The organism is Microbulbifer aggregans, from assembly GCF_020524005.1.
Taxonomy (GTDB): Bacteria; Pseudomonadota; Gammaproteobacteria; order Pseudomonadales; family Cellvibrionaceae; genus Microbulbifer; species Microbulbifer aggregans_A.
In genome coordinates, this window is record NZ_JAIVKK010000009.1 from 115,343 (window position 1) to 203,336 (window position 87,994).

The following is an 87,994-nucleotide window of genomic DNA, read 5'->3' on the forward strand; positions in this document are numbered from 1 at the left end:
CTGCCAGGCAGATGAAAGGGAGTGGTGGGTGGTACAGGGGTCGAACCTGTGACCTACGCCTTGTAAGGGCGCCGCTCTACCAACTGAGCTAACCACCCCGCGTCAGGAGCTGCGTATAGTAATGATTGTTTTCGGAGTTGCAACGTTTTTTTTAAATATTTTTTTGAGTGCCTGAATTTAAGGGTTTTTGTTCATTTTTGGAGCGATGCTTAAGAAGCGGAATCCGTCAACATGGTGCGCAGAAAATTGCGGTAGCATGGACTTTTCTGTTTTCGAGTATGGAGAATTTCTGTGAAGCAATATTGGGTGCTTGCTGGGGTGTTGGCGGTGACGGGTTGCCAGAATATGGAAGCGGTTTCTCCCTGGGTCGATGTCGGGAACCAGATTGCGAAAAATGCGGGTTATGACACCGACTCGAAAATAGCCGGCGCGATTCGCCAAACCCTGAATATCAGTACCGACAGGGCAGGGGCGGGGCTGTCGCAGGTTGGGGCGTTCAGTCTGCGTTTGCCGTCGGCGGCACAGCCAGTGGCTGACAGTCTTCGTCAGTTTGGATTCGGCAGTTATGTGGATCAGCTTGAAACTGCGATGAATCGTGGTGCAGAGCAGGCGGTTGCGGAAGCGGTTCCAGTCTTCAAGCAGGCGGTCGCCGGCATGTCTGTTCAGGATGCCCTGGGGATTGTGCGCGGGGATGATACCGCAGCCACGGATTATTTCCGCGGGCAGACCGAGAGTGCTTTGCGGTTGCGCTACCAGCCCATCGTGGAGGCGAACCTGCGCAAGACCGGGTTTTACGATCAGTACAAAAGCATGCTGGCGGTGTATGAAAAATTGCCGATTGCGAACAAGCCGAGCATGGATCTCGAGCGCCACGTGATCGATAGCAGTATGGCAACGCTGTTTAGCCGAATTGGTATGGAAGAAGCATTGATTCGCAAGGATCCTGTTGCGCGGGGTGGGGTGTTGATTGGGCAGGTTTTTGGAGAGGGGTGACTTGCTCGGGAATTCACTGCAAGAGAGTTTGTTCGCCATGTAAAGCTGTTGACTTAACGCAGCTTCGGGCGAAGGTGTTGGTGCCGGGTGCAGCCTTGCGAGACCTTCCGCGAGAGGGACCTCGCGGAAGAGCCCCCCATGGATGGGTTTAGGGGGGTGCGCCTAGCTCGTGTCTCGCAAGGCTGTACTCGGAGCAACACCGCCACTCAGTGCTTAAGAGTGTAGTGTTGCCGCTGATTGCGGGCTTTTTCGTGAGTGTTTTGATTTAGGTGGAGTGGGCTTGAGGTTATAGAGCTCGCACTTCGTACGTCTTTTGGTTTTCGGACGGGACTGATTCGCGGCTTCGCCGCTCACCCTTCGGGCGCCTGGCGGCGTCTTAAATTGCTGGCGCAATTTGATCGAACTAGGGTTCTTGCACGCCGGTCAGTCACATACGAAAAAGGCCCACACTTTCGTGTGTCTTTTGCTATTCGGACGGGACTGATTCGCGGCTCTGCCGCTCACCCTTCGGGCGCCTGGCGGCGTCTTAAATTGCTGGCGCAATTTGATCGAACTAGGGTTCTTGCACGCCGGTCAGTCACATACGAAAAAGGCCCACACTTTCGTGTGAGCCTTTTTCGTATGTGGCGGACCGGACGGGACTCGAACCCGCGACCTCCGGCGTGACAGGCCGGCATTCTAACCAACTGAACTACCGGTCCGCATTCCTGATCACCCTTTGAGAACTCTGCCAGGCAGATGAAAGGGAGTGGTGGGTGGTACAGGGGTCGAACCTGTGACCTACGCCTTGTAAGGGCGCCGCTCTACCAACTGAGCTAACCACCCGTCGTCAGGAGCTGCGTATAGTAATGATTTTTTTTCGGGCGTCAACGCCTGTCGAAAAATTTTTTTGTCTTTCAACGAGTTAAGACCGATTCGCGCGCCTGCATCACTATGTTAACCCCCGTGTCACGGGGGCATTGGCACTGCTATAATCCGCCGATATTTCGCCGGAGAATGCCTGTGCTGACCAGACACTTGAGAACCCCTGTTGTCGCTGTACTGACGTTGCTGTTTGCGATGCTGGCCCAGGCATCTGTCGAGGTGGAGCCACTTTCCAGCAAAGAACTGCAGGCTCGCTACCAGATTCTGATCGAGGAAATGCGCTGCCCCAAATGCCAGAATCAGAACCTCGCCGGTTCCGACTCTATGGTGGCGTCTGACTTGCGCCGGGAAATCCGACGTTTGCTGGAAGACGGGTTTAGTGACCAGGAAATCAACGACTACATGGTTGCCCGTTACGGAGACTTTGTATTGTATCGGCCGCCCCTGCAGCGCAACACGCTGGCCCTGTGGCTGGCTCCAGGGGTTTTTGCGGCACTGGGACTGCTGACCCTGGTAGTGATTGTTGTGCGCTCGCGGAATGGCCGCGGCAACCGGCAGGGCAGTGAAATTGAAGAATTGAGCGCTGAAGAGCAGCAGCGGCTGGCCCGCCTGTTGGGTGATAGTGCGCAGGAGCAAGAAAAATGACGGAATTGTGGGTGCTGCTTGCACTGCTGGTGCTGCCGCTTGCGGCCTTTATCGCCTGGCCGATTTTACGGCGCCGCAAGGCTCCTGCGCCGACTGCGGGAGTCGAGGGTGCGCAGAAAGCGCTGTTTCGGGAACATGAGGCTGAGTTGAGTCAGTCTCTGGCCAGCGGCGCCATTGATGAAACCCAGTACCGCACGATGCATGCAGAGCTTGCGCGTAAGTTTTTGCGGGAAGAGGGGCCGGCGTTTCAGCTTGCCGGGTCGCGTCAGGGTGGGCGAGGCCTGCTGTTTGCGCTGATCTTTGCTGTGCCATTCTGTGCCGTGGGTCTCTACCTGAACTGGGGGGCGCACGATGATCTGGCTTTGTATCGGGATATCGTTGCCAGTCAGACCGGCGGCACCGACATGGTGAGTGAGGCTCGTATTACCCAGCGCTTGCGCGAGCGCGCTGAGTCGCACCCGGACGACCTCACTGGCCGCTACGTACTGGCCCAGCGCTTGCTGGTCAGTAATGACTTGCCGGGTGCCGTTTCCCAGTATCGCTATATCGTGGCGCATGAGCCCAGCGCCGTGGCAATCCGCGCGGAGCTCGCGCAGGCGTTGTTTTTCGCTAGTGGCTCTCGCATGACGCCGGAAGTGACTGCTGAAGTAACAAAAGTATTGGAAACTCAGCCCAACAACGCGACAGCGCTGGGGCTCGCCGGTATTGCCGCCTTCGAGGCTAAACAGTTCAGTCAGGCGCGCGCCTACTGGCAGCAGGCGCTGGTGCAGATGACTCCCGGGTCCAATGCCTATCAGGCGCTTGCCGCCGGCGTGGCCCGGGCCGAGGCTGCGCTGGCAAAGGCGGGAGACGAAGAGGTTGACGGCGTGGTATCGGCCGCAAAACCGGATGGTGCCGGTGCTCAGATCGCATCCGACGGTGCCGTGGGCGAGAACAGCATTCGGGTCAAAGTTACCCTCGCGGAAGCGGCCAGTGCCTCGCCGGAGACGCCGGTCTTCATCTACGCCCGCACGGCGCAAAGCCCGATGCCGTTGGCGATTGTGCGCCTGACCGCAGCAGACCTGCCGGTAGAAGTCGTGCTGGATGAATCCCGGGCCATGATGCCGAGTCGCAGTCTCAAATCTGTCGATGAGGTGCAGCTGGTGGCGCGCCTGGCGGTCAGCGGCAATGCGCGTCCGGCGCCGGGCGACTGGCAGGGCCAGGTTGAATCTGTGCCGCGCAGCGACTGGGGTAAGCTGGTCGATATCGCCATCGATGAAAAGATCTGATCTTTTCCACACCTGATTTTGCCCGACAGGCGGCTGTGGCCATAGGTCAGTGCCGCCAGTGGGAGTGGGTGGTCAAAAATAGCGCTGAAACCGCGCCCCCGGCGATGTACAATCGGCGGTTTGCAGCGGCAAAACGGCGAACTGCCTGCAACTGGTAGTCAGGTTCCCCAAATCAATCAAGCAAATTACAACGAAGAGCGTTCGGCAGGTATCTGTATCTGCACGGGCGCCGGATGTTACCGAGTTTCAAGACCATGCGTTTGAAGTGCATCAAGCTGGCCGGGTTCAAGTCCTTCGTGGACCCGACCACCGTCTACTTCCCATCCAACCTCAGCGCCGTGGTCGGTCCGAACGGCTGTGGTAAATCCAACACCATTGACGCCGTGCGCTGGGTAATGGGTGAGTCATCTGCCAAGAACCTGCGCGGTGACTCCATGACCGACGTAATCTTCAATGGTTCCAGTGGCCGTAAGCCGGTGGGACAGGCGTCGATCGAGTTGGTGTTTGACAACTCCGCGGGCAAGCTCGCCGGAGAGTACGCGGCGTTCAGCGAAATCTCGGTCAAGCGCAAGGTAACCCGCGATGGGCAGAACAACTATTACCTGAATGGTGAGAAGTGCCGCCGCCGCGACGTGACGGACCTGTTCCTGGGTACCGGCCTCGGTCCGCGCAGCTATGCAATCATCGAACAGGGCATGATCTCGAAGCTGATTGAAGCCAAGCCGGAAGAACTGCGGGTATTTATCGAAGAGGCCGCCGGTATCTCCAAATATAAGGAGCGTCGTCGCGATACGGAAAACCGTATGCGCCGCACCAAGGAGAACCTCGAGCGCCTTACCGATATCCGCGACGAGCTGGATCGTCAGTTGAGCCGCCTGGAGCGCCAGTCGGCCGCGGCGGAAAAGTACAGCCGCTTTAAAGAAGAAGAGCGCACGCACAAAGCGCACCTGCAGGCCCTGAAATACCGCGACCTGGATGACCAGGCCAGGGCAAAACAGCAGCAGATCGGCGAGCTTGAGCTCACCGTGGAAGAGCTCGTCACCCGGCAGGTAAGCTGCGATACCGGTATCGAAGAACAGCGCGTGGCCTATCACGACCTGTCTGACGCCTTCAATGAAGTCCAGGGTCGTTTCTATGCGGTGGGTGCGGATATCGCGCGCCTTGAGCAAAACATTGCCCACGCCCGTGAGCGCAACGCGCAGTTGCAGTCTGACCTGTCCCGCACCGAGCAGGAGTACAGTGAATCCCAGGCCCTGCTGTCCGCCGACCAGGAAAAAACCAGCGAGTTCGAGGCCGAGCTCGAAGTCATCGTGCCAGATCTGGAAATGGTGCAGGCGGCGGAAGAAGAATCTGCCCAGACCCTGCTGACCGCCGAAGATCAGATGCGCGAGTGGCAAAACGAGTGGGACCAGTTTAACCAGGGTGCATCGGGCTCCCGCCAGAAGGCCGAGGTCCAGCAATCCCGTATCCAGCACCTGGAAACTTCAAGCCAGCGTTTGCAGGATCGCATCAACAGGTTGAAAACCGAGCGTGAAGGCCTGGCCGGCAGTGGCGATGACAGCGAACTTGAGCAGCGCAATGAAGAGCTGGCAGAGCTGGAGATGCAACTGGCCGAGCGCCGCGAGTCCATTTCAGAGCAGACCGAGCAGCTGAGCGACTTGCGCCACCAGGAGAGCGACCTGGGTGCAGAACTGGATAAAGAGCGCCTGCAGCTGCAGACCAGCCGCGGCCGCCAGGCTTCCCTTGAGGCGCTGCAGCAGGCGGCTATGGGGCAGGGCGAGACAGTGGCCAATTGGCTGCAGCAGCAAAACCTCCAGGGCAAGCCGCGCCTCGCGGAGCAGATCCGCGCGGAATCCGGCTGGGAGACCGCAGTAGAAACTGTGCTCGGTGCCCAGTTGCAGGCGGTATGTATTGATCGTATTGAATCCCTGCAGGACGGCCTTGCCAGCTTCGATGGTGGCCAGGCTGTTTTTATTGACGGCCAATCCGTTGCGCCCGCCGCCGTTGGCAGCCTGCCAAAGCTGGCCGATGTGGTTCAGGGTCCTGCGTCGCTGGTGGGTCTAGTGGACGGTATCTACACCGCTGCGGACCTGAATACTGCGCTCGCGCAGCGCAGTCAGCTCAAAGGTGGTGAAAGCATCGTCACCCGCGATGGACTGTGGTTGGGGCCCAACTGGTTGCGGGTGAGCCGGGGCGCCGACGCCGAGGCCGGCGTACTGGCACGTAAGCAGGAACTCGAAAATCTTGAGCAGGCGCTCGCGGAATGCGAAGCCCGGATCGAGGAACTCTCCGGGCAGCGCGAGCAGTTTCGTACGCGCGCCGGTGAGCTGGAGTCCGGTATTGAGCAGGCGCGAAACGACGCCGAACAACTGAATCGCCGTACTGGCGACCTGCGCAGCCAGCTGTCGGCCCAGCGCGCTCGTCAGGAGCAAATGGACGAGCGCCGCCGTCGTATCGAGCAGGAAATTGCCGAAGTCCGTGAACAGATGGACGTCGAAGCGGAATCCATTTCTGAAGCGCGTATCGTGCTGCAGGAAGCTTTGGAGGCAATGAGCGACGATACCGACCGCCGCGAATCCATGCTGGCCCGTCGCGAGGAGCTGCGCGAAGCGCTGGACGCCGCGCGCCAGCGCGCCCGCGAAGACAAGGATCGCTCACACGAGCTGGCCATGCGTGAACAATCTGTGCGCACCCAGAAAGTTTCCCTGGAGCGCACTCTGCAGGTGTTGCGTGAACAGGTGGAGCGTTTGCAGGTTCGCCGCGAAGAGCTGCGTCAGCAGATGGAAGACGCACAGGATCCTTCACAGGACTATCGGGGTGAGCTGGAAGAGAAGCTCGCCCAGCGCATCGATGTGGAAACCGAACTTTCTGAAGCGCGCAAAAAACTGGAAGAAGTCGAGACCAGTCTGCGTAGCCAGGAGCAGGAACGACACAAAGCAGAGTCGGCCTTGCAGGGCGTACGTGCGCAACTGGAGCAGCAGCGTCTGGCAGCACAGACTCTGGAGACCCAGCGTGCAGGCCTGGTTGAACAGTTGCGTGAATCGGATCACGATGTGAGCATCGTGTTGGATGAACTTCCGGAAGAGTTGACCGTCGAAGCGGTACAGCAGGACCTGGAGCTGGTGGCCGCACGCATCTCCCGCCTGGGGCCGATCAACCTGGCGGCAATCGACGAGTACAAGCAGGAGTCCGAGCGTAAGCACTACCTGGATCGCCAGTATGGCGATCTGACCGACGCGCTGGAAACCCTGGAAAATGCGATTCGCAGAATCGATAAAGAAACCCGTACCCGGTTCAAGGAAACCTTTGACCAGGTGAACAGCGGTCTGCAGGAATTGTTCCCGAAAGTATTCGGCGGCGGTCATGCCTACCTGGAGCTGACGGGGGACGATTTACTGGATACCGGTATCGCGATCATGGCGCGTCCGCCAGGTAAGCGGAACAGTACCATTCACCTTCTGTCCGGTGGTGAAAAGGCCCTGACGGCGATCGCTCTGGTATTCTCGATTTTCCGTCTGAACCCGGCGCCGTTCTGTATGCTGGATGAGGTAGACGCACCGTTGGATGATGCCAACGTGGGCCGTTACGCGCGTATGGTTAAGGAAATGTCAGCGCACGTACAGTTCATTTATATCACCCACAACAAGATTGCCATGGAGATGGCCGATCAGTTGCTGGGCGTCACGATGCATGAGCCGGGTGTATCCCGACTTGTATCGGTCGACGTAGAAGAAGCAGCGGAGTTGGCCTCGGCGTAGGGAGAAAAGCGAAAATGGACAACTGGCTGATCAATTTGCTGGCGCTGTTGCTGTTCGCCGTTGTGGTGGACGGCGCGCGCCGCGCCTATTTAAAGCACCGGGATACCGTCAAGGTTTCCCGAAATCTTTCGCGTGCGATGCGGCGCGATATGGACGAACGCGAATACGAAGACCTGGACAGGGATGTTCTGTCCTCGCCGCGCAAAGTAGAGGCCGCTGCAGAGGCGTCGCGCAAGCAGCCCATCGTTGACGACTCCGAGCTGGAATACATTGATCCAGAGGAGGCCGAAAAGCGCCGCCAGATTTCGGCTGAGTTGCCGGGAACAGTGCGAGTGGTTCAGCGCCGCAAACCGGAAGATGCCTCCCAGGTAAATCGTCAGGTACAGCAAAATTTCCAGTCTTCACGCAAGCCGCTGGCGGGTAGCAAGCCCGAGAGGAGCGCCGTGGATGAGTCTGGGGAAAATCGTGTGCCGGAACAGGCTTCCCTGAACCTGGATGAACAGGTGCCGATGCTGATGGATTCTGTTGCAGAAGAAACTGGAGCAGAATCGCGTGAGGAATTTGTATCCGCCTTCAATGAACCTGCTGTTTCCAGTCAACAGGTTGCCAGTGAAGTGAATGTCGGCGATGTGACAGGGTATGAGTCTGAAATGGGCGCTACCAGAGCGCAGCAGCGTCTGGAGCCGTCTCTGGATGAATCGGTCAGTCTCGAAACGTTGCAGGCGGTAGACCCTGAAGAGCGCGGTGCTGTCGAGCAGAGTGACCAGCCTCCCCAGAATGTGCAGGCGCAAAGCAAGGCTGGCTGGAATGCGGTGGATCTCAAGTTCCCCGAATTGAAAAAGGCTTCGCCCTTTGCCCGAAGTAAAGACAAGGGGCAATCCGCCGATGGCCGGGCAGGCTCACGCAAGAATTCATCGAGACAGAAGTCAACGGAAGCGCGTCGTGAACTTCCGGTGGAAGAAGTGTTGATCCTTAATATCATGGCGCCCCAGGGCGATTGCTTCGAGGGCAATGACCTGTTGCGGGTATTGCTTTCCAGTGGTTTGCGTTTCGGCGAAATGAATATTTTCCACTACCACTGTGGCGAGGCGGGTGAAGGCCCGGCCCTGTTCAGTCTGGCGAATATCGTAGTGCCGGGCACATTCGATATGTCGCAGATGGAGGACTTTGTCACTCCCGGTGTCAGTCTGTTCCTGACCTTGCCTGCAGAGGTTGAAGCGCTCAAGGCGCTGGATACGCTGCTGACGGTTGCGCGTAATATTGCCGAACAGCTGGGCGGGGAACTGAAAGATGAAAACCGCAGCGTATTCACCGGGCAGACTGCGGAACACTACCGCCAGCGAGTGATGGAGTTCCAGCGTCGCAAGGCTTTAGCTCAGGCTCAGGCCTGATCAATCCTGTCTCGATATCCTTTTTCCGGTAAAGCACCGAAGCGTTGACGGGTGCTCGTTGTTGCGAGTGCCCGTTTGTCGTTTCAGAATCAGAAAAATATCAAACTGAAGTGTATTGACCGCCAATGAGCGAAACATCCATTCCCTCAGATGCGCAGGCCCGGGTTCGGGAGCTGCACGACATTCTCAATCAGGCGAACTACCAGTATTACGTCCTGGATGCGCCAGAACTGCCGGACGCGGAATATGACCGCTGTATGCGGGAGCTGCAGACGCTGGAGCAGGCGTACCCGGCCCTGGTTTCTCCGGACTCGCCGACCCAGCGGGTGGGTGCTGAGCCGCTTGGCGCCTTTACCCAGGTGCGGCACGAATTGCCGATGCTGTCGCTGGATAATGCGTTTAGCGACGAGGAGCTGCAGGATTTTGACCGTCGAATCCGCGACCGCCTGAATAGCCAGCAGCCCGTCGAGTACGCCTGTGAGCCCAAGCTGGACGGTATCGCGGTGAGCCTGATGTATCGCAATGGTTTGCTTGAACGTGCGGCGACCCGCGGGGATGGCACCATCGGCGAAGATATCACCCAGAATGTGCGCACTATTTATTCTGTACCGCTGAAACTCCTCGATGGGGATGTGCCGCCGGTACTGGAAGTGCGCGGCGAAATTTACATGCCCAAGGCGGGATTTGCCGAGCTGAATGACAAGGCTCGGGCGGCGGGGGAAAAGTTGTTCGTCAACCCGCGCAATGCGGCGGCTGGCAGCCTGCGCCAGCTGGATCCAAGAATTACCGCCAAGCGTCCGTTACAGTTGTGCGTATACAGCGTCGGGCTCGTGGAAGGCGCTGAATTGCCCGAGCGGCACACGGAAATTCTCGAGCAGCTCAACCGCTGGGGGTTCCGGATCAACAGTGAAATGGCGGTCGCGGAAGATATCGACGGATGCGTTGACTACTACCGCAAGCTTGGCGAAAAGCGCGAGCAGCTGCCGTACGATATTGACGGTATTGTCTTCAAGGTAAACAGCATTCCGTTGCAGAAACGCCTGGGTTTTGTTGCCCGTGCACCCCGCTGGGCCACTGCCTATAAATTCCCTGCGCAGGAGGAGATGACCAAGCTGCTGGATGTGGAGTTTCAGGTTGGACGTACTGGTGCAGTGACCCCGGTTGCGCGCCTGGAGCCGGTGTTTGTCGGTGGCGTAACGGTATCTAATGCGACGTTGCACAACCGCGATGAAATTGCGCGGCTCGGGGTAAAAGTCGGTGATACGGTGATTATCCGCCGTGCCGGTGATGTGATTCCCCAGGTCGTTTCTGTGGTTGAAAGCCGGCGCCCTGAAGATGCCCGTGAAATCGAGTTTCCCGATCACTGCCCGGTGTGTGATTCCCCGGTTGAAGCGACGCCTGGGGAAGCGGTGGCCCGCTGTAGCGGCGGGCTGATTTGCAGCGCGCAACGCAAGCAGGCGATCAAGCATTTTGCCTCGCGTAAAGCGATGGATATTGATGGTCTGGGAGATAAGCTGGTCGAGCAGTTGGTGGATGAGGGCTTGTTGCATTCGGTGTCTGGTCTCTATCACCTGGAACTCGATGCACTGGTGTCCCTTGAGCGCATGGGTGAAAAATCCGCGCAGAACCTGCTGGAGGCACTGGAAAAGAGCAAAGAGACCACGCTGCCCAAGTTTCTCTACGCACTTGGTATTCGCGAAGTTGGTGAAGCGACTGCGCGTAACCTGGCGCGACATTTCGGTGAACTGGATGCATTGATGCAGGCGGATACGGAAGCCCTGCAACAGGTTGAAGATGTGGGCCCGGTAGTGGCGCACTATGTGGCAGAATTTTTTGAGCAGCCGCATAACCTGGAAGAAATAGAAGCGTTGAAGCAGGCGGGTATTCACTGGCAGGCAGAAGAGCAGCAGGGCGGCGAGCAGCCACTTGCCGGGCAGACCTGGGTGCTTACCGGCAAGCTGGAAACCCTGTCCCGCAGTGAGGCGAAGGACTATCTGCAGCGCCTCGGTGCCAAGGTCGCTGGCAGTGTGTCAGCCAACACGCACACGGTGGTCGCAGGGCCAGGTGCTGGCTCAAAATTGAACAAGGCCAGGGAGCTGGATCTTCCGGTATTGGATGAGGACGCGCTGATTGTGATGTTGCGCGAGCGGGGTATCGAAATCTGAGCGTTCTGAACGAATTATCAACATATTGCTGGTTCTTTATTTCCAAACTTTGGAAATGCGAACGGAATGGCGATTTGAGCGGGCTGGAAAGGTGGCTTTCTGTTGGCTGCGCCGTTACAGTTGGCGGGATAACGAGTTTCAGGAATGCGTGTTGTAGCGTACGCGAGGATTGTGCAGAGTGATTCAGGGCGATCAGGAATCCATTGTTTACGGCTGTATTAAAGACAGTAGCAGCCTCACCGGCGGCAGCGACCGCCGCCGGGTCAATCGCGAAGCCATTCTCGCCCTGCCGAGCGCTGATGAGTGGCCGTTTCTATGCCGCGACATGTTTTCCATTCCTACCATCAAGGTGAAACAGTCCCAGTACCAGACGGACGTCATTCACTTTGGTGCGTCCTATCGCGCTGTCGAATACGAGTGGGACCACTGGATTCAGAAGTTCGAGGAACTGTTGCGCAGCATGTACTGGGTTTCCGCAACGGTACATCTGGAAACTGAGCTTTCCGGTACCCACTCCTTTACCTGGGAGGCTGCCGGCCTCTACCATGAGCCAGGTTGTGGCGACATGCAGGTGCGCTGTGAGTGGACTCAGGAAGGTCGCGTCAGTATGTAACCGGTGCGATACATCTACGTGTCGTGCGCCCTTGCTGCTTTGGTCGCAGCCTTATTCTCTCCTTTGCCCCCTTTTGGTACAAAACCGGTTTGACGGCCGGTATTTCCAGTTTTCGCGTTTGCGCGCTACCCTTGCATATCCGCCCGTCGGTTAGGTTGTCCGGCTCTGCTTTCACAGACCGAAAGGACTAAAGCATGACCAGTAAATTTCGCACGGAGAAAGACAGTCTCGGCGAAGTCCAGGTTCCTTCAGATTCCCTTTATGGTGCCCAGACACAACGGGCCATCGACAATTTCCCGGTAAGTGGCTACCCACTGCCTGTACCTTTTATCCGAGCTGTCATTGCCATCAAACGCGCTGCTGCGGAAGTGAATCGCGGGTTGGGTTTGCTGGATGAGAATATCGCCCAGGCCATTATTGCTGCGTGTGACCAGGTCGGCGGAGAGGATTTTGCCCGGCAGTTTCCGGTCGATGTATTCCAGACTGGTTCGGGTACCAGTACCAATATGAATGTAAATGAGGTGCTCGCGCGATTGGCGAGCCGGGCCTCAGGTATCGATGTCGGCGCCAATGACCATGTGAATATGAGCCAAAGCAGTAATGACGTGATTCCGTCGGCGATTCATTTGTCGGCGATGCTGGAGATTCAGAATCACTTGTTACCGGCTTTTTGGCACTTGCAGCAAAGTATTGACCATAGAGCTGTAGAGCTGACCGATGTTGTGAAGACCGGCAGAACGCATTTAATGGACGCGGTACCGGTTACTCTTCAGCAGGAGTTGTCTGCCTGGAGTGCGCAACTGGAACTGTCGTGTGAGCGGCTTGAAAGCGCCTTGCCAAGGCTTGCGCAGCTCGCCCAGGGCGGCACTGCGGTAGGCACCGGCTTGAATGCCCATGAAGATTTCGCCGATCGATTTGCCCAGCGCCTGAGTCTCGATTGCGGTATTGCGCTGCGCCCGGCCAGCAACGCCTTTGCGGCGATCGCGAGCCAGGACACGGCAGTAGAGGTGTCCGGTCACCTCAAGGCAGCGGCGGTTGCATTGATGAAGATTGCCAATGATCTGCGCTGGATGAACAGCGGACCGCTGGCGGGCTTTGGCGAAATTGCACTTCCATCCCTGCAGCCGGGCAGCAGCATCATGCCCGGTAAAGTAAACCCGGTGATTGCCGAATCTGTAGCGATGGTGTCCGCCAGGGTAATCGGCAACGATTCCGCCATCACGGTGGCGGGGCAAAGTGGCAACTTCCAGCTGAATGTAATGTTGCCGCTGGTGGCGTTTTCGCTGTTGGAAAGTATTCACTTACTTGGCAATGGGGCGAAATTACTGGCCGATAAAGCCATCGACGGCTTCGAGGTTAAGCGCGCGCGCATTGAGGAGGCGCTGGGCCGGAATCCAATACTGGTCACAGCCCTGAATCCGGTCATTGGCTACAGCGCCGCCGCGAAAATTGCCAAAGCCGCTTATAGCAGTGGTCGGCCAATTCTGGATGTTGCGCTGGAAATGACGGATTTGCCGGAAGAAACGCTGCGGGAAATACTTGATCCGGCGAGGTTGGCGCGAGGGGGGATTATCCGCGGCGAGTAACTGGGTGAGCGGTCTGCCGACCAGTTTGTAAGGGGCGTTCAGTTTAGGATCAGAATGCCAAGCAATATAAATATCATCAGCAGCGCCAGGCACCCGATCCAGGCGCCCAGTCGCATCACGGTTTTTCGGTCGTCTGCGCGGTAGAGCAGTCGTTCTGCCATTCTCTGTTGCCTGTAAGTTCGTTCGCTGCGCTCCTTCCGTGCGCGTATGCAGCGATAGTCTTCTTCGGTTTGATCCCACCTTTTGTTTGTAAACGCCTACAAAACTTTCTATGTTGCCGGGATTGTCCGGATCTGTGGCGCGCGGCACACTCTGACGAATGGCGGGGTGCTGGCGTTGACAGTCGTGCGGTGATGGTTCACGATTCCGCGCCGCATCTGCCCGCCAATGGCCGGTTTTTCCCTGAGCCTTTGGGTTAGGCCTTTGGCCGAGCTTTCTATAGTATTTAAGGGTAGTGTTGTCGGCCGTGGCCGACTAGCCATTCATTTCTCTCAATAAGTGCGCAGACTATGGCCATAAAACGCCGTCGATCCTTTATTACCAGTGTCCTGGCTTGTGTTGCCTTTATCGCAGCAGCGATCTGGAGCTGGGACCTGCCGGTGGCCGATGTATTGAGCTATCTGGTACTGATGCTGGTATTCCTCGCGGTGATCGTGGCCGTTGCATTCGGGTTCGGCGCTCTGCTCAATTGGCTGCGGAATCGTAGAAACAAATAAATGGCGAGTACCAGCGAAGAAGATATCCGTATCCCTATTGCCTATGTACAGCGTTTGCTGGAAGAGGCCGCCCGCAATGGCTGCGATCGGAAAGAGCTGCTGGCGTCGGTGGATATTGCGGAGAGCGAACTCGAGGGAACTGCAGCGTTTTCAGCGGTAAAGTACGGCAGGCTCTATCAGCGGGTAATGTGGCTTGCGCAGGATGAGTGGTTTGGGATGTTGAGTGGCGGGCGCGTGCGTCCCGGCTCATTCAGGCTGCTGTGCCTGACAGTGGTCAACTGCGCGACGGTGCGCCAGGCCATCACCCTTAGTGCCGAGTTTATGGAGATCTGCCGGGGCTTTCGTGTCAAACCGGTGCTTCAGAGCCATGACGGCCGCGACCGGGTTGTGATCAGCGGTATCAGCTCGCTCGCGGACGGCGAATTTGAGCAGCTGCTTGCAGAATCCAGCCCGGGTGTTATCCGTACTACCCTGGCGGTATGGCACCGTTTTTACTGCTGGTTGGTCGGGCGGGAGATCCCGCTGGCCAAATTGCACTTTTCCTTTCCCTGTCCGGAAGAGTTTGCGGCGCTCGCTCAGAGTGAAGCTGAAGAGCTACAGTTTGACCAGCCCAGCAATGCACTGGAGTATGAGAGCCGTTATCTGGACTACCCGATTGTCCAGAGCTCGCAGACGCTGGAAGATTTCATTCGTACCGCGCCTTATCACCTGGTGATCAGTGACGGCAGTGCCAACAGTATCAAGACCAAGGTCAAGACAATCCTTAATCGGGATGTGAGCGAATCCATGCCTGCCGCGGAAGCGGTGGCGGAGCGGCTCAATATGTCTGTGACCACGCTCCGTCGGCGCCTGCAGCAGGAAAACACGTCTTATCAGAAGCTGAAAGACGAATGTCGCATGGAAGCTGCATTTCACTACCTCAGCTGCCCGGACCTTTCCAATGCGCAGATCGCAGAAATGCTTGGTTTCGATGAGGCCAGCGCGTTCTTTCGCGCGTTCAAGAAGTGGACCGGTGTTACTCCCGGGGAGTACCGTAAAAGCCCTCGCCCTGCCGTCGTGACGCACTAGTCCCCCCTTCTGTGTTCAGTTTAATCTGACTGTAAGGTCGCCAGTTCCCGCCGTATTTTGTTATCGCTTTGGGCGGATTTCGCCATGGTAGCTTATGGCCATTTCTTACTATTATGAATAAAACCGACATATGGGTCACAAGTTTGCCCCAAGGGCGAGGATGCCCAGTCATTACAACCTTTTGCGAAAGAAGAGAGGGTACACAGAATGAGCGAGATCAAAATTCCGCTGCGTGACATGCGCTTCGCCATGCGCGAGCTGCTGAACTGGGATCAGCACTATGCGTCGCTGGGTTATGAAGACGCGAGCCCGGACGTGGTGGACGCCATTCTGGAAGAAGGTGCCAAGTTCTGTGAAAACGTAATTGCTCCATTGAATCAGATCGGCGACCAGCAGGGTTGTACCTGGAATGACGGCGAAGTCAAAACCCCGGAAGGCTTTAAAGAGGCCTACCAGCAGTTTGTTGAAGCAGGCTGGCCGTCCCTGGCGCACGACGTTGAATATGGTGGCCAGGGCCTGCCGCCGTCGCTGGGTACTGCACTGAGCGAAATGGTTGGTACTGCAAACTGGTCCTGGGGTATGTACCCCGGTCTGTCCCACGGTGCGATGAACACCCTGGAAGAGCACGGCACCGAAGAGCAAAAGCAGGCCTACCTGACCAAGCTGGTTGAAGGTACCTGGACCGGTACCATGTGTCTGACCGAACCGCACTGCGGTACCGACCTGGGCATTCTGCGTACCAAGGCGGAGCCAAATGATGACGGTTCCTACGCGATTTCCGGTACCAAGATTTTCATCTCTGCCGGTGAACACGACATGGCAGAGAACATCGTGCACATCGTACTGGCGCGCCTGCCGGATGCGCCTGCCGGTACCAAAGGCATCTCCCTGTTCATCGTACCGAAATTCCTGCCCAACGCAGACGGCTCCGTTGGTGAGCGCAACAGCGTCAGCTGTGGCTCCCTGGAGCACAAAATGGGTATCCACGGCAATGCGACCGCGGTGCTGAATTTTGACGGTGCAAAAGGCTTCCTGATCGGCCCGCCCAACAAGGGCCTGAACTGCATGTTCACCTTCATGAACACTGCGCGTCTGGGTACCGCGCTGCAGGGCGTGGCGCACGCGGAAGTCGGCTTCCAGAAATCCCTGGCGTACGCCAAGGATCGTCTGCAAATGCGCTCCCTGAGTGGCCCGAAAAACCCGGAAGGTGCCGCTGACCCGATCATCGTGCACCCCGATGTACGCCGCATGCTGCTGACCCAGAAAGCCTTCTCTGAAGGTGGTCGTATGCTGGCTATGCTGTGTGCCCAGCAAGTGGATCGCACCCACGTTGGTTCCGAGGAAGACAAGAAAGAAGCCGATGACCTGCTGGCTTTCCTGACGCCGATCGCCAAAGCCTTCCTGACCGAAACCGGTTTTGAGTCTGCCAACCTTGGCCTGCAGTGTTTTGGTGGTCACGGCTACATCGCCGAGTGGGGTGCCGAGCAGAACGTTCGCGACTCCCGTATCTCCACCATTTACGAAGGCACTACCGGTATCCAGGCGCTTGACCTGCTCGGCCGTAAAGTCCTGATGACCCAGGGCGAGCTGCTGCGCAAGTTCACCAAGGTGGTACACAAATTCTGTCAGGCGGAAGTCGACAACGAAGCGCTGGCTCCGTTTGTGTCCAAATTGCAGGAAATCAACAAGGAGTGGGGCGACCTGACTCTGCATGTTGGTGCCAAGGCAATGGAAAACCCGGACGAGGTTGGTGCCGCTTCCGTGGATTACCTGATGTACTCTGGGTATGCAGTGCTGGCTTACCTGTGGGCGCTGGCGGCGAAAGTTGCCAACGACCAGCTGGCAGCGGGTACCGAGGAGCAGGACTTCTATCGTGCCAAGATGACCACCGCGCGTTTCTACTTCGATCGTATTCTGCCGCGCACTGCCGCACACGCTGGTGCTATGCAAAGTGGCGCTGAAAACCTGATGAGCCTGGACCCAGAACACTTCGCGTTCTGAGTTCGATGAAGCAACACCGCCGCTGGAGACAGCGGCGGTGTTTTTGATTCTGGAGTTCGTCGAATATGGCGGCTACAGAGGCTATTTCCGGAGTATCGATGCGGTTACCGGCACATATCTTTGAGCGCTTGCAGGGCCTTACTTGTTTGCCTCCTATCACTCGGGTACAGTTCCGGCTTCCGGATGGCAGCGATTTTTACCTTCAGGTAACTCGCGAAAACGGCACGGATAGTGGACGTGTAGTCGCTATGCAAAGTATGGGTTTTGTAGCCAATCCTGAGCTCGAACTGGAAATGTCTTTCAATACGCTGAAAGACGTGATTGATGGCTCACTTAGTGCGCGGCATGCATTCCTGCTGGGGGATATTCGCTTCTCCGGTGACAGGAATCTGGCAGCGGCGTTGGCCGACCTTTTCACTACCAGTTAATCGATAGCGGGAAGTAGACCAAAGACAGTGTGGTGTGCGCCATTTATCTCTGGCCAGTACCCGCTGACATGCGTTAATTACACAATAAATATCAGTCCGTGAAGCCCCGAAATCCGGGGTTTTCGACTATAAACGGACATGGAGAATTTCGAGATTAATCCCAGCCTTAGAGTTTGCCTGAGGGTTGTAATGCCCTGAAGGAAACCTGTGTGCGCTCAAGGTGGCCCAGATTTCATTTTTTGGCGCCAGTGACATCTTGGGTGGGATTGTTCTCGTTTCATCACCACAAGAACAACAGCATTGGGAGAAATAAGTTGGACATCGATCGCAGTATTCTTGACGTATTTTCGACCGCATCGGCGAAATACGCTGACCGTCCGGCATTTACCTGTCTGGGGCACACGCTGACTATTGGCGATATTGACCGCCTCAGCGCCAACTTTGCCTCCTACCTGCAAAACCACACCAACCTCAAACCTGGTGACCGTATTGCGGTGCAGCTACCGAACGTCCTGCAATACCCGGTAGTTGTGTTCGGCGCACTGCGTGCCGGCCTGATCGTGGTGAATACCAACCCGCTGTACACCCAGCGTGAACTGAAGCACCAGCTGAATGACTCCGGTGCCAAGGCACTGGTGGTCGTGGCAAATATTGCCGATACCGCTGCCGCGGTGGTTCCCGAAACCGGCGTGGAACGGGTGATTGTCACTGAAATTGCGGATCTGCACCCGCCAATCAAGCGTCTGCTGATCAACAGCGTGGCCAAGTACATCAAGAAGATGGTGCCAGAGTTCAGCTTCGCGAATCTGGTGAAATTTACCGATGCGATGGCGGCCGGCGCCAAGCAGCCACACCAGGATGTCCAGCGCTCACCGGAAGATATCGCTGTCCTGCAATACACTGGCGGTACCACTGGTGTGGCAAAAGGCGCGATGCTTACTAACCGCAACCTGGTTGCGAACATGGAGCAGGTGCGGGAAGCACTGGGCGACTCCATGAAAGAAGGCGAGGAATACTACGTTTCTCCGCTGCCCCTTTACCATATCTACGCATTCACCATCCATTGCATGTGCTTGTTCACCACCGGGAATCACTCGCTGCTGATTCCGAACCCGCGGGATATTCCGGGCTTTGTGAAAGTGTTGAAAGGCAAACGCTTCACCGGTTTTGTGGGACTGAATACGCTGTTTAATGGCCTGATGCGTGACCCCGAATTTGCCCAGCTGGACTTCAGCAAGCTGCACACTACCTGCTCCGGTGGTATGGCCTTGACCCGCGATACGGCGAAGCGCTGGGAAGAAATGACCGGCTGTGCGGTGACAGAAGGCTACGGCATGACCGAGACGTCTCCAGTCGTTTCTTTTAACCCGGTAGATGCGATCCAGCTGGGTACCGTCGGTGTGTCGGTTCCGGGTACTGAAGTAAAAGTAATGGACGAAAATGGCAACGATCTGCCGAACAATTCGCCCGGTGAACTCTGTGTTCGCGGCCCGCAGGTCATGAAAGGCTACTGGGAGCGTCCGGAAGCGACGGCGGATACCATTGATTCCGAGGGCTGGCTGAAAACCGGCGATATGGCGGTGATCCAGGACGACGGCTACATCAAGATCGTCGATCGCAAGAAAGACATGATCATTGTTTCCGGTTTCAACGTTTACCCGAACGAAATCGAAGATATTGTCAGTGCGCATCCCAAGGTGACAGAAGCCGCGGCGATCGGTATCCCCGATGAGCGCAGCGGTGAAACGGTCAAACTGTTTGTGGTCAAGGCGGATCCGTCCCTGACCGCGGACGAAGTGAAGGCTTACTGCCGTGAAAACATGACGGCGTACAAAGTGCCGAAAAACATCGAGTTCCGTGAAGACCTGCCGAAGACCAATGTCGGCAAGATCCTGCGTCGCGAGCTGCGCGACGAAGAGTTGAAGAAAGTCGAAGCCGAAGTTAGCGCCTGAACGTAAACACGGTAAATACATAAAAAAACCGCTGCTTGCAGCGGTTTTTTTATGTCTGAATTTTACGTGTGTTCCGGGGGGGGCGCTGAGTGTGTTGCCGATTTTGCGCTATAAATAGGGAAACCTTATAAGCACGCCGCGCATGTCTGAGCATAATCACCGGTCTACATTGATCCACGAAGAGTTGCCCGCAGAGCACGAAGATCCATTGATCCGTGTGTTGCATTCGGTGATTCGTAACGCCATTCGTCTGCTCGCTGTCATTATGGCGCTGGTCATTATCTGGAGTGTGGCTGGCGTGGTTTTGGTTCTTTATGAGCGCTTGACCACACCGCCGGTGTTGCTGCTGGATTACAGCGATCTGTTCGATGTATTCGGTGCCTTTATGCTGGTGCTGATTTCGATCGAAATCTTTATCAATATTCGTCTGTACCTGGGATCGAATGTGATTCCGGTGCAACTGGTGGTGGCGACCGCGCTGATGGCTATCGCGAGGAAGGTTATCGTTATGGATCTCGCGGATACCGGGCCGGATTACATCTTTGCCATCGCCTCCGTTGTATTGGCGTTGGGTGTGACATACTGGCTGGTAGCGAAGCGGGAAAAGCTGGCCGATGGTCGGGGGAGTGGTCTGGTAGTGAAAAAGACGCAGAGCGCGCCAAAGGAAGCGGGTGACAGCTAGCGGCTCCAGTAATGAAATGTGGTGGTTTGTAATAAAAAAGGGCGCCCTGAACAGGGCGCCCTTTTTAGTGATCAATCGAAATCGATCATTTTCTGGAGGCAGAACTTTCGTCGCGGATTGCACGGAACTCGTTGCCTTTATACCAGTTCGGCCAGTTGCGGCTGTTGGCCAGTTCCAGACCGAGGTCGAGGCCGAGAGCCAGGTCCATTGCGGCGCCTTCCAGGTTCCACTGCGGATCGTATTCGTCGCCGGGCTTGTGGTAGGCGTGGGCGGTGTACTCTTCACCCTTTTTTTGCGCCCAGGCGCGGCCGTGCTCAAAACTATCGGTGCCGGAATCAAAGTAGAGCATTGGCACGCCTTTTTTGGCCAGGCTGAAGTGATCTGAGCGGTAGAAGTAACCGCGCTCCGGGTGGTCCTCCGGTGCCAGGTAGCGGCCCTGTTTTTCCGCTGCTTCTTCCAACGCCTTTTCCAGTTCGCTGTTGCCGTAGCCCACAACGATCACGTCACGCATCGGGCCGAGCACGCCCATGGCGTCGAAGTTGATCCCTGCCACGGTTTTCTCCAGAGGTACTACCGGGTTTTCGGCGTAGTACTTGGAACCGAGCAGGCCGGACTCTTCTGCGGTTACCGCAACAAACACCAGGGAGCGCTCCGGACGCTCTGCCAGTTGCGCCACCTGGCGGGCCATCGCCAGCAGGCCAGCGGTGCCGGTAGCGTTGTCTACGGCGCCATTGAAGACGTGGTCTTCACCTTCGGCGTGGTTGTTGATACCCAGGTGATCCCAGTGTGCGGTGTAGATGATTGCCTCGTCCGGGTATTTGCTGCCCGGTAGCTTGGCGACCACATTGCGCGAGTTGGAGGTACGGACCTCGCTTTTCAGGGACACGCTGGCGTTAAGGTTCAGGGGCTTGGGTTTGAAGCCCTGGTGTTTCGCCGCGTCCATTTCCTGTTGCAGATCCAGGCCGGCGGCCTTGAACAGCTCTTTGGCGGCATCGCCGGTGATCCAGGATTCAACGGCAACCCGGTCGGCATTCTTGTCTTCGGCGGCTAGGCTGATCTGGGCGCCGGACCAGCTGCCGCTGACCACTTCCCAGGGATAACCTGCGGCACCGGTTTCGTGAATGATAATTGCGCCTTCCGCGCCCTGGCGGGCCGCTTCTTCAAACTTGTAGCTCCAGCGACCGTAGTAGGTCATGGCGTTGCCGTTAAACAGAGCTTTGTCCTGTGTGGCGTAGCCCGGGTCGTTAACCAGGATCACTGCGGTTTTGCCGGTCATGTCCAGGCCGGCGTAGTCGTTCCAGTTGTTTTCCGGTGCGACGATGCCGTAGCCGACAAAGACCAGTTCGCTACTGTCCAGCTGGCTTGCGGGTACCTGGCGCTGGCTGAAGGCCACCACGTCGGAGAGTGGCTGCAGGGTTTGGGTGTACGCCTTGCCATCAACTTCACCGCTAATGGTCAGCGGGGTGCTCTCGATCTGCATTTCCACCACCGGTACCTGCTGGAACCAGCTCGGCTTGCCGTCGCTGTCAGTAGCGCCTGGCTCAAGGCCGTACTGGCCGAACTGTTCAGCCAGGTAATTTACCGTCAGTTCCTCGCCTTTGCTGGCGGGTGCACGGCCTTCGTACTCATCGGATGCCAGTACGGCGATGTGTTTGTGCAGGTCCTGCGCCATGGCGGCAACTTCAGCTTTCTCGGTGTCGCTGATGGGCGGAACCTTGGTGGTTTCGATGCTGGTTTCGGCGGCAGACTCGGTTTGCATCTGCTTCGTATCAGCGGACGAAATTGTCTCGCTAGTGGTGGTCGGTTCTTTTTGGCTGCATCCGAAAACGGCCGCTGCGATACCCGCAGCGAGCAGGCCCTTCAGCAGTCCGGCCCCCCGGTTTGTGGTTTTTATCATGTGTTTTCCTGTTCGCATCAAAGGAGTGGAAGTGAGTGAAATTATGATTTTTTTGCCATAAATGCGAGTGTCGTGCGGATCGGGTGCACGATGTCGCGGGCCAACTGGCGGCAGCGCGCTGGCGACCAGCCTTCAATGGGGTCGGGCAGGTTGTCGTTGTCTTTGAACGGCATTTCCAGAGTCAGTGCCAGTGTGCGGAACTGGTGACCGCACCAGTTGGTGCCCACAGTCATATTGGCCTCGCCCGGCTTGTCCAGCGGGTAGCCCTTTTCGGTCTGGAAGTCCGGACTGATGGATTCGTACGCCTGCTTGAACACATTTTCCAGCGCCGCGTGGCTGTCGTCGTAGCCTGGGATACCTTCACAGGCGGCCACGAAGTTGAATGGCAACGCCTCATCACCGTGAATGTCGAGGAAGATATCGCCACCGGTTGCGAGCATCTTTTCCCGCACCAGATACACTTCCGGGCTGCGATCCATGCTCGGGTTCTGCCACTCGCGATTGAGGTTAGCACCGGCGGCATTGGTGCGCAGGTGGCCGCGTACACTGCCGTCCGGGTTCATGTTCGGTACCACATAAAATACCGTATCTTCCAGCAGGCTGCGGGCGCCCGGGTTGGATTCATCCAGCAGGGCCTCAAGGAAGCCTTCTACAAACCACTCGGCCATCGTTTCACCGGGGTGCTGGCGAGCGATCATCCAGACCTTGTTCTTCGCCTTGTTGGCATCGCCAATAGTGAGCAGGCTCATGTCCCGGCCATCGAGGGTCTGTCCCAGGGTTTCCGAGGTTACCCGCTCGTCAGATTGTGCCCATGCCAGCAGGTCCAGGTGCCGTTCCCAGGAGAAGGGGGCGAAGTAGGCCAGGTATACGGAGGTTTGGTCCAGGTCGATATTGAAATCGAGCGTTTTGCCATCGTACTGGGCATCGATCCGGAACCAGTTGTGGCGGTCATATGAGGCGCACACCCGGTAGTTTTCCCAGCCTTCCGGATAGGCGGCTTTGCCGGCGTTGGTAATGCTCATTGCATAGTTTTTGCCAATTTCGCCGTCCAGGCGAAAGTGAAACCACTGGTAAAAATCAGACTCGTTGTCGAGCCGGATGGCCAACTGGATCGGGCTGCTATGGGCGTCGATAACTTTGATGTTGCCGCTGTCGAAAGCGCTACTGATATGCATGCTGGTGCTCCGCTTATGTTTTGTCGGGAGGATACCGAATCGGGACGGAAATTCAGGGTACCCCAGTGTAGCTTGGGGTAAAGCGCTGTGGCAGCGCTATTTACGAGCATAAAATTTTGTTATTTTTCGCGGCGCTAAAATAAAAAGGCACGGTATTCTCGCGAATACCGTGCCCCTGCCATTCCTTGGCTGCACCTGCTGAGACTACTGCTCCTTGAAATTTCTGGCGTCGACCAGCGACGACTGCTCACTGCCCTGGCTGCTGCACGGGTGCGACTAATCCGGTGCCCCCTTCAGAAACGTTGTACTGCTCCCTGACATACCTCAGCAGGTGCTGTTTAAAGTTTAGGCACCGTATTGGGGCGAATGTTGTCTGCCTGGAAAAGTTGGCGTGGAATCGGTCGACTTATTCATCGACCGGTTTCGAGCGTCCTCTCAATCGAAATTGAGGTCGCGGTCTTTCCAGTACTTGGTGCCCTTGAGTGTGGCCTGCAGGGCGATACCGCTCTCGGTCAGCTGGTAAACACGCATACCATCCATTACGACTTCACCGCCAACCGCGACACCTTTTTCCTGTGCTTTTGCGGCCGCATCGGCGTGGCCGCCAAAGGACCAACCTTTTTCCACGAAGCGCTCCATGACGGCGGGGGAGTCGAATACGAACAGTGCGCGGAAGTCTTTGATTCCTAGGCCGAGACCGAGACCGACTTCGCCCATCTTCATGTAGGTACGTGCACCGCTGTTGCCTACGGCTACCCCGTAACCGGTAGATGCACTGGCCAGTAACAGGTTCACGTTAACGTTGCTGAATACCGCATAGCCGGGTGCTTTGGCGACATCGCCACGCAGGTCGGGCTTGAGCTGGTAGAGCTCGTTCAATACCTGGCGCTCGGTTTGCTGAATGTGCTGTCGTTGTTCATCACGGGTTTGGCCCGGTGCGGCACAGGCGGTGATAAGGGCGACCTGACTGATAATCAGCAGGCGGGTCAGGACGCGAAAAATAGCGGGCATGGTCATTCTCCGTGATAACGCTCGGTGTTCAAATCGGTAAACTGGTACCAATACAACTCGAACCAAGGAGAATACCGGTGTAGCGGGCAGGTGCCTGCGACTTGGTGCACAAAGTGTGACGGCGTTACATTACACGCCACTTTAATGAGCGCCGGCTCTTCGGGTATTCTTGGGGCCGTCAGGTCTCGGGGTGCTAGTCGTTATCCGGGATCGCCCGGCCACCAGGTATTACAGGTACTGTTACCGATTGTGGTCGGTGAGAATAATCACGCGAACAATTACTGTCAGAGATTTTCCAATGAAGAAATCCGTAAAGCGTGGCGTTGCTGCCACCTGTCTTTTGACCATGGCCCTGAACCTTACCGCCTGTGGCTTCTTGCTTTACCCTGAGCGCAAGGGGCAGTCCGGCGGCCGTGTCGATCCGGTGGTGGTGATTCTGGATGGCGCTGCGCTGCTGTTCGGTATTCTTCCGGGTATCGTGGCGTTTGCGGTGGACTTCACCAACGGCACCATTTACCTGCCGTCCGGTGGTTCTTCCGCGATTGATCGCCACCTGACTGCGGTGGATGGCGAACAGGGCAAGCAGGTAATCGATCAAAATGGTCAGGCCTGGATTGCGCTGCCGCTGGATGCCGTTGCCGGTGACAGCAAAGACATCGAGCAGGTTGCGCAGGCGGTTGGTCGCTATGTGGGTGCGCCGGCAGCTGCTAATGTCGTGTGGGTGGAAGACCTGGCAGCGCTGAACAGCGCGCTTGCCCTGGCTGACACCACAGCTGCACGCTGATTGCTGAAGTGGTGGAGCCGGTGAATCACATATTCGCGGGCTCTGCCTCTGCTGCGCCGCAAGCGGATTATCGCTATGCGCAGTCGCCCGGCGCTTTATTTCTGCCTTTTGTCACCACTCCGCAGATCGTCCATATGGGGCTCAATCGGTTGAGCGCCCGCGAGTGGATCCAGCCCTGCCCACAGCTTCCAAACTATCAGCACAACAAGCTCTGTGCCCGGCGTCAGTTGCAGGAGCGTGTATTTGCCTTTGAGTCGCGTTCACTGCCTGCGCAAAGCGAGCTGGCTTCGATGTTGCTCGGCCATCTGCTCGCTGACCATCGGGCCTATTTTCGCACCGCGGAGCGGCTGTCCTGGCGTGCTGGGGCTGAGGTGCTGCATTGGCCGCTCCCCGCAGCGGCGGCGGAGCCACTGTGGAATGCAAGCCTGTGGGTGGCGGATGACATCTGCTTGCTGCTGCCGGGCCCGGACGGCTACGAACTGGTTGCGGCGTCTCTGGCGGCACCCAGTTACTGGAAGCTGGAAGACAAGATCGGGCGGCCGCTAAACCAGATACATGGCCCGATACCGGGCTTCAGGGAGCACCTCGCCGTACAGATGGCGCGGTTTTTCGATCATCTGCGGCCCGAATACCCGGTGTGGCGGAGCAACTGGTCGGTGGTGGGCTCTCCGGAACTTTTGCAGCGGGGTGGCGCGGAGCCTGCCGGTGACCGTCTGTATCTGCGCGTGGAGCGTCAATCCCTGCGCCGCCTTCCGGAGAGTGGGGCGGTAGCGTTTACCATCAGGGTCTCGATCAACCCCCTCAGTGACCTGCTTGCCGTGGACGGTGCCGTTGCCGCATTGCAGGCCGGAGTGGCCGCAATGTCCCCGCAGGAATCCCGTTATAAATCGCTCGCGCCGCTGTTGCCGCAGTTGCAGCATTTTTTTGCCGAGCACCTTTCAGCGACGTCCGCCGCTCAGCGCCCCCAGTAAACCCCGCACCAGCTCTTTGCCAATCTGGCGGCCAAAGCTGCTGGCTGCCCGGCCGAGTGACTTTTCCAGCGCGCTGGCAGGCTTTCTGGCGGGCTTGGGGCGCTCAGCTTTCACTTGTGCCTGTTCTTCCATGCGCGCACGGCGTTCGCGCAACTGCTCAAAGGCGGATTCCCTGTCCATTGTCTGCGTGTACTTTCCGGCCAGGGGGTTTCCCTGCATCAGTTGCTGTCGCTCTGCATCATCCAGAGGGGACAGGCGCGAAGCGGGTGGATGGATGAAAACCCGTTCAACGGGAACCGGCACGCCATCTTTGTCCAGGCAGGACACCAGGGCTTCTCCCACCGCCAGTTGGCCGATTGCGGTTTCGGTGTCGATATCGGGGTTTACGCGGAAGCTCTTTGCTGCGGCCTTCACTGCGCGCTGCTCGTTGGGTGTGTAGGCACGCAGGGCGTGCTGCACACGATTGCCGAGCTGAGCGAGGATACCCTCGGGAATATCCATGGGGTTCTGGGTGATGAAGAACACGCCGACACCGCGGGAGCGGATCAGTTTGATAATTTGTTCTACCTGCTCACGCAGGGGCGCGGGGAGGTCGTCGAACAGCAGGTGTGCCTCGTCAAAAAACAATACCAGCCTGAGAGCGTTGTCACCGGACTCCGGCAGGTTTTCGTAGAGCTCCGCCAGGAGCCAGAGAAGCAGGATGCCGTAGATCACCGGCTGCATGGAGCTGGCGTCGAGCAGGTGGATCCGGTTGTCGCCGATCAGGTCGGTCAGTTCCAGTGCCGGTTCGCCAAACAGATCTTCTGCGCCCCTGGTCTCCAGCGCCAGATACTTGCGCTTGATCGCGCCCAGGCTGGCGGGTGAGATGGTGCCGAACTCGGGTAGCAGTTCTTTGCGATAGCGCTCGGCGAAGTTGATCAGCGCCAGCAGGTCCTTCCAGTCGAGCAGCAGCAGGCCCAGCTGGTCGGCGATGCGAAACAGCAGTTGCATCAGTCCCTGCTGGTTATCGTTGAGGTTGAGCATCTGCCCCAGCAGTTCCGGGCCGAGCTCGGTCGGCGTGGTGCGCATGGGGAGCGCGCCCGGGCCCCACAGGGAGGCAGGGCAGGCGTGGTAATAGGTGTTGTCGAGCCCGAAAAGAGACAGGCGCTCGCTGACTTTGGCGTTGCCGCCACCGGCGGCTGCGAGGCCGGTCAGGTCGCCTTTTAGGTCGGTCACCAGGGTCGCGATACCGCGCTGGTTGAGCTGCTCTACCAGGTAGCGGAGCGTCACCGTTTTGCCGGTGCCGGTAGCGCCGCAGATCAGGCCGTGCCGGCTCACCATCTGCGGCAGCAGTTGTGCGGAGATCTGTCCGCTATCGGGGTCGAGACCGACGGGAATCGGATCCATGGATTTGCTGCCATTTACTTGCCGATGCCTTAACTGTAGACACCGGCGCGTGCGGCAGTGTATTCACTCCGGCTTTCTGCAGCCGCTTTTGAAAGCCTTGGGCGAAAGCCCGGTCCAGCGCCGGAACGCTTTACCGAAGGCGCTCTCGTCGCAGTAGCCGAGGGCTCCGGCGATATCCACATTGGTCTTTTCACCCTCCCGCAGCCACTGGCACGCATAGTGGCTGCGAACTTCGTCCTGTATCGCACGGAAGCTGGCACTTTCTTCCAGCAGTTTGCGTCCCAGGTGGCGTGGGCTAATGCACAGGCGTGCAGCGACCTGCTCACGGCTCAGCTGTGGTTCCTGTTGCAGCAGGTGGGAGACGCGCAGTTGCAGGCTTTTACTGGTCAGGGCCTTGAGCAGTGCGTCGGCCTCCGGTTTCAGGCGGGCCATTACCTGGCGGTCTGCCGCCATCAGCGGGATTTCCAGATCCTGCGGACGCATGCGGATACCGGACACTGGAGCATTGAACTGGACCGGGGCCTGCAGCAGTTGCTGGTACTGTTGCTGTATCGCCAGTGAGGGCGTAGGGTAGGCCAGCATGACGCTCTGTGGCTGGAACTCCCTGCCGGTCATTACCCTCGCCTGGGCGAGGCAGATAGAGAGTACGGTTTCCACACGCAGCCGCGCGCAGCGCAGATAATTGGGCTGGTAGCAAAGCTCTACGTAGAAGCTGCTGCGGCGCATTTCGAACTGGCCGCCCTCGCCGAGCAGCGGGTGGTATATCAGGAGCTGCTCGATGGCGGTGCCGAGATTTTTCTGGGTCATCAGCAGATAGCCGACCAATCCCATCTGGCTGCCCTGCATCGCCTGGCCGAGACGTACGCCGAGAAGAGGGTCCGGGTAGGCATCCTGCAGTGCCAGCCAGATATCTTCCTGGACCCGCATTGGTACCCGATCCTGTTCGTTAATGTGGGTCATTAACGATTTCGCGGCAGGCGGGAGTTCCAGCTGAAGGCGCTCCAAACCGCTTATTACTGCGCGTGTATAGCTGAGGGTAACACTTCTGTTATCCGGTGGGTTCACTCGTGCTGTCCGAAATTAACCAGAGACTGCCCGATTATGACGACAGCCTCCCGGGTTGTCACGCTATATTGGCGAGGATGTGAGATTTCGGGAGAAGAATAATGAAACCCTATGCAGTTATTGGCGCCGGCCCAATGGGGCTGTGCAGTGTGCGCAACCTGGCCAAGCACGGCATTCCCTGTGTGGGCTTTGAAATCCACAGCGATGTCGGTGGCCTCTGGGATATCGACAGCCCCACCAGTACGATGTACGAATCCGCGCACCTTATCTCCTCAAAGAGAATGACGGAGTTTGCGGAATTCCCCATGGGTGATGATGTGGCACTCTTCCCGCATCACAGCGAACTGCGACAGTACTTCCGCGACTACGCCAGGAAGTTCGATCTCTACCGCCACTACGAATTCAACACCGAGGTGGTCAGCTGCGAGCGAGTCGGCGACGACTGGCAAATCACCACCCGCAGCGACGGCCGCGAGCAGACCCGCACCTTTGGCGGCCTGTTGATCGCCAACGGCACGCTGCATCACCCCAATCGCCCACAGTTGCCCGGTGAATTTACTGGCGAAGTGCTGCACTCCGCCGACTACCGCGATCCGGCGATCTTCGATGGCAAGCGCGTGCTGCTGGTGGGCTGTGGCAACAGTGGCGCCGACATTGCCGTAGATGCTGCGCACCGCGCCAGGAGCGTGGATATCAGCCTGCGCCGCGGTTACTACTTCCTGCCCAAATTTATTGCCGGTAAAGCGACCGATGCGCTCGGCGGCAAGATCAAACTGCCGCGCTTTATCCAGCAGCGTATCAGCGCCGCAATTTCCCGGCTGATGCTGGGCAAGCCAGAGCAGTACGGGCTGCCCAAGCCGGACTACAAAATGTTTGAGTCCCACCCGGTGATCAACTCGCTGATCCTGCACCATATCGGTCATGGGGATATCAAGGCGCGCAAGGATATCGAGAAAATCGACGGAAACAAGGTCACGTTTGTTGATGGTTCCTGTCGTGAATACGACATGATCATGCTGGCCACTGGCTACAAACTCCACTATCCATTTATCGCCAGCGAGGAACTCAACTGGACCGGCTTCGCGCCGCGTCTGTACCTGAATGTGTTCCACCCTGAATATGACAACCTGTTCCTGATGGGCATGGTGGAGGCAGCAGGTCTCGGCTGGGAAGGGCGCAATCGCCAGGCGGAGATGGTGGCCCTGTATATCCAGCAGCTGGCGAAGGGCGCCAAGTCGGCCCAGCAGCTGAAAGCAACCAAGCGCGAGAAAGCCGGTGCACGTGCCGATGGTGGTATGCAGTACCTGGAGCTGGAGCGGATGGCGTACTACGTGCACAAAGATACGTACCTGGACGCGATGGCCGGTCACACTCGGGACTTGCTCAAGGATTACGGCGCCGGGGATACTGATCGCATTCCCGCCACCGCGGTGGAGGCGGCCCACTGAGGTCGCCACCCAATCCCTGACTAAATCCGTCCCTGAACACATCAGGGACCAGCCTGACCGGTGCCGTATCCGTGAACTCAGCTGTAACCGTATCCATAGACAGTTTTCAGATGTCCCCTGTGGCATTGCTGGCCCTGAACGCCGTGCTGGCGTTCATGATGTTCGGCGTGTCCCTGGGGCTCCGTACCAGTGATTTTGCCAACATCCTGCGGCGACCTGTGGCCCCGGTTACCGGGCTGGTTGCCCAGTTCCTTTTGTTGCCGGCGATTACCTGCCTGGTGACCTGGTTGCTGGACATTAGCCCTGGGTTGGCACTGGGGATGATCCTGGTGTCCTGCTGCCCCGGTGGAACCTTTTCCAATGTCATGACCTGGATAGGTCGGGCCAACGTGGCGACTTCCGTCAGTATGACGGCGGTTTCCAGTCTGGTGGCCGTAGTCATGACGCCATTCAATTTCGCTTTCTACGGCAATCTCAACCCAAGCACCCGCGATGCGTTGCAGGCCATTTCCCTGCCGGCGGAAAACATGGTGCTTGTCGTAGTGGCTGTACTGGCTGTACCGATGTTGCTGGGCATGCTGATCGGTGCCCGGTATCCGGGGTTTGCACAAAAGAGCGAGCGCTTTTTCCGCACCGCATCACTGGGGGTGTTCCTGCTGTTTGTGGTGGTGTCGTTCAGCAAGCACTGGGAAACCGCACTTTCCATTGCCGGCGCGGTACTGGTGTTGGTAATTGCCCACAATGCACTGGCGTTTTTGATCGGGGACCTCAGTGGGCGCGTCGCGCGCCTGCGGGTGGCGGATCGCCGCGCGGTGACCATGGAAGTTGGCATCCAGAACTCGGGCCTGGCGCTCGCGATTCTGTTTACCTTTTACCCCGGCGCAGGGGAGATGCTTGTTGTGGCCGGGTTCTGGGGAGTCTGGCACCTGGTGTCGGGACTCTCGCTTGCGGGTTACTGGAATTTCAGTAACCGCAGGAAAGCGCGTGCGGAATCTCTACGGGCCGAATCTGCCTGATGCTGTGATCGCAGGCGGTAGCGCGAATAGTCAAAGATAAGAGCAGAACAATGAACGAAAAACGCGTATTGATTACCGGCGCGGCCGGTTACGTGGGCCAGCAGCTGGGGGAGTTGCTGGCCAAACAGATGCCAGTAGTCGGTGTGGACATTGTCCAGCGCGAGGCGGCATTTCCGATCATCAGGATGGACATCTGTGATGCGGCCCTGGGGGAGTTGCTGCGGGCCGAACGCATCACCCACGTTGTGCACCTGGCGTCAGTGGTCGCCCCGGGGCGGGATCGCGCGCGGGAATACCAGATTGATGTGGAGGGCACCCGCAATGTGTTGGACGCCTGTGTGACAGCAGGAGTAAAGCACCTCACCCTGACCAGCAGTGGTGCTGCTTACGGCTACCACGCGGATAACCCGGCATGGTTGCGGGAAGATGATGCGCTGCGCGGTAACCCGGAATTTGCCTACTCCGATCACAAGCGCCTGGTCGAAGAGATGCTGGCGGACTACCGCGGCCGCCATCCTGAACTGCAGCAGCTGATTTTCCGCCCCTGTTCGATTATTGGCGGGGCCACCAAAACCAAGATCAGCGCGCTTTTTTCCGGCAAGGCGATCCTTGACCCCGGTGGCCATAACTCGCCATTTGTTTTCATCTGGGACCAGGATGTGATTGGCGCGATTGAATATGGTGTCTTGCGCGATGCCAGCGGTATCTACAACCTGGCCGGTGATGGCGCCCTGACGCCGGAAGAGATCGCCCGCCTGCTGAACAAACCCCTGCGCCGTCTCCCGGTATGGCTGCTGAAAGGCCTGCTGGGTATCAGCTATGGCCTGCACCTCGGCAATGTGCGGCCGGCCCAGGTGATGTTCCTGCAGTACCGGCCGGTGCTGCTCAATACCCGCCTCAAGCAGGAGTTGGGCTATGTGCCGAAGAAAACCTCGGCAGAAACGTTTGCCTACTTTGCCACTAACGCACTGGGAATCGATGTCGATGCCGAGTCTGCGCGCGTGACCGTTGCCGAGTCCGCAATGGCAAAAGGGCAGCCGGCGTGAACAAGATGGTGGCAAAAATATTGAATCGCGAAAAGGTATTCGTGGTGACCGGCGCTGCGGGTGGGCTCGGTTGGGCACTGGTGCAGGCGCTGGTCAAATCCCAGGCTGGCCGTGAATCGGTACGCTTCGCGCTGGTCGATGTAAACGCTGAGGCGGTGGCCGCGCGTGCGCGGGAGCTGGAGCAGCAGGATATCGACGCGGATGTATTTGCGATCGACCTGTCCAGTGAAGAGGCCGTGGCAGAGCTCTGCACGCGGCTGCGAGCCATATACGAACATGTGGATCTGCTGGTCAACAACGCCGGTATTACCCATCGCAGCCTATCGACCCAGACCAGCAACGCTGTAATCCGGCGGGTGATGGCGGTGGATTATCACGCGCCAGTGGAGTTGGCACAGGGCCTGTTACCACAACTGCGTGCGGCAGGTGGCTGTGTGGTGAATATCAGCTCCATGGCGGGCTGGATGCCAGTGCTGGGGCGCGCGGGGTACTGCGCGGCCAAGAGTGCGCTGCACCAGTATTTCGAGACCTTCCGTGAAGAGGTCCGCGACGATGGTGTGCGGGTGCTGATGGTGTATCCGAGCTTCGTGGCCACCAATATCGACACCAATGCGCTTTCCGGCGATGGCGGCCGTGCACAGCACGCCCAGAGCACCGTTGGTACCGTGCGTTCTGCCGACTGGATGGCGGGTAAGATCGTCAACGCGCTGGAGAAAGGCAAGGAGCGCTTATTCCCCCGGGATAAATCTCTATTGGGCGCCTACCTTTACAAGCTGGCGCCGCGCCTGTTCCTGAAGCAGATGGTGCGCAATTTCCGTGTTGAGCTCGAAGTAGGACGGGCGGCGGAAGCGGCTGATCGCTAATCCTCTGTCCTCAATCTTTCTCTCCGGCTGTCAGTGGATCATGGTGATTACGCTGGCAGCCAGCAACAGTCCCATGGTGATATTGAAAAGTCGCAGGTGACGGGGCTCTTTCAGTATTTGCTTCAACCCCACGCCGAACATCAGCCAGACAATGATGCAGGGGCCGCCAATCAGGATAAAGGCCACGGCGATGCGTCCGGCTTCCAGCAGCATGGTGCCATCGGGCGTGGTGAATGCCGCAAGGGCGCCCACCGCCATGATCCAGCCCTTCGGGTTGACCCACTGAAAAGCCACCGCCTGCAGAAATGTAAACGGCTTCTTTCCCTCCGCCGAACCCACTTCCCGGGTCGAGGCAATCACCCAGGCCAGATAGAGCAGGTAGGCAATACCCACCCAGCGAATAATTTCGTGTAACAGCGGGAACCGGTTAAACAGTGCGCCGAGTCCCAGGCCGATGGCGATAATCATGGCCGGATAGCCGAGGCAGATACCGAGGAAATGCGGCATCGAACGGCCGATACCGAAATTGAGGCCGGACGACATAATCATCAGGTTGTTCGGGCCCGGTGTAATGCTGGTGGCAAATACAAACAGGATGATGGGCAGCAGTGCTTCCAGCAAGGTGAACCTCTTAATCTGACGGTGCGATAACGGTGGCTAGGTGACAATGGCGTGATCGCGATCAAGACAACGCCGTTAGGGACGTGGGCAATTATCCGCGGAGCGGTTGGCGCGGTAAACCTGCCAGGAAATGGCCGTGCTAGAATTCTGCAAAATTTCTGCCGTAGCCCGCCCAATGTCGCCAATTGCGCTGATCGACAGTCACTGCCATTTTGATTTCGAAGCCTTCGCACCCGATCGTGATGAGGTCTGGCGTCGTTGTCGGGATAATGGTATCGGCCAGCTGATAATGCCGGGAGTGAGCATTGCCCAGTGGCGTTCGTTGTTTGCGCTGGTGAACAGTGAGCCCGCCTGGTACGGGGCCGTCGGGGTACACCCGTGGTGGGTGGCAGACATGGCGTTATCGCCAGAGCGGCTGCAGGAGGCCATTGTGGAGCGCGTGAAAAAAGAGCGCGCTGGCAGCGGCCGCGTAGTGGCCATTGGCGAATGTGGCCTCGACGGGAGTATCGAGTGCAGCCTGGCCGAGCAGGAGACCGTGTTGCGCCCCCAACTGGCGGCCGCCTGTGAACTCGAATTGCCGGTTATCCTCCACAGCGTCAAAGCGCACAGCGAGATCATTGCCTTGTTGAAAGAATTCCGGCCGGAGAAGGGTGGAGTGATCCACGCTTTCAGCGGCAGTGCGGAAATTGCGCGGGAGTACTGGAAGCTGGGGTTTTATCTCGGTATCGGCGGCACTATCACCTATGAGCGCGCGGCCAAGACGCTCCGCACCGTCAGTGAAGTGCCACTGGAATCCCTGTTGCTGGAATCGGACGCGCCGGATATGCCCCACGCGGGCCGACAGGGCGAGCGCAACAGCCCGGAATATTTGTTAACTGTTGCAGAAACCCTGGCCGCACTGCGTGCTATCTCCGTTGAACAAGTGTGCGCACAGACGCGCAAAAACACCCAAGTGCTTTTCAATCTATGAGTTTTTCAGTTTCGCAGTTTAAGCAGCAATTTCCCCTGTTCAGTCAGCCGGAAAACCGCGATCTGGTGTATCTCGACAATGCAGCCACGACACAGAAGCCGGCCGTGGTTATTGATGCAATCCGGGATTTTTACCTGCACAGCAACGCTAACACCCATCGTTCCAGTCACCGGCTGGCCCGTCAGGCCACGGCAATGGTGGAGCGGGTACGCGCACAGGCGGCAGCATTTCTCGGTACGGGCAATGTGCGTGAGGTGATTTTTACCCGCGGTGCAACGGAAGGGTTAAACCTGCTCGCCAATAGTCTGTGCGCTGAACTTGCGCCTGGCGATGAGGTGGTGCTCTCCACCGCCGAGCACCACGCGAACCTGGTGCCCTGGCAGATGGCCGCCGCCCGCCATCAGTTGCATATTCGCTATGTGCCGGATGAGCGGGGTATTCCCCAGTTTGACCGCCTGGTGGAAGTGCTTGGCCCGCGCACCCGTATCGTCTCGCTCACGGCCGGCTCCAATGCCTTGGGGTTTCGCGCGGATCTCGCACAGATTCGGCAGATGCTGGCGGGGCGGGATTTACGCTGGGTGGTTGATGCGGCGCAACTGGCGGCGCACGAGCCGATAGATGTGCAGGAGATCGGCTGCGATTTTCTGGTGTGCTCGGCACACAAGTTCTATGGCCCGAGCGGGATCGGCCTGCTGTTTGGCCGCGAACAGTGGTTACAGCAGATGCCACCCTGGCAGGGCGGCGGCGAAATGATTGCGGATGTGGACCTGCACTCCAGCCACTATGCCGACCTGCCACACAAATTCGAGGCCGGTACTTCGTCCCTCGCCGCCATTGCCGGGCTGGGGGCCTGTCTGGAATTTCTGCAATCCCAGGATCGCGCGGCCATGGCGGTACATGAGCAGCAACTGTTGCGTACCCTGCATGAACAGGTGGGCAAATTGCCGGGCATGGAATTGCTGAGCAGTGCGGAAAACAATCTCGGAATTCTCGCGTTTAGTGACAGCCGTTTTGTGCCGGTCGACCTGATGCATTGGCTGGACGGGAAGGATATCGCGGTGCGCGTTGGTCACCACTGCGCACAGCCCCTGATCCGGGCGACCGGTCACAGCGCCACGCTGCGGGCATCGCTGGCGGCGTACAATTCAGAGCAGGATGTCGCGCGTTTTGTGGCTGCGGTGGCGGAATTCCTCGATCAGCTGGACAGTGCTGAAAACGCCCCCACGCACGTGGAACCCGAGGTCGCCGAAGGCTGGCCGATAGACGACTTATCTGTGCTCGATATCGAAGCGCTGCGCAGTCGCAGGGGCTGGCAGGAGCGTTATCGTTTGCTGATGCAGTGGAGCAAGGCGATAGCCGCGAAGCCTATCATTCGCTCGCCCGAGCATCTTGTGCAGGGTTGTGAATCCAGTGCCTGGCTGGTGCACCGCCAGTTGGGAGAAAAGCACTACTTCGCGCTCGACAGTGACAGTCGTGTGGTGAAAGGCCTCGGCGCTTTCCTGTTGTCCCAGTTGAACGGCAAGAGCCTGGAGGAAGTTCGCTCCACGGATCTGGAAGCGCTGTTTACCGAGTTCGAGTTCGATAAACACCTGTCGCCTTCCCGCAGCAATGGGTTTTATGCGCTGATGCAGCGCGCCATGGCAATCCTCGAACAGCAAAAGTAATTACCTGGTGGTTTAGCTTTCCCTGAGGTCTTTCACCAGTCGTTGCATACGCTCATAGTGGCTGCCCTGCCAGTAAACCCGCCCACACTCATTGCAGCGGGCATATTCGTCAAACCGGCGCCGACTGTTCTCAGGCAGCTGCGCCCAGACTACCTGCTTGTCCACCGTTGACAGTAACCCGTTGCAAACGGTGCAACGGGAGAACGGCTGGAAACTATTTTGTAGCTGAAGCCGCCGAACTACTTCCTCAGCCTGTTTGATCGGGCGGGTAGAGCGTACGTAGTAAGCGTGCGTCAGTACTTTTCTTTTCAGCAGGTTCAGATCCCTGGTGAGCAGAATGCGGTGCTGGTGCAGGGATATTTCCACCAGTCGTTCATCGGGACAGTGCCCGTAGAACAGTGCATCAAATCCAAGCAGGCGCAGATAGCGGGCAAGGCGCCCGAGATGGCAGTCGAGGATGAAAGCCGTCTGTCGTAGCGGATGTGGACGTAGCCGGGTCAGGCTGGTTACATCCAGCGACTCAAACAGCGGGTACACGCTGACGCGATCGCCGTTCTGCGGGATGAATGTGAAATCCACCGACTCCCCATTCACCAGAATCAGGTCCACCTCCGTGTGCGGTATACCGACAGATTCAATCGCGTCCTTGATGGAGCCCAGGGCAGTAAATTCGCGGTTGAAACTGCGCTGTTTCAAAGCATTTGGCAGAAAGTCATTGAGCTCCCGGTAGAAGCGAAAAGTAAGTGTCTGCATGGTGGTAAACAGGATTTAACACAGGGTTTCATTGAGGGAAACCGTACATCCTTCCCCTGGAGGGGCAGGAACAGTTCCGAGTAACCATGGTTGTTATCCCGGATTGCCGCAACCTGCGCGAGTCATTGCTATGCTTTTTTAAAGGATATATCCGCCTTCCGGATGTGGCGCAATCCATCCGCTAACCGCTTTCTGTGGGAAACGCAAAATGAAACGCAAACTGCCGCTGTTGATGATGGGCTTTTTCTTATCGGCCGGCGCTTTGGCGCAGAGCAGCGCAAGCGATGTGGACGTGGCCGGGAGTCAGGCTGTGAAGCCATCGGCCAATATACTGCTGGCTCAGACAGAAGATGTCACGGCGCAGGATCCTGTCGTCTGGGTGTTTCGGCACCGCCGCCCCAAACAGTGCGTCGGGAAGGACATGACTCTGGCAGAGAGTAGCGCCAAATTAAAGGATAGTGGTGTAGTTGTGCATGGCTCGGCCTGTGGCTTCCGTACCGACGTGGTCTTTGTCTCTTCATGCGGCGAGCCCACCGGGCAGATCCTCCTGCACCTGATTCGCGCCAGTGCGCTGGAAACGGCCCTGGACTTGGACTATGGCCCCGCGGAGCAGGTCAAATACCAGAGAGTGGAGTGTCCGGATAAAACGCCCTGAGGATAGCGCCGCCCTTGTGAGGGGAGCCCGCGTTTTCAGCACGTGCTAATGTGCTGTTGGTCACATATCTGGCACGTCAGTCTGATAACGTTGGTTGGTCACCTCTGTCAACAAGGCACCGACCATGATCCATATCAATAAAGTGGTTTTCTCGTTGGGGCTGCTGTTGTGCCTCGCAGCCTGTACTCCGGAGCGGTCGTCAGACGATACTTCGGCAATCGAGCCCGCTGTTTCCCAAGCTACGGCGCCCGCCGGGGACACGGAAAGCGTCTCGCACTATTCTGCTGAGCAGTTTTTCCAGACCACCAGCGTTTTCGGCTCTTCAATCAATCATGACAACACCGCGGTGCTGGTGAGCAGTGATGCCACAGGGGTGTTCAATGCCTATCGCTACCCGCTGGATGGCTCCTCGCCGGAAGCGTTGACCAGCTCCACAACCGATACTATCTACGGGGTGAGCTGGTTCCCGGAGGATGATCGTATCCTGTATACCGCAGATGAGGGAGGTAACGAACTCAATCACTTGTTCGTTCGTGAAACCAGTGGCGAAGTACAAGACCTCACACCCGGTGAAAATCTGAAGGCGTTGTTTTTTGGCTGGAACGCCGACGACAAAACTTTTTATGTCGCGACGAACGAGCGTGATTCCAAATCGTTCGATATCTACGCGTACACCGCTGACGGTTATTCCCGTCATCTCCTGTTTCAGAATGACGACTCGCTGTCGCCGGAAGCAGTCAGCCGCAATGGGCGATGGCTGGCACTGGTCAAGTCCAATTCCAACGCGGATGCCGATATTTATCTGGTCGACCTTAAGGCAGATAGCGCGACTCCGGTTCTTATTACGCCACATGAAGGTGACGTAGAGTTCAGTGCGTTTACCTTTTCTCCTGACAGCACCCAGCTGATTTACGGCTCCGATGAGGGTGCGGAATTCACCGGGGCCTGGAGTTACGAGATTGCGTCGGCAAAAAGCGCACCCCTATACAGCGCCGACTGGGATGTGTCGTTTGTCTATTACTCGGACGACGCCAACTTCCGGGTTGTGGGTACCAACGAAGATGCGCAGACCAAGCTGGATATTCTGGATCGGCGTACTGGCAAGCCGGTAGAGATCCCCCAGTTGCCCGACGGTGACCTGCGTGGGGTGAATTTCACCAGCGATGCAAGCGGTATGGTGTTTTACATCAATTCGGACACCGCCCCCTCGAATCTCTATGCCTATTCATTCGGCGACAAAGCCGTGCGCCGTTTGACGGATACCCTGAATCCAGAGATTGACGAGGCACATTTGGTCGCCAGCGAAGTGGTGCGTTTTGAAAGTTTTGACGGCCTGGAAATTCCCGGTCTTCTGTATAAACCGCAACAGGCCGATGCCAGGCAAAAAGTACCGGCATTGATCTGGATTCACGGCGGTCCGGGCGGACAGTCCCGCAAGGGCTACAGTGCGGCCCAGCAGCATCTGGTGAACCAGGGCTACGCACTGTTTGCGGTAAACAACCGCGGCTCCTCCGGATACGGCAAGACCTTTTATCACCTTGATGACAAGAAGCACGGAGAGGTGGATCTTCAGGATATTGTTTACGGCAAGAAATACCTGCAATCACTGGACTGGGTCGACCAGGACAAAATCGCGGTGATCGGTGGCAGCTATGGTGGTTACCTGACCATGGCGGCGATGGCGTTTACTGATGAGTTTGAGGTGGGTATCAATATCTTCGGCGTCACCAACTGGGAGCGCACGCTGCAAAGCATTCCGCCCTGGTGGGAGTCATTCAAAAAGGCGCTGTACGACGAAATGGGTGATCCCGCCACGGATTCCGAGCGCCACCGCCGCATATCCCCCTTGTTCCATGCGGAAAATATCCAGAAGCCTGTTCTGGTTGTGCAGGGCGCCAATGACCCGCGTGTACTGCAAGTGGAAAGCGATGAAATGGTCGAGGCCATTCGTAAAAACGAAGTGCCGGTCGAATATGTGCTGTTCCCGGATGAGGGTCACGGTTTCCGCAAGAAGGCGAACCGGATCAGTGCCTCGGAGGCGTATGTGAGTTTTTTGAATGAGCATCTGCCGACTGGGAATGCTGCGCTTTAGTTTCGGTGCCGGAGCGGGCGGCCGGACTAACCAAAAAGCCAGGGCTTTTTTGTCCCTGCGGGCTTCGCAGCTTGCGCTGCTCGTTGTTGATTGCGCTGTAAGCGCAATCGGTCGAACCGGGGTGCCGGTGCTTGCCGGCCTCAGGTACAAACAGGAAGGCTCGCTTATGCGGGAATTCTCGATTTGGTGCCGGAACGGGCGGCCGGACTAACCAAAAAAGCTAGGGCTTTTTTGTCCCTGCGGGCTTCGCAGCGTGCGCTGCTCGTTGTTGATTGCGCTGTAAGCGCAATCGGTCGAACCGGGGTGCCGGTGCTCACCGGCCTCAGGTACAAACAGGAAGGCTCGCTTATGCGGGAATTCTCAATTTGGTGCCGGAACGGGCGGCCGGACTAACCAAAAAAGCTAGGGCTTTTTTGTCCCTGCGGGCTTCGCAGCTTGCGCTGCTCGTTGTTGATTGCGCTGTAAGCGCAATCGGTCGAACCGGGGTGCCGGTGCTCACCGGCCTCAGGTACAAACAAAAAAGGCCCGCATATGCGGGCCTTTCTTTGTTTGGTACCAGAGGCCGGACTCGAACCGGCACGCTTTTAAGGGCGGGGGATTTTGAATCCCCTGTGTCTACCAATTTCACCACTCTGGCAATCTGATATGGGGCAAGCTGTTTGGCCCCTCAGAAGACGGACGATTATAGCGACGAGACTCTATTGGTCAACAAAATTTCCCAAGGAAATTTGTCCCGATTTGGCTGCGAGGGCGCTTTCGGCTAATCTTCGCGCCCGATTCATCACAACCTACACTTGAGAGCATGCGTCGCCAGGATTTTCATTTTGATTTGCCCGACTCCCTGATCGCCCGCGTACCGGCGAAAGAGCGCCGTGGCAGCCGTTTACTGTGTCTGGATGGCCCCAGTGGCGCACTTGCGCACCGTCGCTTCGCGGACTTGCCGGATTTGCTGGAACCCGGTGATCTGTTGGTATTCAACGATACCCGGGTGATACCCGCGCGTCTGTTCGGGCGCAAGCCCAGCGGTGGCAAGCTGGAAATACTGGTGGAGCGAGTGCTGGATGACCGACGGGTGCTGGCCCATGTGCGCTCCAGCAAGTCCCCCAAGCCGGGAAGCGAAATCCTGCTGGAAGACGACACCCCGCTGCAGATGGTCGACCGTCACGACGCGCTGTTTGAGCTGGAGTTTCCGGAAGAGGGGGCGCTGCCGGTACTGGAGCGGTTGGGACATATGCCGTTGCCTCCTTATATTGACCGTCCTGATGACGATACGGACCGCGAGCGCTACCAGACCGTGTACAACCGCAACGCCGGTGCGGTGGCGGCACCCACCGCAGGACTGCATTTCGATGAAGAGATGCTGGAGACCCTGAAGGCCAAGGGCATTGATACCGCGTTTGTGACCCTGCACGTGGGCGCCGGTACCTTCCAGCCGGTGCGCGTGGACGATATCCATACCCACAAAATGCACAGCGAAGTACTGAATGTCTCCGAAGAGGTATGCCAGGCGGTGGCGGATTGCCGTGCCCGTGGTGGCCGGGTGATTGCCGTAGGTACGACCAGTGTGCGTGCGCTGGAGAGCGCCGCGGCGTCCGGCGAATTGCAGCCGACCGTGGGCGACACCGAGATCTTCATTTACCCCGGCTACGAGTTCCGGGTGGTGGATCGCCTGATCACCAACTTCCACCTGCCGGAATCGACCTTGCTGATGCTGGTCAGTGCTTTTGCGGGTTACCAGCATGCGATGAATGCCTACAAGGTGGCCGTGGAAGAAGAGTACCGTTTTTTCAGTTATGGCGACGCCATGTTGATCGACCGGAATCCAGCCGTGGATCCGGCGGAAGTAGGGCGCGAATAAGCGCCCGCGAACAGTTTGAGGAGAATCCTGTGAGTCGCCAGTGTTTTATGCAGTTTGAGCTGGACACCACCGAAGGCAAGGCCCGTCGTGGTCGTCTGCGTTTTCCGCGTGGCGTGGTGGAGACCCCCGCGTTTATGCCAGTGGGTACCTATGGCACCGTAAAGGGCATGTTGCCGCGGGATGTAGAGGAGATTGGTGCGCACATCATTCTCGGCAATACCTTCCACCTGATGCTGCGCCCGGGCACCGAGGTCATTAAGGCCCACGGTGACCTGCACGATTTCATGCACTGGCAGGGCCCGATCCTGACAGATTCCGGTGGCTTCCAGGTATTCAGCCTGGGGCAGATGCGCAAGATTTCGGAAGAGGGGGTTTCCTTCAAATCGCCGGTGGACGGCAGCCCGGTGTTTATGGGACCGGAAGAATCCATGCAGGTACAGAAGGACCTGGGCTCGGACATCGTGATGATCTTTGACGAGTGCACTCCCTACCCGGCGACCCCGGATGAAGCGCGCAAATCCATGGAGCTTTCCCTGCGCTGGGCCAAGCGTTCCAAGGATGCCCACGGCGACAGCCCCTCGGCGCTGTTCGGTATTGTACAGGGCGGAATGTACCCGGAACTGCGGGATGTTTCGCTCGCGGGGCTGACCGAGCTGGATTTCGATGGCTATGCCATTGGTGGTTTGTCGGTGGGTGAGCCCAAGGACGAGATGATCAAAGTACTGGATCACACCGCGCACCAGATGCCGGCGGACAAGCCGCGTTACCTGATGGGGGTGGGCAAGCCGGAGGATATTGTCGAGGCGGTGCGCCGCGGTGTGGATATGTTTGACTGCGTGATGCCCACACGCAATGCGCGCAACGGCCATCTGTTCACCTTCTCGGGTGTGATCAAGATCCGCAACGCGGTACATCGCCACGATACCCGCCCGCTTGAGGAGGACTGCGACTGCTATACCTGCCAGAATTTCTCGCGCAGCTACCTGCACCACCTGGACAAGTGTGGTGAGATCCTGGGTTCCCAGCTCAACACCATCCATAACCTGCGCCACTACCAGCGCCTGATGCAGAAGATCCGCGATGCGCTGGATGCCGGCGATCTGGAAGGCTATGTGGCTGAATTTTATGCAGGTCTGGGGCGAGAAGTGCCTGCGCTGGGGTGATCAGCGGGCGCCCGCATTTGTACCCTCTTTCTATCCCCGTATAATCAGCCACCGCCCGTTCTCTGCTGGCGCCGCAAGGGTGCGCCGGCAGATCCGGGCAGCGGGAGGGCAGTTTGGCCTTGTAATTGCGCCAGTGTGCCCGCATATCCCCGGGAATCGCTAAAAACGAGTCCGCTCAGCGGGCCATTCCAACAATTGAGTACAGCATGAATCGCTTTCCCCTCTGGAAATATCTCCTGATCCTGATCATTACCGGTCTGGGTCTGCTCTACGCAGCCCCCAATCTTTACCGACCGGATCCGGCAGTTCAGATCTCAGGCCAATCAAGCGCCCTCAAAATCGATCAGGGAGTCCTTAACCGGGCGGAAAAAGCCCTGTCTGAAGCAGGTATTGATTACTTTGGCGGTGAGGTACAGGACAAGTCTGTACTGCTGCGCCTGAAATCCATTGAAGAGCAGCTTCCCGCCAAGCGCGCCATTCAGGAGGCCCTCGGTCACAGCGAGTATGTGGTGGCCCTGAACCTGGCACCGACCACGCCCGAGTGGCTGATGAATATGGGCGCCAGTCCCATGAAGCTTGGCCTCGATCTGGCGGGCGGTGTGCACTTCCTGATGGAAGTGGATACCAACTCTATCGTCAAAACCAATATGGAAGGCTACGCCGCGGAAGTTAAGTCCAAGCTGCGCGAGGCCAAGGCCCGCTATCGCAGTGTGGACCTGGTGGATGATCGCGAGATCGTTGCCCGTTTCCGCGACGAAGAGCTGCGCGACCTGGCGGTAAGAACGCTGCGCAAAGAGTTCCCGAACAAACTGGTGCTGCAGGAGGCTGGCAGCGGTGCGAACCTCGAAGTGCGTGCGACCCTGAACGAGCAGGAAATCAAGCAGCTGGAAGACTATGCCGTCTCCCAGAACCTGACGACCCTGCGTAACCGGGTGAACGAGCTGGGGGTTGCCGAGCCGATCGTCCAGCGCCAGGGCCGCAATCGCATCGTGGTGGAGCTGCCGGGCGTGCAGGACACTGCGGAAGCCAAGCGTATTATCGGTAAGACAGCGAATCTTGAGTTCCGTATGGAAGCCAAGCCGGATGCGCTGGTGACCAATAAGGAATACTTCGAATATCGCGACGAGCGCGAGCGTGCCGCTTTCGGTGGTGCCTGGCTGGAGCGCAAGGTGATCATCACCGGTGAGCGTGTGACCAATGCACGCGTTGGCTACGACGAAAACGGCATGCCACAGGTAAACATCACCCTGGACTCCCGCGGTGGTGAAATGATGCACCGTGCGACCTGGAAAAATGTCGGTCGCCGCATGGGAACCCTGTTTATCGAAAGCCGTTTCCTGCCGGAGAAGAGCGTCGACGAAAACGGCAACGAAGTCATCGTGCAGAAGCGCGTCGATGACAAGAAAATCATCAGCCTTGCGACAGTGCAGAGTCCGCTCGGCAAGACATTCCGCACTACCGGCCTGGAGGCCGCAGAAGCCCAGGAACTGTCCCTGCTGTTGCGTGCCGGTGCCCTGGCTGCGCCGATGTATTTCGTCGAAGAGCGCGTGATCGGCCCGTCTTTGGGTGCCGATAATATTAAAGTGGGTGTGACCTCGGTACAGATTGGCCTGCTGGCCGTTGTGATCTGTATGCTGCTGTTTTACCGGGTCTTCGGCCTTGCGGCGAATATCGCACTGGCGGTAAACCTGGTGCTGCTGGTGGCGGTCATGTCCATCCTGGGTGCAACGCTGACTCTGCCGGGTATTGCCGGTATGGTTCTGACCATCGGTATGGCGGTGGATGCGAATGTGTTGATCTTCTCGCGAATAAGGGAGGAGTTGCGCAATGGCATGCCGCCACAATCGGCCATTAGTGCCGGTTTCGACAACGCTTACAGTGCGATTGTGGATGCGAACATCACCACGCTGATCGTAGCGGTGATTCTCTACGCCATCGGTTCCGGCCCGGTACAGGGCTTTGCGGTAACCCTGTCTATCGGCATCCTGACCTCCATGTTCAGTGCCATCATGGGAACCCGCGCGTTGATTAACTTGTTCTACGGCAACCGCCGTGTACAGAAGCTGTGGATTTAAGGAGCCGGTGATGAAAGAGACCAAAGAAGAAAACGGCCGTATCACCGAGTATATGGGCAAGCGCGTGTACGATTTCATGCGCTGGCGCAAGCTGGCAGCCGTGTTGTCTGTTGTGTTGGTAGCTTTGTCCATCGGTGCGCTGGCCATGAACGGCCTGAAGCTGGGCCTGGACTTTACCGGTGGTACCCAGATTGAAGTGGGTTACCAGAATGCACCGAAGCTGGAAGACGTACGCAACCAACTGGATGCCGCCGGTTTCAAGGGCGCTTCCGTGGTGCGTTTCGGTTCGGATAACGAGCTGCTGATCAAATTGCCGCCGGAAGTCACTGAGTCTATGACCCAGCGCAGCGCGCGGGATGAAGAGGCTTCACAGTCCATCGGCGACAACGTTGTGGGTGAGCTGCGCAAGGGTACAGACGGCCGCATTGATTTGCGCCGGGTGGAAATGGTTGGCCCACAGGTGGGTGAAGAGCTGCGCGATGATGGCGGCCTCGGCATGCTGTTCGCGTTGGCCGTAGTGATGGCTTACGTGGCGCTGCGTTTCCAGTACAAGTTCTCTGTGGGTGCGGTTGTGGCGTTGATCCATGACGTGATCATCGTGCTTGGCTTCTTTGCCCTGTTTAAGCTCGACTTTGACCTTACGGTGCTGGCGGCGGTGCTTGCGGTAATCGGTTACTCGATCAACGACACGATCGTGGTATACGACCGGGTGCGGGAAAACTTTCGCCGGGTGCGTAAGGCGGATACGGAGGAGATTATGAATATCTCCATCAGTCAGACGCTGGGCCGAACCTTTATGACCTCGTTCACCACTTTGCTGGTGTTGTGGGCTCTGCAGTTCTTCGGTGGCGAGCTGATTCACAATTTCTCGCTGGCACTGATTGTGGGCGTGGTTGTTGGTACCTACTCATCCGTCTACGTTGCGATTAACGCACTGATGGCCCTGAAGGTTTCCAAAGAAGACCTGATGCCGCCGGTGAAAGAAGGCGCCGAGCTGGACGAGATGCCCTGATCGGGATTCGACTGACATTGAAGGCAGGTGTAAAAAAGGCGGGTTCACCCGCCTTTTTTTATGCGCGCCTGTTTTGTGCTGGCTTCGCATCGCACTGATTGATATTTCAGTATTGGCAGGGGCGGGCGTACACGGAGAACCGATGCGGCATTTGCCCGGTATGGCTGGGAGAGTCAGTTTTAAAGCGGGATCACCTGCGCAAGGATTGCGCAGGCTGGACCTCAGCTGCGGGGCTTTTTGCCCAGCGTGATATGGCGTGGGCCGGAGGTATTGGTCTGGCCGCTGACACCTTTGGGTACCTGTTCGATCTTGCCGCCACCGGCGAGGAACGCCTGTACCTGGGCTTCAATGGATTCGCGAGATTCCGGAGCCGCGGTTTCCTTGGCGCGCTTGGAAGCGCTAGAAGCTTTCTTAGCCACAATTATGTCCAATTTTTATGCGTGAATCGCGCATTCTACAACAAGTTGTGCAAAAAATCACCCATTGGTTTGTTGGGTCTATTGCTGTCATTGCCCTGATTGGCGTCGGGCCTGAAACGGAGTGAGGTGTCAGCGGTGATAATGGGGCGTAAATGTCTCCGCCCTACCCGTTCCGGCCCGCTTCGATACCTGGCCGGACTGCTGGGTTTCCGGTGCTGTTGGGCGGCGCCGCCGTATTTACTCGACAGCTTTACTCGCCACGCGGAGGTTGTGCTGCTGGAAGAAGCGGCCCAGCTGGCGAGCCAGGTTTACCCCATTGGCGTCGATGTATTGGCCACTTGCGCCGGAGCCGCCGGACCAGCTGTGGCCAACGCCCTCAAGGGTGAGCATACCGACGCGCCCGTCCTGCCATTGGGTGAGCTCGGCAATGGCGTTGCCCTCCCGCAGGATTTCAGTGCCCTGGAGGCGCCTTACGCCATAGAGGTTTGCCATGCCTGTGGCGTTCTGTTCCAGATAGCAGGCATCGACGACGTTGTCTTTACTGCCATGGGCGACTGCGAAGATCTGGGTGTTGAGGTGCTCCCGGTAGTCGCCGGAGTAGTCTGCGCAGCGCTGTGCGACATCGGCGATTTCGCAGTTGCCGAGAGCGCCGGCTGGGCTGGTGCCGATACTGGGGCCGGCACTGGCTGCTGCACCGGCGAAAACGTCCGGGGCCAGGCAGGCGGTGGTGTGGGCAAAGGTTGCGCCAGAAGAGAGGCCGGCAATATAGACCTGGGCCGGGTCGATGTCCCGGGCTGGTTCGGCCGCCAGCGTTTGCGCCAATTGCACCAGCAGCTGGTAGTCGCCATGTGCCCGGTCACGCTTGTCTTCCCAGTAGGCCCAGCAGTTGTATCCCGCCTTGTGCTCGGCGTCCGGTACAGCAATGACCATGCCGAGTTCTTCCGCAGCAGCTTCCAGGTTTGCGCCAAGATAATTGTCGATGGGTTGTACGCAGCCGTGGAGCAGGATCATCAGTGCGTAACCATCACCGATACTGGAGCGGCTGTCCGGCGTGTAGATGTGTACCTTGCTGAAGCCGCTGCTGGCCAGATTCTGTTCCCAGCTGCCGGCCTGGGCACTGGCAGCGCCAATCATCGTTGTGGTGAGGAGACCGGTCAGGAGGTGCCTGCAGGCACGGGAAAATTGGTTGGGGCTTATCATCACGTACCACCAGGGTTGTTGTTTTTAGCGTATCCAGCGTAGAGGGGCGTGTGATGGTGGGGAATCAGACTTTGGTCGTAGATCGCGGGTGTGGAAATCCCGCCGTGACAAGGGCACGGCGGCAGGGTGTCGTCTCTACGCTGGGGAGAGGGTGTTTATAGGCACCCTGGGGCGTCAGGATGCGGTGTCGGTGTCGGTGTCGGTGTCGGTGTCGGTGTCGGTGGCCAGGGGCCAGCCGCCGAGAGTTTGCCACTTGTTGACGATGCCGCAGAAGAGTTCAGCCGTCTTTTCCGCGTCGTATTCCGCGGAGTGGGCACTGCTGTTGTCGAATTCGATTCCTGCGGTCTGGCAGGCCTTTGCCAGAACGGTCTGGCCATAGGCAAGCCCGGCGAGTGTTGCGGTGTCGAAGCAGGAGAACGGGTGGAACGGGTTGCGCTTGATGCCGCAGCGTTCCACGGCGGCATTGACGAAGCCGAGATCAAAGTGTGCGTTATGTGCCACCATGATGGCGCGGGTGCAGCTGTGGGCCTTTATCGCCTGGCGGATCTTGCGGAACATCTCCGGCAGGGCGATTTCCTCGGGCCATGCGTCCCGGTCGGGCGATTCCAGGTCGATGCCGATGAAGTCCAGTGCGGACTGCTCAATATTGGCACCCTCGAAAGGTTCGATATGGAAGCTGTGGGTTTCTTCCGGATACAGGACGCCATTGTCATCCATGTTCAGGATGACGGCTGAAATTTCCAGCAGGGCATCGGTGCGGGCGTTAAACCCACCGCTTTCGAGGTCCAGCACGATGGGCAAAAACCCTCGGAATCTTTGTGCCAGTAAGCTCTTGGGGCCAGTGGGTTCTTCTGCGGGAGTCACGGAGTTTCCTTGATCGAATTTAACTGCTTTTCGGTTCGGTTGCTGCGTTGCGCCGGAAGCCGGCGCTTATTGCTCGCCGTCAGCGCACAACACGCCAGTTCAGGGTTTCGCCCGCGTTGAGCGGGATCAGCGATTCCCTGCCCATCGGCAGGCCGGAGGGCAGGGTCCAGGGGTCTTTTGCCAGGGTAATAGTACCGCTATTGCGGGGCAGGCCGTAAAAGTCCGGGCCGAATTCGCTGGCAAAGCCCTCAAGTTTATCCAGTTTGCCTGCGCGCTCGAAGGCTTCCGCGTAGAGTTCGATGGCGCTGAATGCCGTGTAACAGCCGGCGCAGCCACAGGCGGCTTCCTTTTTGCCCTGTGCATGCGGAGCAGAATCCGTGCCCAGGAAGAACTTGGGGCTGCCGCTGGTGGCGGCTTCTATCAGGGCATTCTGGTGATCGCCGCGCTTTAGGATCGGCAGGCAGTAGTAATGTGGACGGATACCGCCCACCAGCATGTGGTTGCGGTTGTACAGCAGGTGGTGGGCCGTGATCGTGGCGGCGACGCCATCCCGCGCATTGGCGACAAACTCGGCGGCGTGGGCCGTTGTGATGTGCTCAAGTACGATTTTCAACTGTGGGAAGTCATCCACTACGGGGCCGAGAATGTTATCGATAAAGACCTTTTCGCGATCGAAGATATCGATGTCGCTGGTGGTTACCTCCCCGTGCAGAAGCAGTTTCATGCCGCATTCCTGCATCGCTTCCAGGGCAGGGTAGATGTTAGCGATATCGGTAACGCCGGAATCCGAGTTGGTGGTGGCGCCGGCCGGGTAGAGTTTGGCGGCGACCACGCCGGCGGCATGCGCTTCGCGCACCACTTCCGGTGAGGTTTTGTCGGTCAGGTAGATCACCATCAGCGGGGTAAAGTCCGCACCTTCGGGCACGGCCGCTGCAATACGTGTCTGGTAGGCGACGGCGTCTGCCGCGTTTACCACGGGTGGTACCAGGTTGGGCATGACGATGGCGCGGCGGAATTGAAGCGCGGCATCGCCGACCGTGCGGGGCAGGGCCTCGCCGTCACGCAGGTGGATGTGCCAGTCGTCAGGAGCACGAAGGGTGATTTGCTGCATAGTGTTCACCGAATAATTACAGGCGGATCGATCGCGGCGCCGATCCTACCTGATGCGCCAAAAAAATGCGAAAACTGCGGCAAATGTCTCTCAAACCGGCAGTTTGGATATAAAGTAATCAGTTAGATCGATTACTTTTACGGCTGAAACGGTGGTGCTAGTCGTATCGGTTTCGAGGCGCTACAATCGCGCCCCGAAAAAGGCGGGCTAGCCGCCGTTCGTGGGTACTCTTTCAATAATAATCTCCCCCGCATCGAGCCATTTTGTTGGTGGCGTGTGTCAGTAGCGTTTACAGCGCTGATTGAAACTGTCACGTCCAGCTAACGGCTTACTCCCTATATACAGAGGATAGTAATGAGCAAGATCGAAAAGGTGGTATTAGCGTATTCCGGTGGTCTCGACACTTCTGTGATCGTGCGCTGGCTTCAGGATACCTACAACTGCGAGGTGGTTACTTTTACCGCCGACATCGGTCAGGGTGAGGAAGTGGAGCCGGCACGTGCCAAGGCCCAGGCTCTTGGGGTGAAAGAGATCTACATCGATGACCTGCGCGAGGAGTTCGTGCGGGATTTCGTATTCCCGATGTTCCGCGCCAACACCATCTATGAAGGCGAGTACCTGCTGGGTACCTCCATTGCGCGCCCGCTGATCGCCAAGCGTCTGATCGAGATCGCTAACGAAACCGGCGCGGATGCGATCTCCCATGGTGCGACCGGCAAAGGCAACGACCAGGTGCGTTTCGAGCTCGGCGCTTACGCGCTGAAGCCGGGCATTCAGGTGATTGCGCCCTGGCGTGAGTGGGATCTCAATTCCCGCGAAAAACTGATGGAGTACTGCGAGCAGCACAACATCCCGGTGGATTTTTCCAACAAGAAGAAAAAATCTCCGTACTCCATGGATGCGAACCTGCTGCACATCTCTTATGAAGGCGGTGTTCTGGAAGAGCCCTGGGCAGAAGCCGAAGAAGATATGTGGCGCTGGAGCGTTAGTCCGGAAGCGGCGCCCGATACGCCCACCTACATTACCCTGCAGTTTGAAAAGGGCGATCCCGTCGCGATTGACGGCGAGCGTATGAGCCCGGCCACTCTGCTGGAAAAACTGAACAAGCTTGGTGGTGCCAACGGTATTGGCCGTCTGGACATCGTCGAGAACCGCTACGTAGGGATGAAGTCCCGCGGTTGTTATGAAACACCCGGTGGCACCATTCTGATGAAAGCCCACCGTGCAATCGAGTCCATTACCCTCGACCGCGAAGTGGCACATTTGAAAGATGAGCTGATGCCGCGCTACGCGAAGCTGATCTACAACGGTTACTGGTGGTCTCCGGAGCGCCAGATGCTACAGGCTGCAATTGATGAATCCCAGTCCGTCGTGAATGGGGAAGTGCGTCTGAAGCTGTATAAAGGCAGCGTAAGTGCAGTGGGTCGTCGCTCAGCCGACAGCCTGTTTGACGAGCGTATTGCCACTTTTGAAGATGATGCCGGTGCCTATAACCAGAAAGACGCCGAAGGCTTCATCAAGTTGAACGCACTCCGCCTGCGCATTGCGGCGGGCAAGGGTCGGGACTTGATCTAAATCAGTCTGAAGCGGCGATTGATGCGTTTAAATCGTCGCTTCGGTACCTGCCCGGTCTACCGTGAAGGGGGAAGCCGCTACATTGTCGGCAAGTTCTCGCGCGTTTGACGGAAACGAATCTTAAAAAGCAACGGAAGTTACACAATGACGACAACGGTGGCAGAGACCGGCAAGTTGCCGGACTATGACTACAACATTGTGCGCCAGTTCACCATCATGTCGGTGGTCTGGGGCATTGTTGGCATGGGTGTTGGTGTGCTGATCGCCGCGCAATTGGCGTGGCCGGCACTGAACGACATCTGGCAGCCCTTCACTCACTTCGGCCGCCTGCGGCCCCTGCACACCAACGCGGTAATCTTCGCGTTCGGTGGTAGCGTGCTGTTTGCCACCTCTTACTATGTGGTGCAGCGGACCTGTCAAACACGCCTCTGGGGTGGCTGGCTGATTCCGTTTACTTTCTGGGGTTGGCAGGTCGTTATTATAGGCGCGGCAATTACTTTGCCCATGGGCCTTACTTCCAGTAAGGAGTATGCCGAGCTGGAGTGGCCGCTGGACGTCCTGATCGCGCTGATCTGGGTGGCTTATGCGTTTGTGTTCTTCGGTACCATCGTCAAGCGTCGCACTTCCCACATTTATGTAGCGAACTGGTTCTTCGGTGCGTACATCATCACCGTTGCGGCGCTGCATATCATTAACAGCCTGGCGGTGCCGGTTAGCGCATTCAAGTCCTACTCGATCTTCGCCGGTACTGCAGATGCGATGGTTCAGTGGTGGTACGGCCACAATGCGGTGGGCTTCTTCCTGACTGCGGCCTTCCTGGGCATCATGTACTACTTCGTGCCGAAGCAGGCTGGGCGCCCGGTTTATTCCTACCAGCTATCCATCGTGCACTTCTGGGCGCTGATCTCCATCTATGTATGGGCTGGCGGTCACCACCTGCATTACTCGGCACTGCCCGACTGGACCCAGAGCCTGGCGATGGTCATGTCTGTGATCCTGCTGGCGCCGTCCTGGGGTGGCATGATCAACGGCATCATGACGCTGTCCGGTGCCTGGCACAAACTGCGTACCGACCCGACCCTGCGCTTCCTGGTGGTATCCCTGTCCTTCTATGGTATGTCTACCTTCGAAGGCCCGATGATGTCTATCAAGACCGTGAACGCGCTGTCCCACAACACTGACTGGACTGTTGGTCACGTGCACTCCGGTGCTCTCGGCTGGGTTGCGATGATTTCCATCGGTGCCCTGTATCATTTGGTGCCGGTGCTGTGGAATCGCAGACAGATGTTCAGCGTGAAACTGATCAATGCGCACTTCTGGCTTGCGACCATCGGTACTGTTCTGTACATCGCCTCCATGTGGGTCAACGGTATTACCCAGGGCCTGATGTGGCGTGCATTCAATGCTGACGGCACTCTGACGTACAGCTTCGTGGAAAGTGTGATTGCGAGCCACCCGGGTTACGTGGTGCGCTGGCTGGGCGGCGCCCTGTTCCTGAGCGGTATGTTCCTGATGGCATACAACGTATTCCGCACCATTACCGACGAGCCGAGTGAAGATGAGGTGCGTCACGATGAACATCTGCCGGCCGCGAAGTCAGCATAAGGGGAACGAATCGTGAAGAATCATGACATCGTAGAAAAGAACATCGGGTTGATGATCGTGTTGATCGTCGTCGCGATCAGCTTTGGCGCACTGGTGGAAATCGTTCCTCAGCTTTTCCTGAAGGACAACAATGAGCCTATCGCCGGGCTTAAGCCACTCCCCTCGATTGTGCTTGAAGGGCGCGATATCTACATCCGCGAAGGCTGCCACGTGTGCCATACGCAGATGATTCGCCCGCTGCGTGCAGAAGTAGAGCGTTACGGCCACTACTCCATGGCTCAGGAATATGTTTACGAGCACCCGTTCCTGTGGGGCTCCAAGCGTACTGGCCCGGATCTGGCCCGTGTGGGCGGCCGCTACTCCGATGAGTGGCACCGCGCGCACCTGTACAACCCGCGCAACGTGGTGCCTGAGTCCATCATGCCCTCGTACCCCTGGTTGTTCGACAACGTGATTACCGGTGAGCACACTGCAGACAAAATGCGTGCGATGCGTATCGCAGGTGTTCCCTACACCGACGAAGATATTGCCAATGCGAGCAAGCCTTTCGTGGGTGGCCGGGTAACCGAGATCGACGCGCTGGTGGCGTACCTGCAGCAGCTCGGCATTCTGGTTCAGCAGAAACGTTAAGGCGGGTATCGCGTGGATATCAATGTATTGCGGCAAATCGGTGTAGTCCTTGGAGCGATAGCGTTCCTCGCGATCTGCTGGTGGGCCTTCTCTCCGAAGCGCAAAAAGCGCTTCGAAGAGGATGCAAAACTGCCGTTTGCCGATGAACAGGAATCAATTGAAGAGGATGCCCGCAAGGGTGACTCCCACTCCGCCGACGAAGGCGGAGCCAAACAGGAACAGGGGCAGGAAAAATGAGTACATTCTGGAGTGTATGGGTAATTGTGCTCACCCTTACCAATCTCGCACTGGTAACGTGGGTTTTGTTCGCCAACCGCAAGGTTGCGGTCAGCGACCAGGATGATCCGGAGAACCGCACAACCGGTCACGTTTATGACGGCATTGAAGAGTACGACAACCCGCTGCCCAAGTGGTGGTTCCTACTTTTCATTCTGACGCTGATCTTCTCCGCGGCCTATCTGGCGATTTACCCGGGTCTGGGTAACTTCAAAGGATTCGGTGGCTGGAGCTCCGTGGGTGCACTGAAGGCCGATCAGGCCAAGGCGCAGGCAGACTTTAAGGAAACTTTCGGTCAGTATGTGGATCTGCCGATTGAAAAAATTGCCGAGAACCGCGAAGCCCTGAAAATGGGTGCACGGATTTTTGCCAACAACTGCTCCGTGTGTCACGGAGCTGACGGTGGTGGTAACTACGGCTTCCCGAACCTGACCGACAGCGACTGGCTGTACGGCGGTACTCCGGAGAAAATTCTGGAGACCCTGCACAACGGCCGTCAGGGCATGATGCCCCCGCAAGGTCCGGTCATCGGCGAAGAAGGCGTGAAGAATACCGCGGAATACGTTCTGAGCATGAACGGCCTGGAGCACGATGCTGCGATGGCCGCGAAAGGCCAGAAGGTCTTCGGTACCGTGTGTATGGCGTGTCACGGCGCGGACGGCAAGGGTAACCAGGCCCTCGGCGCTCCGAACCTGACCGACAATATCTGGCTCTACGGCAGCAGCCGTGAAGAGATCCAGCACACCATTCGCGGTGGCCGTAGCAACCAGATGCCGGCTCAGAAAGACAAGCTGCGCGAAGACAAAATCCGCCTGGTAGCGGCTTATGTCTACAGCCTGTCTCGCCAGGATGAAGTTCAGCAGTAATTGCTGCTGAACAAAAGTACCGCTGGATCTGGTACTGATTGAAGGATTGCACCGCCTGGGCTCCCCGTTTTTTGGGGGCTTCAGGCGGGATGCCGGGAAGGGCACCGCAGGGAAGAATAACAAGCCTCATTGCATGTCACTGCATCAGCCGACCCGACCATATAATTTCGGGCAAGTGAGGTTTTGTGAGCGATAGAATTCCAACCCGCGAAGAGCAGGAAGGCGATGGCGAAGTCCGCTACCGCATGCTCTACGAGTCTGAAGACAAGATCTATACCCGCCATATTCGTGGCGTCTACACCCGCATTCGCAAGTACACCGGCTTGCCGTTGCTGCTGGCCTTTTTCTTTATCCCCTGGATCAATATCGGCGGTCACCAGGCGGTGCACTTCGACCTGCCGGCGCGCAAGTTCCATATTCTCTGGGCCACCTTTGGTCCTCAAGATGGCTTCCTGCTGGCGTGGCTGCTGATTATTTCCGCGTTTGCCCTGTTTGCGATTACCACCTGGCTGGGCCGGGTCTGGTGTGGCTTTACCTGCCCGCAAACGGTATGGACCATGATGTTTATGTGGGGGGAGCGTGTATGCCAGGGGGATAGGGCCAAGCGCATGAAGCTGGATGCTGCGCCCTGGGGGCCTGAAAAGGTCCTGCGCAAGGCGGGAACGCACCTGATCTGGTTCATGATTGCCCTGGCGACTGCGTTGGCATTTGTCGGATATTTTTACGGTATTCGCGATCTGGTCGTTGATCTCGCTACCTTCACTGCGCATCCGCAGGGGGTGTTCTGGGTCGCTTTCTTTACCTTTGCCACTTACATGAATGCCGGCTTCCTGCGTGAGCAGGTATGCAAATACATGTGTCCCTACGCGCGCTTCCAGTCGGTTATGTACGACAAGGATACGCTCGCGGTGTACTATGACGCCCGCCGCGGCGAGGCCCGCGGTCCGCGCAAAAAAGGCGTGGACTACAAGGCCGAGGGCATGGGCGACTGTATCGACTGTTACTGGTGCGTTCAGGTCTGTCCGGTGGATATTGATATCCGCGACGGTATGCAATACGAGTGCATCAACTGCGGTTTGTGTGTCGATGCCTGCAACAGCGTCATGGACAAGATGCAGTACCCCCGGGGTCTTATCCGCTTCACTTCGGAAGACGAGCTGGAAACCGGCAAGACCAACTACGCCCGCCCGCGGCTGTTTGGTTACGCTCTGGTGATGCTGGTGATGGTCGGGTTGTTCGTCCAGCAGGTGGCGACCCGCACCCCGGTACAGGCCGAGGTTCTGCGGGATCGCGGAGCGCGCATGTACCGACTGTCCCAGGGCATGGTGCAGAACGTGTACACCGTAAAGATCAACAATATGGACCAGAAGCCCCACGAGTTTGAAGTGCGGGTCGAGGGCAAGGAAGGGTACGACTATTCCCTGCGTATGCAGCGTGGCATTACCGTTACGCCGGGAGAGGTGTACTCGGTACCCATTCGGGTCAGCGTGCCACAGGAACAGTTGCAGGAATCCAAACACGATATTGATATCGTGATCCGAGCCAAGGATGCCCCGGAGCTGGAAGACCGGCACCGCACGGTATTTATTGGGCCCAAGTGATCCCCTGACCGGCGATCCGGCCCTATTCAGGCTGAATCCATACGTCCCGCAGGCGGCGCTCAACGGCAGCGCCGCTTTGCGTTGATAGAGAACAGTGCTTTTCAGGCAGAAACAGATCATGGTGAGTGTTCAGGTGAGTCAGAACCCCAACAGTAATGAGCGTCCGTTTTACCGCGAGCCCTGGTTTTGGCTGGTGATGGCACCGCTGATTCTCGTAGTGATCATGTCGGCGTTGATGGTTTCCATTGCCGTGCGCTTTGGCGATGACACGGTAAGTGATACCTACTACAAAGACAGCCGTATGTATCATTTTGTCGCGCATCAGGACCAGCGCGCCGCGGCCTTGAATCTGGCTGGCTTTGTGCTGGTGGATCCGGCGGAGAAAACGCTGACGCTGGATTTGCGTGGCGATATTGATTTCCCGGAACAGCTGTTACTGACCATGAGCCATCCGGTGGAGTCAGATATGGATACGCATATCATGCTGGAAAAACTCGCCGCTGGCCGTTATCGCGGCACCCTTGCAAAGACGCTTGAGCATCGCTGGTACCTGCAGCTTTCCCCCGCGCTGGATCCCAATCACAGTGAGAAAGCCGAGTGGCGCCTGAAAGGTGAAATCAACTTCAATCTCGGCAATGGAGCGCCGCTTAACCCCGCTGCGCAATGACCGCTACAACCGATAATTCTCCAAGCCCGGCATCTTCCGCCGGCGACTGTTTCCACTGCGGGCTACCGGTAGCATCCGGTAGCCAGTATTCGGTGCATATTGACGGTGCCGAGCGCGCCATGTGTTGTCCCGGCTGTGAGGCCGTGGCGGGCGCGATTGTTGCCGGTGGACTCGACAATTTTTACCGCTACCGCGAGCGCAGTAACGAACGCCCTGACGGCGAGTCTGTCAACGACCGCTGGGGTGCCTACGACCTGCCGGAAGTGCAGGCTGCCTTCGTGCGCGACGCCGACGGCCACAATGAAGGGGCAGGGCATCGCATCGCCAGTCTGCTGGTTGGCGGTATCACCTGCGCAGCTTGCGTGTGGTTGATTGAAAAGCACCTGGCTCAGCTTGCGGGCGTACTTAAAGTGTCGGTGAACGCCAGTACCCAGCGCGCACAGGTATTGTTTTCCCCTGAAAGCATAAAAGTGAGTGAGCTGTTCGCAGCGCTCGCGGAAGTCGGTTATCGCCCTGCAGCCGCGACGGCTGCCAACAGCGAGCAGCTGATTCAGCAGGAACGGCGTGCGGCAATGCGCCGCCTGGGGGTAGCCGGCCTGGGTACCATGCAAGTGATGATGTTTGCCATTGCCCTGTACTTTGGCGCGAGCAAAGGGATTGAAGCGCAATTCGAGCAGTTCTTCCGCTGGGTTTCCCTCATCGTTGCGACCCCGGTCGTCTGCTACGCCGCTCAGCCGTTTTTCGCCGCCGCATTACGCGCGCTGCGTTCCAGACATCTGACCATGGATGTGCCGGTATCGCTGGCGATCGGTCTGGCCTATGGGGCCAGTGTTTACGCGACTGTATTCGGCACCGGCGAGGTCTATTTTGAATCGGTTTCCATGTTTACCTTCTTCCTGCTGCTGGGGCGTGCGGTAGAAATGCGTGCGCGACACCGGGCCGGGCTTGCCAGTGGCGGCCTGGCCCAGTTGTTACCCTTGGCCGCGCTGCGTTTGCGGGGGCAGGGTGGGGAGGCATCCTCAGCTGGCGATGCCGAGGTGGAATCCGTGCCGGTTGGCGCGCTGTGTGTGGGTGACCACATACTGTTGCGGCCGGGGGATACGGTGCCGGCTGATGGTGAAGTCGTTGACGGTGAAAGTGGCGTTGATGAGTCTCTACTAAGCGGGGAATCCGCGCTGCAGCAGAAATCCGTTGGCAGCCAGGTTTTTGCTGGCAGCGTCAACGGGGATTCCTCGCTGGTGGTGACGGTAACCGCTTCCGGGGGAAATACCCGCCTGTCGGCGATTGAACGACTGGTGGAATCTGCGCAACTGGAAAAGCCTACCCAGGTGGCATTTGCCGACCGGATCGCCGGGCGATTTGTCGCCGTCGTATTGTTTGTTTCTGTGGCTGCCTTTGCCTTTTGGTGGCAGCGATCCCCAGAGGATGCCTTCTGGGTGGCGCTGTCCGTATTGGTAGTGACCTGTCCCTGTGCGTTGTCTCTGGCGACCCCGGCGGCACTCGCGGCGGCTACGTTGCGCCTGCAGGAGCTGGGTCTTCTCGTGGCTCGTGGCCACGTGCTGGAAGCACTGCCGAACATCACCCGGGTGGTGTTTGATAAGACCGGTACCCTGACCGAAGGCGAACCGCGGTTACAGCAGATACAGCTGATGCGAGACGGGGTAAGCGAAGATCGCGCGCGGGATCTCGCGGCGGCGCTTGAGGCGCGCAATAGCCATCCGCTGGCCCGGGCATTCCGCCCCTGGTTTGGCAATTTGCGCGCGAGCGCGTTACGGGCTGTTACCGGTCGTGGCGTGGAAGGGGAAATTGACGGCATTTCCTACCGGTTGGGGCGTGAGGATTTTGTACTTGAGCTGGCCGCCGGCGAGACGGTGGAGCGAGGCGCCGTTGCCCAGCCGCAGGAGCGCGGGCAGTGGTTACTGTTGGCCGATACCGGTGGCGCCATAGCGTGGCTGGGTCTGGGGGATGCTGTACGTGATTCTGCCAGCGCCGCGGTCGCGGACTTGCAGGTACAGGGACTGGATGCTGAGTTGCTGAGCGGCGACCAATCGTCGGAAGTGGCCCGTTTGGCGGCGCTTACCGGAATACAGCGCCACACCAGCGGCGCGGCGCCAGAGCAAAAACTGGCGCAGGTGCAGGAAGCCCAGTCCCGGGGTGAACGCCTGATGATGGTCGGTGACGGCATTAATGACGTGCCGGTACTTTCCGGTGCGGATGTTTCCGTGGCGATGATGACCGCGGCGGATCTGGCGCAATCGCGCGCGGATGCCATTCTTTTGCAGGGTGACCTGCAGGCGCTGCCGCGGGCCTTTGCATTGGCGCGCAAGTGTCGCACAATTATTCGCCAGAACTTGGGCTGGGCGATTCTCTACAACCTGCTCGCGCTGCCGCTGGCTTTTATGGGGCTAGTGCCCCCGTGGGCGGCGGCGGTTGGTATGTCCATGAGTTCGCTGATTGTCGTGGTAAACGCCTTGCGCCTTTCTCGCTGGCAGCCGGTAGCCACTGATAAATCTGACCCGGCGCCATCGACCGCTACAGCTTAATCTTTTCGAGGTGAAATCGTGGACAGTATTTTTCTGCTGGTCCCCATTGTTATCGTTTTTATCGTACTGGCGGTGAAATTCTTCTTCTGGGCGGTCAATAGCGGGCAGTATGACGATCTGGAGACTGAGGGGCGCCGCATCCTGTTCGATGATGAGCATGAGAGCCCGCGATCTTCCGGTCCAGCGAAAAGTGATACCGCCGCGCGGGATGATGAGCCATCCGAAAGCGGGGATCGCTAAGTGGAGCAGTGGGGGTTTCTGGCCGCGGCACTGGCGATCGGCTTTCTGGGCAGTAGCCACTGCATTGGTATGTGTGGCGGTATATCCGGCGCACTCGGCATGGCAGTTCCGGGGCAGAAGCCGGTATGGTCACGGCTGATTGGTTATTCGGCCGGTCGCGTGACAAGTTATGCCCTGATGGGTTTTCTGGTGGGCACTCTCGGTGCTTTTGTGGCCAAAGACCTGGCGGCAACGCTGGCACCGCTGCGTGTGGTGGCCGGCCTGATGCTGGTCGCTATGGCGCTCTACCTGGCGGACTGGTGGCGAGGCCTGGTGTGGTTGGAGCGGGGCGGCCGGTTTTTCTGGCAGTACCTGCAACCTGTGTCGCGGACATTGCTGCCGGTGCAAACCACACCGCAGGCAGTGGCGCTGGGTGCGCTTTGGGGTTGGTTGCCGTGCGGGCTGGTCTACAGCGCCCTGACCTTTGCCCTGGCTCAGGGCAGTGGCACCAATGCCATGCTCGCCATGCTGGCGTTTGGCCTGGGTACCGTGCCCGCTGTGCTCGCGACGGGCGCTGCGGCTGCACAATTGCGGGCGGTGGTGCGAAAGCCCGGCGTTCGTCTTTTGATGGCGCTGCTGGTACTGTTGTTTGGCCTCTGGACCCTGTGGGGTGGGCTGGCCCATTCAGGCCATCAAAACCACACTGGTGAGCAGCATGAAATGATCCCGGGTCAGTCGCCACACGAGCATTTACCTGCTCATCACGGGCATCACAGCCCTGACCCGGAGCCCGGCGAAGTCCACAGGGGTCACGTAAGCCCGGAATCTGAACCGTCAGCTGAAGATCATCATCCGGCTGATCATCACCACTGAACCTGTATTGCCGAAATGTTGAGCGGGGGAGGCCAGCCTTTCCCCGCTAATGAGTTGTCGTCTTTTCCCTCTGTCAGCCTTCATCTGACCCGCTCAAACCGCCCGCAGGCATTGGCCTCAATAGGGTGTCGCAAAACCCGCCTCAAAGTTGAATTCGATGCCGTTCGGCGCTGAAAACCCCGCTGTCACCGAATTTGTCGTATTTTTGAGGATTCTGCGTGATTTCTCGCCACCTATTTCCCCGTGCGAGGATGGGATTCCTTGTATCTTGGCAGAGTGCAAATGACAGCGTTATCAAATTTTTATGACAGCGCTGTCTGAGTGGGTTGGCCTGTTCCTCCATTCCTTTGTACATCTCTTGGCGTGGCTGGTCCGAGCAGTCGACGGGGAAGTACGGCTACGGAAAAGAGCGCCGGAATTTCAGTCCGGCGAAATTCGAGGCACATTAACAATAACGAGGATAACCATGAATAAAATGCAGTCTCTGTCGGGGGCGGCACTGCTGCTCGCAATGATCAGCGGACATGCCGCGGCCTACGATTGTGGCGGCGTCCAGGAGTATGTGGACGGCTCGGCGTACAGCAACGGCGATATTGTCCAGAACGGTTCTGTTGCCTACCAGTGTGATGTTGCTGGCTGGTGTGGTCAGGGTGGCGCTTACGCACCGGGCGAAGGTTGGGCCTGGACTGAAGCCTGGAGTGACCTGGGTGCTTGTGATGGCTCAAGCTCATCTTCCAGTTCCGGTGGTTCCACTTCCAGTTCTGGCGGTTCCACCTCCAGCGGTTCGTCTTCTGGTAGCACGTCTTCTTCCGGCGGCAGCTCCGGTGGTTCGGAAGACTGTGGTGACGTCACCGTGTGGAGCGCAAACGACGTGTACCACGGTGGTGATCGGGTGCAGCACCAGGGGAGCGAATACGAAGCAAAATGGTGGACCCAGGGGGACGACCCGGCACAGGCTGGCGAGTACGGGGTTTGGAAGCTGATCAGCCAGTGCACCGGTGGCGGCTCCAGTTCATCCAGCGGCGGCTCTAGCGGTGGTAGCACCAGCAGTGGTGGCTCCAGCGGTGGCAGTACCAGTAGTAGCGGTGGATCCAGCGGCGGTTCCAGCAGTGGTGGCGAGCGCCTCGGTGGTTACTTTGTGAACTGGGGCGTTTACGGCCGCAATTATCATGTGAAGAACATCGTCACCAGCGGCTCCGCTGAGAAGCTTACCCACATCTATTATGCGTTCGGTAACGTGCAGAATGGTCGTTGTACCATCGGCGATGCCTACGCGGATTACGACCGGTTCTACGGCGCCGGTGAAAGTGTGGATGGCCAGGCCGATACCTGGGACAACGGCGCCCTGCGTGGCTCCTTCAACCAGCTGCGTAAGCTCAAGCAAATGTACCCGCATATCAAAGTGTTGTGGTCCTTTGGCGGCTGGACCTGGTCCGGTGGCTTCGGTCAGGCGGCGGCCAACCCGGAAGCGTTCGCCGAGTCCTGTTATCAGTTGGTGCACGATGCGCGCTGGGAAGGGGTCTTTGATGGTATCGATCTGGACTGGGAATACCCCAATGCGTGCGGCCTGACCTGTGACAGCAGCGGCTTCTCGTCCCTGTCGAACCTGATGTCCGCAGTGCGCGCACGCTTCGGTAACGACCTGGTCACTGCAGCGATCACGGCCGATGGCAATGCCGGTGGCAAGATCGATGCCGCGGACTATGCCGGTGCGGCGCAGTATGTCGATTTCTACAATGTAATGACATACGACTTCTTCGGCGCCTGGGAGAAAACCGGTCCCACCGCACCGCATTCACCGCTGACGAGCTACAGCGGCATTCCGATCGAAGGCTTCTATTCGGATAATGCGATTCAGGCGTTGAAAAACAAAGGGATTCCTGCGAGCAAGCTGAATCTGGGTATTGGGTTCTACGGTCGCGGCTGGACCGGGGTAACCCAGTCTGCACCGGGCGGTTCTGCCACTGGTGCTGCACAGGGTACCTATGAAGCCGGCATCGAAGACTACAAGGTATTGCGCAACACCTGCCCGGTCACTGGCGTTATGGCGGGCACCGCGTACGCACACTGTGGCAGCAACTGGTGGAGCTATGACACCCCGTCCACCATTGCGGGCAAGATGCAGTACATCGCCGATCAAAACCTGGGCGGTTCCTTCTTCTGGGAGCTGTCTGGCGATACCACCGGCGGCGAACTGATTGAAGCGATGCACAATAACCAGTAACTTTAACAACCTGACAGCTCCCTTTGGGGAGCCCGGCAGGGGGGCCTTGTGCCCCCCTGTTACGTCTTGGTTAGTGAATAGACCGGATACCGGCAGTACCATGAAAAAAATAACGAAGGCTGCGGCGGCTCAACCCATCGAGTGCCCGAAAGCCCCAACCAGCATCACGATAAACCTGATTGCCCTGTCGATTTCACTGTTGGCCGTTGTCTGGCTGCGGGAATACGGTCAGGATCTGGCCGTTCGCACAACGAGCCTGGTGGTGGCCTGCGTGGCCCTGGCGCTTCCCATCATTGTGCTGGAGTGGCTGTTTCTTAAACCCTACCGCAACCCGTCTGCAGGGTTGGATTTCCGGCGTCGCAATCACAGCCTGCGCCGTACCGCGGTCAAGCTCCTCGGATTCTACCTGGCTGTGGGCTCTGTGGCCTTTGTCTATTGGTTGTTTCCGGAATACCACGGATCCTTTTACGACAACTACTTTGCCGTAGTGCGCGCCATACTGCCCTGGTGGCTACTGCTGGCAATCCCGTATTTTTACCTGATCGACGGCGCCATGCTGCGACCGCGGGACGCCTACTGGCAACTGGGCAGCCTGTTACTCGGCAACAGGAAAGAGGTATCTGGCCGTGCGGTCGGGCAGCTGTACCTGGGGTGGCTGGTAAAACTGTTTTTCCTGCCGCTGATGTTTGTGTACATGGGCAATAACCTGAACACGCTGCTGAACTTCGACTTCGCCCGCCTGTTCGGCAGTTTTAAAGCCGTGTTCGATTTCACTTTCAATTTTCTGTTTTATATTGATCTGCTGTTCGTCACCGTGGGCTATGTGTGTACCCTGCGCCTGTTCGACTCCCATATCCGCACCGCCGAGCCGAGCTTTCTGGGCTGGGGGGTGGCTCTGATCAGCTACCAGCCGTTCTGGAGCATGTTCTCCGGTACCTACCTCAAATACGACCAGGGCCCAGCCTGGGGCTTCTGGTTCTGGAACACCCCGCTGATGTATGGCATCTGGGGTACCTTGATTCTGTTGCTGATCGCCATTTATGTATGGGCGAGTATCCCGTTTGGTATCCGCTTCTCGAACCTGACCCATCGTGGCATTCTTACCAACGGGCCTTACCGCTTTACCAAGCATCCGGCTTATATCAGTAAAAACCTGTCGTGGTGGATGATTTCAATGCCATTTATGGTGAGTGCCAGCGGAAGTGAGGCTCTCAGGCATTCAATGCTGCTATTACTTGTGAACTTCGTGTACTTCATGCGAGCGCGTACAGAAGAGCGCCACCTGTCCTGGGACCCGGACTATGTGGCTTACGCCAGATACATTGAGGCGCGGGGACTTTTTGCTTTTATAGGACGCTGGATTCCGGTGCTGAAATTCGGCCGCGGGCGTCTGTTTAATGTGGCAGGCGAAAGCCCTTCCGCCACAGACCTGCCGCCAGAATCAGGGAGTGCTTACAAGCCTGCGGCTTCGTGATCATCACACCCGGTAACTTGTGCGGCTGGGGCTAGCCAGGAAGGGCCCGCTGCCGGAAACCGGGTGATAACAATTTGAAAATAATGATGTTGAAAGTAGTACAGGGGCAGCCGTGGGTTGGGCTGCAACACTGGTGTGCATCGTATTTTGACACCCGCGGGATTCGGCTTGATCGCCGAACGGCCTGCTATGCGATCTGCTATTTGCTTGTACTTGTAGGTGTCTGGCTGCGGGTTGAACACATTTTTGTTTATAACCCGGTCGACCATATCTGGAGCGATACACAGCGGCACTGGGAGCAGGGCACTGAGGTGTTGCGCCGGGATCCCATGTCGCTCACTGATCCGGTGTTGTATCAGGTCTATATCGCCATACTCGGCAAATTAACGCTCGGCGAACCGCTACTGGTTGCGCTATATACCGCGTTGCTTTCCTGTCTTACCCCCTGGGTCTGGTATCGGTTTGCGCGGGAGCTGTTGCCCGGGCGCCTGCCGGCGACCGCGGTCTGGGCTGTGTTGTCAGTCCTGCCATCCTGGATCACCATTTACGCGTATTTCATGCAAGAAACCCTGCTGCTACCGCTACTGGGTGCGGCGTTGTATGCCAGCTGGCGCTGCCGACGGAAGCAGACCATGGCCAGTTTTCTGGTGATGGTGGCGTTGTGGGTGCTGGCAGGGCTCACCCGCGGTATTGCCATACCGCTTGCCGCGGTCATTACAACCTGGCTGTGGCTGGTACAGCCGCAAAAGGTCGCCAAGGCCGGATACAGCTTCGCGTTGCTGGCGCTGGCACTCGGACCACTCGCGTATCGCAGTTACGCGGTAATGAATATGGTTTCACCGCACGGTATCGGGCAGCTGGTCGCTTTGTATATGCGTTCGGGAAAGCGGGAGGTCCACATCCAATACCTCAATGATGGTGCGGAGTGGAATTACTGGTTTGGTTCACCTTCCACCGGTGAAAAACCCTTTGTCCCTTTCTCTGACTGGACTACGGATCGCAGCGGTCGCGTTTCGGCAAGCATTGACATTGCAAACGGTGGCGCTGACTGGCAGCGGGCGATCCAGGAGTACCCGCTGACACCGGCTCGCTACGCCTCGCTTACAGGTGAGAACCTGATCTACCTGTTCTTTGGCTCTTCCTGGCCGGACAATAATCGCGAACGGCCGCTGGAGTGGGTCGCGCACCACCTTCGCTGGGTCTGGGGACCGTTGGCTCTGATGCTATTGGTCGCGACCGTGTTTTATTGGCGAAGGCTGAAAGGGCAGCGTATGTTGCCGGCGCTGATTGCGACCTGGTTTATCGTGCAAGGGCTGTTGCCTATTGCGGTCAATGAAGGCCGCTACCGGAAGCCGGCGGAAGGGATGATGCTGGTACAGGTGGCGCTGCTGCTGGCCGTGCGTCGTCGGCGTGCACTCGTTGGCGGGAAAGTGTCCAGTGTGGCCGACACGGTGCCGGTAGTCGTGGAAGCCGGAGCGGTAGCGATATCGCCGCCTGCGATCTCCGAGCGCTACGCTGGCGGTGAAACTGGCGATGGTGACGGCATACCAGAAACCCCGGGCAAGCCTGACAGGTTGAAAGAAGATGTTCCGGTCTGACGGTGCGGCAGGCGCAGGGGCCGCTTATCGCGGCCCCTTGTCCCAGATGTTGAAATTCCTTCTCGCCGGCGGTGCTGCCACGGCAGTGCAGTATCTGTTGCTGGTGATAATGATTGAGTTGCTGGGGATACCGGAAGTTCCGGCGGCGGTTACGGCGTACTGTCTCGCCTCCCTGGCCAACTACAGCCTGAATTATTACTTCACCTTTGCTGGCCATGAGTCTGCCAGGCATCGCCAGGCACTGCCTAAATTCATAGTCGTAGTGTTGTGTGGTCTGCTCCTGAATACGGCGTGTTTCAGCGTTCTGTTGCCATATATGCATTACCTCGTGGCTCAGGTATGCGCAACGGCAGTTACGGTCGTTTTCAATTTTCTCCTGCATAAACTCTGGATATACCGGGCGCCCGAATGAACCAGATTGATCCGGCTTCAAGTCACCTTTCATCCGTCAACTTGCCCGCAGCGCCAACACTGGCAATCGTGGTTCCCTGCTACAACGAGGAGGCGGTGCTTGAGGCTACTCGCGCGGAGTTGATTGCGACACTGGAAGCTTTGCGGGATGCCGGGGCAATCGGCATGGAATCCCGCATTTATTTTGTCGACGACGGTAGTCGGGATGCCACCTGGCCCATGCTGGAGCGCATGGCGATGGAGGATCGCAGAATTGTTGCGGTGGCGCTGTCGCGCAACCGGGGGCACCAGAATGCGCTTTATGCCGGGCTGGGTCAGACCGTTGAGGAGGTGGTTGTCAGTATCGACGCCGATCTGCAGGACGGCCCGGAAAACATTGCCGGTATGATCGAGGCTTATCAGGCAGGGCATGAAATTGTCTACGGGGTACGTAACGAGCGTGTCAGCGATACGCTGTTCAAGCGTCTGACTGCGGAGGGGTATTACTGGTTGATGCAGCGGCTCGGGGTGGATCTGGTGTTCAACCATGCAGACTTTCGTCTTATGTCCCGACGTGCCGTGGATACCCTCCTGCAATACCCGGAAACCAACCTGTTTTTGCGCGGCATGGTGCGGGAACTCGGGTTCCGGTCCACTACTGTAGAGTATTCTCGAAGACCCCGGCTTGCCGGCGATAGCAAATACCCGCTGCGCCGCATGCTGTCATTGGCCTGGAAAGGTGTCACCGCGTTCTCGATAGCGCCGCTGCGCGCGATTACGTTAACGGGCTTACTGACCGGAGGCCTGTCACTCGTGCTGATTGCCTGGGTACTTTTTGTAAAACTGTTTTCCGGTAGTGTGGTGCCCGGTTGGGCATCGATCATGGTTCCGGTACTGTTTATTGGCAGTGTACAGCTGCTGTGCCTGGGGGTGATCGGCGAATACCTTGGGAAAATATACGAAGAAGTGAAACGGCGCCCGCGCTACCACTTGCGGGAAGTGATCGGGGATTCCGCTGAGCCTGCGGCAAAAAGGCCCGTGGGCTCAGCGGGTTCGGGTATACGGCGCGTCGCTCGCGAAGAGAGCGGCCCGGGGAAGGTGACTTAAGCGGGCTTCGGGTCTGAGTCCAGTCGCAACGACAGGTCAATGGCACGCAGGTGTTTGGTCAGCGCGCCGGACGAAATGTAGTCCACGGACAGTGTCGACAGCTGCTGCAGGCGGGCGGCATCCACGCTGCCGGAGATCTCGATCTTCGCCTTGCCGTTTGCCATTTCCAGTGCCGTTTTGGTGTCCGCGTCGCTGAATTCGTCCAGCATGATGACATCTGCACCGCCTTCCAGCGCCTGTTTCAGCTCATCCAGGGTTTCCACTTCCACCTCTACCAGTGCGCCGGGCTTGATAGTGTGCGCCTGGGTGATGGCGTTCTGGATGCCGCCGGCCGCGGCAATGTGGTTTTCCTTGATGAGGAAGGCATCGTAGAGTCCGATACGGTGGTTGTGGCAACCGCCGCAGAGCACTGCATATTTTTGCGCTGTGCGCAGGCCGGGAATGGTCTTCCGGGTATCCAGAATCTTCACCTCGGTGCCCTCCGCCAGTGCGGCAAATTGGGCTGCGGTGGTGGCGGTGCCGGATAACGTCTGCACAAAATTCAGCGCACAGCGCTCGCCGGTCAAAATTGTGCGCGCGTTGCCGCTGAGCTCAAAGAGCGTGCTGTTTGCACTTACGTGGTCTCCGTCTGCGACGTGCCAGGTAATCTCAAGCTGAGGATCCAGCTGCCGAAATACTTCTTGTACCCAGGCTTTGCCACAGAAAGTACAGTCTTCCCGAGTGATTACTCTTGCCCTAGCCTGGCGCTCGGCAGGAATCAGCTGTGCGGTGATGTCGCCGTCGCCCACGTCTTCGGCCAGCGCGCGGCTGACGGAGTCGGCGATATCCTGGGTCAGATTGGGGATTTGGGTTTCTGCTGGCGTCATGGGCTGGCCTCGATCTTTGGGGCGGCAATACTAGCAAATTCGGGCGTTGGTAGAGCAAAGTTAGCTGATTGGCGGTGTCCGAAAGAGCTGTGACCGTATCGACGAGTGCAGTTTTCAAAGCTTTGTCGCCAGTTTCTACCGGGGTGCTGTGACCTTTGTCGCAAAAACGATCGTGCCAGTTGTGTGCCTGGCGGGGGAGTCCGTAGAATCGTGTGACTGACCAATCAAGCGCATATTTTGGGCGCTACGCCTGAGTGTTCGTAGTGCAGGCAAAGCATTGGGCACGATCGTTCTCGCCAGGCTCCTGCCTCTGTGGCACGAGCTGATAAATAACTATTAATCCAGCAGGCAAGCAGCAGGTTTCCCAGGGCCTTCTGCACATATGATATCAAGTGGTACTTGTGACCATTGATGCCTGTGAAGAGCTCTATGGCAATGAAAGACTCCAATAATGTGGTAACCCTGTCCGGTTTGCGCGATCCGCGGGGAGCAACCAAGAGCGAAGCGGCATTGCCCGCGGCGGTTGAGGCCGTTCGGGTAAAAGCGGTTGGTTACCTTACCGAAAAGGGCAAGGAAGTCTTTGCCAAAGTCGATGACTCGCTATTTGCGATGGCCGAAAAGGCTCATGGCCAGGATGAGCAGGATGGATTGTTCCAGGCTTTGCGTCTGCTGCGGGTGGAGCGTCGCCGTCTGGTGGAAGAGTTTTCCGAGAATGTCACCCGCGCGTTCCAGGCGTCTGAACTGAGGAAGGAAGAGTCCGAGGATCAGTATTCCGCCGATAATTTGTCCCTCGTTCACAACGACGACCTCGAGCAGCTGGTCGCGGTGGATACCATGGTGGCGAACGCCAAGCGCGATTTGGCCGAGCCGCTGACCGAAATTGTCTTGCGTTTCAATACGCTGCTATCCGTCAAAATCTACGACAAGAACAATCCTCTGGGTCCCGACCGCATTTGTGACGCATTTGTTGAATCGGTGCGGACCCTGGATCTGCATTTCCGCGCCCGCCTGACGGTTCTGAAAAAGTTTGAGCAGATCGTCATGGCGAACCTTGGCGATATGTACGATCTGTGTAACGACCTGTTTGCGGAGCAGGGCGTACTGCCTTCTCTCAAGCAGCAGCGCCGAGCTGCGCGCCAGGTTCGCCCTCAGGCCTCCTCACCTGTCAGGCCCCAGGCCGGGCAGCCACAGGGGGGAGCTCCGGTGGAAGGCAGCGGACAGGCGGCGGCCGGTTACGCCGGGCACGCCGGTTATGGTTTGATGCCTCTCAGCGCCGGCGTCGCGCCCATGCCGGCGCAGGATTTGCTGACCCACCTTGGCGAGTTGCAGACCCACTTGCCACAGAGTTACGCCGATGGTGGTGTCCAATTGCTTAATGTGGGCGGCCTGCTGCAGAGCCGTCTGGTCGAAGCGCAGCAATCAGCGGCTCTGGCCAAGGTCGATAGCGATATTATCAAGCTGGTCGAGATGCTGTTTTCCTTCATCCTGGAAGACCGCAATCTGGCTGAACCGGTCAAATCCCAACTTGGTCGCCTCCAATTACCACTGTTGAAGGTAGCGATCGCCGACAAGTCGTTCTTCAGTAAGGGCGGTCACCCGGCACGCAAACTGCTGAACGAGCTGGCCGATGCCTGTACCGGTTGGCAGGCGCGTGACAACTACGAATCGGATCCGCTGTTTAAAAAAGTCAACGATGTCGTTTCGCGTGTACTCGCTGAATTCGACAGGGATATCAATATCTTCTCGCTGCTACTGGAGTCTTTCCGGGAGTTCATCGTGCGCGAGCGCAAGCGCGCGCAGAAGCTGGAGCAGCGTATCGTTGATGAGGCTGACGGCAAGGCCAAAACGCAGGCAGCGCGCGCGCGCGTTGCAGCCGTTATGGATGCGCTTGTTGCCGAGCGGGATTTGCCTCCGGTTGTAGGTGAGTGGTTGGAAAAGGTCTGGAGCAACATGCTCTTCCTGACCTGCGTCAAGGAAGGCACCGAGAGCGAAAACTGGAGCCGCGACGTGCGTACCGCGCGGGATCTTGTGTGGAGCGTGCACGCGCCCATGCCGGACAGTCGCCAGCAGCTGCTCGGTTTGCTGCCCACCCTGCAGGAGCGCCTGAAAGCCGGCGTGGAAGCGGTTTCGCTGAACAGCTTTGACGCACGCCGTATGTTTGCGGGTCTGAAAGAAATCTACCGTGAGCGTTTCTCGCTGGCGCAGCGGGTTGCGGCCGAGCGGGCGCTCAAGGCGAAAGAAGAGGTGCGCGAAGAGGCGCGCCGCGAGCTTCAGGAGGAGCTGGCATCTGCTGAGGCTATAGAGTCTGTCGAGCCTGTCATTGAAGAAGTTTCCAGTGTGGTTGAACTGCCCCAGATGGAGGACCTTGAGCAGGTAGTCGCGGAGGTGGCAGTAGGCCCCGCTGCGGAGACTGCGGAGGAGGCGCTTGCTGAGTCGGATTCCTACTGGCAGCAGACCTTCCGTCTTGCGCAGGGCAGCTGGTTTGAGCTGAAGCGTGACGATGAAGAGCAGTTCCGCTGCCGCCTGGCCGCAGTTATTAAGGATATTGATCAGTTCATCTTCGTGAATCGTAACGGCGCCAAAGTCGCTGAATTCACTCGCCTCGAACTCGCTCATGCGCTGCGCAGGGCGGAACTGATACCGCTGGATGACGGCATGTTGTTTGAGCGGGCTCTGCAATCCGTTATTGGTACCGTACGTAAATCTCGTGGCGAGATGAGTTGATTACTGAGGCTTCCGGAACCTGCCGGGAGCCCCTTCTCTGATCGGCTGGTTAGCGTGAGACAGGGCCATGGATTCATGTAATGGCAGATGGATTGCTGTACCAGGTTGAATTCCGTCGTAAATTTGTCATATAAATCGTCTGGGCATTTACTTTTGCTCATTGTGATTTACATAAAACTTGGTCAACATGCCTTTCTATACCTCGACTCTCCTGACTTGGTATTAAATCTCTACTATTTCCAATGAATTTTCCGCAATTTGGCTCCAAAGGGCCCTTGCGCGCTTTGTCTAATTGCTCGATATTGAGCTGTAGTGCCACTTTTTTTATGAAGTGCGTTCCATTCGTGATGCGAAAATAATCGCGAAGGCCCGCACCCCCGGCTGGGCAGGATGTTCGACGGGGAAGCTGGTATTCAGATGTAGCGGAGAGAAAAGTCGCCGTCTCAGGGATATTCGGACGGAATCACATAAGCAACCTGTACCAGGACGGTACCGGGAGTGAGCATGGACGATATGGAAAAAGAAAAAAAAGAATTTTTGGTCATTGCCGGTAGTGGTAACGGGCGTGGTGCTCGTGGCGGTACCCGCAACCCGGCTCCTCGCCAGTTATCTAATACCGTGAAACAGATCAATCAAAAAGCCCAGCAGTGGCTCAAGTCTCGCGTGGAAGAGGTATTTGCGCAGGTCGACGACTCCCTTTTTTCGATGGCGGAAAAAGCGCACCAGCAGGATGAGCAGGATGGCCTGTTTCAGGCGATTCGTGTTCTGAGGGTTGAACTCAGCCAGTTGGTGGACAGTTTCTGTGACGGGATTGAGGAGCGCTTTTATGAACCGCGCAATGATTCTCCCGGTGAAGATGCGTCTCTAAATGCAGCGTCTTCCCTGAAAAGCCTGTCGCTTGTGAAAGATGATGATCTAGAGCAGCAGGTTGTCATTCGCACCATGATTGCCAATATCAAGCGCGATCATGCGGAAGCGATTGCTGCCCTGTCTTTACGGCTCGACAATGTGCTGCCCAGCAAAATTTACGACGAAAATGTGCCCCTTGGCCCTGCGAGTGTGTGTGGAGCCTTTGCCGATGCGCTGGATGAGGTGGAGATCTCCCTGCGCGCGCGGATGACCGTATTCAAAAAGTTCGAAGCCCAGCTGGTGAATCGCCTGGGTGAGCTGTACCAGTTATGTAACACCGCCCTGATCGAAATGGGCGTTCTGCCAACGCTGGAAGACCCGCTCGGGCACCGCAGGCGCCCGGGTGGGACAATGGCTGCCAGGGGGCAGGCCTCTGGGCAGCCTCCGGTATCCGGTAACGCCCCCGTACCTGCTGGTGATGCCATGGCCGGAGCCATGGGGGCTGGTTATATGGGGGGTGGGGCAGCGATGGCTTCCTCAGTCTCGGGCGCTGGCGGAACCGGTGGCCAGTTCGCACCAGGCCTGATGCCTTACGACTCGGGTGCTGTGCCCATGGCTACTCCGTCGTTGCTTCAGCACCTGGGGCAGCTGCAAATGGGCGTTCCCCTGCAGGCCGGTGCAACCGGTGAGCTTGTTGATGTAACGGCCATGCTCCAGCAGCGTCTGGTTGAGGCAAAGCAGAGTGCGTCGTTGCACGAGCTGGACAGTGAAGTGATCCGGCTGGTGGACATGTTGTTCTCCTTCATGCTGGAAGACCGCAATCTCGCCGAGCCAATTAAAGTGCAGTTGATTCGCCTGCAGTTGCCCATGCTGAAGCTGGCTGTGGCAGACAAGGCTTTCTTCAGCAAGGGCGGTCACCCCGCCCGACGCCTGCTGAATGAACTGGCAGATGCAGCCATTGGCTGGCAGCCGGGAGAGAATTACCTGAACGATCCCCTGTATCGGGAAGTCTGTTCGGTCGTTGAAGGCGTGTTGTCGGAATTCGAGGAGGATGAAAGTGTTTTTGTTCGCCTGCTTGAATCGTTCCGGGATTATGCATCACGGGAACGCAAGCGCGCCGCAGTTATGGAGCGGCGTACTATTGATGAGGCGCAGGGTACGGCGCGCGTGGAGGCGGCCAAAGCCCGGGTTGCGGCAGTATTTGATGCGCTGACGGCCGAGCGAGAGCTGCCCAAGATTGTGCATGAGTGGCTCAATCGTGTCTGGAATAGTGTTCTGTTTCGTACCTGTCTGAAGGAGGGAACGGACAGTGGTAATTGGCGCCTGCATGTTCTTACTGCCAGGGATCTGATCTGGAGCGTGGTTGCCCCCATGCCGGAAAGCCGTGCCAAGATGCAGCGCCTGCTGCCGGATTTACGCCGCCGTCTCGACGAGGGCGCACAATCCCTGTCACTGAGCCCCGGTGACCGTCAGAGGCTGATGGGCGGTTTGAATGTACTGTACCGCGAGCGCGAAAGCCTGGCGGAGCGGGTTGAGTCAGAACGCGAGCGGCGTATCCGCGAGCGCCTGGTTCAGGAGTTGCGCCGCGAGGCCGACAGTATTCTTGCTATTCCGGAAGTTGAGGAAACTGTGGCCGAGGTGGTTGCACTGGCTGAAGAGCCCAGAGAGCTGCCGGCCAATCAGCCAGCGCTGCCGGACGTGGAGTCTCTGCAGGAAGTGGCCAAAGTTGCGACGCTGGTGAAAAGCGATAGCGCTGCGAAGCAATCCGTTCCGATGGATGATGAGCACTGGCAGCAGACTTATCATCTCAAGGACAGCTGGTTTTTGCTGCGTCAGCCGGAAAAGCTACCGGTTCGCTGTCGCCTGGCTGCCATTATCAAAGACCTCGACCAGTTCATGTTCGTCAACCGTTCGGGTGCGAAAGTCGCCGTATATTCACGGCTGGAGCTTGCCCAGTCGCTGCGGGATGAAGTGCTGCTGCCACTGGAGCAGGGGCCGCTGTTCGAACGTGCGCTGGAATATGTGGTTGGCAACTGTGGCGAAAGCAAAATCGCGATCAGCGTTTGAGGACAGGGAGCTTTCCCTGTCTCATTGACCATTTCTGATCGTTATTTTCGTATTCTGCCAGTCGGCCGGGCCCAGCCCGGCCGGATTTCGTCCAGTCAGTCGTACCTTCGGTGTCTGCCCGGTGGTTACACCCTATCTCTGCCAGTGGCGGTAATCCCGTCCCTTCCATAGAATACCCTTTGGCTCAGAACAGCATGGGGTTCCGTTTGTGAAATATCAGGTCCAGTCAGGCTGGTTGTCCGGTGTTCGGCGCGTGCCGAGCCCGCACTGCAATAGCCGCCCTGACAACACAGAGATTGATCTCCTTGTCGTGCACAGCATCAGTCTGCCGCCCGGGCAATACGGCGGCTCGTACATAGATGAGTTCTTTCTCGGGCAACTGGATATTGATGCACATCCTTACTTTTCCGAGATAGCTTCGTTACAGGTGTCTGCGCATATGCTGATCGATCGGCTCGGCCGGGTGACCCAGTACGTACCGCTGAACCACAGAGCCTGGCATGCAGGGCAATCGACATTTTGCGGGCGGGATAACTGCAATGACTTTTCTATCGGCATTGAGCTGGAAGGATTGGATACCGATACCTTTACCGAAGCTCAGTACGATGCCCTTACCGAAGTGACAGTGGCCATCATGGATGCTTTCCCGGCAATCGATAAAAGCCGTATTGCCGGGCATTCCGAGATTGCGCCCGGTCGTAAACTGGATCCGGGTCCGGGGTTTGACTGGAAGCTTTTCCTGGCAAAACTGGATGACCTCACGGGAGATGCACCCTTAGCCTGATATTCATTTCGGTCATGCGGAATTCAAGAGGCGTATAAATAAACGCCGTAACGCAATAACTTAATGTTCGTGGGGGGCGCAATGGCGCTTTTGATCGTATTACTGGCCCTGGCGCTGGTACAAATATGGGGCTCTGGTGGTCCCTTGCACCGGGACGGGTGGTTCGCACGCTGGCGGAATGTGATCCAGCGTCGCCAATCCTTTTCTGCGAGGCCTGGACTGCAGTTTGGGGTTACCGTTCTGGGGCCGGTATTGGTTGCCGCAATAGGTTTGGTCATCGCTGAAACCGTGATGGGCGGATTCGGTGTGTTACTGGTCAGCGTGCCCCTGTTGTTATACAGCTTCGGTCGTGGAAACTTTAACGACAGTGTTTCCAGTTATTTACGCGCCTGGTATCAGGGCGACCTGGAGGCGGCATTCCTGGTTGCGGAACCGTTGCTGAAAGGGATGGATACCACCGTAGTAACGGATGCCAGCACACTACACAGGCTGGTTTTCCGTGCGGCAGCTTATCGAGCGTTCGAGCGGCTCTTCGCGGTATTGTTCTGGTTCCTTGTTGCGGGTGTGCCGGGGGCATTGTTGTATCGCCTGAGCCAGCTCTATATCCACGGCGGAGAGTCTGAAGGCCAGTCCTCGCCAGAAGCTGACAGTGACGGGGCCGATGTACAGCTGGCCCGCCAGTGGTTGTGGTTGGTTGAATGGCTGCCGGTGCGCGTGGTCGGGTTTACCCTGGCGATTGTTGGCAATTTCGCAGGCTGTTACCGCGCCTGGCGCGAGCACCTGACCTGTAAAGAGAGCCGTTCCGCGGAAGTGTTGGGCTACTACCTGGAAGGTGCGCTCGGTGGCATTGATGCCAGTGAATGCAGTGCGGGTGTAGCGGTCAGTGAAGGTCAGCGGGTATGCGGCGCCGAGCTCGAAGCCCTGCAGGCATTGCTGGCGCGCGCCCTGCTCATGTGGCTCACAGTCCTGGCACTTTATGTGATTTTCGGCAGTTGATTGTCGTCCCATTGACAGAGGTTGTTTGATGTCAGAGTCCAATCCGCAGCAGGTACGCCCGCAGGATAGCGAGGCGGAAGACCTGCCGGTAGCCGCGGAAGTCTTCGCGGCGGCACAGCGCCTGACCGGTAAGGTTCAGCGCACACCTATCCTGACCTGCCGCGCGCTCAATGCGGCCACCGGTGCCGAAATATTTCTCAAGTCTGAACATTTGCAAAAAGTCGGCGCGTTCAAGGCCCGCGGCGCGGCCAATGCCGTAGCGCTGCTGCCTGAGGGAACCCAGCGTGTGGCGACACACAGCTCCGGTAATCACGGCGCCGCTCTGGCATGGGCGGCCGCTGAACAGGGTATCGCGTGCTCGGTGGTCATGCCGGAAAATGCCCCGGCCGCCAAGCGCGCCGCAGTGGCGGCCTATGGCGCGGATATTGTGCTCTGTGAGCCTACGCTGGCGGCCCGGGAGGGCACTCTGGCAGAACTGGTGGCTGAAACCGGTGCGCATGTGGTCCCTCCCTTTGACGACCGCAGGGTAATTGCGGGGCAGGGCACCGTGGCGCAGGAAATTATTGGCCAGTGTCGCGAACTAGGGTTTACCCCGGATCTTATCGTTGCCCCGGTTGGCGGCGGTGGATTGCTGGCGGGCGTGGGGCTGGCTGTTTCGGCCCTGGCGCCCGACATCAAGGTTCTCGGGGCCGAGCCTGCGGGGGCGGATGATGCACAGCGCTCCTTCCGAAGTGGAGAGCGGGTGACCGAGCAAACACCGGTAACCATTGCCGACGGATTGCGTACGACACTTGGGGCCAGGAATTTTTCTGTCATCCGGAATACCGTGAACGATATTGTCACTGTTTCAGAAGATGACATCCGGCAAGCGCTGGCGCTGCTTTGGACTCGTACCAAGCAGCTGGTTGAGCCCTCGGCCGCGGTCAGTCTGGCTGCAGTATTGGCGCATCCGGCGCGCTTCAGGGGCAAGAGGGTCGCGCTGGTGCTAACTGGCGGCAATATGGACCTGGAAACCGTTGGCGAATTGCTCGTTTGAAACAGAGTGTTATGGAAAGGGGGATACGGAGTATGAGTGTGCGTGCGGAACGCAATTTGGGTGTAGTCCATGCCAATTGCAGTCTTGCTGCTAAACTGGTGGCAGCCTTGGTACTGGTTGTTGCCATCTGTTTTCCAGCGGTGGCAGCGGCACAATTCACTTTGTCCTCAACGACCCTGAAACCGGGCGGGCAGCTGACGAATGCCCAGTTGTATTACGGTTTCGGGTGTAGCGGAGAGAATGTTTCTCCGCAATTGAGCTGGCAGGGGGCACCCGAGGACACAAAAAGTTACGCCGTGGTCATGCACGACCCGGATGCACCCACGGGCAGCGGCTGGTGGCATTGGGTGGTGTTCAATATCCCGACCAGCGTGACCGAGCTTCCCGAAGGCGCAGGCGATCCCAAGGCGGGCCTCATCCCGGAGGCTATCCAGAGCCGGACGGATTTTGGCAGCCCCGGATATGGAGGTGCCTGTCCACCGCAGGGCCACGGTGATCACCGTTACCAGTTCAAGGTGTTTGCACTGAAGACAGAACAGTTGCCGCTTGATGAGAATAGCCCCGCTGCGATGGTCGGCTACTACATCAACGCCAACAAGCTGGCCGAAGCGCAACTGGAAGTAAAATACGGGCGCGACTAGACAGCGGCTCACGTGGCTGCATGAGTGACTACGTGATGAGCGACGTGCTAGTGGGGCCCAAATAATAGCGGTGATAACAAGGAACCAGAGCCAGTCATGCAGCAGAATAAAATGACCTGGGGTGAAGCGCTCAGGGTTTACACGCGACCAAAAGTGCTGGGGATGTTTTTTTTCGGGATCTCTGCTGGTCTGCCTTTGCTGCTGGTTTTCTCCACACTCACTGCCTGGCTCAGGGATTACGGGGTTAGCCGAACCACCATCGGCTTCACCGCGTGGATCGGTATTACCTTCTCCATCAAATTTATCTGGGCGCCGATCATTGATTCTCTGCGCTTGCCATATCTCACCCGGCTAATGGGCAAAAGGCGCAGCTGGATACTTGTCTCGCAGCTGGGTATCGCCTTTGGCCTGTTTTCCATGAGCCAGCTGAATCCCCAGCTCGCGCTCCCAGCTGTTTTTGGCTTCGGCGTGCTGGTGGCATTCTGTTCGGCGTCCCAGGACGTGGTCATCGACGCTTACCGTATTGAAGCTGTAGATACCGAGTACCAGGGTGCAATGGCGGCGATGTATGTTTTCGGCTACCGGGTCGCTTTATTGATCGCCGGGGCTGGCGCCCTGTTTATCGCAGAATATGCCAATTGGAGCATCGCTTATTTATCAATGGCGGCGCTGATGGGCGTGGGCATCATCACTACGCTAATGGTTTCTGAACCGGACCATCAAAAGGCCCGGGCACAGGGGCAGGAGTTCCAGCACGAATGGGTTGACCGGGTGCTGGGTAGCGGCAAACACGGAAAAATCAGCGAATGGTTTGTTCGGGCTGTTGCCTGCCCGTTTATTGATTTTTTCCAGCGCAATGGGCGTTTTGCCCTCGTTTTGCTGCTGTTTATCGGGATCTATCGTGTCAGCGATATTGCTATGGGGGTAATGGCCAATCCGTTTTACCTCGATCTTGGCTTCAGCAAGGATGACATTGCGCAGATCGGCAAACTGTTTGGCTTCGTATGCACCATGATCGGCGCATTTCTTGGCGGGGCGATGGTGGTACGGTTTGGTATCTTGCGGCCGCTGATTCTGGGCGCGGCAATGGTTGCCGCAACCAACCTGCTGTTTGCCCACCTGGCCACCCTTGGGCCGGACAAAACCTGGCTGGCACTGGTCATCAGCGCTGACAATATCAGTGCGGGAATTTCAAACTCCGTCTTTATTGCCTTCCTGTCCAGTCTGGTGAACCAGTCCTACACCGCAACGCAGTACGCACTGTTCAGTTCACTGATGACATTGCCCGGTAAGTTTATCAGCGGGTTTTCCGGCATCGTTGTCGATGCCCAGGGCTATGAATCCTTCTTTATTATGGTGGCGATTCTCGGATTACCGGCGGTGTTCCTCGCTTTCTATATCTGGTGGCGTGACCGGGACAAGGAATTAGTAGCGGACAAGAAGGCGACCGGGTGAGGTCGTTGGGCGCAGATCGGGGGGGCTCATCACAGCTCTCCCCCCTTGGGCCAGCCATAGTGTTGCAAGGCGATCTTGCCCTTGATGGGCACGATGCCTTCTTTCTCCAATCGTTCCCGCTGACGCCCGGCGGCGGGCTCCGGCAGTGAAATCCTTCCCTGGGCATTAATCACCCGGTACCACGGCAGCCGGGTATCTTTGGGTAACTTGCGCAGGGTCTGGCCCACAAGGCGGGCAGCCCGGGGCATCCCGGCGAGTTCAGCCAGCTTTCCATACGTTACTACCCGACCGTAGGGTACTTGTGCCAGTGCAAGGCAGATGCGACTTGTGGCATCATTGTCGCTTGCTGATGCGGATGTTGACGCATTTCTTTCTTTCAAGCTATTGCCTTTTCGAATTCAATAACCCCAAGCTATTGCAAGGTTGTTTCGTGCTCTTCGCTGTACCCAGAATACTCCCCATTTTCACGCTTTTCTTTGCTCTTGTCCCGGTCGCAAGTGCCGGTGTGCTGACCCTGGTAAATGGTGACCGCATCCACGGTGACCTGGTACTGGTGGAGCGGGAGCACGTGGTGTGGAAGTCCGAGACCTTCGGGGATATCACGATTGAGAAGGGCAAAATCCTGTCTCTTGAAACCGATAAAGACTTGAAAATCGCCGGGCGCGATGAACCCTGTGCTCTCGCTGGTCACCGCCGGGAACAATGGGAGCTCTACTGTGACGAGGGCGATGGCTGGGTGATGGACTTCCCGGCAATTGATCGCGCGGAGCCCTATATCAATTTTGTTGGCAATCCGGTCATTTTTCACGGTAACGTCAGCGCGGCTGGTGTGTTCGAAAATGGTAACCGCGAGCGGGAAGACTGGGACGTAAACGGGAACTTCGACGTCCGCCACGATGATTTCCACCATATTATCGGTACCCAATATCAAAACCAGAACAACGTAGAAGTTGAGGGTTTGGAGAAGTACCGCCTGAACTACGACCTGCGCTGGATTTTCGCAGAGAAGTGGTTTGCCGCGGGCAACAGTTCCTGGTTGCATGAAGAAGCCAGAAACCTGGACCTCAGTTCTACCGTCGGTCTCGGTCTCGGTTTCCTGTTTTTTGACACGGACAAATCCGCGTTGTCAGTACAGGGCGGTGTGAGCAGTCTGAAAGAAGATTTCATTGATCCAACGCTTGCGGAAGATCCGAGCAAGCGTTACGCCGCCGGACGAACCGCCTGGGATTTCCGTTACAAGTTCGAAATGGGACCGGAAATCTACTACAACCAGGAAGTTCTGCAGTCACTGGATAGCAGTGATGATTATCAAAGTAATGCAGAAATCGGAGTGCGTACGCCGCTGGTGAAAGGCGTCCTGATGGAACTGAAATACGCGTGGCAGTATGACAATACGCCATCGCTGGAAAGTGAAAAAGAAGATACCAAGATGACTGTCGGCGTGGGTTACTCCTGGTAAGAGTGTTGACCAGACGAGTGCCGAGTCCGGCATGAATAATAAGATTAGAGGTGTTGACGAGATGAATGTAACCAAAAGTGTTATTGCCATTACCGGAGCGGGCCAGGGGCTTGGCCGATCCATGGCGATATACTTTGCTGAGCGCGGTGCGCGCCTGGCGTTGCTGGATGTGAATCAGGAAGGGTTGGCCGAGAGTGTCGCTGCCTGCGAAAAGCATGGGGCGGAGGTGCGCAGTTATGTCGTTAACGTGGCTTCAGAAGAAGAAGTGGATAACGGCTTCGCTGCGATTGCCAAAGATTTCGGTGGGGTGGATGTACTGGTCAACAATGCCGGCATCATGCGCGATGGCATGTTGCTGAAAGTGAAGGAAGGCAAAGTTGCAGAGCGGATGTCGCTGGCACAGTGGCAGTCCGTGATTGATGTGAACCTGACGGGTGTTTTTCTTTGCACTCGGGCTGCTGCTGCGATCATGGCGGAAGCTGGCAATGGGGGTGTGATTGTCAATATTTCCAGCGTTTCCCGCTCCGGCAATATGGGGCAGACCAACTACTCGGCCTCCAAGGCCGGTGTGGCGACAATGACGGTGACCTGGGCCAAAGAACTGGCTCGCTATGGTGTACGAGTAGCGGCAATCGCTCCCGGCTTCATCGGAACTGATATGGTGGCACAGATGCGTCCGGAAATTCTCGAGGGTCTGGTCAAGCAGGTACCATTGCGCCGGGTTGGCGAGCCGGATGAGATTGCGAGCACGGTCGCGTTTATCATCGATAATGACTATCTCACCGGCCGCGTGATCGAAGTGGATGGTGGTGCGCGGATGTAAGTGTGCTGGGTGCGCGCGCGGTTCCAAAGATCCGTCGAGCGAGAAGTAAAAAGGCGAGCCAGGGCTCGCCTTTTTTGTGAGTAGCGGAACAGCGTACGGGCGTGTGCGGCCGCCAGCCGGTTTTATCGCATCTCTTCTAATACGAGTTGCTTGCACAAAATATCAGACCACCCGGGTGATACCGCCTTCCAGTTTGTCTGAAAACATCCACTGCCAAAGTTGAATGTGCCGGGCGCGGAAAGCACCGGCGCACGAGAGCAGGTAATAGCGCCACATACGATAAAATTCCTGTCCGTATTGGTCGGCAAACTCGTCCCAGCTCTTTTCAAAATTCCGGTGCCAGGCCATCAATGTCTTGTCGTAGTCGCTGCCAAAATTGTGTAGATCTTCGACTATCAAAAGGTTTTCAGCGCTGTCACATATCTGCCCCGTGCTGGGGAGATCGCCATTCGGGAAGATGTATTTATCGACCCAGGCATCTGTCGTGGAGTGGCGTTGGTTTTTACCAATGGTGTGTAGCAGGAGTTGCCCGTCTTTTTTCAGGCAACGTTGTGCGACCTGCATGAACGCGCGATGGTTTTTACGCCCGACGTGCTCAAACATGCCCACGCTGGCGATGCGGTCAAAAGGCTGGTTCAGGCTGCGGTAGTCTTTCAGGTGCACGGTTATGGGAAGGTGGTCGTATTTGTCTTCAATGTAGCGACACTGCTCCCTGGACACCGTAACCCCAACGCACTCAACACCATAGTGCTCCGCTGCGAAACTCACCAGGCTGCCCCAGCCACACCCGATATCGAGCAAACGCATACCGGGAGCCAGTCCAAGTTTGCGGCAGATTAGGTCCAGTTTGTGCGCCTGGGCCTGCTCCAGATTATCGGCTTGCCTCCAGTAGCCACAGCTATACGTCATACGGCTGTCCAGCATGGACTGATAGAAACCGTTGCCAAGATCGTAGTGGCGTTCCCCTACTTGAAAGGCCCGGCGACGGCTCTGCAGGTTTACAAAATAGGAGCGGGCGATTCGCCAGAGATTGCGAAAGGGCCTGATTTTGGTTTGCAGGTTTGCGCGAAGAATCCGTTGGAAGAACTGGTCGAGAGCAGGCACCGACCACTCGCCTCGCATATAGGTCTCCCCCAGCCCCAGACTGTGCCTGGTAACAATCTCGTCCAGGGCCGCATTGCGGTGGACTCGCATATCCCAGGGCCTGTCGCCGTTGATGCGGATATCAGCACTTGCGAGCAGATCGTCCAGAAAATGGCGGCTTCGTTTGATATTTGGGGTGACGGTGGAGCTACTGTCGCTGTCCATAGCAATCCTCTTTGTAATTAACGGCGATTTGCGCGTCATGACGGTGAGTGGCTACACTGCGAACCTGAATCCTGCCGACTCAGGCAAGCCGATGGGGTACATCGGCGAAGTACTTGCGAATCCCTACCAACTTCTGCAATTCATAAGCATACTGGAAATGCCCGAATTCGCCCGCATTTTACGATTTGAGTCGTAATATTTGCCTTTGGAGAACGCTTTATGCGCCCCTTGTTGCTTCTATTTATTGTCATGCCGATCCTGGAGATGTGGGTACTGATCAGTGTCGGGCAGGAAATCGGCGCGTTACCGACCATCGGGCTGGTGCTGTTGACCGCAGTAGTCGGGCTTGCATTACTGCGGCGCCAGGGAATCTCAACGGTCATGCGCGCGCAACAAAAGATGCAGGCTGGGGAGATGCCCGCGAAAGAGATGGCCGAAGGCATTTTCCTGGCTGTGGGTGGTGCGCTGCTGCTGACGCCTGGCTTCATCACCGACGCCATTGGATTTGCCTGCCTGATCCCGGGGGTGCGGCACTTGTTCCTGGGGAAACTACTGAGTCACGTCGTTGTGGTACGTACAGGGCAATATGGCCCGCACTCCGGACCGGGTGGTGAAGCAGGGCGTTCGCACGATGTAATCGAGGGCGATTACGAGCGAGAGGATCGAGATGGACCTGACCAAAAACGATGAATTTGATTAAATTTTGATCTTTTCTGCTGCCATAAGTGTTCTACTTCCGGCTTTTCTCAATTTTTTTTCCCGTCACTGTTGAAATCCTTTCCACTGCCCTTAGATAGGGAGCACTTCAGATTTTTACCCAGTTCCTTCGGGAGCTGGGTTGCCCACAAGCCTTGTTGGCCGGGCACTTGTAATTGCAACCCTAAATGACTCAATGGAGAGCCAATCCATGAAAATTCGTCCTTTACACGACCGCGTCGTAGTACGCCGTAAGGAAGAAGAAGCTAAGTCCGCTGGCGGTATCGTGCTGCCGGGCGCTGCGAAAGAAAAGCCGAATCAGGGCGAAGTGGTTGCCGTAGGCGAAGGCAAACTGCTGGACAACGGCGACGTACGTGCGCTGTCCATCAAAGTGGGTGATACCGTAGTGTTCGGCCGTTACGCCGACAGCAACACCCTCAAGGTGGACGGCGAAGAGCTGATCATCATGAGCGAAAGCGACATCTACGGCGTTCTGGAAGGCTGATAAGCACTTCGAACACCATCGCCACACAGAATTGAGGAAATAAGATCATGGCAGCAAAAGACGTAAAATTCGGTGACGACGCCCGTCAGAGAATGCTGAACGGCGTAAACATCCTGGCCGACGCAGTAAAAACCACCCTGGGCCCGAAAGGTCGCAACGTAGTACTGGACAAGTCCTTCGGCGCGCCGACCGTAACCAAAGACGGTGTATCCGTAGCGAAAGAAATCGAACTGAAAGACAAGTTCGAAAACATGGGCGCGCAGATGGTCAAGGAAGTTGCTTCCAAGGCTTCTGACACCGCGGGTGACGGCACCACCACTGCTACCGTACTGGCGCAGGCAATCGTAACCGAAGGCCTGAAATCTGTAGCAGCTGGCTTCAACCCGATGGACCTGAAGCGCGGTATCGACAAAGCCGTAGCTGCCGCTGTTGATCACATCGCCAGCCTCTCCACTCCTTGTGAAGACACCAAATCCATCGCTCAGGTAGGCACCATCTCTGCCAACAGCGACGCACACGTGGGCACCATCATCGCGGAAGCGATGGAGAAAGTGGGCAAAGAAGGTGTAATCACCGTTGAAGAAGGTTCCGGCCTCGAGAACGAGCTGGACGTCGTTGAAGGTATGCAGTTTGACCGCGGCTACCTGTCTCCTTACTTCATCACCAACCAGGAAAACATGACTGCCGAGCTGGACAGCCCGTTCATCCTGCTGGTTGACAAGAAAATCTCCAACATTCGCGACCTGCTGCCACTGCTGGAGCAAGTAGCCAAGGCTTCCAAGCCGCTGCTGATCATCGCCGAAGACGTAGAAGGCGAAGCGCTGGCCACCCTGGTTGTGAACAGCATGCGCGGTATCGTGAAAGTGGCTGCGGTTAAAGCACCGGGCTTCGGCGACCGTCGCAAGGCCATGCTGCAGGATATCGCAATCCTGACTGGCGGCACTGTAATCTCTGAAGAAGTTGGCCTGGAGCTGGAAGCTGCAACTCTGGAGCACCTGGGTACCGCCAAGCGCGTAACCCTGTCCAAAGAGAACACCGTGATCGTAGACGGCGCTGGTGACGTTGCCGACATCGAAGCACGTGTTAAGCAGATCCGTGCCCAGATCGAAGAATCTTCTTCCGACTACGACAAAGAAAAACTGCAAGAGCGCGTAGCCAAGCTGGCTGGCGGTGTTGCGGTGATCAAGGTTGGCGCGGCCACCGAAGTCGAAATGAAAGAGAAGAAAGCACGCGTAGAAGACGCCCTGCACGCTACCCGCGCTGCGGTAGAAGAAGGCGTTGTACCTGGCGGCGGTACTGCACTGGTTCGCGCTACCCAGGCGATCCAGGTAGTTGGCGACAACGAAGATCAGAACCACGGTATTGCTGCTGCACTGCGCGCAATGGAAATGCCGCTGCGCCAGATCGTAGCCAACGCTGGCGACGAAGCTTCCGTTGTTGTAGACAAAGTGAAGCAGGGCGAAGGTAATTTCGGTTACAACGCTGCTACCGGCGTGTACGGCGACATGCTGGAAATGGGTATCCTGGACCCGGCCAAAGTAACCCGCTCTGCGCTGCAGGCGGCTGCTTCTATTGCTGGTCTGATGATCACCACTGAAGCCATGGTTGCTGAAATCCCGGAAGACAAGCCTGCGATGCCTGATATGGGCGGCATGGGCGGAATGGGTGGCATGGGCGGCATGATGTAAGCCGGCCTTCCAGCCAAACCATAAAAAACCCCGCTTTTGCGGGGTTTTTTTATGCCTTGTTAAGCGACCGCAGAGTAGGGGATGACCGGTTCTGAAATGCCAGGGCCACTGGGGGAAAGGCGGTCCATCGGGCTAAAAACACCTTTACTACCACGGTTCACCACGTGTGTGTAGATTTCAGTGATGCTGATATCTGAGTGTCCAAGCAACTCTTGAATTGTTCGAAGGTCATATCCCGCCTCTAATAAATGAGTCGCGAAACTGTGCCGGAAGGCATGTGCTTTGGCAGGCTTGAGTACCTTCGCCAACTTCACCGCCTCACGAATATGCCGGGAGAGGGTAGATGGATGCAAATGATGCCTGCGCTCCATCCCCGTCCGTGGGTCAATGCTAAAACTTCCAGCTGGGAACAAGTATTGCCAAGCGGCTTGTCGTGCCCCCTTTGGGTACTTACGTTCAAGAGCATCGGGCATATAGACTTCACCGAAGCCATCCTCAAGATCTCTCTTGTGAAGCTTTAGTACTTTGCTCACCTGAGCTTTTAGCTCTCCTTTCAGGTCTTGCGGCAATAAGGTTGTACGGTCTTTGTTGCCCTTACCACTCCGTACCACAATATTGTTACTGTCAAAATCGATATCTTTTACCCTTAGGGAGAGTAATTCGGCAATACGCAAACCACTGCCGTACATAAGCGCCACTTGTAGTCGATAGACTCCGCCAAGTTGCGTAAGAATTCTGGAAATCTCGTCCCGGCTGTATACCACTGGGAGCCGACGGGGCTGTCTCGCCGTTTTGAAATCCAAGTCTGCGGTGTCGACACCAAAAAACTGTCTATACAGGTAAACAAGCGCATTGAGCGCAACACGTTGAGTGTTTACTGAGCAGCGCCTATTTATTGAAATATGTGTTAAAAACGCCTGTACCTCAGCTCTCCCCATGTCCTTCGGGTGCTTCAACTTATGAAAATGGATAAACCGCTTTATCCAATACGTATAAGTCTGTTCAGTACGATAGGAGAGGCCCTTCTGCCGCATGTGCAGCCGCAACTGATCCATAAACCGCACCGGTGACGCTGGTATAGCGTGACGCACGTCATCCATTTTTACGCCTTGATCTGTATTTTTATACAGTATTTTTTGAAGTGCGCCCCCTGTCAAGGTGAAGATCAGTAGCTCGGGCCCAAAATTATCGGATCATTGACGTAACTAATTGATTTTAAAAAAGTTAAATCCCGGCGCGTTAGTCCACCCAGGAGAGATATGTGGCACGGATGCCATATATTTTCAGTACCGGTGGAAGAGATTGTGATATAACCAGCTGAATTGATTCGGGTTTTTTTTAATTGGTGCGTTAGTGCCAGTAAGGTATGTGGCAGATTGATATATGGCCCGGGCTTTTGAATAAACTGTTAGCCAAAAGGAGATTCCTGTTGATTTATCTGGAAAGGGAAGCATCTGAGTTTTATTTTGAGCTATCCCGATTTTACTTCCATGCTGATAAACTCAGTTGGACTCATTACCTTGACAGAATGCTGGCACTTAAAAGAATGTGCGAGCCAAGCGATCCAGTCTATGAGCAAGCGAAAAGAATTCTTCTTGTCGAAGAATGGAATGACGATGAGGAGTGGCCTCTCGAAAATGATGAGGGTAATGGCGCTTCATCTGAATCAGACTTGAATAAATCTGATGAAGGGGAAATTCAAACTGGCTTGAGAAAGGACAAGAAAGGTTACTTTCAGTTTCTCTCAAGAAAAAAGGGTTTAAATGACTGGGTCTTTCATCAGTATGATCCTGATTTTCATCCGTCAATACCGCATGGACACTTCAAGGGTAAAAGTCAGCCCAAACTAGACTCCTATTTAGGCTGGGTGTATCAAGGCTCTAAACAAATAAAAAGACTAAGCAGAACTCTAATAGTTGATTTGTGGAATGATGAAGAATTTCGGAATTTTGCTCAAATTGCAATTGACTGGTATATGCTCGAATTTCCAAGTTATAACTGGCGAGTAAGCAATCCGCTTTTGTTGCCGAGGCGCAGGTAATGGCTAACAAGGTGCTGCTAGGGACAAACCTACGCTGCGCTCCTGTTTGCCCCAGAGCACGGCGTTAGGCATCATGCATGAATCTATCTCATTTTTTGAATTCAGCTTTAAAATCAGATGAGTTGATCGAGCTTTTTGAAGCCCATGATGTTGAAGTAGTCTATTCGTATGACCGTCTCCATCAGGGAATGGAGGACCAGTACTTTGGTTCAATGTCAAAGTTGGGTTTACAGTTTGTCTTTAATTGTCAGCAAGTTCTAAAAGCAATATTTGTGTATGCTCATAAAAATGGAGAGTTCCAAGCCGCAAACTTACCTGAGCTTGGAATAACGTCATTCTCAGAAAAGGCTTCAGTGGTCGCGTATGCTCAAGAAAATAGCATCAACTACACAGAAGGAGCCGCTAACTTCCTCGGGAAAAGTTTGGAGTGGGCAAAATTTGAATTCAGTAATCACTCTGTACATTACGAATACAAGGATGGGGCATTGGCCCTGGTGACCCTTCAGCCCCAAAATGCCTAACAATCAGCGGCAGAGCGACAGCCAACGCTACGCACCTTTTGTGTTACTCGCTGGCGCTCAAACATTAACACAAAATGCGCTCCGCGCTGGCTGCGCCTGCGCTGGGCGTTATGGTGCCGGGCGGTAAAAATAGTTGTCTGTGCCAGTGTGTAATTTGGAGCACTGTTTTGGCACCCGGTATTTAGCTTCGTGCCGTGATAAAATTTGGCAGTTTCGTTCCTAGTGCTTTCGTTTAAGTTCATAGGAATAGCGGCAACTCCGCTGCAGTAACGTGGAGTGCCAATACGAGAATAATTGGTTGGGGTAAGTCGGAAGTTCTTCCCTCGTTTTTAAGGAGCTTCGGCGCATTCAGTGCCCGTAGGTACTTCGGAGCGCGTCAGCCATAACCAGGCGCTGCAACCGACATCTTACTTTGTGCACTTTGTTGCGCAGTCGCTACGCTCCTATTTTCGCGCAACAAAGCGCCCAAAGTAAGCTGCGGCTGAGCGCGGCGTTAGTGCATTTAAGATGATCAAAAACTTTGTAGCTGTATTTTTGTTGCTTATTTGCTCTCGTACTTGGAGTTGCGAGTATTCGACACATGAACTATTTCCGCCGAAAAATCCATTTTCTAGTTCGCATGGGAGTAAGCCGGCTGC

The 87,994-nt window shown here is 57.2% G+C and carries 74 protein-coding genes and 4 tRNA genes; 57 read left to right on the plus strand and 21 right to left on the minus strand.

Features of this window, described 5'->3' with window-relative positions:
- Window positions 1-22: 22 nt before the first annotated feature.
- Window positions 23-98 (minus strand) — tRNA-Val (locus tag LC093_RS16055).
- A 193-nt stretch (window positions 99-291) separates the two neighbouring features.
- On the opposite strand from LC093_RS16055, the gene LC093_RS16060 reads away from it, so the two are divergent.
- Entirely contained in the window at window positions 292-993 is a 702-nt protein-coding gene (locus LC093_RS16060; RefSeq protein WP_226667227.1) for a DUF4197 domain-containing protein, read from the plus strand.
- A 624-nt stretch (window positions 994-1,617) separates the two neighbouring features.
- Here LC093_RS16060 and LC093_RS16065 read toward each other — a convergent pair.
- Together LC093_RS16065 and LC093_RS16070 are read right to left on the minus strand one after the other, a co-directional pair.
- Window positions 1,618-1,694: transfer RNA gene (locus tag LC093_RS16065), tRNA-Asp, on the minus strand.
- Between the two features lie 48 nt (window positions 1,695-1,742).
- A tRNA-Val gene (locus LC093_RS16070) sits at window positions 1,743-1,818 on the minus strand.
- A gap of 171 nt (window positions 1,819-1,989) precedes the next feature.
- Between LC093_RS16070 and LC093_RS16075 the strand changes: the two genes are divergently transcribed.
- The 7 genes from LC093_RS16075 (at window position 1,990) to LC093_RS16105 (ending at window position 13,283) form a co-directional block, all read left to right on the plus strand.
- A complete protein-coding gene (locus tag LC093_RS16075) occupies window positions 1,990-2,502 on the plus strand; it encodes a cytochrome c-type biogenesis protein CcmH (RefSeq protein WP_226667231.1) in 513 nt (170 codons plus the stop codon).
- Entirely contained in the window at window positions 2,499-3,770 is a 1,272-nt protein-coding gene (gene ccmI / locus LC093_RS16080) for a c-type cytochrome biogenesis protein CcmI (RefSeq protein ID WP_226667235.1), read from the plus strand. The genes LC093_RS16075 and ccmI overlap by 4 nt, the downstream gene beginning before the upstream one ends.
- Before the next feature lie 254 nt (window positions 3,771-4,024).
- A complete protein-coding gene (gene smc / locus LC093_RS16085; protein WP_226667241.1) occupies window positions 4,025-7,528 on the plus strand; it encodes a chromosome segregation protein SMC in 3,504 nt (1,167 codons plus the stop codon).
- Between the two features lie 14 nt (window positions 7,529-7,542).
- Window positions 7,543-8,919 (plus strand): cell division protein ZipA, encoded by a 1,377-nt coding sequence (gene zipA, locus LC093_RS16090; RefSeq protein ID WP_226667245.1) that lies wholly within the window; start codon window positions 7,543-7,545, stop codon window positions 8,917-8,919.
- 125 nt (window positions 8,920-9,044) lie between these two features.
- Window positions 9,045-11,084 carry an NAD-dependent DNA ligase LigA gene (gene ligA / locus LC093_RS16095; RefSeq protein WP_226667247.1) on the plus strand — a complete coding sequence of 680 codons (2,040 nt, stop codon included), beginning with the start codon at window positions 9,045-9,047 and terminating at the stop codon, window positions 11,082-11,084.
- A gap of 178 nt (window positions 11,085-11,262) precedes the next feature.
- On the plus strand, window positions 11,263-11,697 hold the full coding sequence (locus tag LC093_RS16100; RefSeq protein ID WP_226667248.1) for a hypothetical protein: 435 nt from the start codon (window positions 11,263-11,265) through the stop codon (window positions 11,695-11,697).
- 194 nt (window positions 11,698-11,891) lie between these two features.
- Window positions 11,892-13,283, plus strand: coding sequence for a class II fumarate hydratase (locus tag LC093_RS16105; protein ID WP_226667249.1), 1,392 nt, complete (start codon window positions 11,892-11,894; stop codon window positions 13,281-13,283).
- A gap of 38 nt (window positions 13,284-13,321) precedes the next feature.
- On the opposite strand, the gene LC093_RS20380 is transcribed toward LC093_RS16105, so the two are convergent.
- Window positions 13,322-13,444, minus strand: coding sequence for a hypothetical protein (locus LC093_RS20380; RefSeq protein ID WP_264193138.1), 123 nt, complete (start codon window positions 13,442-13,444; stop codon window positions 13,322-13,324).
- A gap of 348 nt (window positions 13,445-13,792) precedes the next feature.
- Between LC093_RS20380 and LC093_RS16110 the strand changes: the two genes are divergently transcribed.
- From LC093_RS16110 to LC093_RS16135, 6 genes are all read left to right on the plus strand, one after another.
- Window positions 13,793-13,999, plus strand: a complete 207-nt coding sequence (locus tag LC093_RS16110; RefSeq protein ID WP_226667251.1) for a hypothetical protein — start codon at window positions 13,793-13,795, stop codon at window positions 13,997-13,999.
- Entirely contained in the window at window positions 14,000-15,067 is a 1,068-nt protein-coding gene (locus LC093_RS16115) for an AraC family transcriptional regulator (protein ID WP_226667256.1), read from the plus strand.
- A gap of 207 nt (window positions 15,068-15,274) precedes the next feature.
- Window positions 15,275-17,068: an acyl-CoA dehydrogenase C-terminal domain-containing protein gene (locus LC093_RS16120; protein WP_226667259.1), complete on the plus strand. Its 1,794-nt coding sequence runs from the start codon at window positions 15,275-15,277 to the stop codon at window positions 17,066-17,068.
- Window positions 17,069-17,166: 98 nt separating this feature from the next.
- Window positions 17,167-17,496 (plus strand): SCP2 sterol-binding domain-containing protein, encoded by a 330-nt coding sequence (locus LC093_RS16125; RefSeq protein ID WP_226667263.1) that lies wholly within the window; start codon window positions 17,167-17,169, stop codon window positions 17,494-17,496.
- A gap of 314 nt (window positions 17,497-17,810) precedes the next feature.
- The gene (locus tag LC093_RS16130; protein WP_319004941.1) at window positions 17,811-19,448 is read left to right on the plus strand and encodes an AMP-binding protein; all 1,638 of its coding nucleotides are present in this window, start codon (window positions 17,811-17,813) and stop codon (window positions 19,446-19,448) included.
- A gap of 142 nt (window positions 19,449-19,590) precedes the next feature.
- Window positions 19,591-20,130, plus strand: coding sequence for a phosphate-starvation-inducible PsiE family protein (locus LC093_RS16135; protein ID WP_226667265.1), 540 nt, complete (start codon window positions 19,591-19,593; stop codon window positions 20,128-20,130).
- Window positions 20,131-20,215: 85 nt separating this feature from the next.
- Here LC093_RS16135 and LC093_RS16140 read toward each other — a convergent pair whose 3' ends face one another.
- From LC093_RS16140 to LC093_RS16150, 3 genes are all read right to left on the minus strand, one after another.
- Window positions 20,216-22,027: a M28 family metallopeptidase gene (locus LC093_RS16140; protein ID WP_226667269.1), complete on the minus strand. Its 1,812-nt coding sequence runs from the start codon at window positions 22,025-22,027 to the stop codon at window positions 20,216-20,218.
- Between the two features lie 41 nt (window positions 22,028-22,068).
- Window positions 22,069-23,202, minus strand: a complete 1,134-nt coding sequence (locus tag LC093_RS16145; protein ID WP_226667275.1) for a M14-type cytosolic carboxypeptidase — start codon at window positions 23,200-23,202, stop codon at window positions 22,069-22,071.
- Window positions 23,203-23,637: 435 nt separating this feature from the next.
- Complete coding sequence (locus LC093_RS16150) at window positions 23,638-24,213, minus strand: hypothetical protein (RefSeq protein WP_226667279.1); 576 nt, start codon at window positions 24,211-24,213, stop codon at window positions 23,638-23,640.
- Window positions 24,214-24,511: 298 nt separating this feature from the next.
- On the opposite strand from LC093_RS16150, the gene LC093_RS16155 reads away from it, so the two are divergent.
- Together LC093_RS16155 and LC093_RS16160 are read left to right on the plus strand one after the other, a co-directional pair.
- Complete coding sequence (locus LC093_RS16155) at window positions 24,512-24,997, plus strand: hypothetical protein (protein WP_226667283.1); 486 nt, start codon at window positions 24,512-24,514, stop codon at window positions 24,995-24,997.
- 20 nt (window positions 24,998-25,017) lie between these two features.
- Window positions 25,018-25,968, plus strand: a complete 951-nt coding sequence (locus tag LC093_RS16160) for a heme-dependent oxidative N-demethylase family protein (protein WP_226667286.1) — start codon at window positions 25,018-25,020, stop codon at window positions 25,966-25,968.
- On the opposite strand, the gene LC093_RS16165 is transcribed toward LC093_RS16160, so the two are convergent.
- Both LC093_RS16165 and LC093_RS16170 read right to left on the minus strand, forming a co-directional pair.
- Window positions 25,936-27,354, minus strand: a complete 1,419-nt coding sequence (locus LC093_RS16165; protein ID WP_226667289.1) for a helicase HerA-like domain-containing protein — start codon at window positions 27,352-27,354, stop codon at window positions 25,936-25,938. The genes LC093_RS16160 and LC093_RS16165 overlap by 33 nt on opposite strands.
- A 63-nt stretch (window positions 27,355-27,417) precedes the next feature.
- Window positions 27,418-28,314, minus strand: coding sequence for a helix-turn-helix domain-containing protein (locus LC093_RS16170; RefSeq protein WP_226667290.1), 897 nt, complete (start codon window positions 28,312-28,314; stop codon window positions 27,418-27,420).
- A 206-nt stretch (window positions 28,315-28,520) separates the two neighbouring features.
- Here LC093_RS16170 and LC093_RS16175 point away from each other — a divergent pair, with 206 nt between their 5' ends.
- The 4 genes from LC093_RS16175 (at window position 28,521) to LC093_RS16190 (ending at window position 32,792) form a co-directional block, all read left to right on the plus strand.
- On the plus strand, window positions 28,521-29,867 hold the full coding sequence (locus tag LC093_RS16175) for a flavin-containing monooxygenase (RefSeq protein ID WP_226667291.1): 1,347 nt from the start codon (window positions 28,521-28,523) through the stop codon (window positions 29,865-29,867).
- A gap of 71 nt (window positions 29,868-29,938) precedes the next feature.
- The gene (locus LC093_RS16180; RefSeq protein WP_226667292.1) at window positions 29,939-30,883 is read left to right on the plus strand and encodes a bile acid:sodium symporter family protein; all 945 of its coding nucleotides are present in this window, start codon (window positions 29,939-29,941) and stop codon (window positions 30,881-30,883) included.
- Window positions 30,884-30,933: 50 nt separating this feature from the next.
- The gene (locus LC093_RS16185) at window positions 30,934-31,929 is read left to right on the plus strand and encodes an SDR family oxidoreductase (protein ID WP_226667293.1); all 996 of its coding nucleotides are present in this window, start codon (window positions 30,934-30,936) and stop codon (window positions 31,927-31,929) included.
- 5 nt (window positions 31,930-31,934) lie between these two features.
- Window positions 31,935-32,792 carry an SDR family NAD(P)-dependent oxidoreductase gene (locus tag LC093_RS16190; protein ID WP_226667452.1) on the plus strand — a complete coding sequence of 286 codons (858 nt, stop codon included), beginning with the start codon at window positions 31,935-31,937 and terminating at the stop codon, window positions 32,790-32,792.
- A 30-nt stretch (window positions 32,793-32,822) separates the two neighbouring features.
- Here the strand turns inward: LC093_RS16190 and LC093_RS16195 are convergent, their stop codons facing one another.
- Window positions 32,823-33,413, minus strand: coding sequence for a LysE family translocator (locus LC093_RS16195; RefSeq protein ID WP_226667294.1), 591 nt, complete (start codon window positions 33,411-33,413; stop codon window positions 32,823-32,825).
- A gap of 136 nt (window positions 33,414-33,549) precedes the next feature.
- Here LC093_RS16195 and LC093_RS16200 point away from each other — a divergent pair, with 136 nt between their 5' ends.
- Together LC093_RS16200 and LC093_RS16205 are read left to right on the plus strand one after the other, a co-directional pair.
- Window positions 33,550-34,383, plus strand: coding sequence for a TatD family hydrolase (locus tag LC093_RS16200; protein ID WP_226667295.1), 834 nt, complete (start codon window positions 33,550-33,552; stop codon window positions 34,381-34,383).
- On the plus strand, window positions 34,380-36,047 hold the full coding sequence (locus LC093_RS16205; protein ID WP_226667296.1) for an aminotransferase class V-fold PLP-dependent enzyme: 1,668 nt from the start codon (window positions 34,380-34,382) through the stop codon (window positions 36,045-36,047). Before LC093_RS16200 ends, LC093_RS16205 begins: the two co-directional genes overlap by 4 nt.
- A 12-nt stretch (window positions 36,048-36,059) precedes the next feature.
- Here the strand turns inward: LC093_RS16205 and LC093_RS16210 are convergent, their stop codons facing one another.
- Window positions 36,060-36,800 (minus strand): Mut7-C ubiquitin/RNAse domain-containing protein, encoded by a 741-nt coding sequence (locus tag LC093_RS16210; RefSeq protein WP_226667297.1) that lies wholly within the window; start codon window positions 36,798-36,800, stop codon window positions 36,060-36,062.
- A gap of 208 nt (window positions 36,801-37,008) precedes the next feature.
- On the opposite strand from LC093_RS16210, the gene LC093_RS16215 reads away from it, so the two are divergent.
- On the plus strand, window positions 37,009-37,455 hold the full coding sequence (locus LC093_RS16215) for a hypothetical protein (RefSeq protein WP_226667300.1): 447 nt from the start codon (window positions 37,009-37,011) through the stop codon (window positions 37,453-37,455).
- A 124-nt stretch (window positions 37,456-37,579) separates the two neighbouring features.
- Window positions 37,580-39,547 (plus strand): alpha/beta hydrolase family protein, encoded by a 1,968-nt coding sequence (locus LC093_RS16220; RefSeq protein ID WP_226667302.1) that lies wholly within the window; start codon window positions 37,580-37,582, stop codon window positions 39,545-39,547.
- Between the two features lie 550 nt (window positions 39,548-40,097).
- Here LC093_RS16220 and LC093_RS16225 read toward each other — a convergent pair.
- Window positions 40,098-40,184 (minus strand) — tRNA-Leu (locus tag LC093_RS16225).
- 165 nt (window positions 40,185-40,349) lie between these two features.
- Between LC093_RS16225 and queA the strand changes: the two genes are divergently transcribed.
- The 4 genes from queA (at window position 40,350) to secF (ending at window position 45,655) form a co-directional block, all read left to right on the plus strand.
- On the plus strand, window positions 40,350-41,405 hold the full coding sequence (gene queA, locus LC093_RS16230; RefSeq protein ID WP_226667305.1) for a tRNA preQ1(34) S-adenosylmethionine ribosyltransferase-isomerase QueA: 1,056 nt from the start codon (window positions 40,350-40,352) through the stop codon (window positions 41,403-41,405).
- A 29-nt stretch (window positions 41,406-41,434) separates the two neighbouring features.
- Window positions 41,435-42,568 (plus strand): tRNA guanosine(34) transglycosylase Tgt, encoded by a 1,134-nt coding sequence (tgt, locus tag LC093_RS16235; RefSeq protein WP_226667307.1) that lies wholly within the window; start codon window positions 41,435-41,437, stop codon window positions 42,566-42,568.
- Between the two features lie 206 nt (window positions 42,569-42,774).
- Window positions 42,775-44,643, plus strand: coding sequence for a protein translocase subunit SecD (gene secD, locus LC093_RS16240; protein ID WP_226667308.1), 1,869 nt, complete (start codon window positions 42,775-42,777; stop codon window positions 44,641-44,643).
- A gap of 10 nt (window positions 44,644-44,653) precedes the next feature.
- The gene (secF, locus tag LC093_RS16245) at window positions 44,654-45,655 is read left to right on the plus strand and encodes a protein translocase subunit SecF (protein WP_226667311.1); all 1,002 of its coding nucleotides are present in this window, start codon (window positions 44,654-44,656) and stop codon (window positions 45,653-45,655) included.
- A gap of 221 nt (window positions 45,656-45,876) precedes the next feature.
- Here secF and LC093_RS16250 read toward each other — a convergent pair whose 3' ends face one another.
- The 4 genes from LC093_RS16250 to pyrC all read right to left on the minus strand — a co-directional run bounded on the left by LC093_RS16250 (window position 45,877) and on the right by pyrC (window position 49,249).
- The gene (locus LC093_RS16250; protein ID WP_226667312.1) at window positions 45,877-46,074 is read right to left on the minus strand and encodes a hypothetical protein; all 198 of its coding nucleotides are present in this window, start codon (window positions 46,072-46,074) and stop codon (window positions 45,877-45,879) included.
- A gap of 237 nt (window positions 46,075-46,311) precedes the next feature.
- A complete protein-coding gene (locus LC093_RS16255; protein ID WP_226667314.1) occupies window positions 46,312-47,274 on the minus strand; it encodes an alpha/beta hydrolase family esterase in 963 nt (320 codons plus the stop codon).
- Window positions 47,275-47,448: 174 nt separating this feature from the next.
- Window positions 47,449-48,138 (minus strand): ribonuclease T, encoded by a 690-nt coding sequence (rnt, locus tag LC093_RS16260; RefSeq protein WP_226667315.1) that lies wholly within the window; start codon window positions 48,136-48,138, stop codon window positions 47,449-47,451.
- Between the two features lie 79 nt (window positions 48,139-48,217).
- Entirely contained in the window at window positions 48,218-49,249 is a 1,032-nt protein-coding gene (pyrC, locus tag LC093_RS16265) for a dihydroorotase (RefSeq protein WP_226667316.1), read from the minus strand.
- 354 nt (window positions 49,250-49,603) lie between these two features.
- On the opposite strand from pyrC, the gene LC093_RS16270 reads away from it, so the two are divergent.
- From LC093_RS16270 to LC093_RS16340, 15 genes are all read left to right on the plus strand, one after another.
- The gene (locus LC093_RS16270; protein WP_226667317.1) at window positions 49,604-50,824 is read left to right on the plus strand and encodes an argininosuccinate synthase; all 1,221 of its coding nucleotides are present in this window, start codon (window positions 49,604-49,606) and stop codon (window positions 50,822-50,824) included.
- A 144-nt stretch (window positions 50,825-50,968) separates the two neighbouring features.
- A complete protein-coding gene (gene ccoN / locus LC093_RS16275) occupies window positions 50,969-52,429 on the plus strand; it encodes a cytochrome-c oxidase, cbb3-type subunit I (protein WP_226667319.1) in 1,461 nt (486 codons plus the stop codon).
- A gap of 12 nt (window positions 52,430-52,441) precedes the next feature.
- On the plus strand, window positions 52,442-53,059 hold the full coding sequence (gene ccoO / locus LC093_RS16280) for a cytochrome-c oxidase, cbb3-type subunit II (protein ID WP_226667322.1): 618 nt from the start codon (window positions 52,442-52,444) through the stop codon (window positions 53,057-53,059).
- A gap of 12 nt (window positions 53,060-53,071) precedes the next feature.
- Complete coding sequence (locus LC093_RS16285) at window positions 53,072-53,296, plus strand: cbb3-type cytochrome oxidase subunit 3 (RefSeq protein WP_226667327.1); 225 nt, start codon at window positions 53,072-53,074, stop codon at window positions 53,294-53,296.
- Window positions 53,293-54,201: a cytochrome-c oxidase, cbb3-type subunit III gene (gene ccoP, locus LC093_RS16290; RefSeq protein WP_226667329.1), complete on the plus strand. Its 909-nt coding sequence runs from the start codon at window positions 53,293-53,295 to the stop codon at window positions 54,199-54,201. The genes LC093_RS16285 and ccoP overlap by 4 nt, the downstream gene beginning before the upstream one ends.
- 185 nt (window positions 54,202-54,386) lie before the next feature.
- Window positions 54,387-55,802 (plus strand): cytochrome c oxidase accessory protein CcoG, encoded by a 1,416-nt coding sequence (ccoG, locus tag LC093_RS16295; protein WP_226667334.1) that lies wholly within the window; start codon window positions 54,387-54,389, stop codon window positions 55,800-55,802.
- Window positions 55,803-55,920: 118 nt separating this feature from the next.
- On the plus strand, window positions 55,921-56,469 hold the full coding sequence (locus tag LC093_RS16300) for a FixH family protein (protein WP_226667337.1): 549 nt from the start codon (window positions 55,921-55,923) through the stop codon (window positions 56,467-56,469).
- The gene (locus LC093_RS16305) at window positions 56,466-59,012 is read left to right on the plus strand and encodes a heavy metal translocating P-type ATPase (protein WP_226667338.1); all 2,547 of its coding nucleotides are present in this window, start codon (window positions 56,466-56,468) and stop codon (window positions 59,010-59,012) included. Before LC093_RS16300 ends, LC093_RS16305 begins: the two co-directional genes overlap by 4 nt.
- 18 nt (window positions 59,013-59,030) lie before the next feature.
- Complete coding sequence (gene ccoS, locus LC093_RS16310; protein ID WP_226667341.1) at window positions 59,031-59,252, plus strand: cbb3-type cytochrome oxidase assembly protein CcoS; 222 nt, start codon at window positions 59,031-59,033, stop codon at window positions 59,250-59,252.
- Window positions 59,253-60,104 carry a sulfite exporter TauE/SafE family protein gene (locus LC093_RS16315; RefSeq protein WP_226667345.1) on the plus strand — a complete coding sequence of 284 codons (852 nt, stop codon included), beginning with the start codon at window positions 59,253-59,255 and terminating at the stop codon, window positions 60,102-60,104.
- Between the two features lie 466 nt (window positions 60,105-60,570).
- A complete protein-coding gene (locus LC093_RS16320) occupies window positions 60,571-62,328 on the plus strand; it encodes a glycosyl hydrolase family 18 protein (RefSeq protein ID WP_226667346.1) in 1,758 nt (585 codons plus the stop codon).
- A 100-nt stretch (window positions 62,329-62,428) separates the two neighbouring features.
- Window positions 62,429-63,802, plus strand: coding sequence for an isoprenylcysteine carboxylmethyltransferase family protein (locus LC093_RS16325; RefSeq protein ID WP_226667347.1), 1,374 nt, complete (start codon window positions 62,429-62,431; stop codon window positions 63,800-63,802).
- An 83-nt stretch (window positions 63,803-63,885) separates the two neighbouring features.
- The gene (locus LC093_RS16330; protein WP_226667350.1) at window positions 63,886-65,400 is read left to right on the plus strand and encodes a hypothetical protein; all 1,515 of its coding nucleotides are present in this window, start codon (window positions 63,886-63,888) and stop codon (window positions 65,398-65,400) included.
- A complete protein-coding gene (locus LC093_RS16335) occupies window positions 65,387-65,812 on the plus strand; it encodes a GtrA family protein (protein ID WP_226667354.1) in 426 nt (141 codons plus the stop codon). The genes LC093_RS16330 and LC093_RS16335 overlap by 14 nt, the downstream gene beginning before the upstream one ends.
- Window positions 65,809-66,897 carry a glycosyltransferase family 2 protein gene (locus tag LC093_RS16340; RefSeq protein WP_226667359.1) on the plus strand — a complete coding sequence of 363 codons (1,089 nt, stop codon included), beginning with the start codon at window positions 65,809-65,811 and terminating at the stop codon, window positions 66,895-66,897. Before LC093_RS16335 ends, LC093_RS16340 begins: the two co-directional genes overlap by 4 nt.
- On the opposite strand, the gene nadC is transcribed toward LC093_RS16340, so the two are convergent.
- Window positions 66,894-67,763, minus strand: a complete 870-nt coding sequence (gene nadC / locus LC093_RS16345) for a carboxylating nicotinate-nucleotide diphosphorylase (protein WP_226667360.1) — start codon at window positions 67,761-67,763, stop codon at window positions 66,894-66,896. The two genes, LC093_RS16340 and nadC, sit on opposite strands and share 4 nt — an antisense overlap.
- Before the next feature lie 435 nt (window positions 67,764-68,198).
- Between nadC and LC093_RS16350 the strand changes: the two genes are divergently transcribed.
- The 7 genes from LC093_RS16350 to LC093_RS16380 all read left to right on the plus strand — a co-directional run bounded on the left by LC093_RS16350 (window position 68,199) and on the right by LC093_RS16380 (window position 78,315).
- Complete coding sequence (locus LC093_RS16350; protein WP_226667364.1) at window positions 68,199-70,487, plus strand: DUF1631 domain-containing protein; 2,289 nt, start codon at window positions 68,199-68,201, stop codon at window positions 70,485-70,487.
- A gap of 504 nt (window positions 70,488-70,991) precedes the next feature.
- A complete protein-coding gene (locus tag LC093_RS16355; RefSeq protein WP_226667370.1) occupies window positions 70,992-73,403 on the plus strand; it encodes a DUF1631 domain-containing protein in 2,412 nt (803 codons plus the stop codon).
- 208 nt (window positions 73,404-73,611) lie between these two features.
- Entirely contained in the window at window positions 73,612-74,187 is a 576-nt protein-coding gene (gene ampD / locus LC093_RS16360; RefSeq protein WP_226667374.1) for a 1,6-anhydro-N-acetylmuramyl-L-alanine amidase AmpD, read from the plus strand.
- An 81-nt stretch (window positions 74,188-74,268) separates the two neighbouring features.
- Window positions 74,269-75,183 (plus strand): regulatory signaling modulator protein AmpE, encoded by a 915-nt coding sequence (gene ampE / locus LC093_RS16365; RefSeq protein ID WP_226667377.1) that lies wholly within the window; start codon window positions 74,269-74,271, stop codon window positions 75,181-75,183.
- Window positions 75,184-75,211: 28 nt separating this feature from the next.
- A complete protein-coding gene (locus LC093_RS16370; RefSeq protein ID WP_226667381.1) occupies window positions 75,212-76,219 on the plus strand; it encodes a threonine/serine dehydratase in 1,008 nt (335 codons plus the stop codon).
- A 32-nt stretch (window positions 76,220-76,251) separates the two neighbouring features.
- A complete protein-coding gene (locus LC093_RS16375; protein ID WP_226667382.1) occupies window positions 76,252-76,860 on the plus strand; it encodes a YbhB/YbcL family Raf kinase inhibitor-like protein in 609 nt (202 codons plus the stop codon).
- A 96-nt stretch (window positions 76,861-76,956) separates the two neighbouring features.
- Window positions 76,957-78,315: an AmpG family muropeptide MFS transporter gene (locus LC093_RS16380; protein WP_226667387.1), complete on the plus strand. Its 1,359-nt coding sequence runs from the start codon at window positions 76,957-76,959 to the stop codon at window positions 78,313-78,315.
- A 29-nt stretch (window positions 78,316-78,344) separates the two neighbouring features.
- On the opposite strand, the gene LC093_RS16385 is transcribed toward LC093_RS16380, so the two are convergent.
- Entirely contained in the window at window positions 78,345-78,635 is a 291-nt protein-coding gene (locus LC093_RS16385) for an MGMT family protein (RefSeq protein WP_226667455.1), read from the minus strand.
- 185 nt (window positions 78,636-78,820) lie between these two features.
- Here LC093_RS16385 and LC093_RS16390 point away from each other — a divergent pair, with 185 nt between their 5' ends.
- Together LC093_RS16390 and LC093_RS16395 are read left to right on the plus strand one after the other, a co-directional pair.
- Window positions 78,821-79,774 (plus strand): DUF481 domain-containing protein, encoded by a 954-nt coding sequence (locus LC093_RS16390; protein WP_226667392.1) that lies wholly within the window; start codon window positions 78,821-78,823, stop codon window positions 79,772-79,774.
- A gap of 31 nt (window positions 79,775-79,805) precedes the next feature.
- The gene (locus LC093_RS16395) at window positions 79,806-80,597 is read left to right on the plus strand and encodes an SDR family oxidoreductase (protein WP_319004942.1); all 792 of its coding nucleotides are present in this window, start codon (window positions 79,806-79,808) and stop codon (window positions 80,595-80,597) included.
- Between the two features lie 162 nt (window positions 80,598-80,759).
- Here the strand turns inward: LC093_RS16395 and cfa are convergent, their stop codons facing one another.
- A complete protein-coding gene (gene cfa / locus LC093_RS16400) occupies window positions 80,760-81,905 on the minus strand; it encodes a cyclopropane fatty acyl phospholipid synthase (RefSeq protein WP_226667397.1) in 1,146 nt (381 codons plus the stop codon).
- A 219-nt stretch (window positions 81,906-82,124) separates the two neighbouring features.
- On the opposite strand from cfa, the gene LC093_RS16405 reads away from it, so the two are divergent.
- From LC093_RS16405 to groL, 3 genes are all read left to right on the plus strand, one after another.
- Entirely contained in the window at window positions 82,125-82,595 is a 471-nt protein-coding gene (locus LC093_RS16405) for an FxsA family protein (RefSeq protein ID WP_226667404.1), read from the plus strand.
- 217 nt (window positions 82,596-82,812) lie between these two features.
- A complete protein-coding gene (locus LC093_RS16410; protein WP_226667409.1) occupies window positions 82,813-83,106 on the plus strand; it encodes a co-chaperone GroES in 294 nt (97 codons plus the stop codon).
- A 47-nt stretch (window positions 83,107-83,153) separates the two neighbouring features.
- Window positions 83,154-84,794: a chaperonin GroEL gene (groL, locus tag LC093_RS16415; protein WP_226667414.1), complete on the plus strand. Its 1,641-nt coding sequence runs from the start codon at window positions 83,154-83,156 to the stop codon at window positions 84,792-84,794.
- Between the two features lie 59 nt (window positions 84,795-84,853).
- On the opposite strand, the gene LC093_RS16420 is transcribed toward groL, so the two are convergent.
- The gene (locus LC093_RS16420; protein ID WP_264193141.1) at window positions 84,854-85,849 is read right to left on the minus strand and encodes an integron integrase; all 996 of its coding nucleotides are present in this window, start codon (window positions 85,847-85,849) and stop codon (window positions 84,854-84,856) included.
- A 374-nt stretch (window positions 85,850-86,223) separates the two neighbouring features.
- Here LC093_RS16420 and LC093_RS16425 point away from each other — a divergent pair, with 374 nt between their 5' ends.
- Both LC093_RS16425 and LC093_RS16430 read left to right on the plus strand, forming a co-directional pair.
- Window positions 86,224-86,835 (plus strand): hypothetical protein, encoded by a 612-nt coding sequence (locus LC093_RS16425; RefSeq protein WP_226667423.1) that lies wholly within the window; start codon window positions 86,224-86,226, stop codon window positions 86,833-86,835.
- Window positions 86,836-86,912: 77 nt separating this feature from the next.
- Window positions 86,913-87,356 carry a hypothetical protein gene (locus LC093_RS16430; RefSeq protein WP_226667428.1) on the plus strand — a complete coding sequence of 148 codons (444 nt, stop codon included), beginning with the start codon at window positions 86,913-86,915 and terminating at the stop codon, window positions 87,354-87,356.
- A gap of 443 nt (window positions 87,357-87,799) precedes the next feature.
- On the opposite strand, the gene LC093_RS16435 is transcribed toward LC093_RS16430, so the two are convergent.
- Window positions 87,800-87,994, minus strand: a 195-nt coding sequence (locus LC093_RS16435; protein ID WP_226667433.1) for a hypothetical protein, incomplete at its 5' end; no start/stop codon positions are given.

Bases quoted from the DNA above. Each gene is read 5' to 3' on its own strand.
- LC093_RS16075 (WP_226667231.1), top strand. From the start codon at position 1,990: ATGCCTGTGCTGACCAGACACTTGAGAACCCCTGTTGTCGCTGTACTG.
- ccmI (WP_226667235.1), top strand. From the start codon at position 2,499: ATGACGGAATTGTGGGTGCTGCTTGCACTGCTGGTGCTGCCGCTTGCG.
- smc (WP_226667241.1), top strand. From the start codon at position 4,025: ATGCGTTTGAAGTGCATCAAGCTGGCCGGGTTCAAGTCCTTCGTGGAC.
- zipA (WP_226667245.1), top strand. From the start codon at position 7,543: ATGGACAACTGGCTGATCAATTTGCTGGCGCTGTTGCTGTTCGCCGTT.
- ligA (WP_226667247.1), top strand. From the start codon at position 9,045: ATGAGCGAAACATCCATTCCCTCAGATGCGCAGGCCCGGGTTCGGGAG.
- LC093_RS16105 (WP_226667249.1), top strand. From the start codon at position 11,892: ATGACCAGTAAATTTCGCACGGAGAAAGACAGTCTCGGCGAAGTCCAG.
- LC093_RS20380 (WP_264193138.1), bottom strand. From the start codon at position 13,444: ATGGCAGAACGACTGCTCTACCGCGCAGACGACCGAAAAACCGTGATG.
- LC093_RS16110 (WP_226667251.1), top strand. From the start codon at position 13,793: ATGGCCATAAAACGCCGTCGATCCTTTATTACCAGTGTCCTGGCTTGT.
- LC093_RS16115 (WP_226667256.1), top strand. From the start codon at position 14,000: ATGGCGAGTACCAGCGAAGAAGATATCCGTATCCCTATTGCCTATGTA.
- LC093_RS16120 (WP_226667259.1), top strand. From the start codon at position 15,275: ATGAGCGAGATCAAAATTCCGCTGCGTGACATGCGCTTCGCCATGCGC.
- LC093_RS16125 (WP_226667263.1), top strand. From the start codon at position 17,167: ATGCGGTTACCGGCACATATCTTTGAGCGCTTGCAGGGCCTTACTTGT.
- LC093_RS16135 (WP_226667265.1), top strand. From the start codon at position 19,591: ATGTCTGAGCATAATCACCGGTCTACATTGATCCACGAAGAGTTGCCC.
- LC093_RS16140 (WP_226667269.1), bottom strand. From the start codon at position 22,027: ATGATAAAAACCACAAACCGGGGGGCCGGACTGCTGAAGGGCCTGCTC.
- LC093_RS16145 (WP_226667275.1), bottom strand. From the start codon at position 23,202: ATGCATATCAGTAGCGCTTTCGACAGCGGCAACATCAAAGTTATCGAC.
- LC093_RS16150 (WP_226667279.1), bottom strand. From the start codon at position 24,213: ATGCCCGCTATTTTTCGCGTCCTGACCCGCCTGCTGATTATCAGTCAG.
- LC093_RS16155 (WP_226667283.1), top strand. From the start codon at position 24,512: ATGAAGAAATCCGTAAAGCGTGGCGTTGCTGCCACCTGTCTTTTGACC.
- LC093_RS16165 (WP_226667289.1), bottom strand. From the start codon at position 27,354: ATGGATCCGATTCCCGTCGGTCTCGACCCCGATAGCGGACAGATCTCC.
- LC093_RS16170 (WP_226667290.1), bottom strand. From the start codon at position 28,314: ATGACCCACATTAACGAACAGGATCGGGTACCAATGCGGGTCCAGGAA.
- LC093_RS16175 (WP_226667291.1), top strand. From the start codon at position 28,521: ATGAAACCCTATGCAGTTATTGGCGCCGGCCCAATGGGGCTGTGCAGT.
- LC093_RS16185 (WP_226667293.1), top strand. From the start codon at position 30,934: ATGAACGAAAAACGCGTATTGATTACCGGCGCGGCCGGTTACGTGGGC.
- LC093_RS16190 (WP_226667452.1), top strand. From the start codon at position 31,935: ATGGTGGCAAAAATATTGAATCGCGAAAAGGTATTCGTGGTGACCGGC.
- LC093_RS16205 (WP_226667296.1), top strand. From the start codon at position 34,380: ATGAGTTTTTCAGTTTCGCAGTTTAAGCAGCAATTTCCCCTGTTCAGT.
- LC093_RS16210 (WP_226667297.1), bottom strand. From the start codon at position 36,800: ATGCAGACACTTACTTTTCGCTTCTACCGGGAGCTCAATGACTTTCTG.
- LC093_RS16215 (WP_226667300.1), top strand. From the start codon at position 37,009: ATGAAACGCAAACTGCCGCTGTTGATGATGGGCTTTTTCTTATCGGCC.
- LC093_RS16220 (WP_226667302.1), top strand. From the start codon at position 37,580: ATGATCCATATCAATAAAGTGGTTTTCTCGTTGGGGCTGCTGTTGTGC.
- queA (WP_226667305.1), top strand. From the start codon at position 40,350: ATGCGTCGCCAGGATTTTCATTTTGATTTGCCCGACTCCCTGATCGCC.
- secD (WP_226667308.1), top strand. From the start codon at position 42,775: ATGAATCGCTTTCCCCTCTGGAAATATCTCCTGATCCTGATCATTACC.
- secF (WP_226667311.1), top strand. From the start codon at position 44,654: ATGAAAGAGACCAAAGAAGAAAACGGCCGTATCACCGAGTATATGGGC.
- LC093_RS16255 (WP_226667314.1), bottom strand. From the start codon at position 47,274: ATGATAAGCCCCAACCAATTTTCCCGTGCCTGCAGGCACCTCCTGACC.
- pyrC (WP_226667316.1), bottom strand. From the start codon at position 49,249: ATGCAGCAAATCACCCTTCGTGCTCCTGACGACTGGCACATCCACCTG.
- LC093_RS16270 (WP_226667317.1), top strand. From the start codon at position 49,604: ATGAGCAAGATCGAAAAGGTGGTATTAGCGTATTCCGGTGGTCTCGAC.
- ccoN (WP_226667319.1), top strand. From the start codon at position 50,969: ATGACGACAACGGTGGCAGAGACCGGCAAGTTGCCGGACTATGACTAC.
- ccoP (WP_226667329.1), top strand. From the start codon at position 53,293: ATGAGTACATTCTGGAGTGTATGGGTAATTGTGCTCACCCTTACCAAT.
- LC093_RS16300 (WP_226667337.1), top strand. From the start codon at position 55,921: ATGGTGAGTGTTCAGGTGAGTCAGAACCCCAACAGTAATGAGCGTCCG.
- LC093_RS16305 (WP_226667338.1), top strand. From the start codon at position 56,466: ATGACCGCTACAACCGATAATTCTCCAAGCCCGGCATCTTCCGCCGGC.
- LC093_RS16320 (WP_226667346.1), top strand. From the start codon at position 60,571: ATGAATAAAATGCAGTCTCTGTCGGGGGCGGCACTGCTGCTCGCAATG.
- LC093_RS16325 (WP_226667347.1), top strand. From the start codon at position 62,429: ATGAAAAAAATAACGAAGGCTGCGGCGGCTCAACCCATCGAGTGCCCG.
- LC093_RS16330 (WP_226667350.1), top strand. From the start codon at position 63,886: ATGATGTTGAAAGTAGTACAGGGGCAGCCGTGGGTTGGGCTGCAACAC.
- LC093_RS16335 (WP_226667354.1), top strand. From the start codon at position 65,387: ATGTTCCGGTCTGACGGTGCGGCAGGCGCAGGGGCCGCTTATCGCGGC.
- LC093_RS16340 (WP_226667359.1), top strand. From the start codon at position 65,809: ATGAACCAGATTGATCCGGCTTCAAGTCACCTTTCATCCGTCAACTTG.
- nadC (WP_226667360.1), bottom strand. From the start codon at position 67,763: ATGACGCCAGCAGAAACCCAAATCCCCAATCTGACCCAGGATATCGCC.
- LC093_RS16350 (WP_226667364.1), top strand. From the start codon at position 68,199: ATGAAAGACTCCAATAATGTGGTAACCCTGTCCGGTTTGCGCGATCCG.
- LC093_RS16355 (WP_226667370.1), top strand. From the start codon at position 70,992: ATGGACGATATGGAAAAAGAAAAAAAAGAATTTTTGGTCATTGCCGGT.
- ampE (WP_226667377.1), top strand. From the start codon at position 74,269: ATGGCGCTTTTGATCGTATTACTGGCCCTGGCGCTGGTACAAATATGG.
- LC093_RS16370 (WP_226667381.1), top strand. From the start codon at position 75,212: ATGTCAGAGTCCAATCCGCAGCAGGTACGCCCGCAGGATAGCGAGGCG.
- LC093_RS16375 (WP_226667382.1), top strand. From the start codon at position 76,252: ATGAGTGTGCGTGCGGAACGCAATTTGGGTGTAGTCCATGCCAATTGC.
- LC093_RS16380 (WP_226667387.1), top strand. From the start codon at position 76,957: ATGCAGCAGAATAAAATGACCTGGGGTGAAGCGCTCAGGGTTTACACG.
- LC093_RS16395 (WP_319004942.1), top strand. From the start codon at position 79,806: ATGAATAATAAGATTAGAGGTGTTGACGAGATGAATGTAACCAAAAGT.
- cfa (WP_226667397.1), bottom strand. From the start codon at position 81,905: ATGGACAGCGACAGTAGCTCCACCGTCACCCCAAATATCAAACGAAGC.
- LC093_RS16405 (WP_226667404.1), top strand. From the start codon at position 82,125: ATGCGCCCCTTGTTGCTTCTATTTATTGTCATGCCGATCCTGGAGATG.
- LC093_RS16410 (WP_226667409.1), top strand. From the start codon at position 82,813: ATGAAAATTCGTCCTTTACACGACCGCGTCGTAGTACGCCGTAAGGAA.
- groL (WP_226667414.1), top strand. From the start codon at position 83,154: ATGGCAGCAAAAGACGTAAAATTCGGTGACGACGCCCGTCAGAGAATG.
- LC093_RS16420 (WP_264193141.1), bottom strand. From the start codon at position 85,849: ATGGATCAGTTGCGGCTGCACATGCGGCAGAAGGGCCTCTCCTATCGT.
- LC093_RS16430 (WP_226667428.1), top strand. From the start codon at position 86,913: ATGAATCTATCTCATTTTTTGAATTCAGCTTTAAAATCAGATGAGTTG.